96 protein-coding genes, 1 tRNA gene and 4 riboswitches (2 of these 101 running past the window's edge) are annotated in these 115,343 nt (G+C 28.6%); of the genes, 25 read left to right on the plus strand and 72 right to left on the minus strand.

The annotated features are described in order from the left end of the window. A protein-coding gene (locus BUA48_RS06800; RefSeq protein ID WP_072831570.1) for a Mur ligase family protein crosses the window boundary here: on the plus strand, window positions 1-1,279 show its 3' portion. 80 nt of this gene lie to the left of the window's left edge; the window shows 1,279 of its 1,359 coding nt (coding positions 81-1,359); its start codon lies off the left edge, out of view; its stop codon occupies window positions 1,277-1,279. Window positions 1,280-1,310: 31 nt separating this feature from the next. Next, window positions 1,311-2,051, plus strand: coding sequence for a type 1 glutamine amidotransferase (locus BUA48_RS06805; RefSeq protein ID WP_072831308.1), 741 nt, complete (start codon window positions 1,311-1,313; stop codon window positions 2,049-2,051). A 193-nt stretch (window positions 2,052-2,244) separates the two neighbouring features. Here BUA48_RS06805 and BUA48_RS06810 read toward each other — a convergent pair whose 3' ends face one another. The 8 genes from BUA48_RS06810 to BUA48_RS06840 form a co-directional block, all read right to left on the minus strand. Continuing rightward, complete coding sequence (locus BUA48_RS06810) at window positions 2,245-3,042, minus strand: polysaccharide deacetylase family protein (RefSeq protein WP_072831309.1); 798 nt, start codon at window positions 3,040-3,042, stop codon at window positions 2,245-2,247. Window positions 3,043-3,396: 354 nt separating this feature from the next. Further along, window positions 3,397-4,329 (minus strand): DUF5107 domain-containing protein, encoded by a 933-nt coding sequence (locus BUA48_RS06815; protein WP_072831310.1) that lies wholly within the window; start codon window positions 4,327-4,329, stop codon window positions 3,397-3,399. A 335-nt stretch (window positions 4,330-4,664) separates the two neighbouring features. Next, window positions 4,665-7,265, minus strand: coding sequence for an ATP-dependent chaperone ClpB (gene clpB / locus BUA48_RS06820; RefSeq protein WP_072831311.1), 2,601 nt, complete (start codon window positions 7,263-7,265; stop codon window positions 4,665-4,667). 135 nt (window positions 7,266-7,400) lie between these two features. Further along, window positions 7,401-8,669, minus strand: a complete 1,269-nt coding sequence (locus BUA48_RS06825) for a helix-turn-helix domain-containing protein (RefSeq protein ID WP_072831312.1) — start codon at window positions 8,667-8,669, stop codon at window positions 7,401-7,403. 82 nt (window positions 8,670-8,751) lie between these two features. Beyond that, window positions 8,752-10,047 carry a helix-turn-helix domain-containing protein gene (locus BUA48_RS06830; protein ID WP_072831313.1) on the minus strand — a complete coding sequence of 432 codons (1,296 nt, stop codon included), beginning with the start codon at window positions 10,045-10,047 and terminating at the stop codon, window positions 8,752-8,754. A 258-nt stretch (window positions 10,048-10,305) separates the two neighbouring features. Beyond that, complete coding sequence (locus tag BUA48_RS15360; protein ID WP_143147679.1) at window positions 10,306-10,482, minus strand: YtxH domain-containing protein; 177 nt, start codon at window positions 10,480-10,482, stop codon at window positions 10,306-10,308. Between the two features lie 143 nt (window positions 10,483-10,625). Next, entirely contained in the window at window positions 10,626-11,567 is a 942-nt protein-coding gene (locus tag BUA48_RS06835) for a ribonuclease H1 domain-containing protein (RefSeq protein ID WP_072831314.1), read from the minus strand. Further along, a complete protein-coding gene (locus tag BUA48_RS06840) occupies window positions 11,567-12,727 on the minus strand; it encodes a YkvA family protein (protein WP_072831315.1) in 1,161 nt (386 codons plus the stop codon). The genes BUA48_RS06835 and BUA48_RS06840 overlap by 1 nt, the downstream gene beginning before the upstream one ends. A 302-nt stretch (window positions 12,728-13,029) precedes the next feature. On the opposite strand from BUA48_RS06840, the gene BUA48_RS06845 reads away from it, so the two are divergent. After that, the gene (locus BUA48_RS06845) at window positions 13,030-14,766 is read left to right on the plus strand and encodes an ATP-dependent metallopeptidase FtsH/Yme1/Tma family protein (RefSeq protein ID WP_072831316.1); all 1,737 of its coding nucleotides are present in this window, start codon (window positions 13,030-13,032) and stop codon (window positions 14,764-14,766) included. A 58-nt stretch (window positions 14,767-14,824) separates the two neighbouring features. Then, a riboswitch (cobalamin riboswitch) is annotated at window positions 14,825-15,012 on the plus strand. A gap of 306 nt (window positions 15,013-15,318) precedes the next feature. After that, window positions 15,319-16,209 (plus strand): YitT family protein, encoded by an 891-nt coding sequence (locus tag BUA48_RS06850; RefSeq protein ID WP_072831317.1) that lies wholly within the window; start codon window positions 15,319-15,321, stop codon window positions 16,207-16,209. Between the two features lie 88 nt (window positions 16,210-16,297). Here the strand turns inward: BUA48_RS06850 and BUA48_RS06855 are convergent, their stop codons facing one another. From BUA48_RS06855 to BUA48_RS06875, 5 genes are all read right to left on the minus strand, one after another. Next, window positions 16,298-17,305 (minus strand): rhomboid family intramembrane serine protease, encoded by a 1,008-nt coding sequence (locus tag BUA48_RS06855; RefSeq protein ID WP_072831318.1) that lies wholly within the window; start codon window positions 17,303-17,305, stop codon window positions 16,298-16,300. A gap of 388 nt (window positions 17,306-17,693) precedes the next feature. Then, a complete protein-coding gene (locus BUA48_RS06860) occupies window positions 17,694-19,154 on the minus strand; it encodes an aminoacyl-histidine dipeptidase (protein ID WP_072831319.1) in 1,461 nt (486 codons plus the stop codon). A 15-nt stretch (window positions 19,155-19,169) separates the two neighbouring features. Further along, window positions 19,170-19,718: a manganese efflux pump MntP gene (locus BUA48_RS06865; RefSeq protein WP_072831320.1), complete on the minus strand. Its 549-nt coding sequence runs from the start codon at window positions 19,716-19,718 to the stop codon at window positions 19,170-19,172. 131 nt (window positions 19,719-19,849) lie between these two features. Continuing rightward, a complete protein-coding gene (locus BUA48_RS06870; RefSeq protein WP_072831321.1) occupies window positions 19,850-20,671 on the minus strand; it encodes an SLAP domain-containing protein in 822 nt (273 codons plus the stop codon). Between the two features lie 209 nt (window positions 20,672-20,880). Further along, window positions 20,881-21,384 carry a VanZ family protein gene (locus BUA48_RS06875; protein ID WP_341465244.1) on the minus strand — a complete coding sequence of 168 codons (504 nt, stop codon included), beginning with the start codon at window positions 21,382-21,384 and terminating at the stop codon, window positions 20,881-20,883. A 187-nt stretch (window positions 21,385-21,571) separates the two neighbouring features. Between BUA48_RS06875 and BUA48_RS06880 the strand changes: the two genes are divergently transcribed. Beyond that, window positions 21,572-22,681, plus strand: coding sequence for an LCP family protein (locus BUA48_RS06880; protein WP_084666131.1), 1,110 nt, complete (start codon window positions 21,572-21,574; stop codon window positions 22,679-22,681). A 68-nt stretch (window positions 22,682-22,749) separates the two neighbouring features. On the opposite strand, the gene BUA48_RS06885 is transcribed toward BUA48_RS06880, so the two are convergent. The 6 genes from BUA48_RS06885 to BUA48_RS06910 all read right to left on the minus strand — a co-directional run bounded on the left by BUA48_RS06885 (window position 22,750) and on the right by BUA48_RS06910 (window position 29,720). Then, window positions 22,750-23,511, minus strand: a complete 762-nt coding sequence (locus tag BUA48_RS06885) for a tyrosine-protein phosphatase (protein WP_072831323.1) — start codon at window positions 23,509-23,511, stop codon at window positions 22,750-22,752. Window positions 23,512-23,914: 403 nt separating this feature from the next. Further along, window positions 23,915-24,322, minus strand: a complete 408-nt coding sequence (locus BUA48_RS06890) for a hypothetical protein (RefSeq protein ID WP_072831324.1) — start codon at window positions 24,320-24,322, stop codon at window positions 23,915-23,917. 209 nt (window positions 24,323-24,531) lie between these two features. Beyond that, window positions 24,532-25,383, minus strand: coding sequence for a DegV family protein (locus BUA48_RS06895; protein ID WP_072831325.1), 852 nt, complete (start codon window positions 25,381-25,383; stop codon window positions 24,532-24,534). 150 nt (window positions 25,384-25,533) lie between these two features. After that, entirely contained in the window at window positions 25,534-27,663 is a 2,130-nt protein-coding gene (locus BUA48_RS06900; protein ID WP_072831326.1) for a hypothetical protein, read from the minus strand. Between the two features lie 123 nt (window positions 27,664-27,786). Then, window positions 27,787-28,224 (minus strand): signal peptidase II, encoded by a 438-nt coding sequence (gene lspA, locus BUA48_RS06905; RefSeq protein WP_072831327.1) that lies wholly within the window; start codon window positions 28,222-28,224, stop codon window positions 27,787-27,789. A gap of 155 nt (window positions 28,225-28,379) precedes the next feature. Then, window positions 28,380-29,720, minus strand: a complete 1,341-nt coding sequence (locus BUA48_RS06910) for a glucose-6-phosphate isomerase (protein ID WP_072831328.1) — start codon at window positions 29,718-29,720, stop codon at window positions 28,380-28,382. A 587-nt stretch (window positions 29,721-30,307) separates the two neighbouring features. Between BUA48_RS06910 and BUA48_RS06915 the strand changes: the two genes are divergently transcribed. Then, entirely contained in the window at window positions 30,308-30,895 is a 588-nt protein-coding gene (locus BUA48_RS06915) for a helix-turn-helix domain-containing protein (protein ID WP_072831329.1), read from the plus strand. Window positions 30,896-31,293: 398 nt separating this feature from the next. Here BUA48_RS06915 and BUA48_RS15775 read toward each other — a convergent pair whose 3' ends face one another. Further along, on the minus strand, window positions 31,294-32,922 hold the full coding sequence (locus tag BUA48_RS15775) for an HNH endonuclease (protein WP_072831330.1): 1,629 nt from the start codon (window positions 32,920-32,922) through the stop codon (window positions 31,294-31,296). A 338-nt stretch (window positions 32,923-33,260) separates the two neighbouring features. On the opposite strand from BUA48_RS15775, the gene BUA48_RS15265 reads away from it, so the two are divergent. Next, window positions 33,261-33,650 (plus strand): IS3 family transposase, encoded by a 390-nt coding sequence (locus BUA48_RS15265; RefSeq protein ID WP_178138955.1) that lies wholly within the window; start codon window positions 33,261-33,263, stop codon window positions 33,648-33,650. After that, the gene (locus BUA48_RS06925) at window positions 33,626-34,051 is read left to right on the plus strand and encodes an IS3 family transposase (RefSeq protein ID WP_084666135.1); all 426 of its coding nucleotides are present in this window, start codon (window positions 33,626-33,628) and stop codon (window positions 34,049-34,051) included. Before BUA48_RS15265 ends, BUA48_RS06925 begins: the two co-directional genes overlap by 25 nt. A 393-nt stretch (window positions 34,052-34,444) precedes the next feature. On the opposite strand, the gene guaA is transcribed toward BUA48_RS06925, so the two are convergent. The 4 genes from guaA to BUA48_RS06945 form a co-directional block, all read right to left on the minus strand. Beyond that, window positions 34,445-35,977 (minus strand): glutamine-hydrolyzing GMP synthase, encoded by a 1,533-nt coding sequence (gene guaA, locus BUA48_RS06930; protein ID WP_072831331.1) that lies wholly within the window; start codon window positions 35,975-35,977, stop codon window positions 34,445-34,447. Window positions 35,978-36,160: 183 nt separating this feature from the next. After that, window positions 36,161-37,615 carry an IMP dehydrogenase gene (guaB, locus tag BUA48_RS06935; RefSeq protein ID WP_072831332.1) on the minus strand — a complete coding sequence of 485 codons (1,455 nt, stop codon included), beginning with the start codon at window positions 37,613-37,615 and terminating at the stop codon, window positions 36,161-36,163. Between the two features lie 270 nt (window positions 37,616-37,885). Continuing rightward, a riboswitch (purine riboswitch) is annotated at window positions 37,886-37,983 on the minus strand. Between the two features lie 546 nt (window positions 37,984-38,529). Further along, on the minus strand, window positions 38,530-40,158 hold the full coding sequence (gene groL / locus BUA48_RS06940; RefSeq protein ID WP_072831333.1) for a chaperonin GroEL: 1,629 nt from the start codon (window positions 40,156-40,158) through the stop codon (window positions 38,530-38,532). A gap of 46 nt (window positions 40,159-40,204) precedes the next feature. Continuing rightward, complete coding sequence (locus BUA48_RS06945; protein WP_072831334.1) at window positions 40,205-40,492, minus strand: co-chaperone GroES; 288 nt, start codon at window positions 40,490-40,492, stop codon at window positions 40,205-40,207. Between the two features lie 597 nt (window positions 40,493-41,089). Between BUA48_RS06945 and BUA48_RS16020 the strand changes: the two genes are divergently transcribed. Then, a complete protein-coding gene (locus BUA48_RS16020) occupies window positions 41,090-41,755 on the plus strand; it encodes a TIGR01906 family membrane protein (protein ID WP_072831335.1) in 666 nt (221 codons plus the stop codon). Between the two features lie 206 nt (window positions 41,756-41,961). Here the strand turns inward: BUA48_RS16020 and BUA48_RS06955 are convergent, their stop codons facing one another. The 6 genes from BUA48_RS06955 to BUA48_RS06980 form a co-directional block, all read right to left on the minus strand. After that, the gene (locus BUA48_RS06955) at window positions 41,962-42,699 is read right to left on the minus strand and encodes a TVP38/TMEM64 family protein (RefSeq protein WP_072831336.1); all 738 of its coding nucleotides are present in this window, start codon (window positions 42,697-42,699) and stop codon (window positions 41,962-41,964) included. A gap of 21 nt (window positions 42,700-42,720) precedes the next feature. Further along, a complete protein-coding gene (locus tag BUA48_RS06960; protein ID WP_072831337.1) occupies window positions 42,721-43,608 on the minus strand; it encodes a DNA-3-methyladenine glycosylase family protein in 888 nt (295 codons plus the stop codon). Between the two features lie 439 nt (window positions 43,609-44,047). Continuing rightward, the gene (locus BUA48_RS06965) at window positions 44,048-45,235 is read right to left on the minus strand and encodes a CD0519/CD1768 family membrane protein (protein ID WP_143147680.1); all 1,188 of its coding nucleotides are present in this window, start codon (window positions 45,233-45,235) and stop codon (window positions 44,048-44,050) included. Window positions 45,236-45,663: 428 nt separating this feature from the next. After that, on the minus strand, window positions 45,664-47,052 hold the full coding sequence (gene gltA / locus BUA48_RS06970; RefSeq protein WP_072831339.1) for an NADPH-dependent glutamate synthase: 1,389 nt from the start codon (window positions 47,050-47,052) through the stop codon (window positions 45,664-45,666). Continuing rightward, on the minus strand, window positions 47,052-47,903 hold the full coding sequence (locus BUA48_RS06975; RefSeq protein WP_072831340.1) for a sulfide/dihydroorotate dehydrogenase-like FAD/NAD-binding protein: 852 nt from the start codon (window positions 47,901-47,903) through the stop codon (window positions 47,052-47,054). The genes gltA and BUA48_RS06975 overlap by 1 nt, the downstream gene beginning before the upstream one ends. A 137-nt stretch (window positions 47,904-48,040) precedes the next feature. Then, a riboswitch (glycine riboswitch) is annotated at window positions 48,041-48,152 on the minus strand. A 341-nt stretch (window positions 48,153-48,493) separates the two neighbouring features. After that, a complete protein-coding gene (locus BUA48_RS06980; protein WP_072831341.1) occupies window positions 48,494-49,162 on the minus strand; it encodes a redox-sensing transcriptional repressor Rex in 669 nt (222 codons plus the stop codon). Between the two features lie 598 nt (window positions 49,163-49,760). Here BUA48_RS06980 and BUA48_RS06985 point away from each other — a divergent pair. Together BUA48_RS06985 and abc-f are read left to right on the plus strand one after the other, a co-directional pair. Further along, complete coding sequence (locus BUA48_RS06985) at window positions 49,761-50,240, plus strand: hypothetical protein (protein WP_072831342.1); 480 nt, start codon at window positions 49,761-49,763, stop codon at window positions 50,238-50,240. A gap of 229 nt (window positions 50,241-50,469) precedes the next feature. Further along, window positions 50,470-52,383: a ribosomal protection-like ABC-F family protein gene (gene abc-f / locus BUA48_RS06990; RefSeq protein ID WP_072831343.1), complete on the plus strand. Its 1,914-nt coding sequence runs from the start codon at window positions 50,470-50,472 to the stop codon at window positions 52,381-52,383. A 190-nt stretch (window positions 52,384-52,573) separates the two neighbouring features. Here abc-f and BUA48_RS06995 read toward each other — a convergent pair whose 3' ends face one another. The 3 genes from BUA48_RS06995 to BUA48_RS07005 all read right to left on the minus strand — a co-directional run bounded on the left by BUA48_RS06995 (window position 52,574) and on the right by BUA48_RS07005 (window position 55,980). Then, a complete protein-coding gene (locus BUA48_RS06995) occupies window positions 52,574-53,827 on the minus strand; it encodes a M14 family zinc carboxypeptidase (protein WP_072831344.1) in 1,254 nt (417 codons plus the stop codon). A 93-nt stretch (window positions 53,828-53,920) separates the two neighbouring features. After that, window positions 53,921-54,754 (minus strand): formate/nitrite transporter family protein, encoded by an 834-nt coding sequence (locus tag BUA48_RS07000; protein ID WP_072831345.1) that lies wholly within the window; start codon window positions 54,752-54,754, stop codon window positions 53,921-53,923. A 647-nt stretch (window positions 54,755-55,401) separates the two neighbouring features. Then, window positions 55,402-55,980 (minus strand): hypothetical protein, encoded by a 579-nt coding sequence (locus BUA48_RS07005; protein WP_072831346.1) that lies wholly within the window; start codon window positions 55,978-55,980, stop codon window positions 55,402-55,404. A gap of 437 nt (window positions 55,981-56,417) precedes the next feature. Between BUA48_RS07005 and BUA48_RS07010 the strand changes: the two genes are divergently transcribed. The 3 genes from BUA48_RS07010 (at window position 56,418) to BUA48_RS07020 (ending at window position 60,005) form a co-directional block, all read left to right on the plus strand. Then, the gene (locus tag BUA48_RS07010; protein WP_072831347.1) at window positions 56,418-58,022 is read left to right on the plus strand and encodes an ABC transporter substrate-binding protein; all 1,605 of its coding nucleotides are present in this window, start codon (window positions 56,418-56,420) and stop codon (window positions 58,020-58,022) included. 182 nt (window positions 58,023-58,204) lie between these two features. Next, the gene (locus BUA48_RS07015) at window positions 58,205-59,155 is read left to right on the plus strand and encodes an ABC transporter permease (RefSeq protein WP_072831348.1); all 951 of its coding nucleotides are present in this window, start codon (window positions 58,205-58,207) and stop codon (window positions 59,153-59,155) included. Window position 59,156: 1 nt separating this feature from the next. Beyond that, window positions 59,157-60,005, plus strand: a complete 849-nt coding sequence (locus tag BUA48_RS07020; RefSeq protein WP_072831349.1) for an ABC transporter permease — start codon at window positions 59,157-59,159, stop codon at window positions 60,003-60,005. Between the two features lie 292 nt (window positions 60,006-60,297). On the opposite strand, the gene tsaD is transcribed toward BUA48_RS07020, so the two are convergent. Further along, window positions 60,298-61,320: a tRNA (adenosine(37)-N6)-threonylcarbamoyltransferase complex transferase subunit TsaD gene (tsaD, locus tag BUA48_RS07025; RefSeq protein WP_072831350.1), complete on the minus strand. Its 1,023-nt coding sequence runs from the start codon at window positions 61,318-61,320 to the stop codon at window positions 60,298-60,300. A gap of 347 nt (window positions 61,321-61,667) precedes the next feature. On the opposite strand from tsaD, the gene BUA48_RS07030 reads away from it, so the two are divergent. After that, window positions 61,668-62,381 carry a RusA family crossover junction endodeoxyribonuclease gene (locus BUA48_RS07030; RefSeq protein WP_072831351.1) on the plus strand — a complete coding sequence of 238 codons (714 nt, stop codon included), beginning with the start codon at window positions 61,668-61,670 and terminating at the stop codon, window positions 62,379-62,381. Window positions 62,382-62,455: 74 nt separating this feature from the next. On the opposite strand, the gene BUA48_RS07035 is transcribed toward BUA48_RS07030, so the two are convergent. Then, entirely contained in the window at window positions 62,456-63,838 is a 1,383-nt protein-coding gene (locus tag BUA48_RS07035; RefSeq protein WP_072831352.1) for an MATE family efflux transporter, read from the minus strand. Between the two features lie 342 nt (window positions 63,839-64,180). Here BUA48_RS07035 and BUA48_RS07040 point away from each other — a divergent pair, with 342 nt between their 5' ends. The 3 genes from BUA48_RS07040 (at window position 64,181) to BUA48_RS07050 (ending at window position 66,972) form a co-directional block, all read left to right on the plus strand. Continuing rightward, window positions 64,181-64,783, plus strand: coding sequence for a type II toxin-antitoxin system VapC family toxin (locus BUA48_RS07040; protein WP_084666141.1), 603 nt, complete (start codon window positions 64,181-64,183; stop codon window positions 64,781-64,783). A gap of 189 nt (window positions 64,784-64,972) precedes the next feature. Next, window positions 64,973-66,349: a S1C family serine protease gene (locus tag BUA48_RS07045; protein ID WP_072831354.1), complete on the plus strand. Its 1,377-nt coding sequence runs from the start codon at window positions 64,973-64,975 to the stop codon at window positions 66,347-66,349. Window positions 66,350-66,792: 443 nt separating this feature from the next. After that, a complete protein-coding gene (locus tag BUA48_RS07050) occupies window positions 66,793-66,972 on the plus strand; it encodes a hypothetical protein (RefSeq protein WP_072831355.1) in 180 nt (59 codons plus the stop codon). A 92-nt stretch (window positions 66,973-67,064) separates the two neighbouring features. Here BUA48_RS07050 and pepT read toward each other — a convergent pair whose 3' ends face one another. Continuing rightward, window positions 67,065-68,291, minus strand: coding sequence for a peptidase T (gene pepT, locus BUA48_RS07055; RefSeq protein ID WP_072831356.1), 1,227 nt, complete (start codon window positions 68,289-68,291; stop codon window positions 67,065-67,067). Window positions 68,292-68,724: 433 nt separating this feature from the next. Here pepT and BUA48_RS07060 point away from each other — a divergent pair, with 433 nt between their 5' ends. Then, window positions 68,725-68,883 carry a DUF1540 domain-containing protein gene (locus tag BUA48_RS07060; protein WP_072831357.1) on the plus strand — a complete coding sequence of 53 codons (159 nt, stop codon included), beginning with the start codon at window positions 68,725-68,727 and terminating at the stop codon, window positions 68,881-68,883. A gap of 239 nt (window positions 68,884-69,122) precedes the next feature. Then, on the plus strand, window positions 69,123-69,620 hold the full coding sequence (locus BUA48_RS07065) for a hypothetical protein (protein WP_072831358.1): 498 nt from the start codon (window positions 69,123-69,125) through the stop codon (window positions 69,618-69,620). A gap of 93 nt (window positions 69,621-69,713) precedes the next feature. On the opposite strand, the gene BUA48_RS07070 is transcribed toward BUA48_RS07065, so the two are convergent. The 8 genes from BUA48_RS07070 to trmB form a co-directional block, all read right to left on the minus strand. After that, window positions 69,714-70,886 carry an NAD(P)-dependent malic enzyme gene (locus BUA48_RS07070; RefSeq protein WP_072831359.1) on the minus strand — a complete coding sequence of 391 codons (1,173 nt, stop codon included), beginning with the start codon at window positions 70,884-70,886 and terminating at the stop codon, window positions 69,714-69,716. A 348-nt stretch (window positions 70,887-71,234) separates the two neighbouring features. Continuing rightward, window positions 71,235-71,870: an endonuclease III gene (gene nth / locus BUA48_RS07075; RefSeq protein ID WP_072831360.1), complete on the minus strand. Its 636-nt coding sequence runs from the start codon at window positions 71,868-71,870 to the stop codon at window positions 71,235-71,237. Between the two features lie 338 nt (window positions 71,871-72,208). Beyond that, a complete protein-coding gene (locus BUA48_RS07080; RefSeq protein WP_072831361.1) occupies window positions 72,209-72,553 on the minus strand; it encodes a transposase in 345 nt (114 codons plus the stop codon). 228 nt (window positions 72,554-72,781) lie between these two features. Beyond that, window positions 72,782-72,958 carry a polymorphic toxin-type HINT domain-containing protein gene (locus BUA48_RS07085; protein WP_084666143.1) on the minus strand — a complete coding sequence of 59 codons (177 nt, stop codon included), beginning with the start codon at window positions 72,956-72,958 and terminating at the stop codon, window positions 72,782-72,784. A gap of 312 nt (window positions 72,959-73,270) precedes the next feature. Continuing rightward, entirely contained in the window at window positions 73,271-73,597 is a 327-nt protein-coding gene (locus BUA48_RS07090; protein WP_072831362.1) for a hypothetical protein, read from the minus strand. Window positions 73,598-73,717: 120 nt separating this feature from the next. Next, entirely contained in the window at window positions 73,718-74,299 is a 582-nt protein-coding gene (locus tag BUA48_RS15270; protein WP_084666145.1) for a polymorphic toxin-type HINT domain-containing protein, read from the minus strand. A 61-nt stretch (window positions 74,300-74,360) separates the two neighbouring features. Then, window positions 74,361-74,828 carry a hypothetical protein gene (locus tag BUA48_RS07105; RefSeq protein ID WP_072831365.1) on the minus strand — a complete coding sequence of 156 codons (468 nt, stop codon included), beginning with the start codon at window positions 74,826-74,828 and terminating at the stop codon, window positions 74,361-74,363. A gap of 158 nt (window positions 74,829-74,986) precedes the next feature. After that, window positions 74,987-75,646: a tRNA (guanosine(46)-N7)-methyltransferase TrmB gene (gene trmB / locus BUA48_RS07110; protein ID WP_072831366.1), complete on the minus strand. Its 660-nt coding sequence runs from the start codon at window positions 75,644-75,646 to the stop codon at window positions 74,987-74,989. Window positions 75,647-75,921: 275 nt separating this feature from the next. Here trmB and BUA48_RS07115 point away from each other — a divergent pair, with 275 nt between their 5' ends. Further along, window positions 75,922-76,443, plus strand: a complete 522-nt coding sequence (locus BUA48_RS07115) for a cob(I)yrinic acid a,c-diamide adenosyltransferase (RefSeq protein ID WP_072831367.1) — start codon at window positions 75,922-75,924, stop codon at window positions 76,441-76,443. A gap of 54 nt (window positions 76,444-76,497) precedes the next feature. Here BUA48_RS07115 and BUA48_RS07120 read toward each other — a convergent pair whose 3' ends face one another. Next, the gene (locus BUA48_RS07120) at window positions 76,498-77,451 is read right to left on the minus strand and encodes an L-threonine 3-dehydrogenase (protein ID WP_072831368.1); all 954 of its coding nucleotides are present in this window, start codon (window positions 77,449-77,451) and stop codon (window positions 76,498-76,500) included. 99 nt (window positions 77,452-77,550) lie between these two features. Next, window positions 77,551-78,744 (minus strand): glycine C-acetyltransferase, encoded by a 1,194-nt coding sequence (locus BUA48_RS07125; RefSeq protein ID WP_072831369.1) that lies wholly within the window; start codon window positions 78,742-78,744, stop codon window positions 77,551-77,553. Between the two features lie 339 nt (window positions 78,745-79,083). Here BUA48_RS07125 and BUA48_RS07130 point away from each other — a divergent pair, with 339 nt between their 5' ends. Further along, window positions 79,084-79,698 carry a superoxide dismutase gene (locus BUA48_RS07130; RefSeq protein ID WP_072831572.1) on the plus strand — a complete coding sequence of 205 codons (615 nt, stop codon included), beginning with the start codon at window positions 79,084-79,086 and terminating at the stop codon, window positions 79,696-79,698. A gap of 139 nt (window positions 79,699-79,837) precedes the next feature. Here the strand turns inward: BUA48_RS07130 and BUA48_RS07135 are convergent, their stop codons facing one another. The 11 genes from BUA48_RS07135 to BUA48_RS07185 all read right to left on the minus strand — a co-directional run bounded on the left by BUA48_RS07135 (window position 79,838) and on the right by BUA48_RS07185 (window position 94,265). Continuing rightward, window positions 79,838-81,664 carry an ABC transporter ATP-binding protein gene (locus BUA48_RS07135; RefSeq protein WP_084666147.1) on the minus strand — a complete coding sequence of 609 codons (1,827 nt, stop codon included), beginning with the start codon at window positions 81,662-81,664 and terminating at the stop codon, window positions 79,838-79,840. Beyond that, a complete protein-coding gene (locus tag BUA48_RS07140; RefSeq protein WP_072831370.1) occupies window positions 81,664-83,457 on the minus strand; it encodes an ABC transporter ATP-binding protein in 1,794 nt (597 codons plus the stop codon). Before BUA48_RS07140 ends, BUA48_RS07135 begins: the two co-directional genes overlap by 1 nt. 26 nt (window positions 83,458-83,483) lie before the next feature. Further along, window positions 83,484-84,470, minus strand: coding sequence for a polymer-forming cytoskeletal protein (locus tag BUA48_RS07145; protein ID WP_072831371.1), 987 nt, complete (start codon window positions 84,468-84,470; stop codon window positions 83,484-83,486). Window positions 84,471-84,503: 33 nt separating this feature from the next. Continuing rightward, a complete protein-coding gene (locus tag BUA48_RS07150) occupies window positions 84,504-85,130 on the minus strand; it encodes a DUF4004 family protein (protein WP_072831372.1) in 627 nt (208 codons plus the stop codon). A 234-nt stretch (window positions 85,131-85,364) separates the two neighbouring features. Continuing rightward, a complete protein-coding gene (locus tag BUA48_RS07155; protein WP_072831373.1) occupies window positions 85,365-86,081 on the minus strand; it encodes a lysophospholipid acyltransferase family protein in 717 nt (238 codons plus the stop codon). Window positions 86,082-86,247: 166 nt separating this feature from the next. Continuing rightward, on the minus strand, window positions 86,248-87,246 hold the full coding sequence (gene queG / locus BUA48_RS07160) for a tRNA epoxyqueuosine(34) reductase QueG (RefSeq protein ID WP_072831374.1): 999 nt from the start codon (window positions 87,244-87,246) through the stop codon (window positions 86,248-86,250). A gap of 13 nt (window positions 87,247-87,259) precedes the next feature. Beyond that, window positions 87,260-88,555 (minus strand): NAD(P)/FAD-dependent oxidoreductase, encoded by a 1,296-nt coding sequence (locus tag BUA48_RS07165; RefSeq protein ID WP_072831375.1) that lies wholly within the window; start codon window positions 88,553-88,555, stop codon window positions 87,260-87,262. 23 nt (window positions 88,556-88,578) lie between these two features. Then, entirely contained in the window at window positions 88,579-91,536 is a 2,958-nt protein-coding gene (locus tag BUA48_RS07170; RefSeq protein ID WP_084666149.1) for a DEAD/DEAH box helicase, read from the minus strand. 238 nt (window positions 91,537-91,774) lie between these two features. Continuing rightward, window positions 91,775-92,797 (minus strand): aspartate--ammonia ligase, encoded by a 1,023-nt coding sequence (gene asnA, locus BUA48_RS07175; RefSeq protein ID WP_072831376.1) that lies wholly within the window; start codon window positions 92,795-92,797, stop codon window positions 91,775-91,777. A 633-nt stretch (window positions 92,798-93,430) separates the two neighbouring features. Next, window positions 93,431-93,506, minus strand: a tRNA-Trp gene (locus BUA48_RS07180). Window positions 93,507-93,644: 138 nt separating this feature from the next. Next, window positions 93,645-94,265 (minus strand): CBS domain-containing protein, encoded by a 621-nt coding sequence (locus tag BUA48_RS07185; protein ID WP_072831377.1) that lies wholly within the window; start codon window positions 94,263-94,265, stop codon window positions 93,645-93,647. Window positions 94,266-94,503: 238 nt separating this feature from the next. Here BUA48_RS07185 and tsaE point away from each other — a divergent pair, with 238 nt between their 5' ends. From tsaE to rimI, 3 genes are read left to right on the plus strand one after another with little or no spacing between them, the layout of a single operon-like run. Next, window positions 94,504-94,962 (plus strand): tRNA (adenosine(37)-N6)-threonylcarbamoyltransferase complex ATPase subunit type 1 TsaE, encoded by a 459-nt coding sequence (tsaE, locus tag BUA48_RS07190; RefSeq protein ID WP_072831378.1) that lies wholly within the window; start codon window positions 94,504-94,506, stop codon window positions 94,960-94,962. Then, the gene (gene tsaB / locus BUA48_RS07195; protein WP_072831379.1) at window positions 94,959-95,669 is read left to right on the plus strand and encodes a tRNA (adenosine(37)-N6)-threonylcarbamoyltransferase complex dimerization subunit type 1 TsaB; all 711 of its coding nucleotides are present in this window, start codon (window positions 94,959-94,961) and stop codon (window positions 95,667-95,669) included. The genes tsaE and tsaB overlap by 4 nt, the downstream gene beginning before the upstream one ends. After that, window positions 95,638-96,126, plus strand: a complete 489-nt coding sequence (gene rimI, locus BUA48_RS07200) for a ribosomal protein S18-alanine N-acetyltransferase (protein WP_341465243.1) — start codon at window positions 95,638-95,640, stop codon at window positions 96,124-96,126. Before tsaB ends, rimI begins: the two co-directional genes overlap by 32 nt. 102 nt (window positions 96,127-96,228) lie before the next feature. Here the strand turns inward: rimI and BUA48_RS15555 are convergent, their stop codons facing one another. From BUA48_RS15555 to BUA48_RS07275, 15 genes are all read right to left on the minus strand, one after another. Further along, complete coding sequence (locus BUA48_RS15555; RefSeq protein ID WP_178138956.1) at window positions 96,229-96,402, minus strand: hypothetical protein; 174 nt, start codon at window positions 96,400-96,402, stop codon at window positions 96,229-96,231. A gap of 187 nt (window positions 96,403-96,589) precedes the next feature. Next, the gene (locus tag BUA48_RS07210) at window positions 96,590-97,459 is read right to left on the minus strand and encodes a 4Fe-4S binding protein (protein WP_072831381.1); all 870 of its coding nucleotides are present in this window, start codon (window positions 97,457-97,459) and stop codon (window positions 96,590-96,592) included. Between the two features lie 140 nt (window positions 97,460-97,599). Continuing rightward, window positions 97,600-98,082: an LURP-one-related/scramblase family protein gene (locus BUA48_RS07215; RefSeq protein WP_242944316.1), complete on the minus strand. Its 483-nt coding sequence runs from the start codon at window positions 98,080-98,082 to the stop codon at window positions 97,600-97,602. A 352-nt stretch (window positions 98,083-98,434) separates the two neighbouring features. Continuing rightward, window positions 98,435-98,641 carry a heavy-metal-associated domain-containing protein gene (locus tag BUA48_RS07220; protein WP_072831383.1) on the minus strand — a complete coding sequence of 69 codons (207 nt, stop codon included), beginning with the start codon at window positions 98,639-98,641 and terminating at the stop codon, window positions 98,435-98,437. A 181-nt stretch (window positions 98,642-98,822) separates the two neighbouring features. Then, the gene (locus tag BUA48_RS07225) at window positions 98,823-101,273 is read right to left on the minus strand and encodes a heavy metal translocating P-type ATPase (RefSeq protein ID WP_072831384.1); all 2,451 of its coding nucleotides are present in this window, start codon (window positions 101,271-101,273) and stop codon (window positions 98,823-98,825) included. Window positions 101,274-101,282: 9 nt separating this feature from the next. Then, window positions 101,283-101,549, minus strand: a complete 267-nt coding sequence (locus tag BUA48_RS07230; RefSeq protein ID WP_072831385.1) for a metal-sensing transcriptional repressor — start codon at window positions 101,547-101,549, stop codon at window positions 101,283-101,285. 159 nt (window positions 101,550-101,708) lie between these two features. Continuing rightward, on the minus strand, window positions 101,709-102,566 hold the full coding sequence (gene lgt / locus BUA48_RS07235) for a prolipoprotein diacylglyceryl transferase (protein ID WP_072831386.1): 858 nt from the start codon (window positions 102,564-102,566) through the stop codon (window positions 101,709-101,711). Window positions 102,567-102,822: 256 nt separating this feature from the next. Beyond that, a complete protein-coding gene (locus BUA48_RS07240) occupies window positions 102,823-104,469 on the minus strand; it encodes a SulP family inorganic anion transporter (RefSeq protein WP_072831387.1) in 1,647 nt (548 codons plus the stop codon). Window positions 104,470-104,744: 275 nt separating this feature from the next. Further along, window positions 104,745-105,854 (minus strand): ATP-NAD kinase family protein, encoded by a 1,110-nt coding sequence (locus BUA48_RS07245; RefSeq protein ID WP_072831388.1) that lies wholly within the window; start codon window positions 105,852-105,854, stop codon window positions 104,745-104,747. 117 nt (window positions 105,855-105,971) lie between these two features. Then, window positions 105,972-107,531 carry an aminomethyl-transferring glycine dehydrogenase subunit GcvPB gene (gene gcvPB, locus BUA48_RS07250; RefSeq protein ID WP_072831389.1) on the minus strand — a complete coding sequence of 520 codons (1,560 nt, stop codon included), beginning with the start codon at window positions 107,529-107,531 and terminating at the stop codon, window positions 105,972-105,974. 36 nt (window positions 107,532-107,567) lie between these two features. Beyond that, window positions 107,568-108,962 (minus strand): aminomethyl-transferring glycine dehydrogenase subunit GcvPA, encoded by a 1,395-nt coding sequence (gcvPA, locus tag BUA48_RS07255; RefSeq protein ID WP_072831390.1) that lies wholly within the window; start codon window positions 108,960-108,962, stop codon window positions 107,568-107,570. A 221-nt stretch (window positions 108,963-109,183) separates the two neighbouring features. After that, entirely contained in the window at window positions 109,184-109,966 is a 783-nt protein-coding gene (locus tag BUA48_RS07260) for an SDR family NAD(P)-dependent oxidoreductase (protein WP_072831391.1), read from the minus strand. A gap of 775 nt (window positions 109,967-110,741) precedes the next feature. Further along, window positions 110,742-111,377, minus strand: a complete 636-nt coding sequence (locus BUA48_RS07265) for an ECF transporter S component (RefSeq protein WP_072831576.1) — start codon at window positions 111,375-111,377, stop codon at window positions 110,742-110,744. Window positions 111,378-111,511: 134 nt separating this feature from the next. Further along, a riboswitch (FMN riboswitch) is annotated at window positions 111,512-111,627 on the minus strand. A 192-nt stretch (window positions 111,628-111,819) separates the two neighbouring features. Further along, the gene (locus tag BUA48_RS07270; RefSeq protein ID WP_143147682.1) at window positions 111,820-113,442 is read right to left on the minus strand and encodes a cell shape-determining protein; all 1,623 of its coding nucleotides are present in this window, start codon (window positions 113,440-113,442) and stop codon (window positions 111,820-111,822) included. A gap of 156 nt (window positions 113,443-113,598) precedes the next feature. Further along, on the minus strand, window positions 113,599-115,343 hold the 3' portion of the coding sequence (locus BUA48_RS07275) for a Tex family protein (protein ID WP_072831392.1). 439 nt of this gene lie beyond the right edge of the window; 1,745 of the gene's 2,184 nt are visible here — the last part of the coding sequence; its start codon lies beyond the right edge, outside the window — the gene reads right to left on this strand; its stop codon occupies window positions 113,599-113,601.

Raw genomic sequence — 115,343 nt, forward strand, 5'->3', positions numbered from 1 at the left:
AGGCGGTACTAATTTTCCTGGAACCGTAGCTTTAAAGCTAGACAAGAATGTTTTAAAAACACTTACTAAAAACTATAAAGTCATTTTAGTAACTGGAACTAATGGTAAAACTACTACCACTAGTATGATATATAATCTTTTAAAAGAATCAGGTTTAGATGTAATAACTAATGCTTCTGGAGCAAATATGATAACAGGAATAACAGCTTGTTTTGTATCAAATTACTCCTTTAAGAATAGTAAAAAACAACGTTATGCTGTAATAGAAGTAGATGAAGCAAATTTAAAGTTCTTTACTGAGCATTCTGTTCCTGAAATAATAACTATAACTAATCTATTTAGAGATCAGTTAGATCGATATGGAGAGGTTTATACAACTTTAAATAAAATCCTTGAAGGTGTTAAAAAGGTTCCAAATTCAACTTTAATTTTAAATGGTGATGAATCCTTATTAGGGAAATTAGATCTTCCTAACAAAACTTTATTTTATGGATTTGGCGCTACTGATGATATGAATTCATCTATAGATGTTAATGCCGATGCAAAGTTCTGTAAATTCTGTAACACTCCTTATAAGTATGAATTTGTAACTTATAATCATCTTGGTAAGTACTTCTGTACTGAATGTGGCTATAAAAGACCTAACTTAGACTTTGCAGTTACATCTATTAAAGAAAAAACAACTTCTGGTTCATATATAAGTATAAATGATACTGATTTATATGTAAGTCAGGCTGGTACATATAATATTTATAATGCCTTATGTGCATACTCAATTGCTAAAGAATTAAATATAAATGATGATATTATATTAAAATCATTTGAAAAACAACAAAGTAGTTTTGGAAGACAAGAAGCTATTGATATTGAGGGTAAAAAAGTAAAGGTTATACTTGTTAAAAACCCTGCTGGATATGATGAAGCTATAAATACTTTGATTTTAGATAAAAATAAAGTTGATTTAGCATTCTTACTTAATGACAAATATGCTGATGGTACTGATGTTTCTTGGATTTGGGACGTAAAATTCGAAAAATTACTGCAGTTAGATACTGATAGAATTTTAGTTTCTGGCGAAAGATTATTCGATATGGCTATTAGATTAAAAATTGCTGGATTCGAAGAAAACAAGTTTGCACTTTGTAATGACTTTGAAAAACTTTTAAGTGAAATTAAAAAGTGTAATTCTGATACAATATACATATTAGCTACTTATACAGCTATGACAGGTTTTAGACAATTTATTTCTTCTAAAGGATACGCAAATAAAATTTGGTAATATAATTACTTGAAAACAAGAAGGTGAAACTATGGAAATAAATATATGCCATATATATCCTGATCTTTTAAATGTTTATGGAGACTTCGGTAACATATTAATTTTAAAAGATAGAGCTGAAAAAAGAGGCATAAAGGTAAATTTAATAAATAACTCTATAAATGATGAATTCATAAAGGATGACTATGATATCGTTTTATTTGGTGGTGGACAGGATTTTGAGCAAAAGATAGTATCTAGTGACTTAACCCCTGAAAAAACAGCATCAATAAAGGAATACATAGAAGATGGAAAAGTCTTTTTAGCTATATGTGGAGGTTATCAACTTTTAGGAAATTACTATACTGCTCCAGATGGTGAAAAGATAGAAGGTCTTAAGATTCTTGATATCTATACTGAAGCTGGTGATAAAAGACTTATAGGTAATACTGTTATCTTTAATGAGGAATTTAATGAATCTTATGTAGGCTTTGAAAACCATTCAGGTAAAACTTATATAGGTGATTTAAAACCTTTAGGAAAAGTAAAATTTGGTTTTGGAAATAACGGTGAAGATGGTTTTGAGGGATGTATTTACAAGGGTACTTTTGCTACCTACTTCCATGGATGTCTACTATCTAAAAACCCTGAATTAGCTGATAGGATGCTAAAGATGGCTCTTGAATATAAGTATGGAGATGTAGTATTGGCTCCATTGGATGATTCTTTAGAAACTCAAGCTAAAGATTATATAATAAAAACTTATTCTAAAGAAGATAATTCAAGTTTATAGTGGTTTTATAACTTGAATTTTTATAGATATTCTTAAGCAAAACTTTTATCCATATTATAAGTTACTTACTTCTAGGAAACTTATAATATGGATTTATTGTTTTTAATATATAATACACTATAGCTACTAGTAAATCTTACTGATCAAAATAGAGAAAACTAAATTTATTAATCTTATATTTTAGCTTATAAAATTATTTTACTTTTTTAGTTTTATTTATTAAACGATGATTTTTCATATAAGCTTCATCCTCTGGAGTCATATCATTAATAGTTTTAAATTCATATCCATTATCCTTAAGATATTTTATCATTTCTGGTAGATAAGTTACTGTAGTTCCACAATAATAACTATCATGCATAAGTACTACAATAAAATCCTTGTCCTTAGCTTGCTTAATAAATTTATTTTTCAAGTTTTCTACTGGAACATTTTTACCTAAAGAATCATCAGTACTTACATTCCAATCTATATAGCTAACATCCTTGCTTCTTAAACCCTTAATAATATCTTGCATAACCCATTTATTACAACATGGAGTATATGAACCCGTAGGCATTCTCATATAATTAGGAAGTGGTCCTCTTACTATATGTTCAAGTACTTCCTTGCATTTTTCATAATCACTTATATAATTACTAGATGATTTATAAATGTAATTTGTCTTATGACTGTAAGAGTGCGGCAAAACTGTCATTCCGTTATCTACTAAATCTCTCACAATATGTGGTCTATTCTCTGCTTCTTGACCTATTAAAAAAAAGGTTGCTTTTACCCCTTCTTTATTAAGTACATCTATTATTTTTCTCGTATTATTAGGTGATGGCCCATCATCAAAGGTTAAATATACAACTTTTTTTCTATTAGCTTCTTCACTTGTACTTGATTCAGCATTCTCCTCACCATATATTTTAGGTACTAATACAGTAAGCGTCATAAAAAATAACATAGCCCATACTATAAAAGCTTTTTTTTGTAAAAACCTCTTCATTTGTAATTCTCCCTTCTTTTGTGTAACTTAAAAGTTTCTTATAAAATAAAATCTTAATTATCTTAAACTAATAATTAAGTTTAATCTAAAAATATAATATGAACTTTCATATTAATAACTTACTAAAAGTAAGTTTATCAACATACTTATCTTTTGCATTTTCCTAAAAAATAAACCTTGTATTAAAGAATAAAAAAATAGAACTCATAAAATATTTGAGTTCTATTTTTTCGCTTACTTTTTTTGTTGTTTTAATGTTGATTTAAGTTTGAATAACAAAAGGAGATCTTTACTATATCTAATTATAAATCATTATATTTTTGCTAACTTTACTTTCTCTTATCTTTATAAGCTTTATTTCAGCTCTATTTTAATAGCAAATTCCACCTTAGATTTTGATTGTAAATATTCTAATTTTTTATGTTTTTTAGCAATTAAAATACTATCATAGTAACCGTTACATGGCTCTAAAGCACAATTATAATCTCCTCTAAAGCCACCCTCAGTAACCCAAAAGCCTATATAAGGTAAAACCTCTTTATTATATTTCAATTTATATGTTACATCTTTATGTGGATAATATATTCCACATAAACCCTCATTAACCTTAAGCTTTGTATAAAATTTTTCTGTATGCTTAGCATTCTCTTCTAGTACTTTACTTAAATCATATTCTTCTCCACTTAGAGTTTTAGTTATAGGATAATTATGTATGCTTTCAACTTCACCTAATTTAGTACTATTTTGTACATTTACAACTTGCTCTACATTACTTGGCATAATAAGTTGCATATCCTTATGACAATTAACTAAATAATGAGCTGCCCATATGTATGGAAATTGCTCATGTCCTAAGTTTTCTATATGATAACTCACTTCAATTTCATGTTCCTTTAACTCTATAGCTTTAACATATTTATATGGTAATATTTCACTTAAATATGTTAGTATAACCCTATTATCCTCTATGGATTCTTCAAAGGAAGCTGTCCATATTTCTCCATGATCAGGATAAACTATTGTTTTATCCTCATATTTTACTTCACATTGATCTATAGTTGGAAAAGCATCGTCAAAGCCAGCTGCATCGAATTTTTCAAAAGAATCATATAGTTTTGGAACTTTATATGTAGTTTCTTTGTTCTGAAATAACAATTCAAAATCCTTATTTTTTTCATAAATAGATGCTATTTTTCCTCCAACTTTAGGTAAAATAACCACCCTTAAAAAATCGTTTTCTAGTACAATTGCATTTTGCCCCTTAAAATATTCTCTATATATTCTCATATTTCCCCCATGTAATAGTAATTTATATATTTAATTTATTATAACATGACCATATTGAATTGTTATAGAAAACTTTTTCTAAAATTCTAAATTTACATTTAATTTCTATATATACTTTGAAATATTAAAGCTACCTCATGGTAATTTATTGCATATTAATTTTTTTCATCTTCTAAAATATAAATGAAGTCTATTTAATGCACTATACATACTTTGTAATTAATAAATAAAAAAGCTGTAGCATTAAGAAAGTCATATTCACCATAGAGTACTTATAAATTAGTTATAAGTACTCTATGATTTGATATTTATTCTTAATGCAACAACCCTTAATTTTATATTACTTCTGTTATAATTTCTCCATCTTTCACATTAATTTTTACTTTATCGCCATCTTGTATCTTACCTGCAATTATTTCTTTTGCAAGTATAGTTTCTAAAGTATTACTAATGTATCTCTTTAATGGTCTAGCTCCATATATAGGATCATATCCCTCATCCGCTAGAACCTTTTTACACTCTGAAGTTATTTCTAGTCTTATATTTCTTTCTTCAAGTCTTTTTTCAATTCCTTTTAAGAAAATATCTATTATAGTTGAGATTTCATCTTTGCTAAGTGGTTTAAATAAAATTATATCATCTAATCTATTTAAAAACTCTGGCTTAAATCTTAACTTAAGTTCATTCATAACTCTTTCTCTTACTTCTGAACTTATTTCAGTTCCATGTACATTTTCTAGTAAATATCTACTTCCTATATTAGATGTCATTATTATAATTGTATTTTTAAAATCAACTACTTTACCCTTGTTATCAGTAAGTCTTCCATCATCTAAGATTTGTAGAAAAATATTAAATACATCTTCATGTGCTTTTTCTATTTCATCAAATAAAACAACACTGTATGGATTTCTTCTTACGGCTTCAGTCAATTGTCCACCCTCTTCATATCCTACATATCCTGGAGGAGGACCTATTAACCTACTTACTGCAAATTTCTCCATATACTCTGACATATCTATTCTTATTATATTTTCTTCATCATCAAATAAATTATTTGCTAAAGTCTTTGCTAGTTGAGTCTTACCAACTCCTGTTGGTCCTAAGAATATGAAAGATCCAATTGGTTTATTAGTATCTTTTAAACCTGCTCTAGCACGTAAAACTGAATTTGCTACTGCTTCAACTGCTTCACTTTGACCTATAACTCTTTCCTCTAATTCCTCTGAAAGTTTTAATAATTTTTCTCTTTCACCTTCAACAAGTTTATTAACAGGAATTCCAGTCCATTTTGAAACAATTTCAGATATTTCATTTTCTGTAACCTCTTGCTTTAATAAGGTATTACCATTAAATTCTTGAACCTCTTCTTCCTTTTGTTTTAATTCAGATTCAAGATTTGGGATAACTCCATACTTAAGTTCTGCTACCTTATTAAGGTCATATTCTCTCTCAGCCTTTTCTATCTCACCTTTTACATCATCAATCTTAGATTTTATGTCTCTTATATTTTGAATTTCAGCTTTCTCTTTTTCATATTTAGCAGTGAATTCCATATCCTTTTCTTTTAAATTACTTAACTCTTTCTCTAAGTCTTGTAATCTTAATTTAGATTTTTCATCACCCTCTTTAGATAAAGCCTCTTTTTCTATTTCTAACTGAAAGATCCTTCTTCTAATCATATCCATCTCTGTAGGTAAACTATCTATTTCTGTTCTTATCATAGCACAAGCTTCATCAATTAAATCAATAGCCTTATCTGGTAAAAATCTATCATTTATATATCTAGATGATAATTTAGCTGCTGCTACCAAGGAATTATCATGTATTCTTATACCATGATGTATTTCAAAACGTTCCTTTAATCCTCTTAAAATTGATATTGCTTCTTCCACTGAAGGCTCATCTACCTGAACTTGCTGGAATCTTCTTTCAAGAGCTTTATCTTTTTCTATATATTTTCTATATTCATCAAAGGTTGTAGCTCCTATACAATGCAACTCTCCTCTTGCTAGCATTGGCTTAATTAAGTTACCTGCATCCATAGCACCATCTGTTTTTCCTGCTCCAACTATAGTATGAATCTCATCTATGAATAGAATAATTTTTCCTTCACTAGCTTCTACTTCTTTTAAAACAGCCTTTAATCTTTCCTCAAATTCTCCTCTATATTTAGCCCCAGCTATAAGTGCCCCCATGTCTAAAGAAAATATTGTTTTTTCCTTAAGTCCATCTGGAACATCTCCGTTAACTATTCTTTGAGCTAAACCTTCTACAATTGCTGTTTTACCAACCCCTGGTTCTCCTATAAGAACAGGATTATTCTTAGTTCTTCTAGATAATATTCTAACTACTCTTCTTACTTCTTCATCTCTTCCTATTACAGGATCCATTTTATGTTTTTTAGCATCAGCTGTTAAATTTCTTCCATACTTCGCTAAAGCTTCATAAGTTCCTTCTGGATCTTGAGTATCAACTCTTTGATTTCCTCTCACCTCTAATAAAGCCTGTAAAAATGTATTCTTATCAATATTATTAGCTTTAAATAAATTCTCTAAGCCAAACTTCTTAGCATTTTCTATCATAACTAACATCAAATGCTCGACACTTATGTATGAGTCCTTAAATTTTTTAGCTTCATCTTCAGCCTTGATAAAGACTTCTTCAAATCTTCTGCTAGGATATATACCGGAGCTTTGAGCACCTTCCCCTAAGACCTTTGGAATCTTATCTAGTTCTTGTTTTGTAGAGTTTTTTAATGCCTTTAAGTTAACTCCCATTTTTGCAAGTATACTAGGAACTAAGCTATCCTCCTCTTCAATAAGAGCAGCAAAAAGGTGTATAACATCTAATTGTTGATTATTGTTTCTTACTGCTATACTATGCGCATCGTTAATAGATTGTTGAGTTTTAATCGTTAATTTTTCAATATCCATACACATTACACCTCACTTAATTAATTCAAAAGGACATATATTTAATATATAAATATATGCCCTAATTATACTCTTTCAATAAGATTTTGAAAAGCTATTGAATATTATTATGTTTTTCCAATTATTAGATAAACGTTAAAGCTTACTTTCAATTGAAATAGCTAAGCCAAAGTATTTCAATGCTTCTCTAACATTGTTAATTTTATTGTACATCTTGCCTAATTCAAGATATCTATTATATATATCTTCTTTATCTCCAAATTTCACTATAGAATCTAATGAAAGATTCATATACATTTCAGCAAAATATTCTTTAGATGTACTCATACATATTAAAGACTTATAATAGTATGCTCTTTCGATAAATCTTATATCATCTAGTGATATAGCATCATTTAATGCTATATCACATATAGGTTCAGCCTTCTCTAGAAAATTATTATCTAAAAGAATTTTTACTGCATCCAAATGTAAGGATACAAAATTATATTTTTCTTCCTTTGGACATATACTAATAGCTTCTTCTAAATATAAAAATGCTCTATCCTTTAAATCAACTTGAAAGAAAGTTTCGGCATAAGACATTTTTAACTTCGCCACGGTATAACTTTCCAGTGAAAAACTGTCATAAGATTTCTCTTCATAGTTACTAAATTGGTTAATATCATTTCTTATACTTAAATTTGCTAGTAATTGATATACTTTAGATTTTAAATTAATATCTTTTATATCATTTACTAAGTCTTTTAGCTTTATACCAATTTTATACGCTTCTGCATATTGATTTAGCATAAGATGACAATTGGATTGACTATATAAAACTTCGCTATATAACGATTTCTCTTCAATACTAAGTTCTTTTTTCAACCGTAATATCTCTATTACTTTGTCATAATAATTCATACATTGAGGTATTTCATTATTGCTATATAAATATAAAGCTATGTCCATATAATAAATTATTTGATTTTTTTCTGTGTAAGATTTTTCATATAAATCGTAATAAGTACATTGAATATCTTGAAGTCCGTATACATTCTTATTTTTAAAATAATATTGGAATAATATATGCATAGCTTCAAAGGCTCTTTCATAATTGTTATATTTTTCTGAATAATCCATTATGATTTTTAAATCTTCTTCATAATGAGAAAAAACTTTTTGATTCTTCAATCTATTAAGATTTTCCTCTAATTGCTCATCTACATCTTTTTTTAAATACTCTAAATCTAAATCTAATTTTTTACTAACAAATTCTAAAATCCATAAATCAGGTTTTATTTTATTATTTTCTATACAACTCATCTTAGAAACTGAAATTTTATCTTCACATAAATCTTTTAAAGTCAGTCCCTTATAGACTCTTGCTCTTTTAATTTTTTCCCCAGTTGAAAGTATCTCCATTTTTTATCATCACCCATTATTTATAATATAAAACTATATTCCTTAATTCCTACACCCAATAATTAATTCCTTAACCGAATACTTAAATAATATCTAATTCCTTGAATAATGCTACGCTTTCACCTAAATATTTAGTAGCATCAACTATATTTGCTTTACCCATATAAAAATTACCTAATATAACAGAAATCTCTGCTGCATCTTTTAATAAATTCATATTTTTGGCTATATTTAAAGCCATAATTAAAGTGTTTTCTGCTTCCATATCTGATTCTTCTTGTAAATCTACCCTATATTTTAATAAGTAGTATTTAATAATTATTTTCGGATCTTTATCATTGGCAAATTCTCTTATTTCACTTAATAGCTCTTTAGATTTTTCTATGTTTTTTAATTTTATGTGATTTTCACATATAGATATTAAAGTATCTATAACAGAGTCATCACTTTGTTGAATTTTCATTTCTTTTGCTTTTCCTAAGTGTTTAAAAGATTCATCCATAAGGTTAAAATCTGAGAATAATTTTCCTAGGTCATTTTCAATATCAGAAGTTAATTTGTTATCCTCAATTTCCTTATATACACTTAAACTCTTATCAGAATACTTAATAGCTTTTTCTAGATCCCCATTTTCACTGCAAGTTTCTGCTAGTTTCAATAAGGTTCTTCCATATTCCCTCTTATCATATAAAAGTTTAAATTGTTTTTCTGCTAAATAGCAATATCTTTTAGCTTTTTCTAAATTTTCTAACTTGAAATAATTAAAAGCAATAAAATAGTAAATTTCACCTATTAGATAATCATCACCTATTTCATTATCTTTATATAATTTCTCAGCTTGTTGAAAGTATGTACTTGAAGAATGATATGCTTTTAATTTTAATGTTATTATCCCTAAATTCAACAGTGTTTTAATAACCTGTCTATAGGCATTGTTTTTCATAAAAATAACATTAGATTCTAAAAAGCTTTGTTGTGCTAAAGAATATTCTCTTTTGTATAGATAAATTTTACCTCTAATATAATGTGCTTCAGCCTCAACTAATGAAAGTGAATATTTTTCTGAATATAATAAAGCTTTTTCTAAATATGCCTCACTTTTTTCTACCTCATCATTTAATAAATGTGCTTTAGCCATATTTTCAAAATAAAGGCATATTTTTTGAGCTTGGCTCTCTTCAGATTCCATTAAATACTCTACAGTGGTATTCAAACTTTCAGCTAAATATTCTAACAAATCCATACTTGGATTAGACTTCCCTGACTCCACCAAACTTATTTGTCCTGGTGTTATTCTATCCCCTGCTAGATCCTTCAAAGTCATATTTAATTCTTTTCTTTTTCTTTTAATCTTCTCTCCTAAAGACAATATCTCCATGTTAACGCATCCTTTACGTAAAAGTATTAAATTTTAATATAATTAAATCTACTATACAAATTCCCGATATGATTAAATGTAATATACAAATTATTAACATTATTATATCATAAAATGGTGTAATACTGCAAAAACAACTATTAAATTTTAAAATATTCTTTATTATTAAAAAAACCCCGAGGTATTTCGGAGTTTTTTTAATATTTTTAATCAGTTTAAAATTAAAATGTTACATAATATCCCACTAGAAATAAAAAATTATTTCATCATAGACATCATGTTTCCCCCCATATCGTACATTCTGTTTTTAGCCATATTAACTTTTTTTCTTACTTTTCTTTTTGTTTTCTTATCCATATAAGGCATAACAGCCATTTCTGCAGCTGCACCCACCATAAGACCTAATGCCATGCCACCTATAAATTTACCATTCATTTTCGACACATCCTTTCTAATAGTTTTTAAAGCATTACTTAATTTATACTTTTACACTATTAGGTTGTGTACTTTTTCTTTAAATAAACGTGTAAATATATACTTAACTTTACATATTTAAGTTAAGCTTAGTAAAAGCTATGTTATTTTATTAATTTAAGTATGATACTGTTTTTTTCATTCTCCTCTAGTCCTTCTACATACTTCTTAGCTTTATTCATATCCATAGATTTAATTTTATTAATTATTTCTTCTATTTTTAATTCATTTTTATCCTTTTCCTCTGATTTTTCACTTTTTATTCCTTTGTTTATAGAACCTTTTTCTTTTATAACTTCTATATTGTCCTCCATACCTTGAGCAGTTTTTAAAAGCTTTTCCTTTACTTCTTCTGTTAAGACCTTTACCTTATTACTTTTTAGGTAATTTAAAACAACCTTATTATTTTCTACACCTATTGGTAATTTAGCCTGTTCATCAGCTACTTCATTGAAGAAATCTCCTGTGTGACTATCCACCTTTACAAAGGTTACTTCTATACCATAAGTGTTAATTAACTTATTGAATTCATTGTAATATATCTCTGAAGATTCATCAGTTCTCTTCCAGTATCCAGTTGCATGATGACAGATACCTTCATAATCATGGAATATTACTATTTTGCTTTGTTTGTAATATGCTGCATATTTAACAGCTCTTATTGCTGCCTTTAACTCTCCTGCTATTTGTCTTATTTGCTTTTGAGAGTCATCCTCAGCAGCACCATTTTCGATATAGGTTATTACGCTGTTTTTTACTACAACTAATCCATATCCATATCTTTCTGTTGCTATATTGTAGCTTCCATCTACATAGGCATGTAATTGATCCATTGGATATTCATCTTCGCCCTTTTTTAAAAGCTTCTTAGTTTCTTTAAGAAAATTTTTAGCTTCTTCTAAACTTTCAAAGCTCTTATATTTAGCACCCTTAACTCCTTTTACATAGTTAAGACACTCGCTCCACGTATCAACTATTATATCCTCTACTTTTATATTCTTTTTAGAATCAAAGCCTTCTTTTATAGCATAAACCTTTTTAGCCATTACTTACCTCTTTTCAATTCCTTTTTATAAGTTTTCACTTCTTTTCTTGACTTTTTTTTAAACTTAAATAAGGATTTAACTACTTGCATTACCTTTCTAGTATTATCTAACCCTATTACTACAGTTAAATACTTTACTCCCTCAGTAATTATTTGTATCAAATCTTCCTTACCCTGCCAATGTTCAACTATTATCTCTTTAGGAATATCTGTTACTATCTTTTCTAAAACAAAAAATATAATAGTAACATCATCTATTTTACCTATAAATGGAATGAAATCCGGAATAATATCTATGGGAATTGATATGTACGCTAAAGCCGCTCCTATGGAATATTTAGTTTTTATAGGAACTCTCTTATCTTTAAATAATCTTCCCATAAGTACTATTAAATCTGGTATTAAAAGAGCATATTCCATTATTTTTTTATACTTATTAGGTACACTCTTTTCTATATTATCTCTAATATCATTATAACTATTTTTACTTGTGATATTTATCGTTTTTTTTTCATTTTTATACCCCTCAATAGTTTCACAAGTTTCAACGTTCTCTATTTCACTTAAAACTTCTTCTGTTTCATTCTCTACTTTAGTATCTTCATAACTTTCTATTTTAGACTTGCTTATTTCACCTATTTTTTCTAAGTTATTTACTATATCGTAATTTTCCTTAAGCTCTTCAACTGTTACTTCTTTTTTCTTATTATTGATTAATATATCTCTTGTTTCACAAATTAGTTTACCTTTTCCTGTTCTCAATGATATAATTTCAAAATCTACCATAGGTATTAATTTATTAATTACCTTCAAATCAATTCTGATTTCTTTGTTTTTATATCCAATTCCTAAATATTTAAATTCATTTATAAGCTTCTTTTCAACCAAACTTACTATACTGCTAAATATCCCAAGCTTAAAAAACTTAACCTTCTCTATTTTAAGTATAACTATATTATTTATAACATCAATAATACCTAATTGAATTTTAAACTCAAGATTTATTTTCCAACTATAAGTTCCCTGTATAATTATTGAATCTTCTATATTAGCACTACTTATCTTTAGATTTTCTACTTTCGCATATTCATTTACAACTTCATCTAATATACTTAGTAAATCTTCCTGTGTAAGTTCTACATTAACACTAGATACCTTCACTAAAATACCTCCCCCTGTAGAATATTAACTTTTCTTATATTTAAAATTAAATAAAATTATCATTTTCTATATTATTACCCTTAGTATACTATATATAAAAGGCTATTTAAATAAATTTTTGTATAATTCAAGCATTAAATCGAAAATATTTCCATTAGACAAGGTTTATTTTTAATGTATAATATAAATTATCAATGAACGAATCATTTAAATCAATAATTTTCGATTTTTTTCAACTTATTTTACATATATTATTTTCTTTATGTCATCTTTATCTAGTTTTTCTAGGAAAGGAGCACTAAATGAAAGATCTCAAAAAAAACATATTAATTTTACCTATTGTCACTGCAATTTTCTCTATAATCGCCAGTGCATTCTTTAATAACTCTTCTATTGTTACTAAAAACCTAGGCTACAATGATTTTTTAAATAAAGTTAATAAAGGTACTGTTGAAAAAATATATTCTATAAATTCTCCTCAACTTAAAATAAAGCTTAAGGATGGAAGTTTATATTCAACTGAAAACCCTAGAAGTGAGAACTTCAAAGAATCTATGCTTAGTAAAAATGTTGAAGTCTCTGAATCAATATATTTTTCACCAATAGAAGTTATACCTCCAATTATTTTTGTTATTTCTATAGTTACAATAATTCTTTTATCCTTTAAAAGAACATCAAAGGTTTCATCTGGCAATATAAAATCAGCTACAATAGATGCTCAAGATATGCAAAACATAGATTTTAACTTTACTAAGGTTGCTGGTAATGAAGAAGCTAAAGAAAGTTTAAATGATATAGTAGATTTTCTTAAAAACCCACAAAAGTATGCATCTTACGGTGCCAGAATGCCAAAGGGAATAATTCTTTATGGATCACCTGGTACTGGTAAAACACTTTTAGCTAAAGCCGTTGCTGGAGAAGCTGGTGTTCCCTTTTATGCCGTATCTGGTTCTGACTTTGTACAGGTTTATGTAGGGGTAGGAGCAGGTAGAATACGTAATCTATTTAAAAAAGCTAAAAGTCATGGAAAAGCTGTAATCTTTATAGATGAAATTGATGCCATAGGTAAAAAAAGAAGTTCCTCTACTAATGGGGGCTCTGAAGAAAAAGATCAAACCTTAAATGCTTTATTAACGGAAATGTCAGGTTTTAAAGAAAGTGATGGCATAATAGTAATTGCTGCCACAAATAGATTAGACATATTAGACCCTGCTCTATTACGTCCAGGTAGATTTGATAGACACATCGAAGTGTCTTTACCAGATTTAAATGCTAGAAAAAAAATATTAGATTTACATTTTAAAAATAAACCAAAATCTAATATTGATATAGAAACATGGGCTAAGAAAACCGCTTATTTCTCAGGCGCTAAACTTGAGAACTTTGTAAATGAAGCAGCTATTTTGGCATGTAAAGAAAATAGCCACTCAATTTTAGATTTACATCTAGATAAAGCCTTTTCAATGGTTTTAGCTGGATATGAAAAGCAAGATACTTCAAACATAAAAAAAGATGATAAAATTATAACTGCTTACCACGAAGCTGGACATGCTCTTATCTCTCACTTAGTACTACCTAATGAGAAGATATCTAAAATCACTATTATTCCAACTTCAAAGGGAGCAGGCGGATACACTCTTACAATACCAGAAGATAATCAACATCAAAATAAATCTTATTTAATAAATAGAATAAAAGTATTACTTGGTGGTAGAGCAGCTGAAGAATTAATTTTTGGAAGTGACAATATAACTACTGGGGCATTTAATGACTTACAAAGAAGTACGGAATTAATAAGTAATATGATAACTCAATATGGTATGGGTAATAGTTTAGGATTACTTAACATGAATGAGTTATCAAAGTTTGGAATAACAACACAAAACGATGCCTTCAAAGAGTGTAAAAATACTATTGATTCAATTTACAAAGAAGTTTTAACTATGCTACAAGAAAACAAAGAAGTTTTACAGATACTTACCAATGAATTAATAGAGAAAGAAACACTCTATGAAAATACTATAGAAAATCTTTTATAAATTATTTTTTTATAAATTGACTTGATTTTATATCTTATAGTGTTATAATGAATTTGTAAAATTTAATATATTTTGTGGTTTTAAAGTTTTCTTTAAATTAAAAGGGAAGCTGGTGTGAGTCCAGCACGAACCCGTCACTGTAACAAGGAGTATATACTAGTTACACCACTGTTAATTATGTTAATGGGAAGGTTAGTATATATGTTGATTTGAAGTCAGGAGACCTGCCATGAAGTATAGACTAAAAAATCCCACGGGAAAATTGGGAGGTGTCTAACATGAAAAGGCATTGGAGTAGTTTATTAAAAGAAACTATCCTTGCTAAATCTTTTTATTGTTATATCAGACATCCTCTATAGGGTGTCTTTTTTATTTACTAATAACTTAATTTCAGCTTAATATATTCCTCATTCTGTATTATTAGCCCCTAATAATCTAAAACATTGAATATATTAAAGCCCTACTACTCTCTATGATTTCTCCCTAATTAATCATAGAGAGTAGTCAAAACAAAACTTATTATAACAAGCAAAAGATTTCAAGGAGAACATCATGTGTAACAAATTATCTGTGGGAAATATTAAATTTTCCCGAAACACTATAAGTAAAAAGACAGTTCAAATTATTTGTATTTTATTAGGAAGTTTAATTTATGCCTTAAGCGTAAACATTTTTATAGTGCCAAATAAGTTTCTTAGCGGTGGAGTTGCTGGTATATCACTATTGCTTCAATATGTAACTAATATACCTTCTGGTTACTTTACTTTGCTTATAAACATTCCTATTTTCTTGTTTGGTATAAAAGCTATAAATAAAGAATTTGGAGCTTTAAGCTTTTTAGGTATGATATCAATGTCAATCTTTTTAGTACTAACAGAGAGTGTTAATAAATTTTTAGTAGTTGATGACTTATTAATCTCTTGCATATGTGGTGGGGTTTTGTGTGGATTAGGAATGGCAATAATTTTCCTTAACAAAGCATCTGAAGGTGGCACTGATATAATAGCTATAGTTCTTAAGAAAAAATATGGTTTGAAACTTTCTTCTATGACCTTTATATTAAATGCCATAATAGTTTTTATAGGGTTATTTTTAAGCAATTTAACTATAACAGTTTATACTTTAATTTCCTTATTTATAAGAGCTTATATTTTAGATAAGGTCATTGCCATTAGTAATGAAAAAAAGCTAATTATTGCTATAAGTGATAATTCTGATGAAATAAAAAATTCTATTTTAACTTCCTTAGGACGTGGAGTAACTTGTCTACATGGCGAAGGTGCCTTCACTGGACAACAAAAGAAAGTAATATATTCCATAATGAATCCTAAGCAAGTTGAACAAGCTAAAAGTGCTATATTATCAATTGATCCAAAATCCGTCATCACAGTTATGGATGTAACTGAGGCTCACGGAAAAGGTTTTAAACAATTATCCTTTTAATTAAATATATATAGAGGCTGGCAATGAAGCCACCTCTCTCATGATTGCTTTTGAAAAAGCACCATATCAATGAAGATATGGTGCTTTTTTATAATAACTTTGATTTATCATTCATACTAAATACAAGAGCTACAATAGCTCCCCCTATAAGTCCACCTATATGAGCCATTTGATCTATATTCGCTATACTCATTCCCATAACTAAGTTAAGACCTATTACTATAACTATATTCTTTATGAACTCTTTTCCCACTCTATTTTTATTTTTTAGAGCATAGACAAGTATAGCACCTAAAAGCCCAAAGATTGCTCCTGATGCTCCTATACCAATACCTCTTAAAAATAAAGAACTTACTATAGATGCTAAAATTCCTGAAATAAAATATATTGATATATATTTCTTCTTTCCAAAGACCTCAGCAACTAATGGTCCTAAAGCATATAAGGCATACATATTAAATATTAAGTGAATAAGTCCTCCATGTAAAAACATTGAAGTTACAAATCTATATATATCTATAATTCCCATGTACTTAATATTTAAGTTAGCTCCTAACTTAAATAAAGCCATATTATCTATCTCTATGATGTTTCCGCCTAATCTTACTGATACTATTGTAGATACTAGATATACTAAGATATTTATAAGAATAAGTATTTTAGTAACCTTATCGAACCTATTCTCTTCATTTTCTTTTATTTTATTTAGATATCTAGCTATTCTAGCACTACTATCACTTAAATAATTTGGCACGTTTCCTAAGTAATTTACATTGTACTCTTCTTCATTAACTAAAACTCCAGTTATACCTAAGTCATAAGCTTTTTTGCTAATTAATTCTTTATTTTTATTGTTTAAAAATATAACAGCATTTATCTCAACTGTACCCTCTGTATTTCCTAATACTATGTTTCTATAATATCTATAAAACTCTAAATTGCTTTCATCTAAAAATATTACAAATCTCTGACCATCTTCTTCTGACTTCGCTGCCCATGAAGATTTATATTCAGCAGCTCCCTCCAGTTCTATTAATGCATAATTAAAATTATTTATCATAGTAGATATAAATTTATCTGCATATTTCTTTTTCATGAATCTTTCCTTTCCTATAGATTGAGTTTTAATTTATCTATAATAGCTTGATTTAAATTCTAAAAACATTCTACCATAAAATTTCTATATGTTCCTATAAAATCATAAAGTTTTTACATTTTATCTACTATATCAATAAAAGTTTACATTAAAATAATAAGACTTCCATAATTAAAATTTTCATAGCACCATATTTTCTAAATGCATAATAAAATTATATAAATGAAAAATACTCCTACCATAACTTCATAAGCTTATATAATTTGAAGCTTTCACAATAAACTTTTATAAATCTACTTACTCTAAAACATAAAAGATTATAAAAACTCCTATAATATAGATATTCCCTCTATATTATAGGAGTTTAATTGATTTAGCTTATAAAAATCTATTTAAGATCTTTTAATACCTCTACTAAGTATTGGTACATTCTATCTGTAGATTCTATGCTTATATGCTCATCTGGAGTATGAACGTCATAAATGTTTGGTCCGAATGAAATCATATCCATATCGCTTCCAAACTTACCACCAAATAATCCACACTCTAATCCAGCATGTATAGCACTTATTTCTGGCTTGTTACCAAATGTTTTTTCAAATACACTTACAAATGTATCTCTTAGTTTAGAATCTGGTCTATATTGCCAAGCTGGGTAATCAGATATAAATTCTACCTCAGCACCAGTCATTTTAGATATGATTGTACCAACAGCATTAATTTGCTCTTTTAGTGTTCTAACTGAACTTCTAACACAGTTTTCAAATTTAACACAGTTATCTTCTGTAATTATAACACCTAAGTTATTTGAACTTTCAACTAATCCTTTAATTGCCATGCTCATTGTTTGAATTCCATTAGGAATTAACATAATGATGTTAATAATTTTTTCTGTAGTTTCAGCAGTAAATACTTCTTCTACTTTTCCATCAAAGTTTTCAACAGTTAAAGTTACATCTGGATCTTGAGCATTTAATTCAACTTTAAATACTTCATTCCACTCTTTAACTTTAGCTTCTAAAGCTGCTACATCATTAGGTTTAACTAAAACTACTGCGTCTGATTCACGAGGAATAGCATTCATTTTTGCTCCACCATCGATACTTGCTAACTTGAAGTTTACAGTTTTTCTTAAGTCCTCTAAGAATCTTCCCATTAACTTGTTAGAGTTACCTCTTTCTTTGTTAATTTCCATTCCAGAGTGACCACCTTTAAGTCCTCTAATTTTCACAACTTTTCTTTCACACTCTGAACAAGCAGCTTCTTTAACAACTGGAAGTGAAATTACTTGTCTTACTCCACCTGCACAGCTTACTAAAAGAATACCCTCTTCTTCTGAATCTATATTAATTAATATTCTTCCTGAAATATTTTTAGGATCTAAACTTTGAGCTCCACCCATTCCAGCTTCCTCATCAGTAGTAGCTAAAAGTTCTAATGGTGCATGATCTACATCATTAGAAGCTAATATTGCTAATCCAAATGCTAAAGCAATACCATTATCTGCTCCTAAAGTTGTTCCATCAGCTCTTAAAGTATCTCCTTCAACGATGAACTTAATTGGATCCTTTTCAAAGTCATGTACTGTGTCTGTATTTTTTTCACAAACCATATCCATGTGTCCTTGAAGTACTACAGTTGGAGAATTTTCGTATCCCTTAGTTCCAGGCTTTCTTATAATTACATTTAAAGCTTCGTCTTGAGTGTAATCTAATCCGTGTTTTTTAGCAAAGTCTACTAACCAATCACTTATAGCTTTCTCATTTCCAGAACCTCTTGGTATTTCGTTCATTTCCTTGAAATACTTGAATACCTCATAGCTTTTTAAATTTTTTAATTGTTCTAACATTTAAGTAATCCTCCCTTAAAACATAATCTTTATACCCAATAGTATGAGTATAACTGCTCCTATGTATGTAGCATATTTTTCTACTACTTCAATTTTTCGAAGAACTTTAGATATGAAAAATGCTATAGATGTCATAACAAAGGTTATTGCTCCAATTATTAATGTATAATAAAGTAGTTCTGCATAGTTTGACAAATTACTCGCTATTCCAAACATTATAGCTCCTGCATCAATACTTACAGATATACCTAATATAATACACATAAAAAATTTCAACACTAATTCTTTTTCTTTATTTTCAAATTCTTCTTTCAATATTATTATACCAACGAGAGATACAATAAATCCAGACATTATTTGGGGAACTTTTAAAAAATAAGTATTAAAAATAATTCCTAATACTCCACCTATAAAAGCTATAAAAAACTGAAAAAATCCAAAACTAGAGCAAACCCCCAATTTCATAGTTCCATTAACTCTCTTATCTAATCCTATCGAAAGCGCCACAGCAAAGGCATCTAAGGATACTGCCAAAGCTATTAGTATTACATAATAAATGTTCATCTAACCCTCCTCAACTCTTAATAAATTTTCTATATTTAAAGTTATGAAGACAAAGATTATATTATTACAAAATAAAAAAAGCTTAAAAATTTTTATTTTAAGCTTTTTGAAAAAATTTAATTATATTAAATCTATCCTAGTTTCACTGAACATCTTCTTATATCTATATCTTTTTTAACTATATCATCATTTTCGAAGGATAAGTTGCAAACTTTAGCTTTATCCTTACTTATTCTTATGGATGAAAGATCAAATATACCTGATGCCACTAACTCCTCTTCTTCATGCACAAGTGTTATAGGAAGTTTTCCTAACTCTACATCCATATCAGCACCATTTCTAATTACTACAACTATATCAATCTTATTTAAAGCTAAATGACTAAGTCTAAATATATTAACAGTAACATTTCCATATGGTACAGCTGGTAAAGTATCTAAGTACTCTTTTAATTGCTCTCTTATAGTTGTATCAGCTTCCTTTGGAAGATCTTCATATTCCTCAACTTCAACTGTTTCAGTTATTTGAGCATCATTAGTATATACTACCTTCCATTTCTTATCACAGATATTCTTATCTAACACACTTTCTTTATCTAAGTATACTTTAAATGGTCTAGCCTTAAGAGATGGTATCTGTCCAGCATCTGTGAACTCCACAAAGGCCTGAGCTAATACGTTATTTTCTTCATCTATTATTCTCATAGGAACTGTATTTATTAATATACTTCTCTCTAATCCATTTCTTATAAATACACTTAATTCATAGTTTTCTTCACCCTCAAAGATATAAAGTCCATTAATAGCTACTTCCCCATGAGTTAATGGATTTAAAGCCTCAAGTTCATCATTCCATATTTGTTTTTGAAGATCTGATATTAAAATCTCTTCTTTTTCTGGTAAATATAATTCAAACTTAATTGTTTCTTTTTGATTATTTAATTCATTAGCCATTTAATTCATCCCCCATTAATTCCCTCTTATGAAACATTATATATTTCACAAAAGAATCCCTTTATTTATATTAACTTTTCATAAATCACTACAATATTCAAAGTTAACTTTAATCTTTATAGCTATAATAAGTATATAATTAATTATCTTACATTTATGATGTAGCCTTACTTTTAATATTACCATATTCTATATCTTAATATAAAACATTATTCAAACTTATTTTTTGCTTTAATTCCTATGGCAATATATTTTTTAATTAATACCAAAATTAAAAATATTATAGCACCTGTTGTGTCTATAAATATATCCTTAATTTGTCCACTTCTACCAACAACAAATAATTGGTGAAATTCATCTGTAGCCGCATAAAAAAATGTAAATAATATTGATAATATGTATAATAGCTTATCCGAAAAGTCTATTTTTAAAGCTTCATATATAAAGAAACATAAAATAAAATATTCCGTTATATGTGCAGCCTTCCTTATGAACAGTTGACTAAATTCTCCCAAAGTGCTATTTAAATCAATGCCTAGAAAGTTTAAAATCATAATAACTGTACTACTTTTTTCATTAGATGCTGATGCATTATCATTAGAAAACTTAAATATTATACTCATCCATAAAACTACAAGAATCCATCTAAAAACTCTACTATTGAAAACTTTTTGTAAATACTTTATTTCAAGCCCTCCTTTACTATCTCTTATACATATATTACAATAAGTTTATTAAAAACACCATAAATATTCTTTTATTTTGTTTAACACTTTATTATTTTATGTAAGTAATATCTTAAAATTGTATTTTTTTAAGATATATACTCTTTTAACCATTTTATAGTTAGTTTATAATATAACTAACTATATTTATTAAAATACTTAAGGAAGTGATGCAATGTCTAACAATTACGACCAAAATAATGGTAGAAGTAATAGCAATAACCGTACTCGACGCACTAATGGAGCTGATAATAAAACTTCTACAACAAAAAAGAAAAAGAAATCAAAAAGGCGTAGAAAAAAAAGAGTTTTAAAGGCAATATTATTTTGCTTTTTATTGTTAATTATATTAGGTCTTATTTCAATTATTTCCATTGGAAATACTATGAATAAAATTAACTCTAAAGATTTTCCTAAAACCAATAGTGCATTAGGTATAGGAAATCTAAAAAGCGAACAAATGAATGATGATGTAATTAACATAGCTTGTTTTGGATTAGATCGTAGAACTCCAGATGAACCTTCACGTTCTGACTCTATGATGATTGTATCCTTAGATACAGTACACAAAAAAGTAAAGGTATCTTCATTAATGAGGGATACTTATGTTAATATTGAAGGTCATGGATATGAAAAATTAACTCATGCATACTTTTATGGCGGTCCTGAATTAGCTGTAAAAACAATTAATCAAAACTTTAACTTAAACATAAAAAATTATGTTTCTATTGATTTTACTGGACTACAAGATATGGTTGATGCAATAGGTGGAGTTGAATTAGATATAAACGCAGATGAAATTGATTACATGAATGGATATATCTCTGATCAAAGTTATCAAAGAGGAGTTGAAAATATTCCTTTAAAAAAAGCTGGTAAACAAACTGTTACTGGTATGCAAGCTTTAGCCTTCACAAGAGTTAGATATACTTCTAGTGGAGACTTTGGAAGAACTTCAAGACAAAGAATAGTTCTTAATGCTATGTTTAATAAAATAAAAAAAGGTGGAGTACTTAAGTTTCCTAGCAATGTTAAAAAGTTACTTCCTTTTGTTGAAACAAGCTTAAATGGCTCTGATATATTTAAATTTGGATCAAAAGCATTTTTCTCAAATTCACTAAACTTAGAGCAAACTCGTTTCCCAATTGATGGTCATTGTTATGATTTATATGTAAATGATATTTACTATTTAGGTCATGATGAGGACGCTACTAAACGTGATATATTTAACTTTATATATAATGATGTAGCACCAGGAAAACAATTGGAAGATGTTCAAAGATAATATTATGTTTTAAATATTTCAAATAAATGCCTATGATACTTATTATCATAGGCATTTATTATTTGACACTATCTGAAGATGCTTTTCATTCTACTAAAGAATCCTTCTCTCTCAATTTCCTTATGCTTTGGAATATTATAATTAGGATCAAAGAAATTCTCCATATTTCTCTTAATTTTAAGCTTTTTATCTTTATCTAATGATTTGATTACATCACTTATTATAGGTGCTTTTTTACCAGTGTTATGACTATCTGAAGCTATAAAGTCAACTATATTATTCCTAACTAATGTATCAGCAGTTGCTTTAACCTTTTTACCAAAGTCTCCTCTTAAGCTTATAGCATTTATCTGAAATAAACACCCTTCCCTAATAAAATCATTTAATAATGTTTCATCATTCATAACATAGGTATATCTTTCTGGATGTGCAATTATAGGTATAATCCCTCTAACCCTTAACTCATATATTATATCTATAGCGTAAGATGGTAACTTATCAAATGGAAACTCTATTAACATATAGTTTGTATTTTCTATAGGTTGTATTTCTCCATTATCCAGCATCTCTATCAAATTAGATCTAATATGTACTTCTTGACCTGCTACAAGTTTAATGTTTAAGTTTTTCTCACTTAATATCTCATTATATCTCTTAACCATATCTCTAACATCAGATATTTTGTTAGTAAAATGTCTTGAGTGGTGAGGCGTAGTAATAATAACTGAAATTCCATCATTAATAGCTATATTAATCATATCAAAAAAATCTTTTTCGTTTTTAGCTCCGTCATCAATTCCTGGAAGTATGTGACAATGCAAATCTACCATAGCGATCCCCCTAAGTTTTATTTTTCAAGATTTCTACAATCTATATAAACTACTTAATTATCATAATTCATCACAATAATTGTACTATAAATAGATTATAATTTTAATATCAAAATGCATAATTTTATATAATAATAGTTACATATTATCATTATATGAATATATAAACATAAAATTTTGAAAATAACTTTCACTTGATAATATAACATATATAATTTAAATTTGCATAATTACAAATTAGTAAATAGAAAAAAGCCATTACATAAGGATTTAGTAATACTATACTTCTTGTATATTAATACCTAACCTCTCATGTAATAGCTACATATTATGTTTATTATTATTTTAATTTTATGTCTTATAATATCTAAGAATTCTTTTCTATCAACTTTGTTAAATAAATCTACTCTTCTTCATCAACACTTATTGCACTTATATTTTCAACTATTTCTGTATTATTCTTTTCTTTATAAATCATAATCACCTTTTCAATTATCAAAGCTAACATAATTACACCTGAAAGAATAAAATACTTACTGCTGAAGAAGAAAATTATAGTTGCCATAGCTAATAATCCTATGCTTATTAGCTTATTTAACTTAATGAAACCTGTTGCTATACCCCAAATACTTAAAACAATTCCAATAGCACCAATAGATACCTTAATAAAGTAATTCTTCACCTCTAATGAAAATGCTGGCTCACTAAATCCTTTAGAAATTAAGACCATCATAGATATTATAGATATTAATACAGCTAGTACTTCAAACCCAAATTCTATATATCTAAGATATATATTTTTATTCTCCATATTAAAATCCCTCCCTCCAATATAAACTCTTATATTTATATTAAGAAAAAAGACCTTTTATACCTATAGACTATTAATAATATTAGGTTATTAATAACTCTATTTATAACCACAGATATAACCTGTGGTATTCTTTATACAATAAAAATAAACCTTACACATCATTGTAAGGTTTATTTTTATTGCACAATTATCATATATCTTTTTATTTACTTATCTACAATAGCAATAGCTATTAGTCCTGGTCCACTATGAACCCCTGCAACAGGACTTATTGACCCTGCTCTTCTTACAGTACCAACTTTATTATCACTGCACCAACTCTTTAACTCTTCATAAAGTTTATCTGCATCAACTTTTCCATTTCCATCATATATGCCTAACTCTTTACCAGCCTTTAAAGATTCTATTGCTAGCTCATGAATTCTTTTCACAGCTTGCTTTTTACCTCTAACTTTATCATAGGTAAAATACTTACCATCTTCTCCAACACATATAATAGGTTTCAAATTTAATATAGTACCTATAGCACCGGTTACCTTACCTATTCTTCCACCTTTAACTAAATATTCTAATGTGTCAACAATGAAGAATATCTTTATTGAGCTTCTTATTTTAGGTAAGGTATCAACTATTTCTTCATAACTCTTTCCTTCATCTATCATTCTTCTTACTTCTTTAACTATATAGCCTTCACCCTCTGATATTGATCTTGAATCAAATACAGTAGTTGTTAGCTCTGGGAAGTTTTCAGACACTAACTTAATTGCATTATTTATACCAGATAACCCAGTAGATAATGTTACAGCAATTACATGAGTGTATCCTTCCTCTGTAAATTTATTGAAAGCATCCTCTATATCAGCCATAGATGGTAACGATGAAGTTGGAATTTCTACTTTTATATTATCATATACCTCTTGAGCTTTAATATCTATATTATCCCTGTACTCTCTATCCTTATAGATAATTCTAAAAGGTAAAATAATAATATTATTTTCTTCAGCATATTTAACATCTAAATCTGCTGTACTATCTGTAATTATAGCTATTTTTTCCATGTGCTTGCCTCCTCATAAAATTATATTACCTAGAAAGCAATATATATTAATACTATCACTTAATTTCTTTACTGTGCAATACAAATTAGAGTATAAATATATATTTTTACTATAGTATAAATTTTATCCATATTATGTTTTTATATTAATTTATTTGATTTCATACACTGTAGTGTCATTATTTTCAAATACTCGTTCAACTCTATCCCATTTTATAACTAAGTCCGGATGTATTTGCTTAGATACCATTATAAACCTTATATTTTTACCTATAATATCATTTATAACAGTATTATCATTATTATAGATTCTTTCATTTATAGCCTTATTTTCTAGTACTTTTTTTAATTTATTATTACTAGAAAGAGCATCTTTATATCCCTCTACATACATCTGTCTTTCACTAAAAACCGAATAATATTTATGTTCTGCTACCTTATCTGAAAACTTAGAACTAGTATAATGAATATCTGTTGCTATTACATCCTCATTGCTAGAATTAAGGTTTATCCACTGCAATGCCTCATACTCACCCTTAGTTATAGAGTCATAAATAAATGCCTCATTTACTAAGCTTCCATTGCTTACATTATAAAAAGTACTTACCCCTCCTCTAACTCCATTAAATAGTCCTAGAGTTGTAGTAAGTATTGGCATTATCATAAATCCACAGGTTACATACTTGATATAATTATTATAACATTGAAACTCCTCTAACTCCTTCATTACAACTATAATCATAAACATCATACTAATAACTACTAAAGTACTCTCACTAGAAGACTTAAATCCAAATATGTAAGTTGCCAGAACTAAAACCAAAGATATTCTAACTATATATGTATGACTTAAGAAATTAATATCTCTATATCTTTTTTTAATAATAAATATATATATAACAGAAATAGGTGGTGCTATTAAAATAAACTTCACAACACCATAAATTACATCTATAAACATCGATAATATGCCGCCTAGAATACCAAGTCCCATAGGAGATACTTTAGATCTTATACTTAGTAAAAAGCTTGCAATTATGCCCTTTTGATTTTCATCAACTAATTTTAATCCTAAAGCTAAACTTTCATCAGATAAAAATAATATTGAAACTACTACGACTATTGAAAGCATAATCCATCTTATAGCTCTAAAGTCTCTTTTAAAGTAATTATCCTTAACATGCTTATATGGCATTAAAAACAAAGCTATTATTACAATAATAGCAATATATATATTGCTAAATGTTAAAGCCACAAATAATAAACTTATTATAATTTCTTGTTTCTTCCCTAATTTTATTTCTTGTAAACTCTTAATTATAAAATAGCTAATCAAGAATAAATACATGCAAGTAATTTCATTTCCACTTGATGTAAAAATTAAATCCTTAAAGGTTCCTTCTATAATGAATCCTTTATCAGTATGTAAAATTCCATATATACCATTAAACAAAAATATTATTAAGGTTCCTATAGTAGCACCTTTTCTTCCCTTAAGAATCCTTTTAAGCATCAAATAAGCAGCTAGAACCATAAAAAACATATTATTTAAATTACTTAAGTAAAAGCCTATCTTTACAGTACTTATACCCGTCATAGAAGAAGCTGCAGCTATATAAATAGCTTTAAAGCTTTGCTTATTTATTTTAACTCCATATACCTCTGAATCTATGGTAGGAATTCCTCTAATATAAGATTGAGCGTGGGAAACATCCTCTAAAACTCTAGTATCATAACTGATAGTTCCACCTAAATCAGGCATTGGATTCTTCATAGAAAATGTAAATAAATTCACAAACACTACACTTGAACAAATAAAAACAATCCCTATATTAAAATTTTTATTTATAAGCTCTTTTATATTTTCCTTTGAAAAATCATTGTATTTAAGGGCATGTACAAATCTTAAATACACCTCTATAATTGCAAAAAAGTTAACACAAAAGAACATAATATCCTTAAATAAAAACCTTTTTACTATATAATACTCAAGTACGCACAAAATCATCCCTAAGGAGTAGGCCACCAATAATTTTTCTAACTTTTCTAATTTTAACCCTGTTATTCTACAAAAAAATAACCCTTGTAATATTATGAAAAATACTACGAAATATATATACTTAAAAATCTCTAAAGCATACACCTTATATGTACTTAATACGTAAACACTAAAGAAAATCTCTAAAATGAATAAAGCTAATATTATTCCTCTAAATGTCTTATGATTATTTATCTCTTTAAAATCTATATTTTTAAAATCCTGTAAACACTTATCAAACATTTTCTTTTACCTCATTTGTATTAATCACTACAATTATTATATATTTTTGACATACATAAATCTACTAATAAAAAGATATTTATCCATATATAATTATTTTTTTCACATTATACACTAGATTACTTAAAACTTTCCTAAAAACACTAATATAATCACTATAAGTTGTCCTATTATAATATAAAAATCTGCTATATTAAAGATTGGAGATTTTTTAAAATGAAACTTTATAAAATCTATTACATACCCTTTAGTTAATCTATTTATTAAATTTCCTAATCCACCTATGATTATGAGTAATAAAGATAAGTTTTTTAAATAGTTTGATGTAGTAATTATAGAATACATGGTATATGATCCTATAAGCATCAATATGAAAATATTTGATATTATTATTACTTTCTTTTTTCCTTCTAATATATTAAGTGCAACACCATAATTTTCTGAATAAATTATGCTAAAAAACTTATTATCCTTATCAATTCTTTTTTCTTCAATTCTTTTTTTGCTATACAAATCTATCCCTAATAAACCAACAAAAAAAATAACATAAATAAACCACATTCTTTTGGCCCCCTAAAAGATTATATTTTAATTATATAAAAAAACCTTCTTTAAGTATATACAAAAGAAAAACTATGGACTATTTATACTTAAATAAATCCATAGTTTTCTGCAATTATAATATTTTATCTTAATTAAATTTTTAGAAATTACATTTATAATCTTTTTTCTAACTCTTCTTTTAGTTCCTCATATCCCTTTTTACCTAAAAGCGCAAACATATTCTTTTTATAAGCTTCAACTCCTGGTTGATCAAAAGGATTTACACCTAATAAATATCCACTTATTCCACAAGCCTTTTCAAAGAAATATACCATATATCCAAAATAATATGGGCTTAATTCAGGAACACTTAATACTATATTAGGAACTCCACCATCATTATGAGCTAATAATGTACCCTTATAAGCATTTTTATTTACAAAATCTACAGTTTTACCTGCTAAATAATTCAATCCATCTAAATCATTTTCTTCCTCTTGAATTATTAACTCTTTATTAGGTTTCTCTACATTTATTACAGTTTCAAATATATTTCTCAAACCATCTTGAATATATTGACCTAATGAGTGAAGATCCGTAGATAAATTCACTGAAGCAGGGAATATACCTCTTTGATCCTTCCCTTCGCTTTCTCCATATAATTGCTTCCACCACTCTCCAAAGTATTGTAACTTTGGTTCATAGTTTGCTAAAATCTCTATACTCTTATTTTTTCTATATAAAGCATTTCTAGCAGCTGCATACTGATAACATATATTCTTCTTAAGCTCAGGTTCCATATAGGCTAATCTTGCATCTGCAGCTCCTTGCATCATTTCTTTAATACTTATACCAGCTGTTGCTATTGGTAATAATCCTACCGCTGTTAATACAGAGAATCTTCCTCCAACATCATCTGGAATTACAAATGTTTCGTATCCCTCTGAATCAGCTAAAGTTTTTAAAGCTCCTCTTTCCTTATCAGTTGTAGCAAATATTCTAGTTTTAGCTTCTTCTTTTCCATACTTCTTTTCCAAAGCTTCCTTAAATACTCTAAAAGCTATAGCAGGTTCTGTTGTAGTACCTGATTTAGATACAACATTAATAGAAAAGTCTTGACCATCTACTAATTCTAATAGATCCTGTATATAAGTAGAGCTTATATTATTTCCTACAAAGAATACTGCTGGACTTTTTCTCTTATTTTTAGGTAATGCATTATGAAATGAATGTGTAAGCATTTCTATAGCTGCCCTAGCTCCTAAATAAGAACCTCCAATTCCAATAACTAATAATATATCAGAATTTTCTTGAATTCTCTTAGCTGCTTTTTCTATTCGTGCAAATTCCTCTTTATCATAATCTATAGGCAAGTCAACCCACCCTAAGAAATCGTTTCCTACTCCTGTTTTATTATGCAACATATTATGTGCTTCTGTAATCATTGGCTGAAAATTATCTATTTCATATTCCTTTAAATATGGCATAGTTTTCATTAAGTCTAACTTCAACATAATTATACCTCCGCTTCTTAATATTTCCCCATAGTTTATATTAAAATAGGTTTTCTATTTACTATAATATGTACTAACTACGTACTATATTCTTGTATAGCTCTAACAAAACCCACTTATATTATTACATGTTTTTGTATATATTAACATAATTTTTTCATATTTTTTCATTAAATTTTTGAAAATATTATTTTATATAAGTAAGCATGAAAGTTTTATCTCTTTAACAAATTGAAAAATAGTATTAAAATATCTTAGTAGGTCAAGATACTAGATTTACTTATAGTAACTTTAATTTTTATATTTCAGTAATTTTATTAGAGGAGGTATAGACTCTTCTAACTTTAAAACTATATATAAGCTTATAGAAATACCCCTTAGTGCATATTATAAGCATTTTAGTAAAACTAAAAAAGTTTAACTTTTTATATGGAGAATTTGGCATAAAACTAATATTTCACCCATGTAAAAGCTCTTTGACATGCTGATTTCAAGCCATGTTAAAGCCCTTTGATAGAAACTTCCTCCTATATTCAGTATGATGAAGTTAGGTCAAGGGAATCAAAATAGGAAGGGAGGTTATACCATTGGAACTTCATACACAAATAAAAAAATATAGAACCTCTTTGAACTTATCACAAGAAGAACTAGCAGAAAAGGTTTATGTTACAAGACAAACTATTTCAAATTGGGAAAACAACAAAAGCTATCCTGATATTCATAGTCTTCTTTTATTAAGTTCTACATTTAATATATCTCTTGATCAATTAATTAAGGGAGATGTTAAAATTATGAAAGAAGAAATTAATAAAAGTGATCTTAAACAATTTAACCGTGATGGTGCTATCTTTACTGTACTTTTAATACTATCTATGGTTTCAGTTGTTCCATTAACAGTATTTTTAGGTTTTTATGGATTAATCATTGCCTGTTTAATTTGGGGAATATCCATGTTCTACGCCTTAAGAATTGAAAAGTTTAAAAAGAAAAATGATATTCAGACCTATAAAGAAATCATTTCTTTTACTGAAGGTAAAAGACTAGATGAGATTGAAAAGGCATATGAATATGGAAAACGTCCATACCAAAAATTATTGCTAGCTTTAGCAAGTGGACTTATTGCGTTTATTATATGTATGTTTTTTATTTGGATTTTTAAATCCTATATATTTTAGTTCAAATAAAGCAGCTTATCATACACCCTTTTAATAAAAAGATCCTATAAGCATAAAAAACCTCGGAAACCCGTTAAAAACGGGTATCCGAGGTTTTGAAATCTATTATTCGAACTCGACAAATCCTAATCAATTTTGTTTAGAGATTATTCCCTGTCGTGTTTGTAGTTCTTTTGATTATTTGATATATCCATATTATCCTACCTATATGAGCTATTGTTATCATTTTGCTATCGGCGTTTATAACACTTACTATGCAAATGTGGATAATAGCAATATGTTCCGATTCAAATTATAAGCAGTTTTGATTAAAAATTCAATGCTTATTCTGAATAAAATTTTCTATTCAGATTTTTGCCAATGTAAAAGAGCATTCTATTCCGAATGACCGTTCCTTATTAACTTATGATTTTGTCACTTTTTGCCCTATTACATTTCCAACACAATGTCTGAAGATTATCTTCCACCGTATAACCACCCTTTGATACCGGAATGATATGATCTATCTCAAGTAGGAGATTTGGTTCCACATGAGTAGAATTACTACAGTTACAACAAGTAAAGTTATCACGGTTTTTGATAACCTCACGCAGTTTCTTTGTCATTAGAGCTCGTTGCTCTTTTGCAAAGGCACTTGCAGTAAGCTTACTTTCTAGCACCTTAATAAGTTCTACAATGGTTTCTTCTGTCATTGGTACGGTAAACGACCTCTGTGCCATTCCACCGCCAGAAGTGTATGAAAATTTGTACTCTACGGTAAGTACACTCTCATCAATGTTAGCAAATCCAAGCCTTGAATAGAACCCCGACTCATCATTCTCCATAATAAAATTAGGGACATCACCAAGGTACTGTTGATACTCTACTTTATAGTTTTCAATAATCTGTTTTGCATCTCTTAAGGTTTCAAGTTCTTCTACAAGTCGATAGAGTTTCTGGATTTGCTCAGGGTATGATTTCTTATTAGGATAGAAGTTCTTTACTACATACTCCAAAGGATTATTCTCTGCACTTGCAAATACCGTTGCAGAAACCTCCGCTGTAAAGGGTGTGATTGTCTTTTTATACGGACGAATATAGTTGTATTCATCATCCTTGGTTGTTTCATTTCGAACCACTCTGGTACCAAAGAGCTGAGAAATAGATTGTACCTTCTCGGTTATGTATTCATTGAATTCTCTCTGTGTACTCATTAGTACTTCGCAAGTATCTTTAATCTTTAAGAAACTAGGAGACTCGTAATACTCAAGTATCTTCTGGTTTATACTTACTACTTTCTCTATCTGACCCTTAAGGTGATTCATGAAGTCTCCAATAATATTCCATTCTTCACTATCAATAGTTTTAATTTTCTTGATGCTGTTAACTGTTCTATCGAACAACTGAGCAATTAAACCATCCAGCTGTTCCTGGCTACCCTTAACAACCAAAGAACCTCTATTCTCATTTGCATAATCTATGATATTATTCACATTCTCATAATATTCATGATGTTTCTGGTTCAAAGCTTCTTTTTGCTGTTCTTTTAGGTATTTATTATATTCTCCTTTACCCATAAGCAAAGATGGGTCTTTCTTAAATCTGTCTATACCATATTGGTTTACAGCTATTTCTCTTGCACCTAAATTATTTCCAGCCGAAGATATGTAATTGACGCTAATTCTGTAAGCACCTTCATTCTTCAAAACTACATCTATCTGTTTTGTAAGTCGACGGTACTGTGAACGGGATTTGTATTCATTGTTCTCAAGAAATCTCATTAAAGTCGCTGCTACATCATTTTTTCTTTTAATGATATTTTCTGCTCTTACAAGTTTTTCTCTGTTCTCTTTAAAAAACTTTATATCATCATATCTTTCCAATGTCTGACGACTTTTTACAGTTACATACTCATCAAAATAAGAAATAATATTCCAATTTGAAAACCCTAATTCTTTTAATACCTCTGCTTCCAATTGCTTATACTTTTGTTCTGTTACAATTTTAACCGTTATAATTATTACAATTATTGCTATAACTAAAAACATTCCTCTTTTTCCTTTCTAGTAAAAAATTTACTTTTTCCCTCATTTACGTTTACATTATACACCAAAGCATTGCGAAATTCAATCTTCCGCACATAGTTACAAGTAGTGGTGCTCCTACAAAGGCACGAGCGTCATCCTCCTAAAGTACTTATGGATAGGTTATAATTAATTATACAGTTAGTATTAGGACATGGTATAATAATGAAAAATGATATTTGTCCTGCTAGGATAAGTTCAACTAAAGCAATAAATTGCTAAGTTTCACTTAAAAGTAAGCAGCACTGATAATGGCACGAAAATAGAAATTATATTAGCAAATAAGTATAACTACAGTATCAGTGCAATGTGCAGAGCACTTCGCACTTCCAAGATCGTTAGTTTATTATAAAAGAAAGCTACGTAAAAATAATACAGAGTTAGAAAATAGAGTTATACAAATATTTAAGGAGAATAAGAATAACTATGGTACAAGAAAGATTAAAGTAGTTTTAGAAAGTGATAATATTATAGCCTCAAGAGCTAAGATAGGCACTATTATGAAGAAGTATGGCTTAGTATCTAATTATACCATTAAGCAATTTAAGGTACACAAATCTCCATTCAATAATGATAAGGTGGAAAATATAGTTAATATAGAATTTAAGGATAGAGAGAAATTGGATGTTGTTGTAAGTAACCTAACATACATTAATGTTGCAGGTAAATGGAACTACATAGTCTACTTATAGACTTACATATCAGATCAATAATAGGCTATTCAGCTGGTAAAAAGAAAGATTCTCAGCTTGTCTATAAGGCCTTTTCAAAATTTACATGTAACTCAAATAATGTCAATATATTCCACACCCATAAAGGGAATGAATTTAAAAATAAGATTCTAGATGAAGTTTTAGAAGCATTTAAGATAAAGAAAGCTCTTAGTAAAAAGTGGTGTCCATGTGATAATGCTGTTGCAGAAGTAACTTATAAAATACCAAAAACTGAATTTGCATACAAAAAGGTATTTAATAGTTTTGAAGAATTAGAGATGGAACTTTTTGAGTATGTGCACTGGTATAATAATCACAGAATACATGGCTCATTAAATTATACGATACCAGTGGAATATAAATTAAAGTTGTCCAAATAAAAGATGTATAGAAAAGTATTGACAATCCAGAATTTTAAATCATTGTAAGGATACTTGGTGGATTCAAATCCTTTGGACACCTATTTCTATTGTATTTGGTGCTGTATTGGCGAATTTATAGGAAAACTTCTCCAAAGCATTACTACTCCACATTTGCCTAATTCAATATAGAATAACGACAAAAATCCCTTAGCTATGAGTTACTACACACAGCTAGGGGCTTTCTAATATGGATTTATTCGTCACACAAGCATCTGTCAATTATTCTCTAACCCTAAAACCACTGGATTACAAGAATAATGGCTATTGTATGGCTGTTATCAAATTGTTATCAAAAGACTTCTCGAAATGCTTTAAGCCCGTATAAACTCGGGGTTTCTTTAGCACTTTAAATTATTCCCACTCTATTGTGCTTGGTGGTTTAGAAGTGATATCGTAAACAATTCTGTTTACTCCTTCTACTTCATTTACTATTCTACGAGAAACTTTATCTAAAACATCGTATGGTATTCTTGACCAATCTGAAGTCATTCCATCTGATGAACATACTGCTCTTAAAGCTATTGTATGACAATAAGTTCTTTCATCTCCCATAACTCCAACTGATTGGATGTTTGGTAAGCATGCAAAGTACTGCCATACTTCTCCTTGTAAGCCTGCTAATGCTATTTCTTCTCTAAATATAGCATCTGCTTCTCTTACTATAGCAAGTTTGTCTTCAGTAATTTCACCTAAGACTCTTATTGCTAATCCAGGACCTGGGAACGGTTGTCTCCAAACTAAATCGTGAGGTATTCCTAGTTCTTCTCCTACAGCTCTAACTTCATCTTTAAATAAATCTCTTAATGGCTCTATTAATGAGAATTCTATATCCTCTGGAAGACCACCTACGTTATGGTGACTCTTAATAGTAGCAGATGTATTAGTTCCACTTTCTATTACGTCAGCATAAATAGTTCCTTGAACTAAGAAATCTATTTCACCTAATTTATTTGATTCATCTTCGAAAACTCTTATGAATTCTTCACCAATGATTTTTCTCTTTCTCTCTGGATCAGAAACACCTTTTAATTTTCCTAAGAATCTTTCTTGAGCATTAACTCTGATTAAGTTCATATCAAATTGATTTTTAAATATTTCTTCAACTTGATCTCCCTCATCTTTTCTAAGTAAACCGTGGTCTACAAATATACAAGTTAATTGTTTACCGATTGCTTTATGTACAAGTACAGCAGCAACTGATGAATCAACACCACCTGATAATGCACATATAACTTTTTTATCTCCAACTAACTCTTTTACTTCTTTAATCTTTTCTTCAGCAAATGAAGACATTGACCAATCGCCTTTTACTTTACATATATCAAATAAGAAGTTATGTATTAATTCTTTACCGAATAAAGTATGTTCAACCTCTGGATGGAATTGAACTCCATATAGGTTTCTTTCTTTATTTTCAAAAGAAGCAACTGGACACTGAGAAGTTGTTCCTGTAATTTCAAATCCTTGAGGAACTGCTGATATGTAGTCAGTGTGACTCATCCAACATTGTTTTTCAGTACATCCATTGAATAATGTACAGTTTGTATTTAAATCTACATCTGTTTTTCCGTATTCTCTTATATCAGCTGTACTTACTGTACCACCTAAAGTATAAGACATTAATTGAGCTCCATAACAAATACCTAATACAGGCACGTTTAACTCAAATACTTTTTCATCTATTCTTGGTGCACCATCTTCATAAACACTGTTTGGTCCACCTGTGAAGATTATTCCTACTGGATTTTTTTCTTTTATCATTTCAGCCGTATATGTACTTGGAATAATTTCGCAATATACATTATTTTCTCTAACTCTTCTAGCAATCAGTTGTTTATACTGTCCGCCAAAATCAATTACTAGAACTAACTCTCTATTAGCCACGGATATTCCTCCCTCAATTATATTTCATTAACTTTTCATAAACATTATATCATATATTGTGGTTTCAAAAACCTAACTTACTTAATATATTAGTAAAACTATAGGTTCAAATTATAAGCTTCAGTCTAGACAACTTCAAAGGGTTAATATTACAATTTAAACCTATAGAGATATTCTTAAAAATTAGTGACCAACACTGTAGTTTGGTGCTTCTTTAGTTATATTGATGTCATGTGGATGACTTTCTCTTAAACCAGCTGAAGTTTGAACAACAAATCTAGCTGTTTCAAATAATGTTGGAAGAGTATTTGAACCTAAGTATCCCATTCCTGAACGTATACCACCTAATAATTGATATATTGTATCAGTTACACTTCCTTTGAATGGTATTCTTCCTTCTACTCCCTCTGGAACAAGCTTCTTGTTTCCTTCTTGGAAGTATCTATCTTTACTACCGCAAGCCATAGCTCCTAATGAACCCATTCCTCTGTAAACTTTGTAACTTCTTCCTTGATATATTTCAACTTCTCCTGGAGCTTCTTCACATCCTGCAAATAATGATCCCATCATACAAACCTTAGCACCAGCTGCTAAAGCCTTAACGATATCTCCTGAGAATTTTAATCCACCGTCAGCAATTACTGGAACCCCATGTTTATTAGCTTCTTCTACGCAATCCATAACAGCTGTTAATTGAGGTACTCCAACCCCTGCAACAACTCTTGTTGTACAGATTGATCCTGGTCCTATACCAACCTTAACACAATCTGCTCCAGCTTCTATTAAATCTTTAGTAGCTTCTGGTGTAGCAATGTTACCAGCTATAACTTGAAGTTCTGGATATTTAGATTTTATTAATTTTACTCCTTCAATTACACCCTTAGAATGTCCGTGAGCTGTATCTAAAACTACTACGTCAACTCCTGCGGCAACTAAAGCTTCTACTCTCTCAAGCATATCAGCTGTAATTCCAATAGCTGCACCACATAATAATCTTCCTCTTTCATCCTTAGCTGCATTTGGGAACATTATAGTTTTTTGAATATCTTTTATTGTAATTAATCCAACTAAATTATTTTCTTCATCTACTAATGGAAGCTTTTCAATTTTATGTTGTTGTAAAATAACTTTAGCTTCGTCTATAGAAGTTCCGCCCTTAGCTGTAATTAAGTTTTCACTTGTCATTACTTCTTTTATTAATTTTGAATAGTCTGTTTCATAAGCTATATCTCTGTTAGTTATGATACCAACTAATTTATTATCAGTTGTAACTGGAACACCTGAAATTCTGTATTTTTTCATAAGTGCTAAAGCATCTTCAACTGTATTTTCTGGTGAAAGTGAGAAAGGATTAGTAATTACTCCATTTTCTTGTCTTTTAACAGTATCAACTTCCATAGCTTGTCTTTCTATACTCATATTCTTATGGATTATACCGATTCCACCTTCTCTTGCCATAGAAATAGCCATTTTAGATTCTGTTACTGTATCCATACCAGCACTCATAAGAGGAATATTTAACTTTATCTTTTTAGTTAAATTAGTTTTTAATGAAACCTCTCTTGGTAGGATTTCAGATTTATTAGGAATTAATAAAACATCATCAAATGTGTAAGCTTGTTTAAGTATTATTGCCATAATTATTACCTTCCTTTCTTATTTTTAATAGATAAATAAATTTAGTTCTAATTCGTATATCTTTTGCTCATAATATTTTTCACTCTTTGAATATTCATTATTTTCTATATAATGTATATATTTTTAATAAGATTTCTTCTTATTATATATAAATAATAATTCTCATCTAATATAAACCTTTTTATTAGTTAATTTTAGATATAAAAAAATACCTAATTATCCTTTTCTAAAATTTATATTCTAAGAAAAAGCTAAATAGGTATGATTATCCCTATATTTATAGCTTCTCATAGATAGAAATTTAAGGTTTCTAGTAGATACTCCCTGCCATATTCAAGGATTATATGAAAATTAAATATTATTTGCTTTAAGTATTTGTCGTTTTAATTATTAATAATTATAATAGTGAAATTTAATGCTTTTGTCAATGCAATTTTTAAAAAAACTTTTAAAGATTTTATGATTTTTTTAATTCATTTTATATTGTATAAGATTTTTAAATTTCGTTTTTTATTAACATCATATCTTTTTCTTAATATTCTATCATATATCAACTTATATCGTTAGGCTTTTTTATGGTTTTATTTGAATTTTTTATGATTTTTTATTTTCAATGTTCATATTTCATTCTTTTATTGATTTTATTTTCTTTGTGAATTATGAATTTTATTATTCATTTTTTATTATTTTTTATAATTTTTGATTTTTTTAATTCATTTTTTCTTTAATTCTTCTTGTCTTTAATCTTATTATTTCATATTTTAAAAGCTATTTTTTCCATAAATTGAATAGTTTTTTAAATTCTATTTATCTCCATGATTATTTATAACTTTATTATTTAAATAAAAATTTTATTTTATAAAAAATGGTACTCATAAATTATGAGTACCATTTTAAAATTACGCAATGTGAAATTAGTACATTCCACCCATTCCGCCCATGCCTTCCATACCTGGAGTTGCGGCAGATTTTTCTGGAATATCAACAACAGCTGCTTCTGTAGTTAAGAATGTAGCAGCAACTGATGATGCATTTTGTAATGCAGATCTAGTTACTTTAGTTGGATCTACTATTCCGCTCTTTAACATATCAACATATTCTTCTTTATATGCATCAAATCCTACGCCTCTAGCGCTATTTCTGATTTTTTCTATTATAACAGAACCTTCTAAACCAGCATTCTTAGCTATTTGTCTAACTGGCTCTTCTAATGCTCTAACTATGATATTAATACCAACTTGAATATCACTGTTTTCGCTATTTAACATGCTAACTTCATTAATAGCATTGATATAAGCAGTTCCTCCACCTGGAACTATACCTTCTTCAACTGCTGCTTTTGTAGCTGCTAAAGCATCTTCAATTCTTAGTTTTCTTTCTTTTAATTCTGTTTCTGTAGCTGCACCAACTTTGATAACTGCTACTCCACCTGCTAATTTAGCAAGTCTTTCTTGTAATTTTTCTCTATCGAATTCAGAAGTTGTCTCAGCAATTTGAGCTTTTATTTGATGAATTCTTCCTTCGATTTCTGATTTATTTCCTCTACCATTAACTATAGTAGTAGTTTCTTTAGAAACCTTAATGCTTTCTGCTCTTCCTAACATTTCGATCGTTACTTCTTTTAAGTCTCTTCCTAACTCTTCTGAAACAACCTCTGCACCTGTTAATGCAGCTATATCAGCTAACATTTCTTTTCTTCTATCACCGAATCCTGGAGCCTTAACAGCTACACATGTGAAAGTACCTCTTAATTTGTTAACTATTAATGTAGATAAAGCTTCACCTTCAATATCTTCAGCTATAATTAATAATTTTCTTCCTTGTTGAACTATTTGCTCTAATACTGGAAGAAGGTCTTGTATGTTTGAAATCTTTTTATCTGTAATTAAGATATATGGATCTTCTAAAACTGCTTCCATTTTTTCTGGATCAGTTGACATATATGCACTTAAATATCCTCTATCAAATTGCATACCTTCAACAACTGTTAATTCAGTACCCATTGATTTAGATTCTTCTATAGTAATAACACCTTCATTACCTACTCTTTCCATCGCATCTGCTATAAGTGTTCCAATTTCCTCATCAGCAGCAGAAATAGCAGCAACTCTAGCAATATCTTCTTTTCCATTTATAGGCTTAGAAACAGCCTTAATTTCTTCTACAGCCTTATTAACAGCCATTCTTATTCCGTTTCTAATTAGCATTGGGTTAGCACCTGCTGTAACATTCTTTAAACCTTCTCTAATTATTGCTTGTGCTAATAATGTAGCTGTAGTAGTACCGTCACCTGCTATATCATTAGTTTTAGTAGCAACTTCTTTAACTAATTGTGCTCCCATATTTTCAAAAGCATCTTCTAACTCTATTTCTCTTGCAATTGTAACACCATCATTAGTAATTAAAGGTGATCCAAATTTTTTATCTAATACTACATTTCTTCCTTTAGGTCCTAAAGTAACTTTAACTGTATCAGCAAGTTTATCAACACCTCTTTGCATACTTCTTCTTGCTTCTTCATTAAATAAAATAGTTTTAGCCATTATAAAAAACCTCCTAATAATCTATATAAAACTTTTAATCTCTCTATTATTTATCTATTACAGCTAAAATTTCATCTTGTCTTACAACAATGTATTCTATGCCGTCTAATTTTATTTCAGTACCTGCATATTTAGAGAATAATACTCTTTCTCCAACTTTAACTTGCATAGTAACTTCTTTACCTTCAACAACTCCTCCTGGTCCAACAGCCATAACCTCAGCTTCTTGTGGTTTCTCTTTAGTAGTAGTAGCTAAGATAATTCCGCCCTTAGTTGTTTCCTCTGCTTCAACTCTCTTAAGTACTACTCTATCTCCAAGTGGTCTTATATTCATATTATAATCCTCCTTAAATGTTGTATATTGTATAATTGAATTTTTGATATCTTAATTTAAACTCAATTAACTAAATATTATAAACCTATTTTAATAATATAATCAATAATATAAAGAATTAATAGCTTTAACTACTCCCCCCTTAACCACTGATATAGTATCAATTTTACAATTCTTTTCTTATGTTCTGTTAGCACTCATTGCAATGGAGTGCTAATTAATATAATATTATAGTAATTAATTGAATCATCTTAATCAAACCTTATTATCTTATATTTAAAGCTATTTTCTTTAAATATATTGGATTTGAGGAATTTATTATGCTTTTTCTTAGTTTTATAAACCTTTGCACTCTTTTATATTATCTTTTATATAGAAAAATAATACAACATTTTTTTAACTTTTATTTTCTTTTTTTAATTAACCTTTTATTTTTATAAAGTTATTAATAAATTTATTTTTATTTGAATTTATTAATATTTTGATTATATTTCCATGCTTTTAGTCAATAATTTAAAAGGAATAATTTGTAACATAACTTTGATTATATCATATTTATATATGACATTTATAAAATTGCAAAAGGAGTATGAGTTTATGTCTTATAAAAAATTTTATAATATTTTTTCTCCCTTTATATTAACTATAACAATTATATTAATAACTATAAATTTAATTATATTATATAAGCCACTCTATTATGTAAAAATAGACTCTTTAAACTTAACAAATTTTAATTCTAAAGAGAACATAATAAGAAATTATGATTATATTATTGATTACTTATACGACTTTCCTAAAAATAATAAAGGCGAAGACTTTAACCTTCCTACGTTACCCTCTTCACCTGAAGGAAAATCTCATTTTAAAGATGTGCAAAAACTTATTTTTAAAATGAATCTTTGCTTAGGTCTTAGTTCCTTATTATCTGCTATTATTGTAATGAAATCTATCAAGGATAAATACTTTAAAATATTAAAGCATACTTCTCTATGTTTAATATTGCTTCCAATAGCACTAGTACTTCCTATCCTTATAAATTTTCATAGTAGCTTTACCTTATTTCACAAATTATTCTTCAATAATAGTAATTGGCTTTTTGACTCTCAATTTGATCCAATTATAAAATTACTACCACAAAATTTCTTTTTATATATGAGTATATGCATAATAGGTTCTTTAATTTTCATTAGTATCACACTTTATGTTTCTTATACTTTTATAAACATAAGAAATAAACGCAAAGATTACGCTTTATGTTAATACTCAATTTCCATTAAATATAAGTTTTTTAGAATATAAATTCAAAATCTTATTGAATATACTAACTCTATTAAATAAAAAAACAAGGCTGTGGTACTAAAAATAAATTTCATCTTATATTGTATTTTAAGCTAACCTCTAGATACAATATTTTGCACATGAATTTATTAATATCACAGCCCATTTTATAGTTTTATTCTTATATCTTATTTTTTCTCTTTTCCATCTTCTTTGCTATGTTTTTTATGTTCACTTATATAACTCATAATCTTATCTTTTTTAATAAAGGTCATAACTAATATAATAACAACTATTATCCCTACTATTATCAAACTTTTCATATCTCGTTCTATTACCTTCGATCCAAAATAAGATGATAAGAAAAGTGCTGGAATTCTAGCAATGGTTGAAAGCATTAAAAAGTCACTTAAGGATATTTTAGAGATTCCAGCTACATATGCTAGTAAATCCTTAGGAACTCCTGGAATTAAATATAAAATAAATAATCCTATTCTATATCTATTACTATTTAATTTTTCTTCATAATATAGAATCTTTTCCTTAGAAATTATCTTTCCTACAAACTTTTTTCCCAAGGTTCTAGCTATAAAAAAGCAAATAGCACTTCCTAAAGTTATTCCTATTAAGGAATAAACAAATCCCCAAAGATATCCAAATAAGTATCCTCCAGAAATTTGTATAACTTCACCTGGAATTGCAAAAATAACAACTTGTAATATTTGAAGAATTATAAAAACCAACACACTATGGTTTTCATATTTATTAATAAAATTTCTAACTGTTTCAAAATCACTAAACTTAATTACTAAGGGTCCTATGTAATCTTTAAGTATATATATACAGGCCACTACAACAATTACTGCTAATAAATATTTTCCCCAGTGATTCTTTAAATGTTCCTTAAATTTCTTAATTTCATCCACATATATCACCCATTCTTATAATTATTCTCCATCGATATTTATGTTATTTTCTCTAGCATTATAAAATAAATATTGTTGTGCAAATCCTGATAAATCTCCAAACTTTTCTCTAGCAAAAACTCTAATTTTAGGTAAAGATACATCCGGTGCAAGATAGAAAAATTGCATCGCTCTCTTTACCCAAACATCAACTGGAAATGCTGAATACTTTTCCATAGAAAAAAGCATTATACAATCAGCAACCTTAGGTCCTACTCCACTAAATCTTTGTAAAGCTTTATGACATTCATCTGCACTTAACTCTTTTATTACTTGTAAATCCTCTTCATTATTCGCAAGTCTTTCTACAGTATTAGCTATATATTTAGCTCTGAAACCAGTGCCACACTTTTCTAGCTCTTCAAGAGTTACATTCTTTAAATCCTCTACTGTCGGGAAAGTATAATACTTTTTATCTTTATATGTTAATTCTTTTCCCCACTTATTGCTTATATTCCATATAGCTCTTTTTATCATAGGTATTCTATTATTGGCAGAGATTATAAAAGAAATTAACATTTCAAAAGGATCTTGCTTAAGTATTCTTATTCCATAGCCAAATTCAACAGATTCCTTTAGTATCGGATCCTTACTTAATTCACATTTAATTTCACCATAATCTCTATTCAAGTCAAAGTACTCTAACCATATATTTTCAAAGTCTTCTTTATTAGTGTTATATATTATTATATCCTCATCTCTTTCCTCTAACTCAATTACTCTACCAAAAGCCACACATATATAATTTCCATTTGGCTCTACATGCCATCTAAAAGCCTGCCCGCACTCAAATACATGTTTTACATTAAAATTTCTTACATCTTTTAAAATAACTCCATTATCTATTGTCTCTACAGATACAAAATCCATATCCTTTCCCTCCATGCTCTACTAATTTATCTTCTAATACTTATTTTAATCAAATTCTAATATATTAAACCTAAAGCTTTATCTTTAATAGCTTTTATTTAAACTATATATAAGATCATTAAATACCCATATTGTTATGTGTAAAATTTTAAAATAAACTCTTTGTAATTTTATTCTTTTACAAAGTTACTTAATCCTTCCTCCTTATTTTAATACAAAAGGCATTATAATTTCAATAAGTTATGTTTAAATAATTATTATCTATTGATATTATTTATTATTTGTAGTATTATATATTCATACAAGGCAATATATTCACTTTCCTATGATGATAGTATTAAAAATGCTTTATTTTTCACTTTTAGACAATAAGAAATCAGCTTTGAACTCCTCAAAGCTGATTTCTATTTTTATTATATAAAGTTTTTACTAAACTATTTTATATTAAACTTATCAAACTATACATCAAGTTAGCAGCTATACCAGCAACTATTCCTCCTAAGAATTGAGTAGCTATTGCTTGCTTAACTAAATCTCTTTCTCCTATAGCTTCCATCATACCAACATGTACTGTTATAAATCCAGCATTACATATACCCATAGCAGTAAATACAGCTATATCCTTTGCAACAGCAGTTCCTGATGCTATCATATCTTGAACTATACCTAATGAAGCACCAACAGAAGCTAATGAAGTTACTGGGAATGCTACTCCTGATGGATCAGTAAATCCAAACAATGGTTTTAATATAAATGATAACTTTTCTCCTGCCCATGGGAAGAAACCAATACCTTCATATGCAGCACCTGTATAACCACCTACTGGAGCTGTTTTAGCTAACATCATTATAAATGTACAAATTACAACAACCCCTGGAATAATTGTCATTGCTGTTTGTACTCCTGTTTTACCACCATCTAATAAAGCTTGAAGAGCTCTCTCTGAAGCAGATCCTTCTCTTACTTCTCTAAATTTTAATATATCATATCCTTCTGTATCTTCATCAATTGCATTTGCATCTGGTCCATAGACCTTTTTGCTACATCTTAACATTAATCTAACACTTACAACTCCACCTATAATTGCACATATATTTCCAACTAGTACAGCCATACCTAAAGGCATATCTGAAGTAGATTGTGTAAGCATAAATGTTGTAACTATAAGTCCCATACCAAATACTGTTCCTAAGTTAACTAAAGCAGGTACTTGATATCTTTTTAGGTATTTTAAAAAACCTTTATCTTGAGCTAATGGTACTATTGATGGGTTATCTGATAGATAAGTAGTAACTGCACCAACAGATACAACCCCCGGTAAATTAAATAAAGGTTTCATTAAAGGATAAAATATTTTATTAAGTATTGCAGCAACCCCAAATTCTGATAGTAAAGATGTGATTGCACCAGCTATAACTATAACCGCCATCAAAAACCATATTGTGTTTAATACTATGTCATGTCCCGTATTCATCATTGTCTTGAACATAAATGCCAATCCCATTTTCCAAGCCATTAATCCAAAGAACCCTATAATCACAACTAAAGCCACATAAGACTCAGTGGTAATTATTTTTTTAAGTTTCTTTTCTTTTACCCCAGTACTAACTTTTACATTTTCAGCCACAATAAATCCCCCTTAAAATTTAAATTATACCAATATTAAGATTAAGCGATTAATCTTAACATAGAATACCGTTTTAAATAAAAAATTCTTCTCCCCATAAAACTTCATAATTATCAAAACATATTCATTTATCCACATTCTAACATCGCTATAATATTTTTTCAATATGTCTCTTAAAATTTTGTGCATTAATTTTAAATTTTCTTAATATTCTTTTAATTATTTTACTATTTATTTATATTTTAGATATTTTTTCCACCAATATATATTATGGTATTTTCTTATAAAATATTTATGATAAATAGTATTTAAATAAAAATTTTTTTAAATAAAAAAATTCCAGAGTGGCACATTACTCTGGAATTTAATGATTTAGGACTTTTTACATGCGAATTTTAAATTCGTATATATTAACTTATAAAAATAAGTTATTTACTTAAGAACTCATCTATAGCTGCAGCTGCATTTTTACCTGCACCCATAGCTAAAATAACTGTTGCCGCACCTGTTACAGCGTCTCCACCAGCATAAACTCTTTCTTTTGAAGTTAAACCAGTTTCTTCTTCAGCAACGATACATTTTCTCTTATTGATATCTAATCCCTTTGTTGTAGCTGGGATTAATGGGTTTGGAGATGTTCCTAAAGACATTATTACAGTGTCTACATCAAGGATAAATTCAGAACCTTCAATAACTGTTGGTCTTCTTCTTCCTGATTCATCAGGTTCTCCTAATTCCATTCTTACACACTTCATACCGCAAACATTACCTTTTTCATCTGCGATGATTTCAGTTGGGTTAACTAATAAATCTAAAATTACTCCCTCTTCTTTTGCGTGGTGAACTTCTTCAATTCTTGCTGGAAGTTCTGATTCTGATCTTCTATAAACTATATGAGCTTCGTCAGCACCTAATCTTAATGCAGTTCTTACAGCGTCCATAGCAACGTTTCCGCCACCAACTACTGCAACTTTGTTACCAACTCTAATTGGTGTGCTATGATCGTCTTTGAAAGCTTTCATTAAGTTTGTTCTTGTTAAGTATTCGTTAGCTGAGAATACTCCATTGAAGTTTTCTCCTGGAATACCCATGAATTTAGGAAGACCTGCACCTGAACCTACGAATACAGCATCAAATCCTTCTTCTTCTAATAATTGATCTATTGTAACTGTTCTACCAACAACTACATTAGTTTCTATTTTAACGCCTAATTTCTTAACGTTTTCAACTTCATGTTTAACAACAGTATCTTTTGGTAATCTGAATTCTGGAATACCGTAAACTAAAACTCCGCCAGCTTCATGTAAAGCTTCGAATATAGTTACATCGTATCCTCTCTTAGCTAAGTCACCAGCACAAGTTAATCCTGCAGGACCACTTCCTATAACTGCAACTTTCTTACCTTTGCTTTCTTCTTTAGCAGATAAGTCAACGTTATTTTCTCTTGACCAGTCTGCTACAAATCTTTCTAATTTTCCTATAGCAACAGCTTCACCTTTGTTCCCAAGTACACATTTGCTTTCACATTGTAATTCTTGAGGACATACTCTACCACATACTGCTGGTAATGCACTGTATTTTGCTACTGATTTTGCAGCTTCTGCAAATTCTTTATTTTTTACGTGTTGTATAAATTCTGGAATATTTATTGAAACCGGACACATACTTACACATAAAGGTTTTTTACAATTTAAACATCTTGAAGCTTCTGCTACTGCTTCTTCTTCAGTATAGCCTAAACAAACCTCTTTAAAGTTTCTAGCTCTTTCTTTTGCGTCTTGCTCACTAATTGGTACTCTTACTAAATTTAATGCCATTATTTTGTACCCCCTAATTTACACTCTTTATCTATTTCTTCAGTTTTATACATGCCTGATCTTCTCATTGCTTCATCAAAGTTAACTTTATGTCCATCAAATTCTGGTCCGTCAACACAAGCAAATCTAGTTTCACCATCAACAGTTACTCTACAAGCACCACACATACCTGTACCGTCAACCATTATAGGGTTTAAACTAACAATTGTATTTATTCCTAATTTTTCAGTAGTTTTGCAAACGAATTTCATCATGATCATTGGTCCTATTGCAACTACTAAATCATATTTTTTACCTTGATTTAATACTAATTCTTCAATTAAGTTTGTAACTAAACCTTTGAATCCATAAGATCCATCATCTGTAGCTACATAAGTAGTTCCTGAAACAGCCTTCATTTCTTCTTCTAAAATAACTAATTCTTTAGTCTTAGCACCGATTATAACGTCTGCTTCTATGCCGTGTTCATGTAACCATTTAACTTGTGGATATACAGGTGCTGTACCAACTCCACCAGCTACAAATAGCATTTTTTTATTTTTAACTTCTTCTATGTTCTCATGAACGAATTCTGATGGTTGTCCTAATGGACCAACGAAATCTGCAAAGTAATCGCCTACTTCATATTTCATCATTTCTTTAGTAGAACATCCTAGTGCTTGTACAACTATTGTAATAGTACCTCTTTCTAAATCATAATCACAAATAGTTAATGGAAGTCTTTCACCCTTCTCATCCATTTTAACTATGATAAATTGTCCTGGTAAAGCTGATTTTGCTACTCTTGGAGCCTCAATATCCATTAGAAATATTTGAGGAGCTAGTTGTTTCTTTTCAACAATTTTGTACATTTTAATTCCTCCATACCTACTATTTAAATTTTTTAATTTAATTAACATATATTTATTTAAAACTTAATATAAGAATTATATTATTTTTATATTTTTACACTGCAAAGGACAGGGAATAGATAGACTTAGTTTTATGCTATCTATTCCCTGTCCTTTTATCTGAAAGTTTCCTTAATATGTAATACCACTTACACCTTAAGTTTCTCCGTCGATGTTCATAGTTAAATGAATCTCTCCAGGGATGTGTCTAAATGTTGTACATAACCTGAAAGCTTCTGATATAAGCCATAGCATAACCTACTCATTTCTTCTCCGGTTATTAATCACTCGATTAATATCTCCAATCATTCTTCATCCACACAATATTGCGTTATATATAAATAATCAATTGTTAAAAGCTTATCTATATCTGTATATGATTTTATAATTTTATAATACTTTAGTCAAGTGTAAATTGTTTTAATTTTTCAACTAATAAGCAAACTTCATAAATATTGTGAATATTTATGAAAATCCTCTCTGTTTTAAGATGCTTATGGAATATTTATTCACGTCGATAAGGGTAGCTGATTTATAAGCTACCCTACTATCTATTCTTCTTTATCTATTATTGATTTATTCTTATAATTTGTCGAATCATTCAATAAGCAACTAAGTGTAAGTAAACTTTCACTTAAATGAACATTTTCCACTATTACATCAGCAGGTACTTCTAAGTCAACTGGTGCAAAGTTCCATATTCCTCTTACATCATTAGCTGTAAGAACATCACAAATAGATTGCGCACTTTCCTTAGTTACACAAATTATTCCTATGTCTATACTATTGTCTTTTAAATATTCACTTAGGAAATCAATATCCTGTATTTCTATATCTCTTATTCTAAGACCTATTAACTTTGGATTTCTATCAAATATTCCACATATTCTAAAGCCTATCTTTTCAAAATACAAATAATTAGCAACTGCTTGCCCTATATTTCCTGAGCCTATAAGGACCATTTTATATTCTTCTGTTAAGCCTAGTATATTTCCTATTTGTTCATATAAATCTTTTATGTTGTAGCCATAACCCTGTTGACCAAAATCACCAAAACAGTTAAGATCTTGCCTTATTTGAGATGCTGTAAACCCAATTTGCTCACTTAATTCTTTTGAAGAAATTCTTGCAACTCCACTTTTTAATAGTTCTCTTAAATATCTATAGTATTTAGGTAATCTCTTTATAACCGCCATAGATATATTCTTTTTTCGATCCATAATTACACCCCCTTAGGTTGTGTCCTTTAGCCATAAATTAAAACTTTTGACTTTAATAAAGTCATTTATTCCGTAACTTTTATCATGATTATATGATATTATTAGCAAATATATATGTCAAGATGTTATTTTTTTAACTATCATTTTTTTTTATTTTTCTTGTATTTTTCATTGTAATGAATATGCTTTTTTAGGTTATATAACTGTATACATTACCATTTGAATTATGTTTAAGCATTTATTGACACATTTCTTTTTTTAAAAAAATTAAAATTTTCATAATATTTTTTCATTTTCCTAAAATACACTTGTATTTTTTATTATATTTTTATCAAAGAACTAATTGCTTTCTTCTTTGTACTTAAAGTACATTTTGAACTTTAACCCCCACTTAAAATTCACTTTTTATATTTAAGTAATATTTCTTATTCTCTACTTTCTACCTTTTCAGTTCTTATTCTCAATATAAATCCTATTTAAATCCTTCCTTACTTTTACTTATTAATGTAGATTTATACACATTATCTTTAATTTGTTATATAATTTTCTCTTTACTACTGATATAATTAGTAAAAATGGGGATTAAGGGGGAAATCTAATGATTAATGATACTCTATTAACAAGAATTAATGAATCTATGCCTTTGCAAATCAACGAAATCTCTGCAAGTTATGATGAGGATAAAGTAGGAGAATTCTTTTCTAAGACTCTTCTACCAGGGCTTAAATTTAAAATAAGAGAAGCTAATATACCAGCTCAAATACTGAAGTCTTGGAACTATTACTTATTAAAGTTATATGCTTTAAGTCCAGAAGCTACTGCCTACTGTATAAAGGATATGAAAAATCATTTTCATAACTTAATAGAAAATGAAGCAAAAGTAAAAAGTCTTGGTGATGGTTGCTCTAAAAATGTGATTTTAACACCAGAGTTTTGTACAGTATGGTTTAAAACTAGTATTTTAGTGCTTTTGAATAACTTATTACAGGATGAAGATTATGCTAAGGAAGTTGCTATATATTTAGAGGATAACTATTTTAACTTAAACAATGAATTAAGAGTTTTTTTCTTTAAATAATTATTCATTGAATTATTTTCTTAGAGAGATGAAATATTTTATTTCATCTCTCTTTTTAATTAATTTTTTATTATTTATTTTCCTTTTCTTCAATATAGGGTAAAATATTTCATATATGCCTTTTTATATTTTTTTGAACTTGAAAAATACTTTAACTGAAATGTTAATTTAGATATAAACTTCTTATTACTTTCATTATATAAATGAATTAAAGGTGGTGCATAAAATTATGACTGTTTTAAGTTGTAAGGATATAAACAAAAGCTATGGTATTGATGTAGTATTAAATAAAGTTACTTTTAGTATTAATGATGGTGAAAAAGTTGGGTTTGTTGGTGCTAATGGCGCAGGTAAATCTACTCTTTTTAAAATATTAACTGGTGAACTTACTCATGATAGTGGTGAACTTTACTTTGAAAAAGGTAAAAAAGTAGGTTATTTATCTCAGCATCTTTCTTTAGGAGATGCAACTATATACGAAGAACTACTTTCTGTTTTCTCAGAGCTTCTAAACTTAGAAAAAAAGATGGTAGATTTAGAAATAAAAATGAAAGAACCCTATGATGAAAGTAAAGAAGATTATCATAATAAAGTAATAAAGGATTATACAACTGCTTGTGACATGTATGAAATGAAGGGTGGATACACTTACAAAGGTGAAATTTCACGTGTATTAAAGGGCTTAGGTTTTACAGAATCTGATTTTGATAAGACTATTTCTATTTTAAGTGGTGGTCAAAAAACTAGGGTTGCTCTATGTAAATTGTTATTGACTCACCCTGATATTTTACTTATGGATGAGCCTACTAACCACTTGGATTTAAATGCTATAGAATGGTTAGAGGAATATCTTAAGTCCTATAAAGGTACAGTTATTGTAATTTCCCATGATAGATTCTTTTTAGATGCAATTACTGATAAAACTATAGAGCTATTAAATGGTGTTGTATACATATACAATGGTAACTATACAAAGTTTATAGATTTAAAAAAGAAAAATATTGAACTTCTTCAAAAATCTTATGACCTTCAACAAGCTGAAATAAAAAGACAAGAAGAAATAATAAAAAAATATAAATCTTTCAACCGAGAGAAAAGCATTAAAGCTGCTGAAAGTAGACAAAAGGCATTAGATAAAATAGAAAGAATTGAAGCCCCTACTATAGAAAAAGAAATAACTCACTTTAACTTCACTCCTGAAATAAAAAGTGGTAATGATGTTCTTCATATAGAAAACCTAAGTAAAAGCTATGGTGAAAAACTTTTATTTTCTAACCTAGATATGGATATAAAGCGTGAAAATAAAATAGCTATAATAGGTGAAAATGGTAGAGGTAAAACAACTTTATTCAAAATAATAATGGATAATATTAAAGCTGACTCAGGCATTAAAGTTTTAGGTAAAAATGTGGATATTGCTTATTATGACCAAGAGCAATCTAATCTTAATCCTGAAAAAACAGTTTTAGATGAAGTTTGGGATGATTTCCCAGAATTAACTGTAACTAAAGCTAGAAGTGCACTTGCAGCATTCTTATTTCAAGGTGATGAAGTTTTTAAAACTATCTCTTCTTTAAGTGGAGGAGAAAAATGTAGAATTAACCTTTTAAAATTAATGCTTTCTAATAGTAACTTCTTACTTCTAGACGAACCTACAAACCACTTAGATATTATGTCTCGTGAAGCTCTAGAGGATGCTCTTTTAGGATATGAAGGAACAGTTTTAGTAATATCTCACGATAGATACTTCTTAAATAAAATTATAACTAGAATATTTGAATTAAATATTGATGGAATAAAAGAATATTTAGGGAATTATTCTTACTATGTAGAAAAGAAAAATAATCCTACTAGATTTCAAACTATTGATGAGGTAACTGATGGGAAAACCAAAACTCAAATTCAGCAAGAGAAAAAGAAAAAGCGCGAGATTGAGAAAGAAGAAAAGCAAAAAAAATTAAGACTTAAATCTATAGAAAAGGAAATAGCGGATACTGAAGAGGAGCTAGAAAATCTTCAAGCTCAACTATGTCTTGAAGAAGTTTACTCAAATCCAACTAAAACCTTAGAAGTAAATACTCTATTATCTTCTACTAATGAAAAATTATCTTCTTTGTATGAAGAATGGGAAGAACTAGTTTAAATTTATAAATAAAAAGTAGAAGCAGATTTGTTGAATTACAAATCTGCTTCTACTTTTACACTATGAGCTTACTTAATAAGTTTAATTTTAATATATACTTTAATATTGACTTCATCATATCAAATTAGTTTTAAATTATTACTGAAATATATGAATTTTAATTAGAACTCCTCTATTCTTAATCTAAAATTTATTCTAATACTCCCAGTAATATATTTATATTAGTAATATATAATTCATTAAATTCTTTTATATCATATTTTTTATTTTCATTTCCAACTAAAATTTTATAAGCTGGCTTTTTATATTTATGAATAAAGTAACTTTTACATGTCCCATATTCTTTTTTATTATTTATTTTATACCCACTTACTTTACAAAACTTTTCTGCCATATGCTTACTTACCTTCAAGTCTTTATCCACATATTTATATGATATATTATCCCCAAAGGTATCATAACAAAGCATCATATCAAATTTATTTTCTTCCATACAATAAGCTATTGCTCTAGTTTCCGGTTCACAAAATGCTTCTATTCCTCCATAGTTTTTACTACTTGGGCACTTCACATTAAGCTTACTACTTTCACTCTTACCCTTTTCAAAAGCTATATCATAATTTAAGTTTAAATCAATTCCTCTTATGTTACTATGCCATCCTTTTGAAAAGTCCTTTTCTTTATTCCACTTAACTATCCTACTATAATATGGATTTTTCTTGGTTATACCATTTAAATTGATTTCTATACCATCAGGATTTACCATGGGAACTATACATAAAGTATATTTATTCCAGATACCTTCTATATCTTTACCTTTAAAATCTCTTTTCATAGTATAAGCTTTACAATAATCCTCTATAAATTTCATAAGTAATAAGGATGTTATTGAACTCATTCCATCATGTGCAGCATTGTAAAACACCTTTATATCGCCCTTACCTAGCTTTATGCAGTATATTTCTTTATCCATAACCGTTTTACCAATTATCTCATGCTCCATAAAAGGATACCTAATTTTTAATCCCTTTATCATTTTTCTCATCATTTCATAACTACATTCCACATGACTTCTTACAATATCATTTTTAAATGGTATTATTATTTCCTTATTTTTAACTTCCTCTATACTTCCATACTTAAGATTTGAAATTAACAATGTATCTAAATCACACTTAAACTTATCACAGATTTTCTTCCATGTATCTTCTTTTTCAACTACATATATGTCGTATCCTAATACTATTTTCTCTATAATTTCATAGGTTGTCTTATCTACAATACCTGTTGGCAATAATCCTTTAGATAATTGAAACTTTCTAACAGCTTCCTCTGTACTATCCTCGAATACCCCTGTAATGCTTACATCTCTGTATCCTAAACTATATAGAAAGCTCTGAATTTCTTTTATTTCATATCCCTTACTACCCTTTGAATAAAGCATATCTTACAACTCCCTAAATTATTTCTTATAGCTATCTTATGATTTTTAAAGTCGCTATGTGATTATATTAGGATTTTTTATTACAATATATTTTTAAGCTCTTTTTTTATTCATATATTTATAAATAAACCAATAAGATAATCCTATTAAAATTCCTCCACCAACAAAGTTTCCTAAAGTTACAGGAATCAAATTAGAGAATATATGTGAAATATCTATTTTACTTAATTGTTCTAAGCTTAAATGACTAGCGGCTATATATTCTTCTGTACCCTTTGCTAATAACCCTGCTGTTAAGTAATACATATTAGCAACACAGTGCTCAAAACCAGTTATTACAAAAGCCATTATCGGGAAAAAAGCCATAAATATTTTTCCTACTATATCTTTAGACGCATAGCTTCCCCATACAGATAAACATACTAATACATTACATAAAACTCCACTTGCAAAGGCTTTTCCAAATCCCATAGTTGACTTTTTATATGCTACCTTAAGAATATATCCCCCTAAGGCTGCATCGTTTAAGGAAAACGCTCCACTAAAATATATAAGTAAAGTTATAAATACCGCCCCTATATAATTTCCTATAAAAACTATAAGAAGATTTTTCAAAAGATCTATAATTGAAATTCTTCTTTCAGCATAGGCTACAGACAATAAACAATTTCCTGTAAATAATTCCGCACCACAAATAACAACAAACATAAGTCCAATTGGGAATACTATTCCCGCTATCAATTTAGCTAATCCAAAATTAGTAATAGAATGCGATGCCACCTGAGAAGCAAAAGCCCCTAATGATATAAACATTCCTGCAAGAAATGCTAAAACTAAAGTTTGTAAAAAACGGTTGTTTGACTTAGTTACACCCATCTCCTCTACATAATTGCATACTTCACCAGGGCCTAACATTTTTTTGTCCATTATATTTTCCTCCTATAATTCCCTTTAAACAATAATTAAAACTATATTTTTATATAAACTTACCTTTCAATTATATTTAAGTTTAAAAACTTGGTCAACTTACTTGTTTTGGTATTTTTATTCATATTTTTTTAGTTTTTATTTGATTCCATGCATTTTTTATTTACATTTATTTTTTTTATGGTAAAATGTTCTTGTGGCTAAAACAATACATTTTGTCGAATACATTATTTTAGCTATATAAAATACATAAAGCTAAGATGTAATAACTTACATCTATTAACTTTATGATTAACCGGTAAACAAAAGAAAAATACTATAACTTTAATAGTCTTTCAAATGAAAAGCTATACTTATTTTAAAATATTAACTACGCTTTTCTACATAAATTATTAATTTAAATAAACTTAATATTGAAATATATAATTTAAACATACCTGTATATTTAAATTATTATAAATAAACATTTGATTAAGTAGCAAATATACAAAGAATAAATATTAAATTACAAAAGCTAAAACTCAATTAACGCAAGAATATATTAATTAACGTAAGATAATGTACATTAACCCATAATAGATTTTAATTGACATATGTGCTAGTTATACTAGACACAAAAATAAGCCATAGAACACTATGGCTTATTTTTATAAATTTGCATAATAATACTTATATTTATTTTTAATATCTGAAGTTATATTATTATTATTTATATCATATAACTCCAAAGATGGAATTACGGCATACCCTTTAGATCTATCTATTGGTTGTGCTACTATAAATGGATCCCTATTCTTAGGTAAATTTATTTTATATTCCTTATTTTCTATAGTTACTTTTCTATATTCTATTTCATTTCCATAGTTGTATCCACATATTATAAAATAGTCATTCTTATAAGTTCTTATAAAAGACTCTAAAAACAAAGACGACGTCCCAGTTATTCTATTATATTTATACTTATTATTCATGCCTTTAGTAAACTCACATAACCATATTTCATCCTTTTGTTTAAAAAATACTAATTTTTTATTATCTATATTAATTACTTCTTTTATATCCTTACTATTAATTTGTGAATCTATACTTTTACTTGTAATTTCACTATTATTTATAAAATCTATAACTTCATCTTCTGCTATATAATAATTACCCTCTATTTTAAAAATTAAAACAGATATAAGTATAGCTCCTGTGATTACTATTAAACCGTTTAACCTTTTCATTACATACCCCCTATATATTTTTTCCCAAAGACTATTATATATCCACATATTGTTACTTTTCAATATTTTTTTACTTTATTTTCACTTTTTACGCTGTTTTCTTTAATTTCTTAATAAAACTACAAATTATTTTCTTCATTCGTTGATTATATATAATCTGCCATTAAATATTTTATAACATTTTTTATAATTAAAAATATTTTCGACATTCTTTTATTTATATAAAATTATATTTTTATTTTTTATATTTGAATTTAATTCTCAATAGATTTAACCTATAAATCCAAGTTCACTAATCGATATTTTATATACTAAGCGACAAATATTGAATTTTTTATTTTTTATTACTAAAATATACATTGTTGATTATTTTATGAAATTAAACATTATATTTTATTTTGTGACATTATTTTAAAATTTCTTGGGAGGAATTTATAATGAAAAAAAGAAAAATTCTAAGCGTTCTTTTAGCAAGTATTTTTACACTTACTCTTATGGGTTGTGGAAATACTTCAGATAATAAAGATACAGGTAAAACGGATGGTCAAAAATCTGAAGCTACAGCTAAAGTTAAAGATGGCGGAACTATGGTTTTTAGATCTGCTACAGATCCAACTTGCCTAAATCCATTTTTTCAAAGTAACAGAATAACTTTTACTGTAAATAATGCTCTTTTTGATCCTTTATTTGTAGTAGATACTAATGAAACTAGAAACTATCTTGCAGATAGTCTTAAGATTTCAGATGATAATCTTACTTATACTGTTAAATTAAAAAATAACCTTAAATGGCATGATGGTCAAAAAATCACTGCTGATGATATAGTCTTTACAGTTAATGCAATTCAAAACGAAAAAAATGCAATTGCTGACAGAGAGTCTTTTGTTATAGATGGAAAAAACATTGAAGTTAAAAAAATTGATGACTTAACAGTTGAGTTTAAATTACCTCAAGCCTTTGCACCATTTGATAGTAGCCTTGGTAGTTTAACACCTATACCAAAACATATTTTCGAAAATGAATCAGATTTAGCAAAATCTGAAAAAAATAATACCCCTGTTGGTTCTGGACCATTTAAATTTAAAGAATGGAAAAAAGGTGAAGCACTTACTCTTGAAAGATTTAATGACTATTATCTTGGTAAACCTCATTTAGAGAGCCTTGTATACAGAATTATACCTGATGATAATACTGCTAAAATTGCCTTTGAAAATGGTGAAGTTTCAGCAACTTATTTATCAGAAGAAAACTACAAAAAAATGTCTTCTGATGAAAAGTTTACTACTCATGCTTTTGATGAAGGAATGTTACTATACCTTAACTATAATATGAAAAATAAAGATTTGAAAAATCCTGATGTTCGTAAAGCAATTTCTTATGCTCTTAATAAAGATGAGATTATAAAATCTAGCTATGAAGATCCTAAAAATACTCAAGTTGCTAATTCAGTTTTAGTACCTAGCACTAAATACTATACTGACTCTGTAACTAAGTATGATAATAATGTTGAAAAAGCAAAAGAACTTTTAAAGAAAGCTGGATGTGAGAATTTAAAATTAAATTTCCAATATATAAGTGGAAAAAGCGATGAAAAAATTGCTCAAATAATTCAACAACAACTTAAACCAGTTGGTATAGATGTAGAGCTTCAAGCTTTAGATGCTAATACTTTCTATGCAAAGTTTGATGGTCAAATGGAAAGAGACTTTGACTTAGTTTTAAATGGTTATGTACTTGGAGTAGATCCTAATGGTTATGCAAATGCATTTACTACTAAAGGACCTTACAATATAATAGAATACTCTAACCCTGAAGTTGATAAATTATTTGAAGATGGTGCTGTAGAGTCAGATACTACTAAAAGAAAATCTATATATGAAAAAGCACAAAAGTTAATATCTGATGATGCTCCAGTATACCCTATCAACTATAGTAAATCCTTTGTTGGAGTTAATGCTAAGTTTGGTGGTATTAAAGAAGCTAAAACAGTTCCTATCTATATGTTTGAAGATTTATCAAAACTTTATATGGTAGAAAAATAATTTTTTAGCTATGACCTATTAATTTATACTAGATTGCTTTTTATTAATAATATATTATCTAAAAGTTACTTAAGTTATCTTTTAGAGTCCATTTGTAAAAATGGATAGTAAGTTATAAGGCATGAATATTATTCATGCCTTCTTTTAAATTTTATTTATATCTAAAAAAAGGAAGTGAAAGTATGAAAAAACAAATACTAAAAAGAATTTTACAGGCTATACCTATGCTTTTTTTTATTTCCTTTATTTCATTCATGCTTATGAATTTAGCTCCGGGAGATCCAGCTAAAAACTACATAACACCTAAAATGTCTCAAGAACAAATAACTATAATACGTGAAAATTTAGGCTTAAATAAGCCTATACTTGTTCGCTATGGATATTGGCTTAAAAATACTCTTAGTGGTGAACTTGGTTACTCCCTAGTAACTAACCAGCCTGTTTCTTCTGAGATTGTATCTAGATTGCCTGCTACCTTTGGATTGATGGGTATATCTTTGTTATTCTCAGTTATTGTTGCTTTACCCTTAGGCTTATTTACTGCTCTACACAAGGGTAAATTTATAGATGACTTTGTTACCATACTTAATTATGTAGGTATATCTATACCTAGTTTTTGGTTTGCAATGATTTTAATAACAATTTTTTCACTTAAATTAGGTTGGCTACCAAGTGTTGGTATGAGATCTATAGGTGTAGACACTACTTTAGACCTTATAAGTCATGGAATACTGCCAACTTTAGTACTTAGTCTTAGCAATATATCTGTACTTACTCGCTATGTAAGATCCTCTGCTCTTGTAGCTCTACAGGAAGACTATATTATAACAGCTAAGTCTAAAGGATTATCTGAAAAGCAAGTACTTTTTAACCATGTTCTTAAAAATTCACTGCTTCCTATTATAACAATACTTGGAATGAATTTAACTGCTATAGTTTCTGGTGCCTTTATTACTGAAACAGTCTTTGGTTGGCCTGGTATGGGCAGATTAGGCATGAATGCAATTCTTGCTATGGACTATCCAATAATAATGGCTATAACAATGCTAAGTTCTATTTTTGTAGTTCTTGGAAACTTACTAGCAGATATATTAAATTACTTTGTTGATCCTCGTATTAAGGTAGGTGAATAACTTGAATATAGAAAGAATTAAAGTAAACTTTAAAGTTCATATAAAGAAAAATAAATTAGCCGCTTTTGCTATAATAGCACTTATAATAATAATAATTGCTTCTTCCTTAGCTTTTTTATCACCATATGATCCCAATGAAATAAACTTATCTCTAAAATTACAAAGTCCTAGCCTCAAACATATATTTGGAACTGATGAGTTAGGAAGAGACTATTTCACAAGAGCTCTATATGGTACAAGACTCTCTATATTAGTAGGGGTATGCTCTATGTTTGTATCAATAGTAATAGGTACCTTCGTTGGAGCTATAAGTGGATTTATTGGTGGAAAAGTAGACAAAATTATAATGAGATGTATAGACATGCTAATGAGTATACCTATGTTCTTTTTAATTCTTATTGCAAATGCCTATTTAAAACCTAGTATCAAAAACATAATAATCATAATCGGAATATTTGGATGGATGGGAGTTGCAAGAATAGTTAGAGCCGAAACCTTAAGCTTAAAAGAAAGAGAGTACATAATGTGTTCAAGAAGTCTAGGCGCTAATAATTTTTATATATTGAGGAAACACATTTTGCCTGGTGTTATACCAACCATTTTAGTTGCAGCTAGTATTGATATAGCTGGTGCAATACTTACAGAGTCCTCCTTAAGTTTTTTAGGTTTAGGTGTTCAACAACCTATGTCCTCTTTAGGAAGTATGTTACAGGCTGCACAATCTAGAATGTCTGATAAAACATATTTAGCCTTATTCCCAGGATTATTAATACTTATAATAGTTCTAAGCTTCAATGTTATTGGTGATTCTATTAAAAACATATTAGAACCTAAAATTGATAGCAATTAACCTTAGCTATTGAATTAATAAATCCCTATATACTATATTTTACTTATAAGATAATTTGACTAACAATATTTTATTATATACTCTAATAAATAATCTTCATTATATAATAAATTCAATGATTAATATAAATGTAGAATATATTAATTAGAGCTTATATAAAGTATATTTTATTTATAAGCTAAATTTCATTTAAATATGTTATTATAATTATTCTTAATAAAATATCTATATAAAACAGACTACACTATGAGAAGAACTCATAATGTAGTCTGTTTTATTTCTTAATTAAAATCTATCTCTCACCAAGTTTTAAATTTGGTATTGCATTTAAAGTTAAATCTGCTATATTTCCTTTTTTATACTCAAAATAAGCAGCACTGCCTATCATTGCAGCATTATCTGTACATAAAATTGGTGCTGGGAACAATACTTCTATGCCCCTTTTCTTACCTTCCTTTGTTAAGGTTTCTCTTAAACAAGAATTTGATGCTACTCCACCGGCTATTACTATTTTATCAACCTTTTTCATTTTACAAGCCTTCATAGCATTATCTACTAAAACACCAACAACTGCATTTTGGAAAGAAGCAGCTATATCAGCTTCAACTATTTTTTCTTCTTTCATCTTAGCTTGATTTATATAGTTTAAAACCGCTGACTTAACTCCACTAAAAGAAAAATCTAAAGTATCACCATCAAATTTAGCTCTTGGGAACTTAATAGCTTCAGCATTTCCCTCCTTAGATATTTTATCAACCTTAGGACCTCCTGGGTAGCCAAGTCCTATAGCCCTAGCAATCTTATCAAAGGCTTCTCCTGCAGCATCATCCCTTGTTTGACCAAGTACTTCAAAATCACCATAATCCTTCATATGAACAATAAAGGTATGCCCTCCTGATACTATTAAACAAACAAAAGGTGGCTTTAAATCCTTATGCTCAATGAAATTAGCACATATATGGCCTTCTATATGATTAACTCCTATCAAAGGCTTATTAGTGGCATATGCTAGAGATTTAGCATATTGTATACCTACTAACAAAGCTCCAACTAATCCTGGCCCGTATGTAACAGCTATTGCATCTATTTCTTCCATAATTGTATTAGCTTCTTGTAATGCTTCCTCTACAACTGCACTAATAGCTTCTATATGTTTTCTTGAAGCAACCTCTGGAACAACGCCTCCAAATTTTTCGTGTATATCAATTTGAGATGAAATAATATTTGATAAAACATCTCTACCATTAACTACTACTGCAGCTGAAGTCTCATCACAGCTTGATTCTATGGCAAGTATTTTCATATCTTTTTCCATAAACCTATCCTCACTTTATCTCTATAAGTACATAAATATAATACACATTATTTTTCAACAAAAGCTTTTATCATCTTTAAATTAAGTTTTTAATATTATTACGCTAATTATAAACTTAATTTAAAATATTTTATTGAAACTTATATATGATACTTAAAATACTTCTGTATATTTTCTCTTTATATTAATATAATTATTATACTTTATAAAAAATACTACTTCAAGTAACCCCACTTCCCTATTAATCATGTTTTCCCTCAAAAATCATAATACCCTGTAAATTTACAAGCACTATATAAACTGATATAATTATTAGAACGAATGTTTTATAAATAAGGAGATAAAAAATGAGTAATTGTTATGCTAAAGTTATAGTTAAAGGGTCTCCAATTTCAAAATCTAACTTCAAATTATTTAACAAAGAAGGTAGAGCAATTCTTCCTTATAATTCTGGTAAATATCATGATAGATATGCACTTTATGAAGAAGAAATAGCCTTAGAAGCTCGAGCACAAAATCCTGGAATAATAATTGAAGAAGCTTGTATAGCTATATTAAAGGTCTTCTATAAAAGTGAAAAGCGTCATCCAGATACAAATAATATAACTAAAAGTATCTTAGATGGTATAGAAAAAAGTGGTCTTATAATAAATGACGCTCAAGTTAGAAGATTAGTTATAGAAGAATTCTATGATAAAGAAAACCCAAGATTTGAATTAGAGCTTTTTGGAGAAAGTAGCTATTCTTTAGAATATAGCCTTCATAAGAAAGAACTACAGGATGATAAAATTCTTTATTCTCCTCCTTCTAATAAAAAATCTAAAAGCTCTCTTGGAGATAATATGACTTTTTCATCAGTATCATCAGATACCTATGTATCTATGCTTAACTCTAAAGAAAAATCAGAAAAACTTATAAAGAAAAAGAAAATATCTCCTAAGGAAATAGATAACATATTGAAATGTGATATATGTGGAAAAGTGATTGTATCTAATGACTATATATCTGCTAATAAAGGAAAAACCCTTATATGTAATAAATGCTTTAATAAAAATTTTTAATATATGTTTAGAAGGAGACAATTATAAAAATTGTCTCCTTCTATATCCCTCTCTAAAGTTCAAATAAAATTTCGCTATAATATAATAGCATTCTCATATATATTTTTCTTTTTATACATTACATAGCTAATTATTAATCTTACTAATAAATCTATATCTATAGCAATCCAAATCCAAATAATGTCTAGCTTAAGAACTGATCCTATAACAACAGCTCCTAAAACTCTTACTCCCCAGATTCCAATTGCAGATATTATCATTGGCGCCTTAGAGTATCCTGCTCCCCTTATTGCCCCTACTATTACAGTACCAATATTCTGTGGTATTTGAATAAGTCCTGTTACAATTAAGTAAATCACTCCTATTTCAATTAATTCCACCTTATCCGTAAGTAATCCCATTAAAACATTAGGGAAAAATACTAAGGCAATTACTGCAATAGATGTTACTAACAAGGTTTCAATGCAAATTTCCTTCATGTATGCCTTGGCTAACTTAATGTTTTTAGACCCTAAAGATTGTCCTATAAAGGCTGTAGCCGCCACTCCAAAGCCCATAGCTGGAGTAAAGAACATTCCCTCTGCTTGTACTGCTAACTGATATGCTGCTAAATGATTTTCTCCATATCCTAGTACTACATTAGTCACTATTATAACTGCTATTTGTAAAAATACAGCTTCCATCGATGAAGGCAAAGATACCTTGTAAATTTGCTTTATTTGATTCATATCTAACTTAAAATGTGACTTATTAACCTTGCCTATAAGCCCCTTTTTTCTAAAAAAGATATATAAATATAATATAGCTGATACCAATTGTGAAATAGCTAACCCTATAGCTGCTCCTTTGACACCCATGCCATTAATACCTAAGCCACCAAATATAAATAGGTAGCTAAATATAACATTTACTACATTCATGACTACTGCCACAATTAAGGGAGTTAATGCATCCCCAGTAGCTTGCATTATTCCTGCTGCAACTAACATAATTACTAAAAATGGTAGTCCAAAAGATACTGCTCTTAAATGAGTAACTGTAGTATCTAACAAAGCTCCCTCAGCACTAAAAATTAAAGTAACTATTTTTGGTGCAAACCAAAATAAAATTTGTTGTATTCCAATAACTATAATGATACTAGAAATTAAGGTTTGTATGGTTATCCCCCTAAGCTTCTTTCTATCATTAGCACCATATGCCTGTGCTATAAAAATAGTTGCTCCCATAGCAATCCCTTTAAAAAATGCCCATATTATTTGAGTTATTCTAACACTAAGACCTAACCCTGCTATAGATGTAGCATCTAGTTTTCCTGTCATAGCCATAGATATAAAACTTGCTAGCATCTGAAGCACACCTTCTAAGATAATCGGAATTATCATTCTCAATATACTTCTTCTTATTCTAGAGGTTTTTATATCATCTAGACCATTTATTTGTATATCCGCCGTTCCCATTTTTCCCCCTCGATATTAAGCCTAATTAGACTTAAATATATAACTGCTATCATAATAAATTGTAACATTATTTTTAACTAATTGCATCCAATCTTTGAACTATTTTTTGATTATTTTGAATATATATATTTTTTTAATTTACTCTATTATTAAATTTATTTTGTAATATATAATCTTATATTTTAATAAACTTAATAATAAAGTACTTAAGTGTACAGAAGGAGATTATAAATATGAAAGCTTTACATGAACCAACATTAATAATTTATAGTGAGATGAATAAAAATAAATATCGTACATTATCCATTTAAAGAAGTAACTTTTCTCAGGACAACCAAAGTTATGTTGGATACATGTTTTATATTAACGCTTTTATATGATAAAGATCCTAAGAATAAGGAATGTATTGAAGTTTTATCTAGACTTATTGTTTCAGGGTGCCAATTGTATATAACGGATATTACAAGCGCAGAAATTTTAAATCAAATACCAAAAAAATTATTTCAAAATGATATGCGTTATAGGATAGATAAAGTAGATCCTGTTAATAGTCCTTCTAATGTTGATATAATTCTAAATAGTTTTAATAGACATGATAGAAAACTTATTAAAGAAAAGCGTCTTGAGAAGTTTAACCAAATTCAATTTAATAAATATTTTTATAATCTCTCTAAAAATCCTTGGAAGAAAGATTTACTTAAAATCTATTATTCTAAAGCAGTAGATATGCACAGTCAAATGGAGAGACTATTAAAGTTTAGAAACATATCAATAGACAGTAGATGCATTAGTCTTGCCAAAGAATTAATGAAAAATTATATACTGCCTGTAAATGATTCATACCATATTGCTTGTGCAGAATTTAATGGAATACACTACTTTATTACATTAGATTCAGACTTTGAAGAAATAAAAAATACAAAAGTAATAATTCTTAAAATTTAAGTATATAAAAGTGACTTTTAAGCCATCATTTTTATATACTTATTTTTTTGCGAAAAAAACAAAAAATCTTTTTTCTGTAACATAACTGTCACAATGAAGATTTATTATATATTCATAGTCAAGATAAGAAACAAATTAAAAGTTTATATAAATCTAAAACCTAAACTTAATATATTGGAGGTTGTATTTATGACAAATAAAGAAAATAACTTTGAAAACGAAAATAACAATGTTAATTTAAACAATGACTCTTTTAACAATATGGATGAAAATAATAAGCATATAGATGAAACTACCGAAATTAATATTGATGAAAGTATGATACATGAGCACTCAGCATCAGATTCAAGTACACCTAACAGTGATACTACTGAGGATGTAAAAGAATCTACTACAACTGCTGATGAATTTAATAACTATAAAGAAAGTACCGTTAAAGAAGTCAAGAAGAGAAAGAAAGAAAATAAAGGTGGAATGAGAGGAAGACTTGCAAGCTATATAATAGTTGGACTTTTATGTTCTTCATTAGGTGCAGGAATAGCCTCAGTAATCTCTTTAAATGTAATGGACAGAAAAATTGATGAACTTAAACAAGAAAACAAAAAGAATCCTGTACAAAATAGTGAGTTTAATACTAGTACTACTACTGGTGGTTTAAGTGTTCCTGATATAGTAAAAAAGGTTGGTCCTGCTGTAGTTGGTATCTCTGTAAAATCAGTACAAAGTTACGGTAACTCACCTTTTGTTCAACAAGTAGAAGGAATAGGTTCTGGTGTAATTATAAATGAGGATGGTTATATATTAACTAATAACCACGTAATACAAAATGCTACAACTATAAATGTAATCTTAAACAATGGTGATGAAGTAGAAGCTAAGGTAGTAAATGCTGATCCAGCTTATGATTTAGCAATTGTTAAGATTACCAAAGATATGAAAATGCCTGGTGTTGTAGAGTTTGGTGATTCTGAGAATTTATCAGTAGGAGAACCAGTTGTAGCAATAGGTAACCCACTTGGAAAAGAACTTTTAGGTTCAGTAACAACAGGTGTTGTTAGTGCTCTTAATAGAAATATAGATGATAAAAATACTGACTTAAAATTAATTCAAACTGATGCAGCTATTAGTCCTGGTAACAGTGGCGGACCTTTATTAAATAGCCATGGTCAATTAATAGGTATAAATACTGAAAAAAGAGTTGGTACCGGAGTTGAAGGATTAGGATTTGCTATACCTATTCATCAAATTCAACCTAAAATTGAAGGATTAATGAAACCTAAAATTATGTTAGGTGTTACTATAAGACAAGTAACTGAAGAAGATTCTAAAAAATATAATATTCCTGAAGGATTATTTATAAATGATATAAAACCTTATAGCTCTGCTGAAAAAGCTGGCTTAAAAATAGGTGATGTAATCACTTCCTTCAATGGCAAAAAAGTTAAAACTAACGAGGAATTAAATGACTTAAAAGAAAAAGCTAAAGAAGGAGATAAAGTACCTGTAGAAGTTGATAGAGATGGTGAAAAAGTAACTGTAAACCTAACTCTAGAAACTGGTTATTAATTCTTTAAAATGCTATAAATCAATTTAAAATTATTGATTTAACATAAATAAATTATAGAGAAAAGATTCCCCCTTTTTCTTTTCACTATAGCAATAAAATAATGATTCTTACCCCAAAAGTTTAAACCCTGAATTTTATAAACTAAAATTTAGGGTTTATTTTTGTATCAAATTACCTATAATCTCATAAAATGAACTATAAGTAATTGCTTATATTGTAACTTTATTATACCGTCCCTTTTTATTATTTTAAATTTATCCTACCTTGTAACAAGAGTTCACAACTCCCCGTGAGCTCTTGTTCTTTTTTTGATTTTTTTATATTATTTTAGTGTCAACAAGCTTATATCCTTAATATATTAAAATGGGACTATATAAATTCGAGTCATATTTTCTCTTAGATGCATAGTATATTATATATTAATATATACGAGGTGAGGATTATGAACCTGTGTTTAAATATAGTTTTAGCTAGTATTATAATTTTACTTGCTATCTTTGTTCTTTGGTTTTTAGTTTCTTCCTTCTTCATAACCCTACACCATATGTGTGAAGAAGACTGCAATATGTATGATAGTGAAGCTGAGGACAATTATTTTGACAAGGATAAACCTAAAACCTAACTTATTATAATTAGAAATGAAAGTATTATTATGAATATGAAATCATTTTAAATACATTAAAAAACCCACTAGTAAAAACTAGTGGGTTTTTATTACTTCTCAGAGTATATTTCAACTATTTTAATTATAACTTCAACAGCCTTTTCCATAGCATATGTTGGAATATATTCAAATTTTCCATGGAAGTTGTGTCCACCAGTAAATAAGTTTGGTGTTGGAAGTCCCATAAATGATAGTCTAGCTCCATCTGTTCCACCTCTTATAGGTCTAACCTTTGGAGTTACACCAACAAGCTCCATAGCTTTTGTTGCAGACTCTATTATATGAGCTATTGGTTCAACCATTTCTCTCATATTTTGGTATTGGTCTTTTAATTCAAGTTCAAAAGTTCCCTCACCATATTTTTCATTTAATTTCTTAACTAAATCTACTACAAATTGTTTTCTTGCTTCATATCCATCCTTAAAGAAATCTCTTATAATGAAATGCATTTCAGTTCTTTCAACATTTCCTTCAATTGTATCTAAAAGATAGAAACCTTCATATCCTTCTGTAGTTTCAGGTCTTTCATTCTCTGGTAGCATTGATACAAATTCTAATCCTAATAATTGAGAATTTATCATTTTATTTTTAGCAGAACCTGGATGAACATTTCTACCATTGATAACTAATTTAAATGCTGCTGCATTAAAGTTTTCAAATTCAAACTCACCTATTTCTCCACCGTCAACAGTGTAAGCAAATTCAGCTCCGAATTTCTCAACATCAAAGTGATCTGCTCCCTCACCTATTTCTTCATCAGGAGTAAATCCAATTTTGATAGTTCCGTGTTTTATTTCAGGATTCTTAACTAAGAACTCAATAGCACTCATAATTTCAGCTATACCAGCTTTATCATCAGCTCCAAGTACTGTAGTTCCATCAGTTGTTATTAAAGTTTTTCCTACATATTCTTTTATTTCAGGGAAATCCTTAACTTGTAATACTACATTCTTTTCCTTATTTAAAACTATATCTTTACCATCATAGTTAGTAACTATTTGTGGCTTTACATTAGCTCCTGACATCTCTGGAGTAGTATCCATATGTGCTATAAACCCTATAGTAGGAATTTCTTTATCTGTATTAGCAGGTAATTCTGCCATTACATAGGCCTTATCATCTACTGATACATTCTTTAATCCTAATTCATTTAATTCTGCTACTAATTCTTTAGCAAGGTCAAATTGTTTCATTGTACTTGGATTAGTACCTGTTGTTGTATCTGATTTAGTATCATAACTTACATACTTTAAAAATCTTTCTATAACTGTGCTCATTCTAAAACACTCCTTATATATAAATTTATCATCTACCTAAATCACCTTAAAACTATGATATAAAATAATTGCTTTAAAAGTAGTAATTTAAGATTAGATATGGTTTTTAATTTAATAATTATCCTTTAAAAAGCTATATATACATTTCAATAATACTTCTTCATTATAGCTTTTACCAGACTTCTAAAAATTATAAATATAAAGTAACTTCTTCAAGTACATTTTTCAAGGATATTATAGTAGTAAATTTCTCTCTTATAATTATATTTACTTATTTTAATTTTATATCTAATACCTTTATTTTGCAAATAATTTCAATATTTTAACTAGTATAACTTTTTCTCATACATCACATAATAACTAAGAACTTCAACAGTTCAATAATTCAATATTAAAATTATTAATTAAAGGTTTGATTAAGGAGGACTTTATTATGTCTAAAAATTCAAGTATTAAATGTTCAGTTCAACAATGTAAACACCATGATTGTGGTGAAGATTATTGTACACTATCTGTAATTCAAGTAGGTACACATGAACAAAACCCAAAAATGGATCAATGTACAGACTGTAAATCATTCCAATTAAAATAGTATGATTTAAAAGTTAAAATAAAACTATTGTATTTAAATAGATTACACATCTTAAGAGATAGATAAAATTTAAGATGTGTAATTTATTATTACACTAGTTTTTATTTTTATTCCACTATAGATTTTCTCTATAGATATGATTAGTTTCATGAATTATAAGTATTGGATATTTTTCCTGTCTACATTTAAAATAATCTTAAATAATACTTTATTTAATTATTTAGGAGGATTTGTCTTAAGTGGATATTGAATTTTTAAAAAGTCTCCCTATATCTGAAAGAGAGCTACTAATTAGGAAAGAATTAGGACCAGAAAAATGTAAATTTCTCGATAAATACGACCTTAAATTAAATGATAGATTTTACTTTGAAAGAATACAAGAAAAGTACCCTGCTCAAGAATATTTTAGTTATAAGCTTGCAACTAAAAGTTCTTTAATAGGAATGATTTTTCACATAAATAGATTATGCTTTGCTAAAACAAAGTATTTTGAAAAAAATATAAATAACTATGTTCCCTGTATACATAGCTGTAGAAATGGCTTTGTAGAAACAGATATGTGGAATATGGAGTTTTTAAAACAAAAGGGTACAAATATAATAATAGATCTAAGAGATTTATCTAAAATTCATTGGGTAGCTGACTTTCATGATCTTTGTAACTACTTAGAATTAGAGTTAGATAAATTTAACGCCAAAATACGTTCTAATGCTTCTGATTTAAATATTAGAGCTTAGCTATAAATCAATTAAGAATTTCCCGAGACTATAAAAGGCAGTCCAACTTTAAAAAGTTGGACTGTTTTTTACTTCTTATTAGTTTTGCTCAAATTATAATTTAGCAATACCCATTTCTCTTGCAATTCTTTTAACTTCTGCTGCTACTGAATCTGCAACTGTTTTATCAAGAGCATTTGGTACAATATATTCTTCTGTTAATTCTTCATCTTTTATTAAATTAGCAATTCCTCTTGCCGCAGCTAATTTCATTTCATCATTGATTTCAACAGCTCTTACTTCTAATGCACCCTTAAATATTCCAGGGAACACTAATACATTGTTTATTTGGTTAGGGAAGTCTGATCTTCCTGTAGCAATAACTCTAGCACCTGCTGCTTTTGCTTCATCTGGCATAATCTCTGGAGTTGGATTAGCCATTGCAAATATAATGCTATCCTTATTCATTGTTTTAACCATTTCTTGAGTTAATACTCCCGGAGCTGATACACCTACAAATACATCTTTTCCTTTAACTACATCAGCTAATGAACCCTTTTCAAATTCTCTGTTAGTCATTTTAGCTATTTCCATCTTAGATGAATTTAAGTTTGCCATATCCTCAGATATTGCACCCTTAGAGTCACAGATAACTATATGATTAACTCCAGCTTTTATAAGTAATTTAGCAATTGCTACACCAGCAGCACCTGCACCATTTATTACAACCTTTATTTCATCCATCTTCTTACCAGTTATTTTAAGAGCATTATATAAACCAGCTAAAGTTACAACAGCTGTACCATGTTGATCGTCATGGAATACAGGAATATTTAATTCTCTTTTCAATGTTTCTTCTATGTAGAAACACTCTGGAGCCTTAATATCCTCTAAGTTAATTCCACCAAATACAGGTTCTATTAACTTCACTGTTTTTATTATTTCTTCTGGATCCTGTGAATCTATACAAATTGGGAAAGCATCAACGCCACCAAACTCTTTAAATAATAAAGCTTTTCCTTCCATTACAGGTAATCCAGCACCCGCTCCTATATTACCTAAGCCTAAAACTGCACTTCCATTAGTTACAATAGCAACTGTATTTCCTTTAATTGTGTAATCGTATAACTTCTCATTATCCTTAGCTATTTCTAAACAAGGAGCTGCAACACCTGGAGTGTATGCAACAGATAAGTCATCTCTAGTCTCAACCTTCATTTTAGTTACAACTTCTAATTTACCCTTTTTTTCTTTATGAACTCTTAAAGCTTCTTCTGCATAAGACATTTATTCATCCTCCTAAGATTATGTAATTTATCTAATAGATAGTTCTTGTAATGCTCTAAACTCTTCTTAGCTTAAAGCAAACAATATCTATACCCCTAGATAAGTACTTTCAAATTTTCAATGAATCATAACTTCACTTTAATTTATAATTTCAATTTATATGGATTTATTTTAAATTTCAAAATAATAAAGCACAAAATATTTATACAAATATTTTACCACCCATACTAAATAAATGTAAGTTTTTTTTGCTATTTTAAGAAGGTTATTTCATTATCATTTTAATTTCATCCGTGCAAATACGAACATTATCAAAATACAGTGTAACTTATAATCTATATATCAATCCTATATATTCTTTCTAAAATACTCACAAAACGGCGGCATATTACATTGATCACATAAAGGTCTTCTAGCCTTACATACCTTTCTTCCATGCCATATTATGTAATGATGCATATCGCTCCACTTATTCTTAGGTATATTCTTCATTAACTGTTCTTCTACCTTAGTTACATTATCCCCTTTAGCTAAACCAATACGCTGAGAAACTCTAAACACATGAGTATCAACAGCTATAGCAGGAACACCAAATACATTAGATAAAACAACATTAGCAGTCTTTCTACCAACACCAGGAAGTTCAGTTAACTCTTCCATAGTCTGAGGTACTTCACCATTATATTTTTCTAAAAGAATTTTTGAAGTAGCTAATATATTCTTCCCCTTTGTTTTATAAAATCCACAGGACTTTATCTTCTCTCCCACTTCCTCTTCTGATAAAGTAGCCATAGCCGCTGCTGAATTATACTCTTTATATAACTCCTTCGTTACCATATTAACTCTTTCATCTGTACACTGAGCTGATAAAATAGTAGATATTAAAAGTTCAAAAGGATTACTAAAATCCAAACCACACTTAGCCCCAGCATAAGTAGTTTCTAAAATTTTCAAAGCCTCAGCCATCTCTTTCTTTTTTAACATATTAAATATCCCTCCTTACTCTAAATAATATTAAAAATAATTATCTCAATTATACTAGTCATCTTAAATATATAACATATAACTTCTAATTTAATATTCTACAGTTATATTAATCCTTGTATGTACTTTATAATGAGTGTTATCTCTAAATAGATTGAATATTGTTTATTAAAATATATATTTATATTTTAAATTAACTAGTAATATATTTTTCATTTACATTCTTTAATTTAAAGTTATAATTAATGACTAACTATTATTAATTATATCATAAAGTATATAACTTTTTACTACTTATATTCTTTGTAATAAGGTTATATTTGATTATAATTATTTATCTATTCTTTAATCTCCCCTACATATTCTAAAAATAGATCTTGTAACTCGCCATCAGTATCTGCATCATTTAAATACAATTTAGGTTCAGTATCACTCCCACTAAGTGTACTACTTCCATCAATTATATCTAGCATATTTGAGATTGTATCTATCATTGTTTGTTGAATAATTGTAATCAGAGTCTCTTTATTTTCTTCTGATAAACTATTATATAGCTTTAATGATTTCTTCCAATACTCATCACTTGCATTATCTATGTCTGTATTATCGAATAAATTCTTATATAGACTTCTATTTTCTTCTACTATACTTTTGTAAATACTTTTAATAAAAATTTCATTCATGTTACTTCCTCATTTCTACATATAATTTTTTATTCATATAAATTAACTCTTGTAATTTTGAATTTGGAATATCAGAGTAAACTCTTCTTAACTCTCTTATACCTCTTGCAAGTAGTTGTCTTGCACTAGCTATTCCCTTTCTGTTTCTTTATACTATACCATTTTATCCTTTGATTATGTGCCGAAGTCATTTGGTCATATCCCTCAACTCTTAATTTTTTCATCACATCATTTATTTAGCTTCACTTCCACCTCAGTAGCAAAACATTGGCTATGAACTAGTATTCCATCTTTACTTACATAATAAGTATGCCAATCTTCTACTTCAAAGTTATATACTTTTATCTTTTCTTTTAACTTCTCTATATCTATACTACATACTCTTGATATTTTCCCTGAAGCCAATAATACTTTAGGTCTTGTTTTTCCCTATCCTGGATTTCAAGTGGAATTATTGACCCTAGGATTTCCTTACTTGCACTCCGTGAAAGTAATTCACACCAAATCATAGATTTTGATTCTCTACTTTTCGTCTTACATTTGTGTCTAACACTAGTAGTTTTATATTTTGAAAATATTTAAATATATCAAAAAAAGATTAATGATCCATTACTGAAACACTAACCTTTTTAACTTCTTTCACTACATTATTGATTTAACTAAATTCCTCTATTACTACTTTTTATGCAGTTATTTCTCACCTAATTTTGTATTAACTTATATATTATCACTAATTTCATTTTTACATTCTATATTTTCTATAACTTTTCTAATTATTTCATGCAATTGGTCATATTGCCACTCTATGTCTCCTATAACTAAGTGAAGTTGTATAAATTCCCTTAGTAATTTTTCACTATTCTCTTTATTTAATTTATCTATATTTTCTAATATAACATTAAATCTATTTATTATTTCTGATATCTCTCTAATATTTTCCTCCTGTTCCTTTTCTTCTTCATTTGAAATAATAGAATTATTCATTTTTCTATTTATTTTTTTTATTAACTCAAATGTATTCTTTACACTATTTTCTATATTCATGTTTTTACTTCAACTTCCTTCCGATTACATTTCTTATCTTAAATTCATTTAGAGTTCCATCTAAATTTAATACTGCTATTAAATTCCCCCATTCATCACTTTTTAAATTCAATGCCACTCTTATTCGCAGTCTTTCCAGCTCATATTCTTTTGTGGAAAATGTTTATATCCATAATTTGTCCATTCAACAGCATCTACTGCCCCCTCAGTAACAAAACATTGATTATGAACTAGTATTCCATCTTTACTTACATAATAAGTATGCCAATCTTCTACTTTAAAGTTATATACTTTTATCTTTTCTTTTAACTTCTCTATATCTATACTACATACTCTTGATATTTTACCTGAAGCCAATAATACTTTATCTCTTGCCTTTAAGTTTCCTGCTTCTACCCATCCATTATCTACTACCCAGAATGGATGATTTAGTGTTGTTATTATTTTATTGTCTTCTATACTTAATTTTACTAAAGTATCTACTTCTTTTACAAATGTATTTTTGACTTCTTTATACCCTACTTCTCCTGTCTCTACATTCTTTGAGTATACTTTATCACCAATTTTTATATCTTCTATACATTTACTATCATTTTCTGTGAGTATTTCAGTACCTTCAATAAAACATGCTCCATCAGCAATAAGGTTTTTAGATGGTGCATTTTCAATATTTTTATATAATTCTCCTCCTTTTTTACAAATAAAAAAGAGATAGGAATCCCCACCTCTTCTTTTACAGTACTACGATAAACTTCTTAAAGTATTAAATTATATATGCTTTCATCTTATCAAAGGTTGTATCATATACTCTACTTAATATATAGTCTAAGTAAACTTCGCTTAAGTAATTCAAATCAATATCTTTAGCTATATGCATTCTAGAATGAAGCACTTCTATAGCTTCTTTTTTTAACTCATCTATTTCTGTGCTATGCCATATTTTTTTACCAAACTGTGGCTTTTCTAAGGTTGGACTGTATTCATTGTATATTCTCTCTATAACTCTATTTACTTTTTTTCTAAAAACACAGTCTATCATTGCTTTATGAAGTGCGTATCTGTTTCTAAACCTTAATTCCACCATTACCCCATCTTCGCACTTTTCATAAGGTATTTTTGCCTTCTTAAGCTCATCATCAATTTTCAAATCATCATAAACCTTTATTATGATTACATCTTTCTTACTATTTACTAAATCATAAACATAGCCAACAAAATCTTTATCTGGCATAAATAAATACCTCCCTTATCTTTTTACTATTACTATATGGGTTTTAAAAGAGTTTAGTACCTAATTTAACCAATAAAAAAAGACTATAAGACTTAAAGTTTTACCTTTAAGTCTTATAGCCTTACTTAAGTTTATTTATGTTTATAAATATAATTTATTTATTTTGTTGATTTAGCTATTAAGCATTTTATTTTTATTCCCTTTGCTGAGAACATATCTTCATGTTCTGTAGTGACATTTCCTACAAAATCTGATTCATGTAAATCATAAGTTATATATGTAATAACAAATCCACTTCTTGTTATGTATTCTTGAGATTCTAAGAATAAATCATCATCATCTGTTTTAAACCAAATTTCACAGCCTTCTTTTAAGAAACCTCTATATTTCTTTAAGAAAGTGTTGTATGTTAATCTTCTTTTTTTATGTTTTTTCTTTGGCCAAGGATTACAGAAATTTATAAATATCTTATCTATTTCATCTTCCTCAAATAGTTCTTCTATAAGTCCTATTTCTTGAGACATTATTTTTACGTTATCTATTTTTTCACGATTTCTAGCTTTAAATTGTTTTTCTATATCTCTTTTAGCTAATACTAAAACTTCATCTTTTATATCTATAGCTATGTAGTTTATATTAGGATTTTCAGCAGCATGAACTGATATAAAAGTTCCCTTTCCACAACCTAACTCTACATATATAGGGTTATCATTTCCAAATAACTCTTTCCATCTACCTTTGTACTGAGATGGCTTAGTTAAAAAGAAGTCTACTGACTCTAATTCAGGTCTAGCCCAAGGCTTTCTTCTCATTCTCATAATTTTATTCACTCCGTTTATATATTCTTCAATACTACTTAATATACTATACCTTATAAAAATATTATAGTCTATTTTTATATTATACCATTATATAAGTTTATATTTATTCTGTATATTTATATATAGAGAGATTTATTCAACAATTAAAATTAACTCTAAATATAATAAATACTCTTTACTTAAGTATATATAATACTATTCCCTACTTTATAGATTATTGGACTATGATTTCTATATATTATATAATTAATTTATACTACTTTAGGAGATGATTGCAAGTGGAAAAAGGATACATTCACGTTTATACTGGAAATGGTAAAGGGAAAACAACTGCAGCAGTAGGACTAGCTGTAAGAGCTGCTTGTGCTGGTAAAAAAGTTTTCTTTGGTCAATTTATTAAGGGTATGAAATATAACGAAACTAAATGTGAAAATTATCTACCAAACATAAAATTCGAACAATTAGGAAGAGATTGTTTCATAAATAAATCACCTGATGAAGAGGATATAAGAATAGCAAATGAGGGTTTACAACGTATTAAGGCTGTCTTATTAAGTAATGAATATGACATGGTTGTTATGGATGAAGTTACTATTTCTTTATATTTTAAGCTCTTCACTATGAAAGATTTAATTGAGGTTTTAAATGTAAGACCTTACTCAACTGAATTAGTTATAACAGGAAGGTATGCTCCTCAAGAACTTATAGACCTTGCTGATCTTGTTACTAATATGGAGGAAGTTAAACACTATTATTCTAAAGGTGTGCTTTCTAGAGATGGATTTGATAAATAACCTAAAAAGGAACTGCTAGAAATTCTAACAGTTCCTTTTGTTAATTTATTTAAATTATTTGATGCCTTTTTCAGCTAATTTTTCTAACATATCAGTAGTCATCTTAGCTAAATCATATTCAGCTTTGAATCCCCACTCTGCTTGTGCAGCTGCACAGTCTATTGAATCTGGCCAGCTATTAGCTATTGCTTGTCTTATAGGGTCTACATTATAATCCATTGTAAACTCTGGAATGTGTTTTTTGATTTCAGCAGCAATTTGTTCTGGTTCAAAACTCATAGCAGCTATATTAAATGCGTTTCTGTGTTGTAACTTACTTGGATCAGCTTCCATTAAGTTAATGATTGCATTTAAAGCATCTGGCATATACATCATATCCATATAAGTTCCTTTATCAATATATGAAGTATATTTTTTATTTTTTAATGCTTCGTAGTATATATCAACAGCATAGTCTGTTGTTCCTCCTCCTGGAGGCGCAACGTATGAAATTAAGCCTGGGAAACGAACTCCTCTAGTATCTACTCCAAATTTTTTATAGTAGTAGTCACATAATAATTCTCCTGCAACTTTGTTTACTCCATACATTGTTTGTGGTCTTTGAATAGTGTCTTGTGGTGTTCCTACTTTAGGAGTAGATGGACCAAAAGCACCTATTGAACTTGGTGTAAAGAATTGACAATCTAATTCTCTAGCAACCTCTAAAGCATTTACAAGTCCACCCATGTTTATGTTCCAAGCAACTTGTGGTTTTGCTTCTGCAACTGCTGATAATAAAGCAGCTAAGTGGATTATTGTATCTGCATTATATTTTTTAGCTATATCGTGCATAGCTTGAGCATCTGTAACATCTAATAATTCAAATGGACCAGCATCAACAACTGGGTTACCTTCTACTTTTCTTAAATCAGTAGCTATAACATTGTCGTTACCGTAAATTCCTCTCATTTTTTCAACTAATTCAGTACCTATCTGACCTAATGAACCAGTTACTAAAATCTTTTTCATTCTATTCCCTCCAAAATTACATATTACCTGTAATTATCTTTTCCTTTAATATTTTAAATACCCAAGGAACTATTTTATAGTTCCTCAAGCAAGTATTTTCTATTCAATTATCCCCATTTCTCTACCAACTTTAGCGTATGTTGCTAAAGCTTGATCTAACATTTCCTTAGTATGAGCTGCTGTAGGCATGTTTCTAACTCTTCCTGTTCCCTTTGGTACTGTTGGGAAAACTATAGATTTAGCATAAACGCCTTCTTCATATAATCTCTTACTAAATTCTTGTGTTTTAGCTTCATCTCCAATGATACATGGAGTTATTGGAGTTTCACTTTTTCCAATGTTAAATCCTAATTCTTTTAAACCTTTCTTTAGGTAGTTTCCATTTTCCCAAAGTTTATCATGTAATTCTGTGCTTTCTGTTAATATATTGATAGCTTCAATACAAGAAGCAGCTGCACCTGGTGTTAAAGATGTTGAGAATAGGAATGGTCTACCTCTAACTTTTAACCAATCTATTAAATCTTGTTTACCTGCAACATAACCACCAACTACACCGATAGCTTTAGATAATGTTCCTATTTGTAAATCTATTTTATCTGATAAACCGAAATGCTTAACTGTTCCAGCACCTTTACCTAGTACCCCTGAACCGTGAGCATCATCTACATAAGTTATTAAGTCAAATTCTTCAGCTATTTCAACTATTTCTGGAAGTTTAGCTATATCTCCATCCATAGAGAATACACCATCAGTTATAACCATTACTTTGTTGTATAATCCTGATTCAGTAGCTTCTTTAGCCTTTGCTCTTAAATCTTCCATATCAGAGTGATTTACTCTAATAATTTTAGCTTTTGATAATCTACATCCATCTATAATAGAAGCATGATTTAATTCATCTGATAATATTGCATCATTTTTATCCATGATAGCTGAAACAGCTGCCATGTTACAGTTGAATCCTGATTGGAATGCAATAGCTGCTTCAGTATGTTTAAATTCAGCTAATTTGTTTTCAAGTTCAACGTGAACATCTAAAGTTCCGTTTATCGTTCTAACAGCTCCAGCACCTACTCCATATTTTTCAGTAGCTTTAATGTTAGCTGCAATCATTCTTGGATTAGTAGCTAACCCTAGGTAGTTGTTTGATGAAAGGTTGATAAAATCTTTATTATCAATCTTTATTATTGGTCCGTTAGCACTTTGTAATGGGTTTATAACGTTGTAAAGCCCTTTACTTTTTAAATCTTCTAAATTTTCTTTTAAATATTTTTCTAAAATTTTGCTAGACATAGTATCTACCTCCACATATCAGCTAATAGCTGTATAAAATACAATATATTGAATAATAACTTAATATATTGCAAACAAGTATCCTTGTGAGAAATACATTTCATTATAATGTTTCCCTCTAACATAATAATATACAACTATAAGATGTTTTTCAATATAATTTTTTTATTATTCTATATATTCTGTTGAATATATTTTTTTCGATAGTATAATGACTCTTAAGTAGTGATATTATAATTTTGAATTTTATTTTTTTGTCTAAAGTTTATTATGAACAATTAACCACTAAAATATGTTATTTTGGGTTAATTATCTATTTTTAAAGGAGGAGTTATTATGATATATGATAAAATTAAACTGCCATTTACTTATGATGCTTTAGAACCTTATTTAGATGCTACTACTGTTGAAACTCACTACTCTAAACACTTAAGTGGATATGTAGACAAGTTAAATGGTATTCTAGCAAATCACTCAGAAATTACTGAAGGAAAATCTTTAGAGGATATTCTATCAAATGTAACTATGTTGCCACAAGAAATACGTCAAGCTGTAATAAACCAAGGTGGAGGAGTATTCAATCATAATTTATATTTCTCTTTATTATCTCCAAATCCTAAAAAAGCACCTGAAGGAAAACTTCTTAATAAGATTGTAGAAGATTTCTCATCCTTAGAAAGTTTAGTTGAGAAATTAACTAATTCTGCAATAAATCAATTTGGTTCAGGCTATGCTTGGCTAGTTATTAATAAAAAAGGCGATCTTGAGGTTATTTCTACTTCAAATCAAGACTGTCCTTTAAGTGCAGGAGTTAAGCCTATATTAACTATTGATGTGTGGGAACATGCATATTACTTAAAATATAAAAACTTAAGAGCTGAATATGTTAAAAACATCTGGAATTTAATTGATTGGCAGGTAGTTGAAAACTTATATAATACTTATGTTTCTTAAGTTTAATTTGAGATAATTAAATTTTTTACGCATTAAAAAGTAAAACCATGCATATGAACATTATAATAATTACTCATTATTATATATGCTCATTGCATGGTTTTTAAAATTTATTATTTTTTTATTCTCTATCTTGCTTTTATCCTAATACCATCTGCTCCTCAGTAACATACCATTTACTTTGAGCTTCATACATATCATAGTATTGTCCTTTTTTCTCCATAAGTTCAGCATGAGTTCCCACTTCAACTATATTTCCCTTATCCATGACCACTATTCTATCTGCAATTTTTGCAGAACCTAATCTATGAGTAACAATTATTGAAGTGTTTCCCTTAGACATCTCACTAAATTTTTCATATATTTTAGTTTCCTCCACAGGATCTATTGCAGCCGTTGGTTCATCTAAAACTATCATATTATGCTTTTTATAAAATCCTCTTGCTATTGCTATCCTTTGCCATTGACCTCCTGATAAATCTATACCATCAAATTCTCTTGATAACATGGTATCTAAATCCTTAGGAAACTTATCCTTTGTTATTTCTAAATCTGCTTCTTTTATAGCCTTCTTAATATCTCCATCTATTTTATTTTTTCCTATATCTTTTAAATTAATACTAGAGATAACTACATTCTCTTTAAGTGTCATTTTATATCTTTGATACTTTTGGAATACTGCAGAGGTATTTTTATAAATAGATGCGTTAGATAATTTTCTAGTATCTACACCATTTATTAATACTTTACCCTCTGTAGGTTTATACAGTCCCATAATTAACTTAACTAAGGTTGTCTTACCTGCTCCATTTTCTCCAACTATAGCAATTGTTTCTCCCTTATTAATTTTAAACTCTAAGTTGCTTATAGATTTCTTTTCTGCTCCCGGATATGTGAACTCTAAATGCTCTAATACAATCTCCGGAGTACCCTCTATAGTTATATCTTCCCCACTTGACTCCTCTATTTCTAGAAAATTCATCAAATTTCTAACACTACCTAAAGTTTCAACTGCATTACCTATGTGCATACAAATTACTTCTTCCATTAAGGAAAACATAAGTCCTATGGATGCAAAAATTGCTCCAAATGCTCCTACACTTATATCTCCTTTAATAAGTGCATCAACAAATAGATACAATACTCCTATATATCCACTTAAAGTTATGCACTTCATTGCTAACTCCATAATTCCTGACTTTTTCTGTGCTTTCCATGACTTTTTGTTTAACTCTTTCAAAGATTTACTATATAAAGATTTGAAAAATGAAAATCCACCTAAAAGTCTTGTTTCTTTATAATATTCTCTATCTACAATACACTTCTCATAATAGTCATATTCTCTTCTTAAAGGTGCAGACTCATCTGCTAGTTTACTAAAAATCTTTACCTTCATTATTTGAACCAATGCTACTGGTAGGAATATCATAAGTAAAGCAAGTGCTAAAATAGGTTTTAACTTATATAAATATATTCCCATAAATATAAAGTAAGGTAAATAAAGCATAAATATAGATACCAATACTGTAAATAATTGCAGTAGTCCCTGTGCTCCTTCTTCTGCTTTATTTATATCGTTTAAAAATTCTGGATTTTCAAAACTCACTACTTCAATCCTACCAGCCTTTTTATTAATCTTCTTAAGAAGTTCCCTAAGGATTATATTCATTTGAGCATCTCCAAGAAAGTTAACTGCTCCATTTACCACTTGCAGAAAAATTAAAGTCAAAGCTAATATAATTCCTATAACTACTATGCTCTTAATACTCCCATCACTGCTTGCAATATTATTAACAGAATCAAAGAACTTTTGAGTAACGAAGGTATTTAAAACAAAACCTCCTCCATGCAAAATTCCTAGTATAGTATTAACTATAAATAAAATAGGTGCTGCTTTTATAGCTATTGGAAACATCTTTTTTAATATTTTAAATACTGACATATCTTTATTTAATTTCGCATCCATTATAAATACCAACTCCTTTGACTTTCATACATTTCAGCATAAATGCCATTATTATTCATAAGCTCTTCATGTGAACCCTTTTCTACAATTTCTCCACTTCCTATAACAAATATCTCATTTGCTAATTTAGTAGAGCCTAAACGATGACTTATGAATATAGTTGTATTTCCTCTACTAATCTCCTCAAATTTCTCATAAAGATTACTTTCACTTATAGGATCTAGTGCAGCTGTAGGTTCATCTAATATTCTAAGAGTTGCTGGACTTATAATTGACCTAGCCATAGCTATACGTTGCCATTGGCCACCTGAAATATCTTGTCCATCTTCTTTTATCTTTCCAAGTGTTGTATCTATACCCTTAGGAAGCTTTTCTATTTCTTCTTTCAAATCTATGATTTCTATTGATTTATTTATAACCTCTTCCTGCTCTTTATTATTCATATTATTAATATCACCTAATGCTATATTTTCTTTTATACTTATAAAATATTTAGCAAAGTCTTGATATACAACCGAGCATAAAGATTTTAATACACTTTGACTATATTCTCTTATACTAATGTTATTAATTAAAATCTCCCCTTCAAAATCCTCGTATAAACCAGTGATAAGCTTGGTTATAGTAGTTTTACCAGCTCCATTTATTCCTACAAAAGCATAATGTCTTCCTTCTTCAATTTTAAATGACATATTATTTAATATATAATTCTCTGTTCCTGGATATTTAAAAGAAACATTTTTAAATTCTAAAGTTTTTAATTTTAGATTTTCTTTTGAGGGTTCATCTAAAGCACCATTGCTTTCTTCTAATCTTGAAACCTCTGATAAGTCTTTTAGATATTCTTTGTTTTTAGCTAATTGATCTGTATAATAAGTAAGTTGCCATGTCATAATTTGAATCAAATCAAAAACTGCATTTATTATTGATATAAACATACCAATGGATAACACACCTTTTTTAACAGGACCTATTAAGATTAAGGCAATTAAACTTGATATTAAAGCAACTAATACTCCTCCAGTCTTCATCTTTACAAACCACTTAAGATTAGTCTTTAATTCTATTTTTCTTGCACATTCATATTCATCTACCCATTTTTTATTTAATTCTTCTGTATACCCAAATAAAGTTCTTTCATCTACAGCTTCTCTTCCCCTTAATACCTCTCCAATATACTCATATCTTCTTTTATACTTAGAAGCTACTCTATTTGCTTCATAGTTTGCTTTTCCACCTTTTATAGCTAACATAATTAATGGAATAGAAACAGCTATTATAAGTACTGTACTCCACCAAACCTGTGTCATTAATAACATAAGCAGTCCTAAACATTTAAGTATCAGTGCCATAAATGAAAGTAAATTCATATAAGCATCTTTACATTGTTTCTCTGGTTCCTTTGCTACCCTTGATATTAAATTCCAAGTATCATTATTTTCTATGTGTTTGAATTTTAATCTAGCTCTTTTTTCTGTTATGCTCACTCTAAAGGTTTCTTTTAATTTAAGCTCCAACTTAACCTCTACAAATTTACAAATTTGTCTAGATACCCAACTATAAGCGACTAAAGTAATTAGCATTAGTATTGGAATAAAAACATCCCCTATAACCTTTGTACCATTAACTACAGCAATGGCATTATCTAAAAATTTAGCCGTTGCTATAACCTGTAAAGTTGGTATCAATCCATCTAAAAGCTTTATAATTGCTATAACAATTGTGTTTATTGGTGCACACTTAAATGGAATGTTTATCATGTCTACCCAACTATATTTTTCCCCTTGTAACATTAATCTTCCCCCTAAATATAATTATTTTATAATTTAGTTACTTCATTGACCTTAGTACTTTTATTCCCCTCTGGTAAGGCTCTATATTCTGAAACATATTCTACATTAGCAATATCACAATTTACCCCAATAACTATACTCTTGCCACGTACTAACTTTGCCTTTGTATTCTCTAAGAATATATAATCTCCTTCAATAACATCTGCCTCTAAATATCTCTCTGAATTAGATATTTCATTAATTACCTTATTTAAAATTGCTATTCCTGAGTTTACGGTTTTATTGCTTCTTGTAACTGTTATTTTTCCAGCTCCAATCTCTGTTATCCTGCATTTTCTTACAAGTGATATTTCAACTTCTTCTGCATAAAGAGCTTTACTTATGCTAACAGCACCTTCACTTTTAAAGTGCCCCACTTCACAGCCCTCTTTTAATACACAAGAACCAGATATAAATAAGCTTTCACATGTAACTTCTTTTCTTATGCCACAACTACCCTTTACTTGAATGTCATTTCCTGATAATTTTCCTTTTACCTCTGTAGCTCCATATAACTCTGCTATATTACAAACTACATCTCCCTTTATATCAGAAGAACCACTTAATCTTAAGAAGTCTGCATTAACATTCCCCTTAACATCACAAGCTCCACTTATTTCTAATCTATCAGCTTCTACATTTCCACGTATATCACCAGCTCCACTTGTTTTTATAAAGTTCCCTCTAATATTTCCTTTAATATCACAAGCGCCACTTTTATATAAAGCATCTACTTCTATATCCCCTATAACATCACTGCTACCACTAATCTTAATTAGTCCCGCTTTTAAATTCCCCTTAACATCACAGGCTCCACTAATTAAGATTTCATTACTTGTATAATTGCCTATTAATTCACTTGCTCCACTAACAGTTATACTTTCATACTCCTCATTATTCCCTCTTTTTTCTTTAGCTCCTGATACACTTAATTTTTGTCCATTGTTTATTCTAATCATTTCTGGCACTACCATACTACCCCTCCTCAAATCCCTTATATCAATAACTTAATTAAATAACTTCATTTTTATATCTTCTGTTATTAAAGATATATTAATTTTAAAAACCTCTTTAAAATTATTTGGAAAAGCAACTGCACTATACTCCTTTACAATAAAAGGTATGAAATTTTCATTCTTTGCTATCCCTATCAACATAACATTGTTTTCTTCTAGCATAGATTTATTTTCCATTAGCATTTTCACTGAATCTTCCACATATATCTCTTTAAAACCATCTATCATCAATATTCTTTCTATTACACTCATTATAATTACTTCATAAAACTCGTATTCTTTTGTACTCCTATTAAAACTCTTATAAATATATAAGGAGCTTGGTTGTACTACGCCTTTAGATAATATATACTCACTAGTTAGTTCCTTATTAATTTTTTTATGTGTAAAATAATCTGCCATATCATCTAAAGGAACTTCATCCTTTAAACTTAATATCTTAACTATTCGTTCTATAATTTTATCCTTTGGGAAGTAGGTTTCTTGACCTGTATAGCTAGACTTTTTAATAAACCATTCCTCTGGTATTAAGTTTTTTCTTTTCCATCTATATAATTGACCATAGGAAATACCCATTACTTCTAAAAGCTCTTTTTTGGATATTAAATTTTCCTTCATTCAATCACCTCTTCTATAGAGTAACAAAACATTGTTACGTTGTAAAGATATTTTTTAAATTTTTACAGTTAAATTTTGTTATCAAGATTTTCTTTTTAAGTTAGCTTAATTTCTTTTAATTAAAACACAAAAGGTAGTTAGACCCACTATTTCTAAGTCTAACTACCTTTTTACATTTATATATTTTATCTCTTAAGAAACTTCTTATTGCTTTAGTCTAGCAAATTTAACAAGTTACTTTTTAGGTTCTTCTCCATAAAATCCTTTGTATTCATCAGGTAATAATTCTGCTATGCTACCCATTATGTAATTCATGGCTCTATCATCATAGTCTTTTTTATCTTCTTCTCTCATTTTTGTAGGCATTTTTATTTGTTTACCTATTCTTATATGAACATCAGATTTAACAAATCTTTCTTGATTCATTACGCCTTCTTCGTTTATAGGCAACATTTTTTCTGTTCCCCATAATGCTAATGGAACAATAGGCACCTTTGCTAACTTAGCAATTAATAATATACCCCTTTTTCCTTCAATCATTTTTCCTTCTCTACTTCTTGTTCCCTCAGGAAAAATCATTATACTCTCGCCATTTTTAATTAAGTCTATTATTCTCTTTAATCCTTCTTTATCTGGTGAGTTAGGTTTAATAGATGTATTTTTATATATCTTAGTTCCTAACTTTGTAACAGGATCACTCTTTAACTTGGCTCCTGCAACAAAGGTTGGATTAATTTCCTTTATAGCAGCATTTACAATCATTACATCTGCATTACTTAAATGATTGCACACAAATAATGTAGGCTTTTGAATATCATTTAAGTTTTCCTTGCCCTCTATAGTAAGGTTAGCATACTTTTTCATTGTTCTATCTACAAATTTTTTTGAAATATAATTCTCTATAGAATCTGGTAAAATCTCTAGTATTTTTGCAATCTTTGGAGACATCATGCCTCCCACCCCCTCCACTTTTTAACTCTCTACTTTATAGAATATATATACTAAAAATAGATTTTCATTAGTATTAAAGAATATAGTTAATATTTTATTAACATATACTCTAATTTAAAATACACTCTTTAATAATTTTTTTCAATGCTTTTTACTATAATTTATGTTATAATCTCAATATTTTTTCAAAATACTCTTTTACATAGGTTGATTTTATATTATTTATATAATCCAAGTTAAGTCTCCCTTTATTATAGGCAGCTATCATTGAATTTCTTATTAATATATTTTTACCTCTCCATCCACATGAGGTACACTTATAGAGTTCCTTAAATTTTGCATTATCTAAATTTAATAATTCTTCAAGATTTACCTTATCCATATAATCTATGGATTCAAACTCTTTAATAATTTTATTATTAATATCTTTATTATAAGGGCATGATTCTTGACAACTATCACATCCAAATAACCTTCCATCCATTAACTTAATAAAAGGAAAATCTATCTCCTTTTTTTGAGTTATATATGAAAGACATATCTTAGAATTATTTAATATACCCTTTAAGTTTTTTTCCTTAATGTTTTTTATAGATTTAGTTGGACACGCTTTTATACATTCCCTACATTCCCCACATAAATTCTCCTTAGGCATATCTTCCTCTATTTCTAAGTCTGTTATTATCTCACCTAAAAATACATATGACCCATACTTTTCTGTAATAATCATATTGTTTTTCCCTATAAATCCCACCCCTGATTTCATAGCTATATATCTCTCTGGAAGAGGGTTACTATCTACAAAGCCAAGGGCCTTTCCTCCTAATGACTCTATATGCCTTATCACTTCATCTAAATACCTATGAACAACTCTATGATAATCAAGTGTCCTAGTATATCTTGAAAAATATATTTCATCTTTTTCTTTATTATTTTCTACATAATAAGGAAAGGCTATAGAAATTATAGTCTTTCCCTCTGGCATTAAAAGTAATGGATTTATTCTTTTCTCTATCTCTGATTCTTCAAATTCATTTATTAAACTTAGTTCTTCTTTAACTACTAAGAATTCTTTTAAATCATGAAATACTTCACACTTTAAGAAGCCAAAGGTATCTAAATCTATATCCCTTAACTTCTGTGATATGCTTTCTTTTATATTCATTATTTATAAACACCTATCTTCTGTAATTAATAAATGCATAATCATAGGGTTCTGCACTTATTTCTATGCTCTTAAATTCTCTTTTATCCTCTATTAACTTTTTAGGTAAGAAGATACTATATAACTCACTACTATATAAATTTTCTCTTTTCTCTTCTAAAATCACTTCGCCATCTACATATACCTTTAAGATACAACGTGGCATTGGTTTTTTTAGTCTTATTCTAAGTTCTAAATCATCATAGTATAAGTTATTTACATTAACTTTATTAGGTAATGAGTATAAAATTCCTTTTTTATTGTGAACCTCTATGTATTCCTCTAGATTTAATTCACCTTTTAAAAATTTACTAACTCCTCTACCTGATATGGTACTTTCTCTTGTTATATCATCAACATGGTCATAGGGATGAGTTATACTACCTGATGCAAAAACTCCTGGTATAGAACATTGCATAACCTCATCTATTATGGGTCCACCTGTTACTTTGTTTAACTCAACTCCTAGCTGTCTTAAGAATTCATTTTCTGGGTATAATCCTACAGATAAAATTAGAGTATCACATTTTATAGTTTTTTCTGTACCTTTTATTACATTTAGAGAGTCATCTACTTCTGCAACTACAACAGCCTCTACTCTATCATCGCCAACAATTTCCACTATTGTGTGCTTTAAGCTCAGTGGTATATTAAAATAATCTATACAGCCCTTAATATTAGCTTGTGTTGCTCTACAAAGTGACATAGGTTCAACTATAGAAACTACATTTCCCCCTTCTATAATCAATCTTTTAGCCACTATTAATGCAACATCTCCTGAGCCAAATATAACCACTTCTCTTCCTGGCATAACTCCTTGAACATTAACAAATCTTTGAACCATCCCTGCTGTAAAAACTCCTGCACACTTATTAGCGGATATGTGTGCACTTCCTCTTGGTTTTTCTTTGCAACCCATAGTAAAGACTATGCTTTTAGATCTTATTGTAGTTATGCCCTCTTCATTTACTAAAGTAGTTTCTTTATAGCCATCAAAGTTTTTCACTTCAATAACTGTTGTTTTAGTCCTATACTCTATTTTTCTTCTTTCAATTTCATCTATAAATCTTTGAGCATATTCTACTCCGGTCATATTCTCATTAAAAAATGTCTCTCCATAACCGGCATCAATACAACTATTTAAATTACCACCTAAATATTCTTCTTTTTCTAGGATTATAATATCATTTATACCTTCATTACTAATCTGTAAAGCTGATGCTAACCCAGCTATACCTCCACCAATAATTACTGCATCGTATAATTTCATAAAAATCCTCCATTATCCCTTTTTTAAAATTCAAATAAGTTCTTTATATCCTCTTCATTCATATCCCATAGATAGCCTTCATCCATATCATTCATAACACTATCTATTATGTGTTTTTTACTTTCTTGAAGCTTATAAATTTTCTCTTCTATTGTACCCTTAGAAATTAATTTAATTACTTCTACACTCTTTCTTTGACCTATTCTATGAGATCTATCTGTAGCTTGATCTTCTACAGCAGGATTCCACCATGGATCAAAATGTATAACAACATCTGCCCCTGTAAGATTTAGTCCTGTACCCCCAGCTTTTAAGGAAATTAAAAATACTGGAGTTTTATCTTCATTAAATTTATTTACTAAATACATTCTTTCTTCACTCTTAGTAGTACCATCTAAATAATAATACTCTATCCCCCTCTTTTTAAGAAGTTCTGATATACTAGCTAATACTCTAGTAAATTGAGAGAATATAAGTATTTTATGACCACCATTAAGCATTTCTTCTAAAAGTTCATCTAAAATCTCTAATTTTCCTGATCCATTATTATAGTTTTCTAAAATTATAGATGGATCACAACATATTTGTCTTAGTTTAGTTAAAAGTGCTAAAATCTTAAATTTACTTTTTGTAAATCCATTCTTACTTATCTCTTGTGTTATTTCTTCTTTATAAGATAAAGTATAAGCAGCATATACCTTCTTTTGCTCCTCTGTCATCTCTACCATTAACTTATGCTCGATTTTTGGAGGTAATTCAATAGCTACATCCTGTTTCAATCTTCTTAAAATAAATGGTCTTATACGACTGTTTAACTCCTCTAAAACATCTCTATCCTTTTGTTTTACAATAGGAGACTCATATTTTGAAGCAAACTTCTGTCTGTCAAGTAAATACCTTGGCATAATAAAATCAAATATGGACCACAACTCCATTAGTGAATTTTCTATAGGTGTACCAGTAAGTGCAAATTTACTTTTTGCATTAAGTTGTTTTACAGCTATAGATACTAAGGAATTATAATTTTTTATATTTTGTGCTTCATCTAAAAAACAGTATTTAAAATTTATCTCTTTGTATTTTTCTATATCATTTCTTATTAATCCATAGGAAGATATAACCACATCTACATTATTGCTTTGTAACTCTTCGATTTCACCTTCTCTATTATCCTTACTTCCTGAAATTATGCTAACATTCAAATGTGGTGCAAATTTCTCTATTTCATACTTCCAGTTATACACTAAAGATGTTGGACATACAACTAAGGAAATTCCCTGTTCTTCTCCCTCTTCTAAAGAGGTCATAAGAGAAATAGCCTGTAAAGTCTTACCAAGACCCATTTCATCAGCTAATATTCCTCCAAATCCATAGTGTGCAATAGTTTTAAGCCAGTTAAATCCTACCTTTTGATATGATCTTAAGATAGCTTCTAACCTAGAATCCACCTTGAAATCTATTGGTTCGTAATTGCCAATGTTATCACATAATTTTTCAACATACTCATTACTGTCATTTTCAAAGTACTCAGTATCACTTAGCTTTTTATTTAAATATAAAGCATTAAACTTAGATAACATTAAGCTATTTCCATCTATATCATCTACATCAACATCCAAATACTGAAGTATATTATATAACTCTTTTAAACTATCACTATTCAGATCTAAAAAACTACCATTTTTAAGTCTATAATATGATTTTCTTTCTTGTAAATTTTCTAATACTTCTTTAAGTTCTTCTTTTTCAACACCATCTATGTCAAAATCAAACTCTAGAAAATCTTGTACTATACTTAACTTAGAAGTTATACTTTGAGCTCTATTTATCTTTAATTTCTTAAAATCATCAGAGTAATATATATTTCCCTTATCTCGTAACTTTTCTACACCTTCTCTTAAGAAAAATAATATGTCCTCTGGTTCTCTTAAAACTAAATTAAAACCATATTCTTCAAATCCATAGGTCTTAAATATCTGCTCAATAGATTTTTCTAGCTTTATATCTCTTATAATAAGTTGTGAATTATAGTTTTCCTCTAAGGATTTCAATGGATTAAAAGTTATATTCCCATATTCGTATCTCAAGGAAGCTATAACATTGTTTCCTTCCCTATCTAAAAATATATTAGCATTAAGACTTTCATTATGAAAAATCTTAGATACTTTTTCATCTAGATATATCTCTTTACTTATGCTTTGAAGTAAGGGGATTACATAAGTTCCAACCTCTTTAAGGTCATCTTGTTTAAACTTAATTCCACCCTTTTCCCTAAGCATATTATAGAAATATTTATATAGTTCATTTTGTCTATCTGTGGTAATATATATTTTATTTTTAAAATAGAATATACCGCCCTCTGTTATAAGAGGCATAGCCATTTTTCCATTTTGTTCTATAAAAAATTCTTCATAGTCTTCATTCATTGTAAATTCTAAAGGTAATTCTTCTTGAACAACTTCAACATTAGAATACTCTTTACCGTAAATATTTAAATCAATTCTTTTCCCTATAAGATAATTAAATAATCTCTTTACATAATTAGAAGATAAGTAAGTTCTTTTTCCTTTAAATAGCTTTTGATAATTACCTTCTACATTACCATCTTCAGCCATAAACTCTCCAAAATCATACAACTCCGTTAAAAGCTGAATAACCTTATTATCATTACCTCTAAACTCACAGCTTTTACCATTATAATAAAACTGTTTGCCAAACTCCATAATGTCTTTATGCTTTACTACATTTAAAAAGTTTTTAGAGTTCTTTACTACATATAACTTATCTTCCCCTATTTTTAGCTCTATGCTACTTTTTTGCTCTGTTTTATTAACCTCAAAAAAGTATTTGACTTTTATATTTACTCTTCTTTTAAAATCATTTCCTAGATTTACTGAATGCTTTAACTTTTTCATAAAAAGATTTAATTTTTCTCTATGTATATCCAATTGAACCTTGGGTTTTTTATTTTTATTCTCCAAAGCATTCACCTCTACTAAGTTATTTTATCTATTATATTATAAGCTTAAATATTTTCATTATCAAACTTATTTACATTTCTTTCTTCGATATCAATAAATATACATAGTTTTTTTGAAGTTTATATATGAATTAATGTAAATTAACCCATAAAATCTACATATAAAAATAACACCTAAAATGTATTTTAAATACACTTAGGTGTTATTTGTATCTTAAGATTTTTTATTAGAATATCTGTTATAATAAATGAATGTTGTTTTTCTCACATTCCTCAATCATTTCATCATTCCATATAGAAGCCTGAACTTCCCCTATATGAGCTTTATCTAAGAAGTACATACATATTCTAGATTGACCTATTCCCCCTCCAATTGTATAAGGTAATTTGCCTTCTAGAAGTAATCTATGGAATTCTAAGTTTTTCTTTTCATGACTATTAGAAATAGTTAATTGCTTTTCTAAACTTTCTTCATCTACTCTAATACCCATAGATGACACTTCGAATGCTATTTCTAATAATGGATTCCAGAATAATATATCTCCATTTAATGTCCAATCATCATAGTCTGGTGCTCTTCCATCATGCTTCTCACCTGAAGTTAAAACCCCACCTATTTCCATTAAGAACACTGCCTTTTTTTCTTTACATATAGCATTTTCTCTTTCCTTAGCAGTAAGTCCTGGATACTTATCTTCTAATTCCTGAGTTGTAATAAAAAATATTTCCTCTGGTAATTTTCTTGTTAACGTACCATAATGACTACATATATATTCTTCAGTATCCTTAAATACTTTATAAATCGATTGAACTATCTCTCTTAATGTTGCTTTGTTCCTCATAGACTTCTCTATTACTTTTTCCCAGTCCCATTGGTCAACATATATAGAGTGTAAGTTATCTAAGTCCTCATCACGTCTAATAGCGTTCATATCTGTGTATAGTCCTTCTCCTAAATTAAAGGAGTATCTATATAAAGCTAATCTCTTCCACTTAGCTAAAGAATGTACTATTTCTATATTGGATCCTTTTATAGCCTTCATATCAAAAGCAACTGGTCTTTCAGTTCCATTTAAATTGTCATTTATTCCACTTTCATTCTTAACGAATAATGGTGCAGAAACTCTTGTTAAATTCAAATTTTCTGCTAATGCTCTCTCAAAAAAGTCTTTTAATTTTTTTATTGCTATCTCTGTCTCTTTAATATCCAAATCTGACTTATAACCAGTTGGAACTTTCAATGTACATTGTTCTAAAGTCACAATATTACCCTCCCTATTTAGTAAAATTATTCTTATTATACTCCTACATTGCAAGTTTCGCTATCTTTTTTTGCATTTTTATAAATTTTTTCGTATAAAATTAAAGTTTAAGCATATAATTTTGCAGCAAATATATTTATAACTTGTGCTTTAATATATTTTAATTACTTGCATAGATATATTGTGCAATTTACTTTTAACCAATTCTTAAAGATAAGAATTGATAAATATTATTTATTAAGTAGATATGTTTCAATTAAAAATACTCATCATATTTGTATTTATTTCTAACTATTACATACCTCTCAGCTATCTTATAAGCTATAGAAAAGCAATTAAAACTTATATAATTTAAATATGTAGAATTTATGAATTATCTATTTATATTCTATATGTAAATTTATTCAGTAATGAAAAGCAAATTTGATTATTTTAAAAATTATTTTTGAGTTTTTATGAATTATACAACTAAAATAGGTTATTGAAATTATTGAAATGAAATTTAGTAATTAGATAAAACTTTAGACTTTTTCTAGTGAATTAATTTAAATTTGGACAAATAAAAATAACTAAGTTCATATTAAATACAAACTCAGTTACTATAAAATGCTGTTTCAATTTTTTAAATAAAACTGGCAGGGGCAACAGGACTCGAACCCGTAACCAATGGTTTTGGAGACCACTACTCTACCAATTGAGCTATACCCCTAAGTACATTTAGAATTATACCAACATTTTAGCATAAAAGCAATATATAATTCATAAAATTTTCAAATAATAAGCTATAAGAAAAGAGTACCTACTAATGGTAGATACTCTTATATACTCTAAACTTTATAAACTCAAATTATTGAACTTTAAATCCTGCATTCTTAATCTTATCAAGTATTTCATCATAGTTGTTGCTTTTTAATCTTACAACTATTTCTTTGACTTCTGTTAAGCTCTTAGGATCTATTACTACAAAGCTAATTATATCGCCATTATTCTCAGTAATTATCTTTGATAACTTTGATATTTGCCCTGGAATATCGTAAGCAATAACTGAAATACGTCTACCATTATTTAATCCAAATAATTCTGTAAATTGCTTAAATACTGCATTATGAGTAACAATACCTTTAAATGACTTTCTACTGTCTATTACAGCTACAAAAGCAGTATTTTTAGTTGCTAAAAAGTGTGCCGCTTCTTCAACATTTTCCATTGGATCAATAACTGGTACATCTACTCTCATAACATTCTCTACTAAAAATTCTTCTAAGAGACTCTTTTTATCTAAAGATTTTTCAAAGTAGAAAGTATAAATTCTTTCCTTGGATATTGTTCCGTAAAACTTATCGCCTTCTGCTACCGGAATAGATAAAAACTTATTTTCTTCGATTAAATCTAAAGCTCTCTTTACAGTTTCTTTTGGAGATACTGTTACAAGTTTTTCTGCCCCTAACATTAAGTTACTTACAAACATAATAAACCCCCCTATTTCAATATAAATATATATACTAATTATACCTTATTTTTTTATACATGTATAACAGTTTTATTTATTTAACAATTGATTTTTTTAATATAACTAATAAAATTCCCTATATAAAGTATTAAACTCGTAAAAAAATGTTACTATTTTTTTATTTTTTATTCTATTATTATGTGTGAGTATATGTTTTTATTCTGTTTTAGGATAAAATATATATGAGGTGAAATAGATGGAATTGATTTTAAATAGTGTTGAAGAAACACTTAATATAGGAAAACAGCTTGGATCCTTATGTAATAAGGGCGATATAATTTGTCTAGTTGGTGACCTTGGAACCGGTAAAACACATATTAGCAAAGGCTTTGCTGAAGGTCTTAATATAACTGATCATGTAACTAGTCCTACATTTACAATAGTTAATGAATATGATGGAAGACTTAAATTTTATCATTTTGATGTTTATCGCGTAGATGATCCTGATGAAATAGCCGCTATAGGCTTTGATGAATACATTTTTGGTGATGGTGTTTCTGTTATAGAGTGGGCAAATTACATAGAAGAACTAATTCCTAAGGAATCCTTATGGATTAAAGTTGAAAAAAGTTCTAATGTCAACTTAAACGAAAGAAAGCTTACTTTTGAATATACAGATAAGAGATATGACTACATAAAGGAGTTAAAGATATGAAAGTTTTAAGCATAGATTCAGCTACTGAAGTAGCTACTTGTGCAATTCTAGATGATGATAAACTTATTGGCGAAATATGTCTAAATTATAAAAAGCAACATTCTGTGCTATTAATGCCTATGATTGATGAGCTTTTACAAAAAACCGATAATACTATTAATGATATAGATGGTTTTGTTGTTTCTAAAGGTCCTGGTTCCTTTACTGGTCTTAGAATCGGTATGGCAACAATAAAAGGACTATGTCATGGAAGTAATAAATCCTTTGTCAGTGTAAGTACCTTAGATGCCTTAGCATTTAGTTTAGCTTATACTGAGGGTGTTATTTGTCCTGTTTTAGATGCTTTAAGAGGAAATGTATATACAGCTCTTTATAAATTTGAAAATGAAGAATTAGTAAGGCTTAGTGATTACGATAATTTATCCTTTGATGAGTTATTAGATACTCTTAAAGAAAGAAATGAAAAAATCACTTTTATTGGTGATGCAACTTATAAATTCAAAGAAAAAATACAGACTTCCTCTACTAAATTCTTTATTGCTCCTGCAAGTCTTAACTTAGTTAAGGCTTCATGCCTTGGTGAACTTGGTATGAAAAAACTACTTAAAGGCGAAAAAGAAGAATTATTCTCTTCTGCTCCAATATACCTAAGAAAATCGCAAGCAGAAAGAGAATATGAAGAAAGAACAGGAAAATCAGCTACATAATATGAGTAACTCAGATATAATATTATGTAAAATGCAATCTAAACATGTAGATGCTGTTTACGAAATAAGTAAAAAAAGCTTAAAAGAAGCTTGGGATAAAAACTCTATAAATGCTGAATTAAATAACCCTCTTGCTAGCTACTTAGTTGCTATAAAAAATGATGTAGTTCTAGGTTTTGTTGGTATTTGGATAATTGCAGGGGAAGGAAATATAACAAATGTAGCGGTGGACCCTACATTTAGGGGCTTAGGTATTGGAAAGTTACTTATGCAATCAATTTTAGAGAATTGCATAAATGAAAATGTGGATTCTATAACTCTTGAAGTTAGAAAATCAAATTTAATAGCACAAAACCTTTATGAATCATTAGGTTTTAAAAACGAAGGTGTAAGAAAAAAGTTTTATCCTGATAAGGAAGATGCAATAATAATGTGGTATAGGAGATGTAACTTATAACTTATTTTATACATATAATGTATAAATATAGTATAAGGAGTTGATTTTTTTGAACCTTAAAAATCGAAAATCTCTTATATATAAAATACCCTTAATATTATTTTATGGCTTAGCTTTATTTTTATTACTTTGTACTCCTATTGGTTCATTAGAACTAAGTACTAGAAATATACTATTGGCTATAATATTTTTCTCACTATCCATAGCAATACTTATTACAGCTATACGAGAATTTATTTGTGAAAAATATAAGGGTGAAGGTGTTATGTACCTCATAGGTGGATTATTCACCTTAATAATAAGTATAATATGTGTTATGGCAATTTAATAAATAATAAAATAACCATGAATTTAAGAGTAAATTCTTAAATTCATGGTTTTTCTTTACTGAATATAATGTTTATATCTAATATAGTATTTAATAAGTTTTATGCTTCCTTACTATGCTATGGCATTACCCCTATTAACTTAATATATTAACTAAATCATTAACTACCTTTTCTTCACCTAATCTATCCATCATCTTAGATATTCTTTCGCCGTCTTCACCATTTTCTATATAGTAATTTAAGATTTTTTCTATAGATTCTATAACTTTATCTTCTTTGAATCTAATAGGTAAGCATGTTCCCATACTGTATCCTCTTCCGAATCTTCCACCTATAAAGATTTTTGCTCCTTGATCTTCCACTGTAAATCCACCTGGTCTACAAGCTCTCACACAGCATCCACAGTCTACACATTTCTCTCTATCTAAAATAACTTTTTTATTTTCAGTATCCAATGTTAAAGCCTTCTGTCTACATGATTTTATACACATTCCACAGCCAACACATTTATCATAATTAAATTTAGGAACAGTATATCCTAAAATTCCAATATCATTTAAGTTAGCTTTTATGCAGTTGTTTGCACAACCAACTATTCCAACTTTACATTTTGCATGAGTTTTTAATGTGAAAAATAACTTTTCATGTAATTCCCCAGCAAGTGCTTGTGTGTCAATATTACCATGTTGGCATATTGTACCTTTACATGCAACTATAGGTCTTAGTTTTTTACCAGTACCACCATGCTTTAGTCCAACATTCTTAGCATACTCTATAACATTTTCTACGTTTTCCCAGTTTATCCAAGGTACCTCTATACACATTCTACTTGTTATTCCCATATAACCTTTTCCGAACTTGTTAGCAACCTCTGATATGTGAGAAATCTCCTCTGTAGTAAAATTACCTGCTTTGCTTAAAAAACGAACACTAAAATGTTGTTTATCCTTTTGCATTAAAAAACCTAAAGACTTTAGTTCTGTAACTTGCTTTTGATTAAACATATGTTATTCTCCTTCGTAATTAATAATATGATTTAATTCCTCACTTATTATAATACTTTAAAGTTTTTTTGTTAATATTATAATCTATAGTATATTTTTATATACTTCATAAGTATTTGATTATATATTAATTACTAATTTTAATTGTTACTATTATCATGTAAAACTTGATCTATTACTATAACTAATGCCATAATAAATGGTTGATCCTCATTATCGTCTACATCTACCATATAAGTGTCTGAAAAAGAAAACATTTGCTTACTTATAGTAGCTACAGTATATCCATTCCTTTTTATAGAGAAATTGTAGTCAAACCAATCCCCTTCTAAAGTAAAATTCCCCATAACACTATCTATATTGAATTTAGGCTTAAAGAATGAAAACTCCTTTTGTACCTTAGCTGTCAGACCTTCCCCCCTATATAGTTCATATGCTGGCAAAAACTTAAATAACTTTTGTTCTATATAAATAAGTTCCTCACCGTACATATCACACAAGTATAACTTATTTCCTATGGAAAACATTTGACCTTTAACTTGAAATATATCTTGTCCAAATTCGCTTTTTATATAAAATGAATCCCTAAAAGTAAATAATTTTTGTTTAACTAAATACCTCATAACCTTCCCCCCTAAAAATTTCATATTACATTATATTACTATTATCCTATATATTTTCTAACTTTCTAGAATAATTTTATATAAAATACATATATTCTTTTTAATAATAATAACTTATCTATATATGTTTTTAAACATATATAGATAAGTTATTTAAATTTCATTCTTCTACTTTATTTTCTTCTATATACTCTTAATAAAGAACCTGCATTATAGAATAAATATAACCATTATTAGGAATATAGAATATTAATTAGAACTTATATAATATACTTAAACTACTAAAATATATATGTATTATAAAAGCACAGGTGATTAAATCATTACTTTAATCACCTGTGCTGTGCTATCATTAAATATTTTCTATTTTAATTACATCATATCCATATTCTTCAATAGCTGCCTTTAATTCTTCATCTGTAGAGCTACCTTCAACTAGAGCTGTTTTATTTTCTAAACTTACTTCTACCTTTGAAACTGTATCAAGTTCTTCTAATGCTTCTGTTACATGTTTTACACAGTGTCCACAACTCATACCTTCAATAAAAATCTTTTTCATATATATTCCACTCCTTTACTTAAGCAGTCTTTTAAGTTCTGCTCTAAACAAGTTATTATATTTAAACTACCTTTATAGGTTGTTTCACTAATTTTTAAATAAATCTTCCCAATTTCCTGGGTACATCTAATTTTTTAAAATTAACTTATTATCTGTTTTATATTTCTATTCACTTCTTTTTTTATGCTTTAAATCTCTTAAGTCTAAGGGCATTTGCTAAAACTGATACTGAACTAAAGCTCATAGCTAAGGCTGCTATCATAGGATTTAACAATGGTCCACCAAAGATATATAATACTCCCATGGCAACTGGAATACCTAAGGTATTATATCCAAAGGCCCATAATAAATTTTCCTTTATATTTTGTATAGTCTTTTTACTTAACTTAATAGCCGTTGCTACATCTACTAAATCACTTCTCATAAGTACTATATCCGCTGATTCTATAGCAACATCAGTTCCTGAGCCAATAGCAATACCTATATCTGCTTGAGCTAAGGCTGGTGCATCATTTATTCCATCCCCTACCATAGCAACCTTCACACCATCTTTTTGAAGTTTATTTACTTCCTTTGCTTTATCCTCTGGTAATACTTCTGCTAATACTATATCTATTCCAACCTGTTTTGCTATTGCCTCTGCTGTTCTTTTATTATCTCCAGTTATCATAGCAACCTTTATTCCCATATTGTGCAATCTTTCAATTGCTTCTTTACTGCTAGCCTTTACAGTATCAGCAACAGCTATTATTGCCACAATTTGATTATCTATAGCAATATACATAGGTGTCTTACCTTCTTCTGCTAAAACCTTAGACTTCTCTTCTAATTCTCCTAAATTAAGATCTTTTTCCTTCATTAGCTTTTTATTTCCTAAAGAAACCTCTTTATTATCAATCTTAGCTTCTATTCCATGTCCAGAAATAGCTTTAAAGTTACTTATATCATATAACTTAAGGTCCCTATTAATTGCTTGCTGTACTATTGCTTCTCCTAAAGGATGCTCAGAAGCTTTTTCAGCACTAGCCGCTATAGATAAAATATATTCTTCAGTAAATTGTCCATGAATTATTATATCTGTAAGTTTAGGTTTACCCTCTGTTATTGTTCCTGTTTTATCAAAAACTATTGTTTTAATTTTATATGCTGTTTCTAGAGCTTCTCCACTTTTTATAAGCACTCCATTTTCAGCACCCTTACCTGTACCAACCATTATTGCTGTTGGTGTTGCTAATCCTAATGCACAGGGACAAGCAATTACTAAAACTGAAATAAAAATAGTTAATGAAAACATTACTGATTTACCACCAAGGAAGTACCATCCTAAGCCTGAAAGAAGTGCTAAAGATATAACAACAGGCACAAAATATCCTGATATAATATCAGCCATCTTTGCAATAGGTGCTTTGGACCCTTGAGCATCTTCTACTAATTTTATTATTTGAGATAAGGCTGTATCTTTCCCTACCTTTGTAGCTTTATATTTTATAAAACCATTTTTATTTATACTTGCTCCAACTACATTGCTTCCTACATTTTTTTCAACTGGTAAGCTTTCCCCTGTTAGCATAGATTCATCAATAGATGTACTTCCCTCTACAACTACTCCATCCACCGCTAACTTTTCACCAGGTTTTGCTAGTACAACATCTCCAACCATAACTTCTTCTATTGGAATTATAACTTCTTTCCCATTTCTAATTACAGTTGCATTTTTAGGTTTAAGCCCCATAAGCTTTTTTATTGCCTCTGAAGTTTTCCCCTTAGTAACACTCTCTAAATATTTTCCTAATGTTATTAAGGTTAAAATAACTGCTGCTGATTCAAAATATAACTGATGAACATAATGTTGGTTATTTTGCGCTATTTGATAAGCAGCAAAAATTCCATATAAAAATGCAGCAGAGGTTCCTATTGCAATTAAGGAGTCCATATTAGGATTACCTTTAACTAAAGTCTTAAATCCAACTAAGAAAAACTTATAACCTATAGCTAAAACCGGAACTACTAAAGCCACTTGAAGCAAAGCAAAGTTCAAAGGATTTACATCTGGATTTATGAAACTTGGTAGTTTTAATCCTACCATTGGCCCCATTGCTATTATAAGTAGTGGCACTGCAAATATAGCAGAAAATATAAATCTATTCCATAAGGCCTTTCTTTCCTTCTCCTTAGAGTCCTTATCTGTATCCTGAACTTTTACTTCTTTTTCCTTAGCTACCTTGTATCCTGCCTTAACTATAGCATTCACAATTTCTCCTTCATTAGTTAAGGAGTCATCAAATTCTATATTTAACTTTTCAGAAGCGTAATTAACGCTTGCTTCCTTTGTTCCCTTCAACTTTTTTACAGACCTTTCCACTGCCTTTGCACAGGCTGCACAGGTCATTCCTTCTATTTTAAAACTCTCATTTTTTATATCTTCATTTACTATTTTATATCCGGCTTTATCCACAGCCTTCTCTAAATCTTCAAAAGTAACCTTTGTATCATCATAGTCTATTGTAAGTTTTTCTGTTGTATAATTAACCGTAGCTTCACTTACACCATCTATCTTTTTACTTACTCTTTCTACTGCCTTTGCACACGCTGCACAAGTCATTCCTTCTATTTTAAAATCCTTATGTGTCATTTCTCCCTCCTATTTGCTTATTACCTTTTCTAATACACCAATTATTTCATCTATCTTTTCATCAGCATTATCACTCATACATGCTTTCTTTACACAATGGTTTAAGTGCTGTTTTAAAATAAGCATATTAGCTTTCTTTAATAAACCTTGAGCTGCTACTATTTGATTAGAAATATCTATACAATACCTCTCATCCTCTATCATTTTTATTATTCCTTCAATTTGTCCCTTTGAAGTTTTTAATGCTTGCATTGCTTTTTTCTTTTCTTCGTTCATTTTATACCTCCCCACCCCTAGGGGGTGTCTATCTGTATTATACACCTTATTTAAATTATTTCAATATAAAAATAAAAAAATACCCTTTAGAAATAAATTCTAGAATATACCTTTTATAATTGATAATTCTTTTATCTCTATAGAGTATTTTTTCTTATATTATATAAAAAATCTATTTTCTAAATAATCTATATATCTCTTTTCTCTCTTATTTTTATTTAATCTTCTAATCAATATGAATAATGCACTTCCAACCATTAATGCTATGGATATAATCTGTGCAGTCCTTAATGTTCCAAAGGCATATAAGCTATCCGTTCTCATGCCCTCAATAAAGAATCTACCAAAGGAGTACCACAATATATAACTAGCAATTAAATCTCCCTTATAAAATAATTTAGTTCTTCTTAAAATAATCAATAAGATAAACCCCAAAATATTCCATAAGGATTCATATAAAAATGTTGGATGATAATAAGCACCATTTATATACATTTGATTTATTATAAAATCAGGCAATCTCATATTCTCTAAAAATTGTCTTTGAGCTTCTAAGTCAGCTCCTGGTACTACTCCTCCATGAGCTTCTTGATTCATGAAGTTTCCCCATCTTCCTATAGCCTGTGCTAAAATAAAGTTCGGCGCAATTGTATCTAATACTAATAAAGTATCTTCTCTTCTCTTTTTACAAAGTACTATAAGAAAAATAGCACCACCAATTATAGCACCATGTATAGCCAATCCACCATTCCATATTGCAAAAACCTCATTTAAATGCTTTGAATAATAACTCCACTTAAAAATCACATAGTATATTCTTGCACAAAGTATGCTAATAGGAAATCCGTATAAAAAAATATCAAAATAAAGATCACTTTTTATACCTACTCTTTTTCCTTCTCTAATAGATAACCATAATGCAAGCAAAGCTCCACTTATTATCAAAACAGCATACCAATGTATTTGTAAAGATCCTATTTCAAATAGTATAGGATTTAAGGGTTGTATTGTATTCATTATCTTTTCTCCTTAAGTTTTAGATTTCCTACCTTCATAAAAATATTATCATCATTATATACAATTAGTATAATGTTTTTTTATGAATATATTATAAAATTTATCTTAAGGAGATACTTATATATTATAATCAATAAACTTACTCAAATTTAAACTTAATTTTATTATAGAATCTATAGTGTCTAATTAATATTTTATATTTGTATTAATATTTATTCTCTAATAAGTCTTACCTATAAATAGAATTTATATATTTTTATATAAGCTCAGAAACCTTTTCAAGCCCTACTGATAAAGCCTTATCAAAATCATTACAGAATGCTCTTTCTCCTAGCTTATCTACAAAGCCTCTTCTTTCCATAAGCTCTTTAACATCTATATGCATCTCTGAGAATATTAATATTACACCTTGCTTTTTTAATGACTCTTGTAACTTATATATAGTATCATAACCTGTTGCATCTATTACTTTACTATGTCTCATACGTAAAATAACTACCTTTGTGTTATCTTTAATATCACTTAACTTATCACTTAAAGTATCAACTGAACCAAAGAATAAAGGTCCTTTTAAATCATATACTAATATTTTTTCACCAATTTTTCTCACACTATCTTCCAAATGCTCTGCACCATGGGATTTATGTACCTCCGTAGATACTGCCATTTGTCTCATGAATAATACTACTGATATAACAACTCCAATTTCTATTGCAACAACTAAATCAAATATAACTGTAAGTAAAAAAGTTACTATTAATATTGCTATATCACTCTTATTAGCACGTAAAAGTTCTTTAAAAGCCTTGAATTCACACATATTATAAGATACAACCATTAAGATTGCAGCTAAAACAGCTAATGGTATAAACTTTGCTAAAGGCATAAATACCTTCATTATTAATAATAATGTTATAGCATGTACAATTCCTGCTATTGGAGTTCTACCACCATTTTTAACATTAGCAGCTGTTCTTGCTATTGCACCTGTTGCTGGTATACCACCAAATAGACCTGTAGCTATATTAGCTACACCTTGAGCAATTAATTCCATATTTGAATTATGCTTGTCTTCTATCATTGCATCAGAAACTACTGCTGATAACAATGATTCTATTCCAGCTAAAACTGCTATTGTAAAGGCTGGTTTAAATAAAACTTTTATTGTTGCAAAATCTATATTTGGTATAGATATCTTAGGAATACTTGAAGATATTTCTCCAAACTGACTTCCAATTGTAGGTACATCTAATTTAAAAATAACTGTACCTACAGTTACTATAATTAAAGCTACTAGTGATCCTGGTATAGTTTTATTAACCTTAGGCCATAAAACTATTATAGCTATTGATATTACTCCTAATAAAAAAGCGATCCAATTTATAGTTCCTATATTGTTTATATAAGCAGATATCTTAGGTATAAATTCTGAAGGTACTTTATCTATATTTAATCCTAAAAAATCCTTTATTTGAGTTGCAAATAGTGTAACACCTATTCCTGCTGTAAATCCTACTGTTATTGGATAACAAATATATTTTATTAGTGATCCAAACTTTAGTAGACCAAAAATTATTAATATAATCCCTGCCATTATAGTAGAAATAACTAACCCTTCAAATCCATACTGTTCAATTATTCCATAAACTATTACTACAAAAGCACCTGTAGGTCCTCCTATTTGAACTCTACTTCCACCTATGGCTGAAATAATAAATCCTGCTATTATAGCAGTTATTAATCCCTTATCCGGTGTAACCCCTGAAGATATTCCTAAAGCTACAGATAAAGGTAATGCTATTATTGCCACAATAATTCCTGCTATAATATCCTTTATCACTTGTTCCTTAGAAAAACCTCCCTCTTTCTTATTGAAAATATCAATTAGTTTAGGTGTCTCCATTCTCTTTCCTCCTATTTAAAATTAACCTATTAAATTATATACTTTTTACACCTAATCCTTTTTTTTACACTACTTCTTAATTCAAAGATTTTTAGAGTTATATTGCTTATTTATAAGTTATTTTATTATACTGATAAATTTTAATGAATTTCCCTTCATTTCACGCAAATTTCATAGTTTGTTAAATTTTTTTTAAAAATTTACACCCAATACAATGAATTTCGTTCATTATATTGGGTGTATTTTACTTTAATATTATATTTTTGTATATTATATCAATCACCTATCTTATACATTATCCTCTCACTATAGCCTATTATAACCTTTACATATCCACTTAATTCTTTATCTAATTCAAGGTCACCAGTGTCTACTAATAAAGACTCTCCATTTAAGCTTATAATTTTACTTAAAGCTGATATAACAATAATATTTTCTTTCCCCACAGTCTTAATAACTTTTGGACTTAATTGTTGATTGCCTCTTCCAAAAATATATCCCTGTCCCCCTGTAGGTGTAACTACTACCTTAGCTTTACTTCCTCTAATATAATCTAATATTTCTTCTTCTCTAAGATCCTCTTTCACCAGTTTTTTATTATATAACAAATCAATTCCTAATAAAGTACCATTATATCCAAGTTCCCTCATAATAGGTCTAGTTGTTGAACCTGAACCTATAATATAATAGCAATCCGCTTCCATTGAATCTATTACGGATCTTCCTATAGCTCTTTTAGTACTTTCTTCATTCAAAACCGAACCAGCTTTCCTATTTTGCATATACTTCTTATCATGAGGAATTTTTAAATATCCGTAAAGTCTTGTCTTAACTATATCAGATCTAAAAGATTCCTCATCTATATCAATAACCTCTACTTCTTTTATTTTTCCCTTTTCATTTTTTATATAAGCTAAAGCCATTTCTCCTGCTTTTTTAGGAGTAGTAGCATATACTGCTGAGTGTATCTTTACACCTGAAGGTATTCCAATTACTACTGCATCTTCTCCTAAAGCAGTATATATGTCTCTTGCCGTACCATCTCCTCCTGCAAATAAAATTAAATCCACATTCTTTTCCTTCAATAACTTAGCAGCATTTATAGTATCTTCTGAAGTAGTAAGTACATCTTTTTTCTCTCCTAATACATAAGGATTAAAGCCAAGTTCTCTACATTCAACCTCTCCCATATCACCGAAGAAGGTATAAATTTCTATATCATTTTTTAATTCACTCAATTGACTTAAGGCTATTTTCGCTCTATTGGGTGCCTCTGGTTTAGCTCCTAGTTCTAATGCCTTTTCATAAACTCCATCAGTACCCTTTAATCCCACTCTTCCTCCCATACCAGCTATAGGATTAACTAGAAAACCTACTTTTTTCACTAAATCACCTCATTTGTATAAATGTAGCCTAAATTTACAATAGGGGTTGTTTAATTAAAATAAATTTAATTTTAAAACAACCCCTAAACCTTTTATAAAAGTCTATTTAATTATTTATTAATTTTCAGCCTTTTTAAGATAGCTTCTCCAAGTAACACACCATTTTTCTGGTATATCTAAATCAGTGCAATCAATTTTATGAACTACACTATTGTGTGGAGCTGTCTTAACTATTTTTGGATTAGTATAAGCTTCATTCACAATGTGTTTAAATGCTTCAATATATTCATCCATATCTTCTTTAGATGTAGTTTCTGTAGGTTCTAAAGTAAATGGTGATGGTACTATATATGGATGATGACTTGTCCAGAAATGTAGTCCAAAGTCAAATATTCTATTTTGGAAGTCCTCAACTTCAATTCCTGTTTCTTGTCTCAACTCCTCCATACTATATCTAACTTGCTCAATTCTTTGCTTTCCTTCAATATATGGAGCACTCATTCCCTTAATTTCTAATATCTTTTTATATAAATAGTTATTATTTAAAACTGCAATTTTAGCAACTTCGTATAATCCTTCAGCACCTAAGCTCATTATCCAAGAATAAGCCTTTAACATTACCTGTGGTACCCCATAGAAGCTTCTTACCTTTCCTATACTATTTTTAATATCATAGTTTAAGAAGTATTTTTCTCCATCAAAATCCACAAGTGGACCTGGCATAAATTCTTCTAGATATTTTAATACTCCTACTGCACCTGTAGCTGGACCACCACATCCATGAGGAGTTGAGAAGGTCTTGTGTAAGTTAAAGAAACACATATCAAAATCCGCTTCTTTAGCTCTTGTAACGCCTAATAATCCATTTGCATTAGCTTGGTCATAGCAACATAATCCACCAGCTTCATGAACTAACTTAGTAAATTCTTGAACTCTTTTATTATAAACACCTGTATCTTCTGGATTAGCTACTATAAATGCAGCAGTTCTTTCTGAAACTGCGGCTTTAAATGCTTCAAAATCAGGATATCCCTCTTTATCTGGATAGATAGTTATTATTTTATATCCCTTTATAGCTGCTGCAGCTGCATCAGATGGGTGAGAGAACATAGTTGTTATAATCTCATCTCTTTGTTCACCCTCACCTTTAGATTCATGGTAAGCTCTAACTAATGAAGCCATAGTCATGATAGCCTGACTACCACCACTTGGTTGCATAGTAAATCTATCCATACCTGATATTTCTCTCATATATAAATCTAATTTATACATGACTTCTAATATCCCTTGAACAGTACTTTCATCTTGTAATGGATGTAACTCTGTTATTTTAGGCATCTTTGCTAGAACTTCATTAATTTTAGGACTATACTTCATAGTACAAGTACCCTGTCCTATCTCAACATTGAAATCTGCACCTAAAGTTTCTTGAGACAATCTTAAATAGTGTCTTAACACCTTTAATTGTTCTATTTCTGGTAACTTCGGCTCCTCTTTTCTAACTAGTTTTGATGGTAATCTATCTAAACCCGAACCTACTTGTTCTACTATTTCACATTCTGATAATGGTGGTACCACACCTCTTTGTCCTGGTCTACTTAATTCAAAAATTATTGGCTCATCCCATTTCGCTTGATGGAATTGTCTTACTTTATGATCTCTTTTAATCTTTTTCATTTTTTCTACCCCTTTCTTAGAATTCCGTATCTTCTACTATAAAATTTCTTTTAAAGCATTTATTAAGGTATCGATTCCATCTTTACTCATGGTTTCAGTTACACAGTAAAGTGCACATTGTCCTAGTTCTGGGAACTCTTTAGATAAATCTTTACCACCAAAGATACCTTTTTCTAATAAGGCTTTATTTATTTCTTCAACAGTTTTTCCTGTATTATTAAAATCAACTACAAATTCCTTAAAATAACAACTATTAAATATAGATCCTTTAACATTCTCAATTTTGCTTAATTCTTCTACTGCATATTGAGATTTTTGTAGTAGAGTTTGTCCTAACTCTTGCATTCCTTTAGGACCCATCAACCCTAGGTAAACCCCTGCTGTTATTCCCCATAAAGCTGCTTGTGTACCTACGAATTCTTTACCACCCTCTCTTAAAGCAAAGGATGTTCTTTCATAAGCTACATCTCCAAAACCATATTCACCTTCAACTGAAGTTGGTGCTATACCGAATAAACGTGATGGGAATTCCATTACGAATTTTTCTTCATCTCTAGTAGCCATAAATCCACCTTGACCACCACCAAAGTTCATGTGCATTCCTAAAGGTTGTATGTCACCACAAACTATATCTGCACCATAATTAACTGGAGCTTCTACAACACCTAATGTACTTACATCTACTCCAACTATGCTTACAGCACCAAATTTATGTGCAAGTTCTGATATCTCTGCTCCATTTTCCTCTAACATTCCTAAGAAATTAGGATTCTCAAAATATACTGCTGCAACCTTATCTGATAATTTATTTTCTAAATCTTTTAAAGATATTAATCCAGATTCTTTCTCATAATCTACAAAAGTAAATTTCAAATGAGCTATACCATAGTTTTTCATAATTAAAAACTTATCTTTGCTCATTGAACTAGGAAGTAAGATTTCCTCTCTTCCTGTAAGTCTTGAAGCCATTTGAACTGCTGTAGCAGCTGCTTGTGCACAATCAAAGGTAGGCACATTTACTACATCCATATCAAGAAGTTCACCTAATAAACTTTGATATTCAAATAAGGCTTGGAATCTACCATGGTCTTCATAAGGTTCTCCACCATATGCTGTTAAAAACTCTGATCTTGAGTTTATTTCATCACATATAGCTGGTACATAATGCTGATAACATCCAGCCCCTAAGAAGTTTAAATTTTCCTCGCAAGTTGTATTTTTATTTAAAAGGTTTGTTACATGTCTTTTTAATTCAAATTCTGATTTTATAGCCTTTGGAAGATTCAAGTTTTCCTTTAATATAAGTTCCTCTGGGATTTCTTCATGTAAATCCTCAAGAGTTTTTACTCCAATCTCCTTTAACATTTCATCTTGAACCTCTTTTACAGAGTTAGGAATGTAAGGATGGTTTTTATAACCTTTAACGCTCATGTATATTTCCTCCTAATCTTAAATCTATATCTTGTATTAGAGGCTGTAGTCCTAAAATATATACCTACATTAAATTATTATTTCTTTAATAATTTATACTATATGTAGTTATTAATCTTTTTCTAAGCAGCCTCTTTTAGGGTATTTAAAATAAATCTATTTATAAATATGCAAACTAAACAATTTTAAAATTCAATGATATAACTAGTTACTGGGTTTTACTATGCTATTCCTCCACCATCTACTACTAATGCAGCTCCTGTTATCCAAGAAGATAAATCACTAGCAAAGAATAATACTGAATTTGCTATATCCTCTGGAGTTCCTAATCTTTCTAATGGTCTGCCCTTTGCAGAATCTTTTAAGAAGGAGTTTTCTTCTAAGCCTAATTGCTTTCCTTCATCTCTTAATAATGGAGTATCTGTATCACCTGGATTAATAGAGTTAACTCTTATATTTTGTTTTCCGTGATCTATAGCCATAGCTCTAGTTAAGTTAACGATACCACCCTTAGCAGCACAATATGCAGCAGCATCATCTCCACCCTTTAATCCCCATCCTGAGCCTGTGTTAACAATACTTCCTCCACCGTTCTCAGCCATAATAGGAATTATATGTTTTGATAATAAATAAGTCCCCTTTAAACAAACATCAATAACAAAATCCCAATCTTTTTCTTCTAAATCAACTACTGTTTTTCTTTTAGTAACCCCTGCATTATTGAATAAGATATCAATTCTTCCAAAGTCACTTTTTATTTCTTGCGCAACAGATTTGCAATTTTCTTCTGATACTACATTACATTTAAAGAATTTTGCTTTACCGCCATCCGCAATTATTTTTTCTGCTGCTTTTAATCCTAATTGTTCATTAATATCCAGTATTGCTACTGTTGCTCCATAGGCAGCTAATTTTTCAGCTGATGCTAGTCCTATTCCTGATGCTGCACCTGTTACAACTGCAACCTTTCCATCTAATGATAAAACATCCCTATTACATATCATAAAAATACCCCCCTATTTTTATATAAAACCTAGTATTTAATACTTGATTCTATTTATATTAATGGTTTATTGCTTTATTCTAAATTTTCTAAATTTTTAGAATAGTACCTTGCGACTCATTATACTACGTTGGTATTTATATGTAAACGTTTCCACTCCCTCTCATTTTTCTATTGTTTTTATCATACTTAGCTTGTTTTTTTAAGTTATATAATACTTTTCCTTAAATTTTGAATCAGTTAACACTTCCTTAAAAACATATTGGACTTTTTTGTTTCATACCATTATTTTAAGTTTTTTATATTTATCGTATTTCTTAAGTCACTTGTAGAAATTGATAAAAACTAGTCTTAAAATATTTATATTTTTTCTTAAATTTAATCTATTTTTTTAAGTTCACATATGATTAAATATGCAACTTAAAATTTTATTCATAAATTTATCATAATTATTTATTTTTTTATTCTTTTAACTTACTGAATAAATTTAAACTAACTTTTTATATTTATAATTTATATAGGTATTTATTGAATAAGAATACTTAACTATAAGTTATATAAATATATTTTTCATTAGCATTAAACTCTAATTAATATAATACATTTATGTTAGCAACTATATTTATTCTACAATCACTTTTTACCAATAAATAGTATAGATAATGTTTATTAAAATATCTCTGTATTAATTTTACTATATTGTATAATAACCTAGTTTCAGAGTGAAAAAATAAGGAGTCATAAAGATTTTACTCTTTATGACTCCTTATAATATTTTATTTAGATGCAGATTTTTCTGCTTTTAGTTTTTTTAATATTTTACTTTGAGATTGTATTACTGGTGACACCTTTTTATAAAGCATCAGTGTCACAACTGAAACTATAATTCCTTTTAATAAGTTGAAAGGAACTATACTAAACATAACTAACTCAACATAAGTATCTATGCTTTGGAATATCGCTCCTGCCATATCAATAAAACTTTGAATTGGTGAGTGGAATACCTTTGCAAAAGCTGGCAAGAAGAAAAAGTAATTTAATACTCCTGCTACAGCTGACATAGCTAAAGTTCCTGCAATTAATCCTATTACTGCACCTTTTTTAGACTTAGTTCTATGATAAATTAATGACGATACTAGAACTAAAATAACTCCCACTGAAAAGTTAGCTACTTCTCCAACCCATGCTGTACTTGTCATTAATATCCCATGAAGTATATTTTTTAATAATACTACAAGTACTCCTGCTACTGGTCCTAATGCAAATCCTCCAAATAAAGCTGGAATATCACTTAAATCAATTTGCAAGAAAGATGGAAATATAGGTATTGGAAATTCTATCATCATCACTATTAATGATATTACCGCTAAAATTGATACCTTTACCAAAACATTTAATTTTGTACTACTCATTGTGCTTGTTGTTTGCATTATATCTTCCCCCTGATAATAAAATTTTATCTTCTAGGGTATCGATTTTAAGATTTATTTCAAAATAAAAAGCCCTAACATATATAACTATGTCAGGGCATAATAAACCTTACAATCTTTACCTTCTTCCATCCAGACTTTAACTGTCGGCTTCGGAATTTAACCGAATCAACCTTAACGGCTCGCGGGCTATACCGCCGGTGGGGACTTACACCCCGCCCTGAAGACTATTAAGTTTTCATCTAAATTATATAACATTTAAAATACAAAATCAATACATTTATTTGTTATTAATTAATAAATATTATTAGTCCTAAAAACCTTATTATTTAAAACTAATAAAAAAAGAGTAATATACTTCATTGTTTTAAAATCAAGTAATCTTACTCTTTTTTATTATTTAACATTTCTTAATGTCAAGTTATTACTTTATACTTAAGTTTGTAAATTCTTTTACTGTTATTGACTCGTTATCATTTCCTACATATTTAATTTTAACCTTATCCCCAATATTTGTTATAGCTGGTTCTGTGCTAATTTCAGTTGAAATTATAAACTTAGTTTTCTTATCCTTAAGCATGAAAGTGTAATATGATGTGTTATTATTAATAACAACACCTATTCTATCTACCTCACCCTCTACTTCAACTATATTATTATCATTAGTTAAGTTTGAAGATGTATCTCTTGATAATCCTTGAATGTAAGAATTATATGCTTGCTGAATAGTTTCTCCAACCCCAACAATATTGTAGTTAGAAACACTTACAAAGGCATAACTTTTTATTAATCCCTTTTTATCAAGTAATGTTGTAAAATACGTTGGATGATCTTCTAAATTTATAAGTATAGGGAAGGTTGCTTCATAATCAAACTGCTGTACTTTTCCTTCTGCTGATTTCATACCTGCAGTCTCCACAGCTCCTGAAACTTTATACATTGTAGTAACACCTGTTCTTGTATTGCTCAATAAGAACCCTACTAAGCTTTCATCTGAACCTACTGATGTAACCCCTGTATAGTAGTAACAATCTTCACCATTATATAAAACTTTATTTCCTTCTGTTAAAGTTAATTTATCTCTATTACTAAAGTTAAATACTCCGTGAACTAATTCACCCCAGTTAGTTAAGTTATTTTCAACTATTTTTTTAGGTTGAATTCTATCTACCCATTTAGGAGTATCTTCAACTGAATAACTTTGAGCTTCCCCTGTTTGTGCGTTTATTAAAAGTGATCCTACTATCTTATTTCCTGATAATCCTATACTTAAATCATACATTGATATAACCCAGTATGGATTTCCACTATCATCTAACTCAAAAGAGAAATCTGTTAATCCATGGTTATTAACCTTTGAATAAGCATATCTATTTAAATATGATCCAAAATATGCACTATCTAAGTATTTAAGTTTTAATGGTGCTCCATTTAACTCTGTAACTAATCTTACCTCATTTTCCTTAGTGGCATTAACCATTACATATCCTGATGTACCTTCTTTGTTTCTATTCCACTTGAAAAATCCTGAATGCTCTAATGGTGCTACATAGTATAATTCATTAGCAACCTTTTGTATAGTAAACTCTCCAATAGTAACCTGTGATCCTAAAGATGGAATTTCTCCAATTTTCTTATCTGCTAAATTTCTTGCAAGGTCACTGTTGTTTATTGGTAATTTAGATAAATCAACAGTTTTTATATCACTTGTAAATTCATGAACTTCTACGTCTCCAGCAAGTTCCCTATATTTTTCATAGTTAATTATTTTACTTGTAGATACTACTGCTAGTGCAATTATAAGAATAAAAGATATAACTATTCCGTATATCAGCTTCTTCTTTTTACTTATTGCCGCATAAATTATTAATACTAAGCCATCTATAAAGGCTATATTAATTAAGAATCTAAATAAAAATCTTACGTTTAATGGAACAAATAAGAAAAACTTATTTATAACAAAACATAAAAGTAAAAAGATAATATTAGCGCCTATAAAATATTTCCACCATTTCTTGCCTAGATTTTTAATCCAATCCATATCCATAAATATTCCCCCAGTTTAATTTGAATAAACTCACCTTAATGATTTGATTCTCCATTTAAAGTTGTTTATCCTAATATGTATAATGGTTTTAATAACCACTTAAGCTATTAAAACCATTATAATTGATTAATTAATCTTTAGCAAGATATTTTTATATTATTTTTCTTTTTTCATTGTTAAAGATATTCTTCCTCTTTTTTCATCTACTTCAAGTACTCTTACTTCAACAATATCTCCAACTTTAACTACATCTAAAGGATGTTTAACAAATCTATCAGCTAATTGACTTTTATGAACTAATCCATCTTGGTGTACCCCAATATCCACAAAAGCTCCAAAGTCAGCTACATTTCTTACAGTACCCATAAGCATCATTCCAGGCTTTAACTGATTTAATTCCATTATTCCTGTTTTAAAAATTGGTTTAGGTAATTCTTCTCTTGGGTCTCTTCCTGGTTTTTTAATTTCTTTTATTATATCTGCAAGGGTTAATTCTCCAACCCCTAATCTCTCTGCTAAAGCTTTCATGCCTATTTCTTTTATTTTTAAATCTATATCTACTAATTTACCTTCTTTAATATCAGATTCCTTATAATTTAATATTTTTAAAAGTTCTTTAGCTGCCTTATAAGATTCTGGATGCACTGAAGTATTATCTAAAGCTTCCTTACTTTCCATAACTCTTAAGAAACCAGCGCATTGTTCAAAGGCTTTTGCACCTAATCTCTTTACTTTCTTTATTTCAGCTCTGCTACCAAACTTTCCATTTTCTTCTCTGTATTCAACTATATTTTTAGCTATAGTTGCATTTATTCCTGAAATATGAGTAAGTAATGATGGTGTAGCTGTATTTAAATCTACTCCTACATTATTAACACAATCTTCTATTACTCCATCTAAGGATTCTTCTAATTTTTTAGGAGTTACATCATGTTGGTATTGACCAACTCCTAAAGCTTTAGGATCTATTTTTACAAGTTCAGCTAATGGATCTTGTAATCTTCTACCTATTGATATAGCTCCTCTTATTGATACATCTAAATCTGGATATTCCTTACTAGCAAGTTCCGAAGCTGAATAAACAGATGCTCCTGCCTCTGAAACTATTACATAATAAAGCTCTCTTCCCCCCTTTTCTTTTACTCTCTTAATTACTTCTGCCAATACCTCTTCTGATTCACGACAAGCTGTTCCATTACCTAAAGATATAACTTTAACATTATTCTTTTCAACTAAATTCAGTAAATCATTAATAGCTTTTTCCTTATTATCATTTGGTAAGGCAGCTTTAACTACTGCTGTATCTAAAACCTTTCCTGTTTCGTCTAAAACTGCGATTTTACATCCTGTTCTAAACCCTGGATCATAGCCTAATACAACATTTCCTTTTATTGGTGCCTGCATAAGAAGAGATTTTAAATTTGCCTTAAATACATTTATAGCGGAGTTTTCCCCTTTTTCAGTAAGTTCAGCTCTTACTTCTCTTTCTACTGAAGGATAAATTAGTCGTTTCAAACTATCCTTAATGCTTTCTGCTAAGTATTTATCTGTATTACTATTATTTTTTAATACCCTATTGTTTAAATAAGTTAAAATCTTTTTTTCATCAGAAGTAATTTTAACTGAAAGTACCTTTTCCTTTTCTCCTCTATTTATGGCAAGAATATTATGTGGAAGTACTCTTCTTATTAGTTCTTTATACTCATAATACATTTCATATGGAGTTACTTCATTATTCTCATCTTTCTCTTTACTCTGAGATTTCTTTGTTTCAATGAATCCCTCTTTATTTAAAACTTCTCTTATCCATTTTCTATACTCTGCTTCATCAGAAATAGCCTCTGCATTGATATCACTAGCACCTTGTATAGCTTCTTCAAGTGAATTAACACCCTTTTCCT

The organism is Clostridium collagenovorans DSM 3089, from assembly GCF_900130005.1.
GTDB lineage: Bacteria > Bacillota > Clostridia > Clostridiales > Clostridiaceae > Clostridium_D > Clostridium_D collagenovorans.

Coding starts and splice junctions, on each gene's coding strand:
- BUA48_RS06805 (WP_072831308.1), top strand. CDS start 1,311: ATGGAAATAAATATATGCCATATATATCCTGATCTTTTAAATGTTTAT.
- BUA48_RS06810 (WP_072831309.1), bottom strand. CDS start 3,042: ATGAAGAGGTTTTTACAAAAAAAAGCTTTTATAGTATGGGCTATGTTA.
- BUA48_RS06815 (WP_072831310.1), bottom strand. CDS start 4,329: ATGAGAATATATAGAGAATATTTTAAGGGGCAAAATGCAATTGTACTA.
- clpB (WP_072831311.1), bottom strand. CDS start 7,265: ATGGATATTGAAAAATTAACGATTAAAACTCAACAATCTATTAACGAT.
- BUA48_RS06825 (WP_072831312.1), bottom strand. CDS start 8,669: ATGGAGATACTTTCAACTGGGGAAAAAATTAAAAGAGCAAGAGTCTAT.
- BUA48_RS06830 (WP_072831313.1), bottom strand. CDS start 10,047: ATGGAGATATTGTCTTTAGGAGAGAAGATTAAAAGAAAAAGAAAAGAA.
- BUA48_RS15360 (WP_143147679.1), bottom strand. CDS start 10,482: ATGAATGGTAAATTTATAGGTGGCATGGCATTAGGTCTTATGGTGGGT.
- BUA48_RS06835 (WP_072831314.1), bottom strand. CDS start 11,567: ATGGCTAAAAAGGTTTATGCTATAAAAGAAGGCTTTGATTCTAAAAAG.
- BUA48_RS06845 (WP_072831316.1), top strand. CDS start 13,030: ATGAAAGATCTCAAAAAAAACATATTAATTTTACCTATTGTCACTGCA.
- BUA48_RS06850 (WP_072831317.1), top strand. CDS start 15,319: ATGTGTAACAAATTATCTGTGGGAAATATTAAATTTTCCCGAAACACT.
- BUA48_RS06855 (WP_072831318.1), bottom strand. CDS start 17,305: ATGAAAAAGAAATATGCAGATAAATTTATATCTACTATGATAAATAAT.
- BUA48_RS06860 (WP_072831319.1), bottom strand. CDS start 19,154: ATGTTAGAACAATTAAAAAATTTAAAAAGCTATGAGGTATTCAAGTAT.
- BUA48_RS06865 (WP_072831320.1), bottom strand. CDS start 19,718: ATGAACATTTATTATGTAATACTAATAGCTTTGGCAGTATCCTTAGAT.
- BUA48_RS06870 (WP_072831321.1), bottom strand. CDS start 20,671: ATGGCTAATGAATTAAATAATCAAAAAGAAACAATTAAGTTTGAATTA.
- BUA48_RS06880 (WP_084666131.1), top strand. CDS start 21,572: ATGTCTAACAATTACGACCAAAATAATGGTAGAAGTAATAGCAATAAC.
- BUA48_RS06885 (WP_072831323.1), bottom strand. CDS start 23,511: ATGGTAGATTTGCATTGTCACATACTTCCAGGAATTGATGACGGAGCT.
- BUA48_RS06890 (WP_072831324.1), bottom strand. CDS start 24,322: ATGGAGAATAAAAATATATATCTTAGATATATAGAATTTGGGTTTGAA.
- BUA48_RS06895 (WP_072831325.1), bottom strand. CDS start 25,383: ATGGAAAAAATAGCTATAATTACAGATAGTACAGCAGATTTAGATGTT.
- BUA48_RS06900 (WP_072831326.1), bottom strand. CDS start 27,663: ATGTTTGATAAGTGTTTACAGGATTTTAAAAATATAGATTTTAAAGAG.
- lspA (WP_072831327.1), bottom strand. CDS start 28,224: ATGTGGTTTATTTATGTTATTTTTTTTGTTGGTTTATTAGGGATAGAT.
- BUA48_RS06910 (WP_072831328.1), bottom strand. CDS start 29,720: ATGTTGAAGTTAGACTTAATGAAAACTATGCCATATTTAAAGGAATAT.
- BUA48_RS15775 (WP_072831330.1), bottom strand. CDS start 32,922: ATGTTTTTAGTTATAGCAATAATTGTAATAATTATAACGGTTAAAATT.
- BUA48_RS06925 (WP_084666135.1), top strand. CDS start 33,626: ATGGAACTACATAGTCTACTTATAGACTTACATATCAGATCAATAATA.
- guaB (WP_072831332.1), bottom strand. CDS start 37,615: ATGGCAATAATACTTAAACAAGCTTACACATTTGATGATGTTTTATTA.
- groL (WP_072831333.1), bottom strand. CDS start 40,158: ATGGCTAAAACTATTTTATTTAATGAAGAAGCAAGAAGAAGTATGCAA.
- BUA48_RS06945 (WP_072831334.1), bottom strand. CDS start 40,492: ATGAATATAAGACCACTTGGAGATAGAGTAGTACTTAAGAGAGTTGAA.
- BUA48_RS16020 (WP_072831335.1), top strand. CDS start 41,090: ATGTCTTATAAAAAATTTTATAATATTTTTTCTCCCTTTATATTAACT.
- BUA48_RS06960 (WP_072831337.1), bottom strand. CDS start 43,608: ATGGATTTTGTATCTGTAGAGACAATAGATAATGGAGTTATTTTAAAA.
- gltA (WP_072831339.1), bottom strand. CDS start 47,052: ATGGCATTAAATTTAGTAAGAGTACCAATTAGTGAGCAAGACGCAAAA.
- BUA48_RS06975 (WP_072831340.1), bottom strand. CDS start 47,903: ATGTACAAAATTGTTGAAAAGAAACAACTAGCTCCTCAAATATTTCTA.
- BUA48_RS06980 (WP_072831341.1), bottom strand. CDS start 49,162: ATGGATCGAAAAAAGAATATATCTATGGCGGTTATAAAGAGATTACCT.
- BUA48_RS06985 (WP_072831342.1), top strand. CDS start 49,761: ATGATTAATGATACTCTATTAACAAGAATTAATGAATCTATGCCTTTG.
- abc-f (WP_072831343.1), top strand. CDS start 50,470: ATGACTGTTTTAAGTTGTAAGGATATAAACAAAAGCTATGGTATTGAT.
- BUA48_RS06995 (WP_072831344.1), bottom strand. CDS start 53,827: ATGCTTTATTCAAAGGGTAGTAAGGGATATGAAATAAAAGAAATTCAG.
- BUA48_RS07000 (WP_072831345.1), bottom strand. CDS start 54,754: ATGGACAAAAAAATGTTAGGCCCTGGTGAAGTATGCAATTATGTAGAG.
- BUA48_RS07005 (WP_072831346.1), bottom strand. CDS start 55,980: ATGAAAAGGTTAAACGGTTTAATAGTAATCACAGGAGCTATACTTATA.
- BUA48_RS07010 (WP_072831347.1), top strand. CDS start 56,418: ATGAAAAAAAGAAAAATTCTAAGCGTTCTTTTAGCAAGTATTTTTACA.
- BUA48_RS07015 (WP_072831348.1), top strand. CDS start 58,205: ATGAAAAAACAAATACTAAAAAGAATTTTACAGGCTATACCTATGCTT.
- tsaD (WP_072831350.1), bottom strand. CDS start 61,320: ATGGAAAAAGATATGAAAATACTTGCCATAGAATCAAGCTGTGATGAG.
- BUA48_RS07030 (WP_072831351.1), top strand. CDS start 61,668: ATGAGTAATTGTTATGCTAAAGTTATAGTTAAAGGGTCTCCAATTTCA.
- BUA48_RS07035 (WP_072831352.1), bottom strand. CDS start 63,838: ATGGGAACGGCGGATATACAAATAAATGGTCTAGATGATATAAAAACC.
- BUA48_RS07040 (WP_084666141.1), top strand. CDS start 64,181: ATGTTGGATACATGTTTTATATTAACGCTTTTATATGATAAAGATCCT.
- BUA48_RS07045 (WP_072831354.1), top strand. CDS start 64,973: ATGACAAATAAAGAAAATAACTTTGAAAACGAAAATAACAATGTTAAT.
- BUA48_RS07050 (WP_072831355.1), top strand. CDS start 66,793: ATGAACCTGTGTTTAAATATAGTTTTAGCTAGTATTATAATTTTACTT.
- pepT (WP_072831356.1), bottom strand. CDS start 68,291: ATGAGCACAGTTATAGAAAGATTTTTAAAGTATGTAAGTTATGATACT.
- BUA48_RS07060 (WP_072831357.1), top strand. CDS start 68,725: ATGTCTAAAAATTCAAGTATTAAATGTTCAGTTCAACAATGTAAACAC.
- BUA48_RS07070 (WP_072831359.1), bottom strand. CDS start 70,886: ATGTCTTATGCAGAAGAAGCTTTAAGAGTTCATAAAGAAAAAAAGGGT.
- nth (WP_072831360.1), bottom strand. CDS start 71,870: ATGTTAAAAAAGAAAGAGATGGCTGAGGCTTTGAAAATTTTAGAAACT.
- BUA48_RS07080 (WP_072831361.1), bottom strand. CDS start 72,553: ATGAATGAAATTTTTATTAAAAGTATTTACAAAAGTATAGTAGAAGAA.
- BUA48_RS07090 (WP_072831362.1), bottom strand. CDS start 73,597: ATGAATATAGAAAATAGTGTAAAGAATACATTTGAGTTAATAAAAAAA.
- BUA48_RS07105 (WP_072831365.1), bottom strand. CDS start 74,828: ATGCCAGATAAAGATTTTGTTGGCTATGTTTATGATTTAGTAAATAGT.
- trmB (WP_072831366.1), bottom strand. CDS start 75,646: ATGAGAATGAGAAGAAAGCCTTGGGCTAGACCTGAATTAGAGTCAGTA.
- BUA48_RS07120 (WP_072831368.1), bottom strand. CDS start 77,451: ATGAAAAAGATTTTAGTAACTGGTTCATTAGGTCAGATAGGTACTGAA.
- BUA48_RS07125 (WP_072831369.1), bottom strand. CDS start 78,744: ATGTCTAGCAAAATTTTAGAAAAATATTTAAAAGAAAATTTAGAAGAT.
- BUA48_RS07135 (WP_084666147.1), bottom strand. CDS start 81,664: ATGGATGCGAAATTAAATAAAGATATGTCAGTATTTAAAATATTAAAA.
- BUA48_RS07140 (WP_072831370.1), bottom strand. CDS start 83,457: ATGTTACAAGGGGAAAAATATAGTTGGGTAGACATGATAAACATTCCA.
- BUA48_RS07145 (WP_072831371.1), bottom strand. CDS start 84,470: ATGGTAGTGCCAGAAATGATTAGAATAAACAATGGACAAAAATTAAGT.
- BUA48_RS07150 (WP_072831372.1), bottom strand. CDS start 85,130: ATGAAGGAAAATTTAATATCCAAAAAAGAGCTTTTAGAAGTAATGGGT.
- BUA48_RS07155 (WP_072831373.1), bottom strand. CDS start 86,081: ATGATGTCTCCAAAGATTGCAAAAATACTAGAGATTTTACCAGATTCT.
- queG (WP_072831374.1), bottom strand. CDS start 87,246: ATGAATATAAAAGAAAGCATATCACAGAAGTTAAGGGATATAGATTTA.
- BUA48_RS07165 (WP_072831375.1), bottom strand. CDS start 88,555: ATGAAATTATACGATGCAGTAATTATTGGTGGAGGTATAGCTGGGTTA.
- BUA48_RS07185 (WP_072831377.1), bottom strand. CDS start 94,265: ATGTTTGTAAGTAACTTAATGTTAGGGGCAGAAAAACTTGTAACAGTA.
- tsaE (WP_072831378.1), top strand. CDS start 94,504: ATGGAATTGATTTTAAATAGTGTTGAAGAAACACTTAATATAGGAAAA.
- tsaB (WP_072831379.1), top strand. CDS start 94,959: ATGAAAGTTTTAAGCATAGATTCAGCTACTGAAGTAGCTACTTGTGCA.
- rimI (WP_341465243.1), top strand. CDS start 95,638: ATGAAGAAAGAACAGGAAAATCAGCTACATAATATGAGTAACTCAGAT.
- BUA48_RS15555 (WP_178138956.1), bottom strand. CDS start 96,402: ATGAGGTACATAACACCTTCACCCTTATATTTTTCACAAATAAATTCT.
- BUA48_RS07210 (WP_072831381.1), bottom strand. CDS start 97,459: ATGTTTAATCAAAAGCAAGTTACAGAACTAAAGTCTTTAGGTTTTTTA.
- BUA48_RS07215 (WP_242944316.1), bottom strand. CDS start 98,082: ATGAGGTATTTAGTTAAACAAAAATTATTTACTTTTAGGGATTCATTT.
- BUA48_RS07220 (WP_072831383.1), bottom strand. CDS start 98,641: ATGAAAAAGATTTTTATTGAAGGTATGAGTTGTGGACACTGTGTAAAA.
- BUA48_RS07225 (WP_072831384.1), bottom strand. CDS start 101,273: ATGACACATAAGGATTTTAAAATAGAAGGAATGACTTGTGCAGCGTGT.
- BUA48_RS07230 (WP_072831385.1), bottom strand. CDS start 101,549: ATGAACGAAGAAAAGAAAAAAGCAATGCAAGCATTAAAAACTTCAAAG.
- lgt (WP_072831386.1), bottom strand. CDS start 102,566: ATGAATACAATACAACCCTTAAATCCTATACTATTTGAAATAGGATCT.
- BUA48_RS07240 (WP_072831387.1), bottom strand. CDS start 104,469: ATGGAGACACCTAAACTAATTGATATTTTCAATAAGAAAGAGGGAGGT.
- gcvPB (WP_072831389.1), bottom strand. CDS start 107,531: ATGAAAAAGATTAAAAGAGATCATAAAGTAAGACAATTCCATCAAGCG.
- gcvPA (WP_072831390.1), bottom strand. CDS start 108,962: ATGAGCGTTAAAGGTTATAAAAACCATCCTTACATTCCTAACTCTGTA.
- BUA48_RS07260 (WP_072831391.1), bottom strand. CDS start 109,966: ATGATATGTAATAGGGATGTTTTATCATTAGATGGAAAGGTTGCAGTT.
- BUA48_RS07265 (WP_072831576.1), bottom strand. CDS start 111,377: ATGAGTAGTACAAAATTAAATGTTTTGGTAAAGGTATCAATTTTAGCG.
- BUA48_RS07270 (WP_143147682.1), bottom strand. CDS start 113,442: ATGGATATGGATTGGATTAAAAATCTAGGCAAGAAATGGTGGAAATAT.